An 89385-nucleotide genomic window follows, 5' to 3' on the forward strand; every position below is an offset into this window, starting at 1 on the left:
CCACCAGCTCGCACAGCGCGGCGTTGGTTTCCTCGATCTGGCCGGCCTCGTTGCAGGCGGCCAGCACGTCGCTCATGGCCGACAGCAGGCTGAAGATGAACTGCTGGCTGCGTTCCAGCTCGGTGTTCTTCTGCTCCAGCGCGATCTCGTCGGCGACCAGCTGCGAGTAGACCTCGTCCATCTTCTGGATCACGTCCAGCCAGGTGGATTCGTCGACGCCTTCCAGCTCGGGCGGCGTCATCGGCAGCCGCGCCGCCAAGGCGGCGTGGGCGGGCGGGGGAAGGTCGTCGTGCATGCCGGCGCAGGTCATCCGAGGTGGCCATGCTGCTGCAGCAGGACCAGGACGCCATCGTAGTCGAAGCGACTGGCCAGCTCGCGCAGCGCATCGGCCAGCGGGCGGCCCAGCGCGGCCGCCAGGTCGGCATGGTGGGCGGTGGCCCAGGACGACGCGGCCAGATCACCCTGGCGCAGCATCGGCAGCCAGTCGGCCAGCAGTTGATCGGGTGGCTGCCCGGACGCAGGATCGGCCGGCGGGGGCGGATCGACCTCGCCGGCCAGGGCCGGCGCCAGCGCGTCGAGCAAGCGCTCCAGCAGCCCGACGGCCACCGATGACTGGCCCAGCGGGTCCTGCTCGGCACGGCGCAGCGCCTGGGCCAGCGCCATCGCCCCGACGGCCCCGGCGGCGCCGCGCAGGCTGTGCACGGTACGACGCCACACCGGGTCGTCCGGCGACAGGTCGCGCAGCGTCTGGGCGTCGCTGCCGTGGGTGCGCGCGAAGATCGTCAGCACCTCGCGGTAGCGCCGCGCGTCGCCGTTGACCAGGCGCAGGCCGCGCTCGACATCCAGGAGGTCGTCGCCGGCCAGCGCGGACAGCCCGGCCGGCAGCGCAGCCGGCACCGGCTCCGGCACCGCCATGGGCGACACCGACTCCTCGGGCAGCCAGGTCAGCACGGCCTCGTAGAGCTGGTCGGGATCGACCGGCTTGCCGATGAAACCGTTCATGCCAGCCAGCGCACTCTCGCGCTGGTCCTGGTCGAAGGCGTTGGCGCTCAGCGCCACGATGGGCAGCGAGCCGACACCGGGCAGGCGGCGGATCTCGCGGGTGGCGCTGTAGCCGTCCATCACCGGCATCTGCAGGTCCATCAGCACCAGGTCGACCGGATGGGCGCGCACCTGCTGCACCGCCTGGGCACCATCGGTGGCGGTGAACACCTGCAGGCCGACGCTGGCCAGCAGTTCACGCACCACCTCCAGGCTGACCGCGTTGTCGTCGACCAGCAGCACGCGCGCAGGCACCCGGCGCGCGCGCAGGCGCTCGGCCGGCGGCGCCACCAGGCGCGTCGGCACCGCCGCCACCGGCCGCCCCTGCTCGACCCAGGCGGTGAACCAGAAGCGGCTGCCAGCGCCCAGCCGGCTCTCGGCCCCGGCGTCGCCGCCCATCAGGCCTGCCAGGCGACGCGTGATGACCAGGCCCAGCCCGGTGCCGCCATGGCGGCGGGTGGTGGACGCATCGGCCTGCTCGAAGGGCGTGAACAGCCGCGACAGGCTGTCCTCGCTGAGGCCGATGCCGGTGTCCTCGACCTCGAAGCGCAGCAGGCGCCGCTCGCCGTCCTCGCGCACCACGCCCGCCCGCAGCGAGACGCTGCCGCGCTCGGTGAACTTCACCGCATTGGCGGCGTAGTTCAGCAGCGCCTGGCGCAGGCGCACCGCGTCGCCGCGCAACCACTGTCCCGGCGGCTGCAGCTCGACGCGCACCTGCAGCCCACGCTCGCCGGCCTGGGCAGCGATCTGGCCGCGCACGTCGTCGACCAGGGTGTCGAGCAGGAAGTCCGACGACGTCAGGTCCAGCCGGCCCGCCTCGATCTTGGACAGGTCCAGCACGTCGTTGAGGATCACCAGCAGGTGCTGCGCGGCCAGGTCGATGCGCCCCAGCCGCTCGGCCTGCTGCTCGGTGGGGTGGGCATCGCGCAGCAGGCGCACCAGACCGGTGATGGCATTGAGCGGTGTGCGGATCTCGTGGCTCATGTTGGCCAGGAAGGCGCTCTTGGCCCGGTTGGCGCTTTCCGCACGTTCGCGCGCCTCGGCCAGCTCGGCCGTGCGTTCGGCCACACGGACCTCCAGGCCGGCGCGGTAGTGCTCCAGCTCGTCGATCATGCGCTGGCGCTCGGTCACGTCGCGGGCAATGCCGAAGCTGCCGAAGACGCCGCCGCGCTCGTCGCGCAGCGGACCGCGGGTGAGCTGGAACAGCCGCGGGCCCTGCACCGTGTCCAGGCGCTGCTCGACGTGCTGCACCTCGCCGCCGGCCAGCACCTGCTGGCCGCTGCGCATCAGCTGCTGGGCCTGCATCGGCGGGAAGACCACGCGCTCGTCACGCCCCAGCACCTGGTCGGCGCTGCGGCCGGTCAGGCGCTCGGCGGCGCCATTGAACAGCACGAACCGTCCCTGGATGTCCTGGGCGATCACCAGGTCGTCGGTGCTGTCGGCCAGGGCCTTGAGCACCCGCAGCGACTCGATCTGGCGCTGCTGCCGCAGTCCGGCCTGGCGCGCCGCCTGCAGCTGACGCCGCTGCTGGCGCTGCCAGTGCAGCGCGCTGACCAGGGCCAGGCCGAACGCGCCCGCCATCACCGTCCAGGCCAGGTCGCTGGCCAGCGTGTCGAGGAACTCGGCGCGCGAGACCTGTGCCACCAGCTGCCAGTCGGTGCCGCCCACCGGCTGGCCCACACCCATCACCGAGCGGCCCAACCCGTCGGTGCCCTGCAGCAGCTCGCCCTGGCGTTGCGGCTCGGCCAGCAACTGCACCGACAGCGCCTGCGGCCGCTCGTTGGCCTGGATCGAGGCCGGTGCATCGCGGGTGTCGGCGCCGGCGCGGGCAATGTAGAGCACGCCATCGGGCGCCGCGCGGAACAGCACCGCCTGGCCACTGGAGGTGGGTGCCGGCCAGCCCGAGAGCAACTGCTGCAGATGGCGGGCCGGCCGAGCGCGCATCAGCAGCAGCGGTGCCGCCCGGTTGAGCGGCGTCGCCAGGTCCAGCAGCAGCTGGCCATTGCCGTCGGTGTCCATCGACAGCAGCGTGGGCTCGCCGGTGGCGATCACCGCGCGCACCAGCTCCGCCCGCGGCAGCGGCTGCAGCAGCACCGGCGGCCCCCAGCCGACCAGCAGGTGGCCGTCGGGGGCCAGCAGCATCGCCGCGTCGAAGCCCTGCCCGTCGGCCAGCGTGGCCAGCTGGGCACGCAGCGGATCCAGGGTGGCGGGGTCGGCTGCCGAGGCCGCCAGGCGCGGGTCCTGGGCCAGCAGGCGGCCGGCCAGGCCCAGGTCGCGCAGGCGCTCGGTCAGCCACTCGTGGACCTGGGCCGACTTGGCATCGGCAATCGCCTGCAGCCGTGCGGCCTCGGTGCGGCGGTGCTGGGCAAAGTTGGCGGTCACGCCCAGGGCCGTCAGCGCCAGCACGGCGATCCACCAGGCCCAGGGTGCGCGCGCGGCGCTGCCGGGCTCCTCAGCCGGGGCCAGCAGCGACTGGCGCTGCCACCACAGCACGCCCAGCGCCAGCACCAGGCCGGCGCCGATGCGGGCCAGCGTGGCCATGCCTGCCGTGGGCGACCAATGGGTCAGCAGCCGCTCGGACAGGCCCACCCACAGGCCGGCGGCCAGCAGCAGCGGCACCAGATGTCGCAGCGTGGACCGGCGCCGAACAACGGGCGGGGTGGCGCTGTCCACGGGGGGTCATCCCACCGGCAGGCCGTGGCTGCGCGCCACGGCGACGAAATCGTCGAAACCCGCGCAGAAGGCGTCGACCACGTCGGGGTCGAACTGCGTGCCGCGGCCGTCGACGATGGCCTGGCGGGCCCGCTCGACATCGAAGGGCCGCTTGTAGACGCGCGGCGACACCAGCGAATCGAACACATCGGCCACCGCCATCAGGCGCGCCGACAGCGGGATGGCCTCGCCGACCAGGCCGTCCGGGTAGCCCCGGCCGTCCCAGTGCTCGTGGTGCCAGCGGGCGATCTGCCGCGCGACCTGCAGAAAGGGCACGGGCTGGTCGATGTCGCGCTCGGCCTGCTCGATGGCCTCGGCGCCCAGGCGGGCATGGGTTTTCATCACCTCCCATTCATCGGGCGCCAGCGGCGCGCGCTTGAGCAGGATGTGGTCAGGAATGCCGACCTTGCCGATGTCGTGCAGCGGGGCCGAGCGCACCAGCTGCTCGATCATCGCCTCGTCCAGCACCGCGGCGTGGCGCGGATGGCTGGCCAGGCGGCGCGCCAGCAGGCCCATGTAGGACTGGGTGCGCAGGATGTGGTTGCCGGTCTCGGGGTCGCGCGTCTCGGCCAGGTGGGCCAGCGCGCGGATCGTGACGCGCTGGATGCGGTCGTTGTCCTCCATGCGCCGGCGCACCTCGGCCTCCAGCAGCGCGTTCTGGTTGGCCAGCACATCGCGCGCCCGCTTGGCCTGCAGCTGGTTGCGCACCCGCGCCAGCACCAGCGCCGGGCGGATCGGCTTGGTCAGGTAGTCCTCGGCCCCTTGCAGCAGGCCGTACTCCTCGTCGCCGGGATCGCCGCGGGCGGTCAGGAACAGCACGGGCAGCGCCGCGGTGCGCGGATCGGCGCGCAGTCGCCGCAGCACCTCGTAGCCATCCATGCCGGGCATGGTGACATCGAGCAGGATCAGGTCCGGTGCCGGCGGGCCCACCGCCAGGCGCAGCGCCACCGCGCCGCCATTGGCCACCTGGACCTGGTAGCCCTCGTGCTGCAACAGCTCACCCAGCACCGCGAGGTTCTCGGGTACGTCATCGACGATCAGGACGCGGGCGTTGGGCAGGCCGGGCGGGGACACGCAGGTCGCTCGTTCGGGAAGGGAAGCGCTGGTGCGGAGCCTACCTGAAGTTCAGTGCACCGTGCAGACCATGCAGGGATCGAAGGAACGCACGATGTGCTGCACGGCCACCGGCGCGGTCTCGCCGTCGGGCACCGGCAGGCCGACCAGCGCGGCTTCCAGCGCGCCGGGCAGCCCCTGGGCATCGTGCGGCGAGAAGTTCCAGCTGGTGGGCGCGACGATCTGGTACGAGGCCAGCCGCCCCTGCTCGACACGCAGCCAGTGGCCCAGCGTGCCGCGGGCGGCCTCGGTGTGGCCACTGCCCTGCCCTTCGTCGGGCAGCAGGTGCACCTGGTGGAAGGGTTCGCGCGGGCGCAGGCCGGTGAGCCAGTCCTCCATCCAGGGCAGGACCCGCGCCATCTCGAGCAGGCGCGCCAGGATCCGTGCCTGCACGCTGGCGCCGGCGCGGGCCACCAGGGCGCGCACCAGGGGCTGGCCGTCGGCCAGCTGACGGGCCATCGCACCGGTTTCCAGTACCCGCCCCGCCAGGCGCGGCGCCTTGTTCCAGCTGTAGGCGGCCGGCTTGTCGGCCTGGGGCTGGGTCAGGCCCTGCAAGGGGTGGCGTGGACCGCCCTCGTCGGCCAGCCAGGCGTGGCAGGCGTCTTCGCGGACCTGGTCCAGGTCCACCGCGCAGCGCTGGCCCGTCGCCGCGTCCCACAGGCCCGGCGCCAGCGCCATGCGGCCCTCGACCGGGTAGGCGCCGATGCTCATGCTCAGGCCCGGCCCCGGCCCCAGGCGGTCCAGGCCCAGGTCAGCCGCGATGGCCAGGAACAGGCGCAGGTCGCCCTGGCCCGGGGCGGCATCCACCCAGGCGGCCAGCGCGGCCTCGGTGTCGAGCGCGGTCACCGCCTCCAGCGTGTCGCCGAACAGCTGCTGTTCCAGGAACTGGCGGAACTCGCGCACCCAGCCCAGCAGGCGCAGCCGCTCACTGGCCTCCACCGGGCGCGAACTGCCGCCCGGCAGCACGCTCTGGGTGTGGGGCCATTTGCCGCCCAGCAGGCCCATCAGCCGGAACCAGCGCTGGCGCGCCAGCACCGCCGCACGCGCGTGTTCGCCACCGCCCGAGCCATCCAGCGCGGCAAAGCGGCGCTGCGCCTCGGCGAACCAGGCCCGGCCGGCGTAGTCGGCGCGGGTGAAGTCGGGCATGAAGAACAGGTAGAAGTGCGCCAGGTGGTCGGCCAGGTTCTCGCAGGCCAGCATCAGGTTGATCACCCGCTCGCCATTGGGCGGCGCCTGCACGCCCGCCAGGTCGGCCAGAGCGCGGGCGGCCGCCACCGACTGCGACACCGAGCAGATGCCGCAGATGCGCGGCACGATCACCAGCGCATCCATCGGGTCGCGCCCGGGCAGCATCTGCTCGAAGCCGCGGTACATGGTGGCGGTGACCCGCGCCTCGCGGACCACGCCGTCGGCGATGTCCAGGCGCACCTCGAGGTCGCCCTCGACGCGGTTGAACGGACCCAGCAGCAGCTGGCGCGGCGCGCTCATTTCAGCCGGGTGCGCCGCGCGACGGGCGGCACGATGATGTGGTCGGCGGTGGCGTTGTGCTTGACCCGCCTGGGGGTGGCACTCTTGGACAGCGAGGCCAGCGCGACGAACCAGGCCTTGGGCATGTCGGTGGGCAGACCGATCGGGATGCCGGCCAGCTTGGGCGTGGCATGGAAGGCATGGCCCGGGTCCTGGAAGCCGGGTTCGGTGCAGCTGATGCAGGCGTAACCGCCGCGGGTGCAGCTGCCTTCGCCGTTCCACAGCCGGATGTTGCAGTCGGCGTGGGCCTGGGTGCCCTTGCACCCCATGTTCTCCATCATGCAGCCCAGGTCGGAAGGCTTGGCGGCGCTGGCCTTGAACTCGTAGTACTCGTTGCGGGTGCAGCCATGGTGGACCAGCTGGTCGGCATAGAAGCGCGGGCGCTGCAAGCTGTCCAGGTCATCCGGCCCCAGCAGACCGGCGGCCAGTGCCGAGAGCGTGTCGGTGACCCAGCCCGGGTGGGTGGGACAGCCGGCCACGTTGACCACCGGCAGGCCGCCGCGGGCGCGGAAGGCGGCGCCCAGCAGGCCGCCGGGGCGGTCGTCCTCGAACTGCAGCCCGCAGGCCTCGGCCGGATTGGGGCCGGTGGCGCTGACGCCGCCGAAGGCCGCGCAGCTGCCCACCGCCACCACATGGCGCGCCACCCCCGCCAGGCGCTCGACCCACTGCGTCATCGGCAGGCCGGTGCCCGCCAGCAGGTGGAAGCGGCCAGTGCCCTGGGGGCCACGCAGCAGCGCACCCTCCAGGCACAGCACATCCAGCGCGACTCGGCCGTCCAGGCAGTCCTGCAGCACCGACAGCGCGTCCGCACCGCCCGCCAGCGACAGCGACGGGTGCCACAGCAGGTTCAGCCCGGCCTGCCGCCACCAGCCGGGAAAGTCGGCCACGTCGGCATTCAGCAGCGACATGCTGCAGCCACCGCAGCCGCCACTTTGCAGCCACAGGACGTTCAGACTCATCGTGTGCTCCTGGCCATGCTGGCCGTCATGCTACCTTTGGCCGCTCCGTCCCCGTGCCGCGTGTGCCCATGTCCGAGACCGCCATCACCGATCCGACGATCGAGCGCCAGTGGCGCCAGCTGATCGAGTCCACCTCGACCGAGGCGCGCGCGCTGTTGTCGGGCACCGCCAGCGCCGCTGCGCCCGCGCTGGCGCGCCACTTCTACGACGGCATGATGGACGACCCGCTGGCGCGGGGCTACCTGGACCATGCGGTGGTCGACCAGCGCCTGCGCCCGTCGATGGAGCGCTGGGTGCGCGAGCTGGCCTGCAGCTGGGATGCCGAGCGGGTGCGCGAGCAGATCGCGGTGCAGCGCCACGTGGGCCTGGTGCACGCACGCATCCGGCTGCGCGTGGACCTGGTGATGCGGGGAGCGCGTCTGCTGAAGCTGGCCCTGACGCGGCTGCTGCTCGACAGCGACGTCGCCACGCTGGCCGTGCGGGTCGAGGCGGCGCACACCGGCCAGGCCCTGCTGGACATGGCGATCGAGGTGATGTCGGCGCAGTACGTGGACGCGCACGACATGGCCACCCGCACCGACGAGGCCTACCGCAGTTTCGCCAGCAGCCTGAACATGTCGCTCGAGCGCGAGCGCCAGCGCAGCGCGCTGCTCGACTGGGAGAACCGCCTGCTGCAGGAGGTGATGACGGCACCGGCCGGGCTGGAGCTCCCGCCGCTGGGACAGTCCTCGTTCGGCCTGTGGGTGCGCCACAAGGCGCCAGCGATCTTCGCGCAGGCGAGCGAGCTGGCGGCGCTCCATGAATGCATCACCCACATCGACACCGCGCTGTTGCCGCTGTGCCAACGCGAGATCGCCGCGGGCGGCGAGGAACTGCGACGCCGGCTGCGCGCCGGGCTGGGCGAAGTCGGGCAGGCGCGCTACCTGGTCGACACCTTGTTCGATCGCCTGGTGGACCTGGAAGCCGGCCGCGACGCGCTGACCCAGTTGCTCAACCGCCGCTTCCTGCCGGCCGTGCTGGGCCGGGAGGTCGAGCTGAGCCGGCGGGGCGGGCCGTCGTTTGCGGTGCTGATGGTCGACGTCGACCATTTCAAGGGCATCAACGACAGCCACGGCCACGAATCCGGCGACCGGGTGCTGCAGCACCTGGCCAACGTGCTGGTAGCCTGCGTGCGCAGCGGCGACTCGGTGTTCCGCTATGGCGGCGAGGAATTCCTGCTGCTGGTGGTCGAGGTGAACGCCCCGCAGGCCCTGCAACTGGCTGAGAAGATCCGCCAGTCGGCGGCGGGTGAGTCGATCCTGCTGACGGGCGGCCAGCGCCTGACCACCACCGTCAGTATCGGGGTCGCGGTGCATGACGGACATCCGGACTACCAGCGCCTGATCGAGCAGGCCGACCGCGCGCTCTACCGGGCCAAGGCCGAGGGCCGCAACCGCTGCGTGCTGGCCAGCGACTGATCACGACCGGTCCTCCAGGCCCAGGCGCAGCAGCTTGGCCCGCAAGCCCACACGCGACAGGCCCAGCTCGGCGGCCACGCGGGTCTTGTTCCAGCGGTGCCGCTCCAGCGCCTCGCGCAGCACCATGGCCTCCACCGCGTCCAGGCGCTCCTGCAGCGTGCCGCTGGCAGGCAGGCCCGCTGGCGCGCCGGCTGCGCTGGCGGCCATCGCGCTGCGGCCCTGGCGAAGGTTCAGCGACAGGCAGTCAGGTCCCAGCGTGTCGCCATCGGCCAGGGCCACGGCGCGGGCAATCTCGTTGCGCAGTTCGCGGATGTTGCCGGGCCAGTCGTAGGACACCAGGCAGCGCAGACAGCCCTCGCCGAAGCGCATGCCCGGGCGGCCCAGCTCCTGCGCCACCTGGCCCAGCAGGTGCTGGGCGATCGGCTGGATGTCGCCGCGGCGTTCGCGCAGGCCCGGCATGTGCAGTGTGGCGCCGGCGATGCGGTAGTACAGGTCCTCGCGGAAGCGGCCGGCGCGCACCTCCTCGTCCAGCCGGCGGTGGCTGGCGGCCAGCACCCGCACGTCCACCGGCACCGCCCGGGTGGATCCCACCGGGCGCAGCTCGCCCTCCTGCAGCACGCGCAGCAGCTTGACCTGGAAGGCCGGCGAGGTCTCGCCGATCTCGTCCAGGAAGACCGTGCCGCCATGGGCGCGCTGGAACAGGCCGACGTGGTCCTCGAAGGCGCCGGTGAAGGCGCCGCGCTTGTGGCCGAACAGCTCGCTCTCCAGCAGGGTGTCGGGAATGGCGGCGCAGTTCTCCAGCACGAAGGGGCCGTCGGCGCGCGGGCTGGCGTAGTGGATGGCGCGCGCCAGCAACTCCTTGCCGGTGCCCGATTCACCGCCGATCAGCACCGGCAGGTCGTAGCGGGCCAGCTTGGCCGCGGTGGCGCAGACGCCGTCCATCGGGCTGCCCGGGGCGCGCACGATGCGCTCGAAATCGAAGGCCGCGCGGGCCTCGCCCAGGCGCTGCTGGCGCCGGGCGCGCAGCAGCGGCGCGCCGCTGCGCAGGTCCAGCTCCAGCCGGCTCAGGCCCTGCTGCAGCAGCCGGGCCTCGACCGCGGTGCGCACCGTCTGCAGCAGGTGGTCGGGCACCCAGGGCTTGAGGATGTACTGGTAGATCCCGGCCTCGTTGATGCCGGCGATGATGTCCTCGCTGTCGGTGTAGCCGCTGATGACGATGCGCACCGTGTCGGGCCAGCGCTCGCGCACCTCCTTCAGGAACTCGACGCCGGTCTGGCCCGGCATGCGCTGGTCGCACAGGATGACCGCCACCTCCTGGCGGGCCAGCAGATCGCGCGCGGCCTCGGCCGACTCGGCGGTGAGGATGCCGAAGTCCTCGTCCAGCGTGCGGCGCATCGCATCGAGCGAGCGCACCTCATCGTCGACCAGCAGCACGGTGGGCAGGTCGGCCGGGCCGGGGCGCAGCGGTTCGGGGGCGTTCATCGGTGCAGGGCCAGGTGGCGCGGCGTCCAGGCATGCGCCACGCGGTGCACGAAGTGGTGCCGGGCCACGTGGTAGCTGGGGTCGAAGCCGTAGAAGTTGCGGCGCATGCGTTGCAGTTCGTCGGCGCGGTAGGCGGCCAGCGGGCGCTGGGCCTCGTCGGCGGCGCGGCGCGCGGCCTTGGCCTGCAGTCTAGCGGTCAGACCGCTGTCGCAGGCCAGGGATTGCGCGGCTTCGGCGGCCAGGTGGTCGAAGGCCGTGGCGTGGGCGCCCAGCACCGCGTCGAGCAGGCCCAGGCGGCGGGCCTCGGCGGCGCCGATCGGCAGCCGGCCCTGGGTGATCTGGCGGGCGCGCTCGGGCCCCACCCGGCGCGGCAGCGTGTAGGTCCAGTACTCGCTGCCGTAGAGATTGCCCATGTTCTTGTAGTGCGGGTTCAACACCACGCCGTCATGAGCCCACACCTCGTCGGCCGCCAGCGCCAGGAAGCAGCCGCCAGCACCCGCATTGCCGCGCAGCGCGGCCACGGTGAGGCAGTCGGTGCGGGTCAGCACCTCCAGGCAGACGTCGTCCATCGCCTCGATGTTGCGCATCGAGGCATCGGCAGCGCTGTCGCCGGGCAGGCTGGCGGCATGCTCGATCTCGTGCAGATGGATGCCGTTGCTGAAGAAGTCCGGCCCGCCGGCCAGGACCAGCACCGCCAGCGGTCGCTGGCGCAGGTCCTGCAACGCCTGCTGCAGCCGGCGGCAGGCGCGCGTGCCCATGGCGCCGTTGTGGAAGGCAAAGCGCAGCCAGCCGACGCGGGCGCCGGGCGCGCCGGTCTCGGTGAAGTGCAGTTCGTCGTACTCGTCCCGCGGGCGCTGCAGGGGCACAGGGCGCTCGGGCACCGCCGCGGCCAGGTCCGGACAGGCCAGCGTGGCGGGCAGCTTCAGCCCCGCCTCGCCACGGCGCAGCGCGCCCACCCAGACCGCGCCGTCGCGGGTGCGCAGCAGCAGCGCCGGACCGCGGCGCGCCAGCACGGTGCCGGGCGCGGCGCGCTCGCCATCGGCCAGCGCCTCTGGCGTGGCGGGGTGCAGGTCGAACAGGCGCAGCGCCTCCCCCGCCACGCTGGCCAGGGCGCCGGGGGCGCTGTCGGCGGCGCGGGCGGTGCGCAGCACGGTGTCGGTGTCGTCGCGCGCCCAATCGATGAGTCGCTGCTCGCGCCGGAAGGCGTCCTGCCAGGTGCCCTCGCGCGGCACGGCCGGGGGCGGCTGCTGCCAGCGACCCAGCGCCGCCATCACCGCCGCGGTGGCCGCCGCGTTGACCTCATGGCGGTACAGGCTGGCCTTGGTGGCGGCGCGCATCGCGAAGGCGGCGTGGCCCTGCACCGGGCCGCTGTCGAAGTCGCCATCGGCCTGCAGCACCGTCACGCCCCAGCGCGGCAGGCCGCGCGCCACCGCCCAGTCCAGCGCGTTCGGACCACCATCGCCCGGCGGGCCCGGGTGAACCACCCAGCAGGGCACGGCGCGCCAGACCGATTCCGGGATGCGGCGCTTCAGGAAGGGCGCGATCAGCAGATCGGGCTGCGCCAGACGCACCGCCTCGTCGGTGACGCTGTCGGCGATGTCCAGTTCCACCGTCACCCAGTGCCCCGCCTCGCGCAGCGCCGTGTGCAGGCGCTGGCTGAGGCCGTTGAAGGCGTGGCACAGCAGCAGGATGCGCATCACCAGCGCAGCGGGTCGGTGGCCTCGGCCGCCCGCCGCCGGCCCAGGTGGATGGCCAGGCGCTCGGCCACCGCGGTGACGCCGTCGTTGAACTCCTGTGGACTGCGGGCGCGCAAGGCCTTGTCGGCGATGCGCGGCGCGTCGGGCCCGAAGTACGGCAGAAGCAGGGCGACCAGGGCCTGCGCGGCCTGGCGGTGGCGCTGCGGGTCCAGGCCTGCGGCCACAGGAGGCGGCTCGGCAGGGCGCGGCGGCGGTGGCGGGGTGCGCGCCGGGCGCTCGGCCGCGACCGGCTCGATCAGGCCGCGCTGGCGCAGCAGCGACAGCGTGTCCAGCACGCGCTCTCCCAGGCGATCGACCAGACGCTGCACCGGCTCCTGGCCATTGACCATCACCAGCAGCGCCCGCTCGCGCGGTCCCAGGCCGGCCTGGCGCTGCATCAGCTCGGCCTGGCCGGCCGCGGTCTTGCGGTAGATGAGCTCGGCGGATCGGGACATCGCAGAGGCCTGGCGCGATGGCGGGACCGGTTCAGCAGATGCGCGGCAGCGGCTCGCCGCTGAGCCAGTCGACCACACGGCGTCCGCCAAAGCGGGTGGTCATCTGCACGAAGCGGTGGTCGTCGGCCTGCACGACGCCGATGCGCGCCGCACGCTGCCCCAGCGGATGGGCGTGCAGCGCGGCCAGTGCGGCCTGGGCCGCCTCGGGGGCGACGATGGCCACCAGCTTGCCCTCGTTGGCGATGTACAGCGGATCCAGTCCCAGCAGTTCGCAAGCAGCGTCGACTTGCGGCAGCACCGGAATCGCCGCTTCTTCCAGCAGCAGGCCCACACCGGACTGGCGGGCGATCTCGTTGAGGGTGGTGCCCAGGCCCCCGCGCGTGGGGTCGCGCAGGCAGCGCACCGCGCCCTCGGGCACGGCCGCCAGCAGGTCGGCCACCAGGCCGTGCAGCGCGGCGGTGTCGGAGACGATCGCGGTCTCGAACTCCAGCGACTCGCGCTGCGACAGCACCGCCACGCCGTGCTCGCCGATCGTGCCCGAGACGATCACCACGTCGCCCGGCTGCGCCAGCGCCCCCGACAGCCGCCGGCCCGGGGGCAGCGCACCGACGCCGGTGGTGGCGATGAAGACGCCATCGCCCTTGCCGCGCTCGACCACCTTGGTATCACCGGTGACCACCGGCACGCCGGCCTCGCGGGCGGCGGCGGCCATCGAGTCAACCACCCGCTTCAGGTCGGCCAGCGCGAAGCCCTCTTCCAGGATGAAGCTGGCCGACAGGTACAGCGGCTGCGCGCCCATCATCGCCACGTCGTTGACCGTGCCGTGCACCGACAGCGCGCCGATGTCGCCGCCGGGGAAGAACAGCGGCGAGATCACATGGCCATCGGTGGCCATCACCAGCCGGTGGCCGGGGGGCGGCGCGGGCAGTGCGGCACCGTCATCGCCCTGGCGCAGGAATTCATTGTCGAAGGCGCGGGCAAAGACCTCGTCGATCAGTTGCATGCCGGCGCGGCCGCCGGCGCCGTGGTTCATGTCGACGCGGCCCTGCCTGAGGTCCAGCGGCCGGATGTAGTCCTTCTTGACTGTCATGTCGGGGTCCGGCTGGGTTGGCAGCAGGCAGCCGAGGCGCTGCCATCAAGGGCCCGGCGCGGAGCCGGCTCCGCCGGGCCGCTGCCAGAGCCCCCTCGGGGGGCAGCGACCGGAAGGGAGCGTGGGGGTTGATTGACGTCGCGGAAACGGCCATAGGAGTAGTGCGCGGCGCAGGCACCTTCGCTGGACACCATGCACGAGCCCATCGGGTTCTCGGGGGTGCAGACGGTGCCGAAGAGCTTGCAGTCGGTGGGCCGCTTGACGCCGCGCAGGATGGCGCCGCACTCGCACTGCTTGTGGTCGGGCACCGGCTGGTAGCTCAGGCCGAAGCGCTGCTCGGCGTCGAAGGCGGCGTAGTCGGGCCGCAGCTTGAGTGCGCTGTAGGGCACCTCGCCCAGGCCGCGCCACTCGAAGCTGCTGCGCAGCTCCATCACCTCGGCGACCACGGCCTGCGCGGCCAGGTTGCCCTCGGGCGTGACGGCGCGGGTGAACTCGTTCTCGACCTCGGCCCGGCCCTGGTTGACCTGGCGCACCAGCATCAGGATGGCCTGCATCACGTCCAGCGGCTCGAAGCCGGCGATCACCACCGGCTTGCGGTATTCCTCGGCGAAATGCACATACGGGTCGGAGCCGATGACGATGCTCACATGCGCGGGGCCGATGAAGCCGTCGATGGGCACCGTGCCGTAGTCGCGCACCTCGGGGCTTTGCAGGATGTGGGTGATCGCGCTGGGCGTGAGCACGTGGTTGCACAGCACGCTGAAGTTGCGCACGCCGGCGCTGCGCGCGGTCTTGAGCACCAGCGCGGTGGGCGGCGTGGTGGTCTCGAAGCCGATGGCCAGGAACACGACCTCGCGCTCGGGATTCGCCTGCGCCAGCTTCAGCGCGTCGGCGGCGGAATAGACCATGCGCACATCGGCGCCTCGCGCCTTGGCCTTCATCAGGCTCAAGGACTGACTTGCCGGCACCCGCATCACGTCGCCGTAGGTGCAGAGGATCACACCGCGCTCGAGCGCCAGCTGGATCGCCTGGTCGACGCGACCGATCGGCAGCACGCAGACCGGGCAGCCCGGGCCGTGGATCATGCGCACCGCAGCGGGCAGCAGCTCGGCGATGCCGTAGCGCGAGATGGCGTGGGTGTGGCCGCCGCAGAACTCCATGAAGGCGTAGCGGCGATCGGGCTGCAGCTCGGCGGCGATGCGCCGGGCAATGCCCTGGGCCAGCTCGCCGTCGCGGAACTCGTCGATGTATTTCATGCGGCAGCGCCCCCCTGCTCCAGCGCCGCCATCTCGGCGAACAGCGCCAGCGTGCGCTCGGCCTCCTCGGGGTCGACCAGGCCGATCGCGTGGCCGACGTGGACGATCACGTAGTCGCCCACACCGGCGCCTGGCGTCAGGGCGATCGAGATGCTCTTGCGCACGCCACCCAGGTCGACCTGGGCCTGGTCGCCGTCGAGCAGGGCCACCACGCGGGCGGGTAATGCGAGGCACATGGTGATTCAGTCCTTGTTCATCACGGTACAGCCGGCGATCCAGGCCTGGCCCAGGGCCAGTCCGGCATCGCCGCAGGAGACATCGCGCGGCGCGGCCACCGTCAGGCCGGCGGCCTGCAGCGCCGCGCTCAGGCGAGTCTTGAGGATGCGGTTGAAGAAGCAGCCACCGCCGAGCACCACGGTGGTGGCGCCCTGCGCGGCAGCCGCGCGTATCGCCGCGTGCGCCAGCCCGGCCACCAGGGCCAGGTGGAACATCGCGGCGCCACGGCCCTGGGCGTCGCGGCGGGCGGCCTCGTCAAGGTGGGGCGCGGTCTCGTCAGCCAGTTCGGCCAGCAGCGGGCGCAGGTCCAGCGAAGGCCACGCACCCTGCAGGCCCGGATGGGCCGCCAGGTAGGCCGTGGCCGCCTGCTCCAGCGCCATTGCTGCCTCGGCTTCATGCTGCTGCTTCACACTCAGGCCCAGCAGGCCGGCGGCGGCGTCGAACCAGCGGCCTGCGCCGGTGGATGGCGGGCAGTTCAGGCCGCGGTCCAGCATCTGCCGCAGCAGATTCACGGCGCCCTCGCCCACCTGCGACGCGAAGCGCGGCGCGATCTCGTCGGCGCGGCCCAGGCTGTGCAGCACGGCGGCGGCCAGCCGCCAGGGTTCGCGCGCAGCCACGTCGCCGCCCGGCAGCGCGATCATCGGCAGGTGGGCCAGGCGCTGCCAGCGCTGGGCGCGGGGGCGATCGGCCAGCCACAGCAGCTCGCCGCCCCAGGCCAGGCCATCGGTGCCCAGGCCGACCCCGTCGAGCGCCAGGCCGATCACCGGGCCGTCGATCGCCTGCTCCGCCTGCACCACCGCGATGTGGGCATGGTGGTGCTGCACCGGCACCGCGGGCACGCCCAGCTCGCCGGCCAGCCGCTGCGCCAGCCGGGTGCTGTGGAAGTCGGGGTGCAGGTCATGGGCGACGGCAGCGACGGGGCCGTCGGCCTGCGCCAGCAAGGCCTGCGCGCTGGTCTCCAGCGCCTCGCAGGCGCCGGGCTCGCCCAGGTCGCCGTGCACCGGCGACCACCAGCAGGCGTCGCCCTGCAGCAGCACGGCGCTGTTCTTCAGGTAGGCCCCCAGCGCCAGCACGCGCGTCGGCGCGGGCTGCGGCAGGCGGTGCAGGCGCAACTCAGCCATGGGGGTGGGTGGCGGCGGCCAGCCGGGCCTCGAGTTCGGCAATGCGGGCACGCAGCGCGGCCTCGGTGTCCGCTGCGGCCGCCAGCGCGGCGGGCACGGCAGCGGCCGGCTGCAGCAGCCAGTCGAGCCAGGCGTCCATGCCCTGGCCGGTCTTCGCCGAGACCAGCAGCACCTCGATGCCCGGGTTCACGCGGCGCGCGTACTCGATGCACTTCGGCACATCGAAGTCCAGGTGCGGCAGCAGGTCGATCTTGTTGAGCACCATCAGCCGGGCGGCGGCGAACATGTCGGGGTACTTGATCGGCTTGTCCTCGCCCTCGGTGACCGACAGGATCGCCACCTTGGCCGCCTCGCCCAGGTCCCACATCGCCGGGCAGACCAGGTTGCCGACGTTCTCGATGAACAGCAGCGGGCCGTCAGCGTGGTGGTGGTGATCGTCGTGGTCGTGACCGTGGTGGTGGTGCTCACCATGGGCGTGGCCATGCAGGTCCAGGCGACCAAAGGCATCGGCCACCATCTGCGCATCCAGGTGGCAGCCCTTGCCGGTGTTGACCTGGATCGCCGGTGCGCCGGTGGCGCGGATGCGGTCGGCGTCGTTGGAGGTCTGCTGGTCGCCCTCGATCACCGCCACCGCGCGGCCGGGGGCGTGGGCCTTGAGCGCCTCGATCGTGGCGCACAGCAGCGTGGTCTTGCCCGAGCCCGGGCTGGAGACCAGGTTCCAGGCCGTGACGCCGTGCGACGCGAAGTGCGCCCGGTTGAGCTCGGCCAGGCGCTTGTTCTCGCCCAGCACGTCGGCCTCCAGCTTGATCGCCCGCGCCTGGCTCATGCCCGGCACCGACACGCGCGCGGCGCCGGCACCGTAGTGCAGGTCGCCGGTGGCCGGATCCACCGCCACATGGCCCTCGGTCTTCTGCGCGCCATCACCGGCGCATCCGCACACCACACACATGCTCAGGACTCCTCGTTCGTCGACGCCGTCTCGGGCGCCGGGTCGTCATGCACCCACAGGTCGACCACACGCAGTTCGGTGCCGCCGGTGGGCTGGATCTGGTGGCCGCCGCAGCGCGGACAGGCATCGGCCCGGCTGCGGATGGCCACGCTCTGGGCGCAGGGCAGGCACCAGGCGGTGCCGGGCGGCTCGTCGATGACGATCTCCGCCCCCGCCAGCACGGTGCCGGGCCGCAGGGCATCGAGGCCGAAGCGCAGCGCACGCACCTCGACACCGGACAGCGCACCGGCCTCCAGCTGCAGGCGCGACACGCGCGCGAAGCCCTCGCGCTGGGCCGCGTCCTCGACCAGCCGCAACACCCCCCCCGCCAGGCTCAGCTCATGCATCGCTTGTCCTCGTCCGGGCTGCTTGCCCTGGGTCGATTGTGAGGGCCCATGGGCGGCTGGACCTCGAAAGCCACGCAGGGATCGAAGGCGACCGCCAGGCGGGCGGCCGAGCGCGCATCGGCCGGGTCGAGCTGCGCCAGCGCGCAGGCGAGGTTGCCCTGGGGGTGGACGTTCCATTCGGTGGGTGCCAGCACGCGTGCGTCGACCACCCGCGGGCCGTCGGCACCCGGCTCGAGCTGCACCCGGTGGACCAGCAGACCGCGGGCCATCTCCACCCAGGCCAGGCCCTCGTGCGGGCCCAGGGTCAGGGCGCCCATCGACAGCATGGCCTCGCCCTGCGGGCCGGCCAGGCGCAGGGTCTCGACCAGGCGGGCCACCAGGCGGTCACCGGCGCTGGCCGCTGGCAGCGGTGCGCCCAGGCGCGACCACGGCCCGGTGTCCGGCACCGCGCCCTGCCAGTGCGGCCGCATCGCGAAGCCGGGCTCGCGCATCAGCGTGGCCAGGCGCGGCAGCGTGGTCGCGGCATCGGCCAGCAGGTCGAGCGCCGGGCCGGGCGTGGCCAGTTGCCGGGCCGGGCGCTGGCTGTCGAGCAGCCGCGCCAGCGGCGTGCGGCCCTGCGCGGCCCAGTGCCAGGCCCAGCCCACCGGGTCGCTCTGGCTGTCCAGCAGCACCTCGGCCAGCGGGCGGCCCAGGGCCTGGGTGGCCAGCCAGCCCGGCAGCTCGGCCAGGCGCTCCTCCAGCGGGGCGGTCTCGCGCCAGAGCGGGCAGCCGCGCAGCACCAGCGCGGCCGCCTGCTCCTGCGGCGCATCCGGCAGCCAGCGCGGCCAGTCACCGTACAGGCGCAGCAGCTGGTCCTTCAGCGTGGCCGCGCGGTGGGCGCGGCGGGTGGCGACGTCGGGCACCGGGGCCTGGCCGGCAGCGGCCTGCACCGCCGCCTGCGCGGCCCAGCGGTGGGCGTGGCCGCACAGGCTGAACAGCGCACCCACCAGCGCCGGCAGATCGGCGGCCAGGCGTCCCGCAGCCAGGGCCGGCAGCCAGTCGCGGCGGGAGCTGTCCAGCGCCGGCTGGCGCCCGGGCAACAGGCGCAGCCGGCCGACCAGGTCCACGGCCGAGCCGATCACCGCGCCACCCCGGCCGATCGGCCCATCAGGAAGCCCCGGCGTGAGGGCGCGGCCGGCGTGGGCAGCGGCGCGGTCGGGGCCGGTGTGGGTCGGTGCAACTGGTGCAGCACCTCCAGCGCCGCCGCCACGGCCGCGGCCTGGTCGACGAACTCGCCCATGGGCGAGAACAGCGACGCGGATTCGAACACCCCCAGCCCGGGCTCGACACCGCCCAGCATGTCCAGCGGCTGCTGGCCGATGCGGCGCGACACCCGCAACCCCACCCCTGCCCAGCCACTGGCCAGACCCGCCAGCGCATCCAGCGGACGCAGCGGCAGCCGCACCAGGTTCATGAACCAGGGCGTCAGCAGGATGCCGGTCAGCACCGCGGGCTCGGCCGCCAGCGGTGCCACGCCAATGGCCTGCACGCGCAGACCCGGGTGCAGGAAGGGCAGACCGGCCATGCGCTCGCGCTCGATGGCGGCGAAGCGCTGCTCCAGCGCCTGCACCCGATCGGCGACCGCCTGCGCCTGGCTCACGCCGTGTCTCCCAGCACCATGAACTGCTCGCGGTCCCCGTCGCACTGCGGGCAGCGCCAGTGCGCCGGCAGTTCGGTGAAGGGCGTGCCCGGCGGCACCTGCCACTGCGCGTCGCCCTCGGCGGGGTCGTAGACCCACCAGCAGATCTTGCACTCCAGGCGCGCCTGGGCCGGCAGACGGCTGGCGTCGCCCAGGTAGCTGCCTTCGAAGCGGATGTCGGGCAGGCTCACGCGCCGGCTCCGTCCACCCACTCCAGCACCTCGGCCAGGCGCTCGACCGAGTCCTGCAGGTCCTCGGGCGCGGCACAGGCCACCTCGGGGATGGCGCAGACCTCGACCGAGTTCAGGATCACCGTGTCCTGCGAGTTGTAGTACACGACGCGCCAGGTATTGGGCACGCAGGCATTGGTGATGCGGCAGTTGCCGTAGCCACGCGACAGGATCAGCACGCGGCCGGTGCCGATCTGCGCGTCCATCAGGCCGATGTCCAGCGCGGACAGCGGCAGCAGGCTGAGGTTGACCACCTCGGCCGGCCGACCGGCGCGCCAGTGCTGGCGGTGCTCGGCCAGTTCGACCAGCACCGCCTGGGCGTTCGAGGCCTCGGCCGGCAGCGGCATGGCCGCCGGCGCCAGGCGCGCATCCTCGCGTGCCGCGCTGATCAGCAGCGCGGGGATCGGGCCGGCCTCGACATGGTCGATCAGCGTGCCGTCGCCACGGTCGCCAATGACGCGCCAGACGCCGGCGAACACCGACTCCTGCACCTGCAGCACGCCCGGGCGTGACAGATCGCCCGGCGCCGCCAGCACCTGGGCGCTGACCTCGCCCTCGCCCAGCACCTGGTGGATCAGCGCCAGGTCGTCGGCCGACAGGCCCTGCAGCGACACCGGTGCCGCGGCCTCGCCGGCGGCGGCCAGGCGCAGCGCGGCCAGCACCGCGTGCAGGGCCTGGCGCGCGCCGTCGTGGCCGGCCAGTTCCTCCGGCTCGGGCAGGCTTGGCGGCTGGTAGGTGTCCATGCCGCGCGGCATGCTCAGGTATTCCAGGCCGTCGTCGACCGGCAGGCCGCCCGGGGTCTGGGCAATCACGGGGATCGGAAAGGGACGGGAGGTGGTGTTCATCGCGGTGGGGCTCCGGTTCAATGGCAGGCGGACGCGGACCGGGCGCCCATCAGCGGGATCGGCGGACGGCTGGCCGGGGTGTCCAGCAGCGTGGCCACGCGGGCCAGGTAGTCGGTCCAGTCCATCATCCCGGACAGCGTGCCCACGTACTGCCCGTCACGCACGAAGACCAGCGAGGGCCAGCGCTGCGAGCCCCAGCGGCGCGCGACGGCGTCCTCGTCGCCGCGGCGCACCACCCCCACGCCGAAGCGGCCGGGAAAGGCGCGCTGCAGCTCGGGCAGCACCACCGCCACGTCCAGGCACTCGGGGAAGCGCACCGGGTCACCGGTGAAGAACAGCACCTGGTCGCCGGGGCGGGCGACGAAGTCGTCGTGGCTGGCGCCATCGACCCAGGCGCAGCCGGGCAGCGTGGCCAGGCGGCGCACCAGCGGCGCCTCGCGCTCATCCAGATCATCGGGCATCAGGGTCTCGCTCATGCTTCTCTCCTTCAGACGGCGCCGGTCAGGGCGCGCAGTTGTTCGTCACTCATCGCCGAGGGCAGCGCGAACGCCGCGTCGCCATCGGCCTGGGCGCCGCCCATGGCCAGGGCGACCAGGTCCAGCGTCGCGTCCACCTCGGCGGCGCGCTCGGCGCTGATGCGCTCGCGCGCGCCGTCGATGAACACCAGCACCCAGTCGCCCACCGCCAGGCCGTCGAGCAGCGCGGTGTCCACGGTCCTGGTCTCGCCGCGGCCCCGCACCTGGGCCTGGCGCGGCGGCTGCAGCGCCATCACCTGCATCGGGATGCCCACGCACATGCTCAGGCCCTCTCAGGTGCGGTCATGATGAAGCGCTCGTCGCCGACGCGGCAGGCGCTGTCGGCGCTCGGGCGGCCCGACTCATAGGCGGCCAGCGACAGCGTGGGCACGCTGACCGATTCGGACTCGGCCGGCGGTGCCTCGCGCGGCTGCGGATCGGCCCCCCAGGCGCGCAGCCGGGCCACCGCCAGGTCCACGGCCTGCTCCAGCGCCGCCTTGACCACCGGCCGCAGGCTGCCGCCGTAGTCCTCGAGCTGCTCGGGCTGGCAGCCGATCAGCAGCACCTCGGCGGGGTAGCGCTCGGTCAGCTGGGCCAGCATCAGCACCTCCTGGAAGCCGGTCTGGTGCAGGCTCATCTTCTTGGCACCCAGGAAACGCGGCACCTCCTCGTTCTCGACCTGGTGCAGCGTGCCGGGCGCCAGGCCGTAGTCGATCGCGTCGAGGATCAGCAGCTTCGCCGCCTCCTGCACATGCTGGATCAGGTACAGGCCCTGGGTGCCGCCGTCGACCAGGCGCACGTTCGGCGCGAACCGGTAGCGCGCGTCCAGCGCCTCGACGCAGCGCACGCCGAAGCCCTCGTCGGCCCACAGCACATTGCCGATGCCCAGCACGACGATGGTCTCGTCGTTGTCACCAGCCGCGTTACACCCCGGTTCAGGCGTGCGGGAAGTTGTCAGGTCGTTCATCGTCGTTCAGGGGGTCAGTGCGCCGCGTCGGCCGCGGCGGGGGCGCGCATCGCGCGCCAGGCCTGGTAGCAGTCCCAGTGGGCCTGCATCTCGAGCCAGAAGGTGGCGCTGGTGCCGAAGGCGATGGCACAGCGCAGCGCGGTGTCGGGCGACATCGCGCGGTGGCCCATGACCAGCTCGTTGACGCGCCGGCGCGACACGCCCAGCAGCAGCGCGGCGCGGGTCTGGTTGATGCCCAGCGGCAGCAGGTACTGCTTCTCGAGGAAGCGCCCCGGGTGCGTCGGCGCGCGCGTCGGCACACCCTTGGGGGGCGTGCGCGGATGAGCGGCCACCGGCTCGGGGCGGCGCGCAAGGTTCGGCGCAGGGCCGCCCCAAGCCGAACGCTCCCCCTCGGGGGGGCGACGCGAAGCGTCTTGGGGGCCCATATTCACTTCTTGAAGGTGCGGTAGCCGGAGATCATCGTGCTGACGATGCTCTGGCGACCCATGATGTCCTCGCGGATCGCGGCGTAGATGTGCAGCGTCACGAAGATCACCATGCCCCACATGCCGAAGTGGTGCCAGGTGTGCACGTCCTGGCTCTGGCCCAGCAGCGGGATCACCCAGCCGAACAGGTGGTCGGCCCAGGACCCGGCCTGCAGGCCTTCGCCGTACATGGCGAAGCCGGTGAGGATCATGAACAGCGAGAACAGGAAGTAGCCGAAGAACATCGCCAGGCGGGCCATCGGGTTGTGTCCGACATAGCGGCTGGGCTGCGGGATCAGGAAGGCATACCACTTGAGCATGGTGATGACCTCGCGCCAGTAGGCCGGCTGCGTCAGCGGCAGCGTGAACAGCTCGCGCGAGTGGTGGTTGCCCACCAGCGCCCAGTAGGCCCGCCCGATCAGCCCCACCGCCAGCACATAGCCGGCGGCGAAGTGGGCAAAGCGGATGTAGCCCATCAGGTAGTTGGCGCTGGCCTCGCCGGGCTGCGTGGGCAGCGGCGAGCCGATGAAGTAGCCCGTGACGCACAGCACGGTGATCGCCAGCGCGTTGATCCAGTGCCACAGACGCACCGGCGCCTCGTAGACGTAGACCGACTTGATGGTGGCGCCGTGCTCGATCGCGCCGGGGTCGATGCCGGTGGCATCGGCCAGCTTCTCTGCGGAGGTGGCATTCATGCGGTGTCTCCTTGCAGCAGCGCGCAGCTCAGGCGCGGGCCAGCAGCAGCAGGCCGGCCAGGCCCAGCGAGGCCCCGGCCAGGCGCCAGGCCGCCGCGTGCAGACGACGCAGCACCTCGCCCAGGCCCAGACCGGCGGCGTGCAGCACGGCGGTGGTGGCGATGAAACCGGCGGCGTAGGTGGCGAACAGGCCGCCCGCGGGCAGCTCGGCGCCGTGGGCCAGGCCGTGCAGCGTGGCCGCCGCCGCGACCAGCGCCAGACCCGCCTGACGCGGCAGGCGATCGCCCGCCAGCAGCATCGCGCCGAACACCGCCACCGACAGCGCGATGGCCCGCTCGGTCAGCGGCAGCGCCAGGCCGGCGGCGCCCAGCAGGGCGCCGGCCAGCAGGCCGCCCAGGAACACGCCCGGACCGGCCCAGCGGGCGCGGCCCGAGGCGGCGGCCGACCACACGCCCACCGCCAGCATCGCCAGCAGATGGTCGGCGCCCAGCGGATGGGCCAGGCCCTCCATCAGGCTGTGGGTGCCGTGGCCGGTGTGGGCGGACGCGGCGGTCGCGGCGGCCAGCAGGGCCACCAGAGCAAGGATCTTCTTCATGGGTGTCTCCTGGGTGGGCATCAGCGGACCTTGACGGTGCACAGCTCGCTGCCGTCGGGGCTCATCACGTGGGTGGAACAGGCCAGGCAGGGGTCGAAGCTGTGCAGGGTGCGCAGGATCTCGACCGGCTGCTCGGGGTTGACCATCGGCGTGTTCATCAGCGAGGCCTCGAAGGCGCCGATCTGGCCCTTGTGGTCACGCGGCGAGCCGTTCCAGGTGGTGGGCACCACGCACTGGTAGTTCTCGATCTTGCCGTCCTTGATCTTGATCCAGTGGCCCAGCATGCCGCGCGGCGCGGCCACCGTGCCCACGCCCTTGGCCTCCTTGGGCCAGGTGGCGGGATCCCACTTGTCGACGTTGGCGGTGGCGGTGTCGCCGGCCTTGATGTTGGCGACCAGCTGCTTGAAGTCGTCCATCATCATCTCGCCGGCGTACTGGCCTTCCAGGCAGCGCGCCAGCGTGCGACCGATGGTGCTGGGCAGCATCTGCTTGAGCGTGTACTGCGTCTCGGGCAGGCCCAGCGCCTTGGGGATGGTGCTGTTGATCATCTGGGCCGAGAACTCCAGCTGCTCCTTCGGCCGCTGGCACCACTTGTTGCCCTTCTTGGCGTGGGCATAGGCCAGGATGTAGCGCGACAGCGGGCCCACCTCGACCGCATGGCCGCGCCAGCGCGGCGACTTGATCCACGAGTACTTGGCCGACTCGTCGATGTTCTCGATCGCGGTGCGCTTGCCCTTGGTGCCCGCGCCCAGCTGGAAGTTGGGCTCGGTGACGCCGTCCCAGGGGTGCAGGCCCTTGGTCTCGTCGGCGTACTTGTACCAGCTGTGCGAGACGAACTCCTGCACCTGCTCGGGGTCGCGCGGGTCGATCGCGTGGATCTCGTCCCAGTTGCCGTTGAGGATCACGCCGCCGGGCAGCTGGTGGGTGCTGAAGTCATAGGGCACCTTCTCGTAGGTGCCGTAGTCGGCCACGTTGGTGGCCGACAGGCCGCCGCCATAGAGCCAGCCCGCCTGCTTGTAGAGGGTGCCGATGGCCAGCACGTCGGGCAGGTAGACGTTCTGGTTGAACTCGATCATCTCCTTGATGCGGGCCTCGACGAAGTTCAGCCGCTCCATGTTGATCGGCGCACCGGCGGCGCCGTTGCCGTCGATGTTGATCGCGCAGGGCACGCCGCCGACCAGGTAGTTCGGGTGCGGGTTCTTGCCACCGAAGATGGTGTGCACCTTGACCCATTCCTTCTGCAGGTCCAGCGCCTCCAGGTAGTGGGTCACGGCCATCAGGTTGGCCTCGGCCGGCAGCACATAGGCCTTGGAGCCCCAGTAGCCGTTCATGAAGGGGCCCAGCTGGCCCGATTCGACGAACTTCTTCAGCCGGTTCTGCACGTCGCGGAAGTAGCCCGGCGAGGACAGCGGGTGGCTGGGCGAGACCAGTTGCTGCAGCTCGGAGGTCTTCTTCGGGTCGGCCTTGAGGGCGCTGACCACGTCCACCCAGTCCAGCGCGTGCAGGTGGTAGAAGTGCACCGCATGGTCATGGACCTGCAGCGTCTTGGCCATCATCTCGCGGATCAGGTGCGCGTTGAGCGGGATCTTGATGCCCAGCGCATCCTCCACCGCCCGCACGCTGGTCAGCGCATGGCAGCCGGTGCACACGCCGCAGATGCGCTCGACGAAGGCCCAGGCGTCGCGCGGATCGCGGCCCTTGAGGATGACCTCCAGCCCGCGCCACATGGTGCCGGTGGAGACCGCGTTGCGGATGATGTTGTCCTTGTCGACGTTCACCTCGCAGCGCATATGGCCTTCGATGCGGGTGACGGGGTCAACGACGATGCGCTTGCCGCTGTTGTCGAGCTTGAAGCCCTGGGTTTCGATCACGCCCATGGTTGGGATCCTTCAGGTGTTCGGTTCATGCCGCCGGCGCTCAGGCGCCGGTGGTGGTGGAGTCGTTCTTGGCGGTGGCCACGCGCTTGATCGCCGAGGCCGCGGCATGCGCCGTGACGGCCGCGCCGACCACGCCGGCCGCGGTGCCGCCGATCTTGTCGGCGGTGCCCTCGATGCCGAACTGGTGGATCGTGGTCAGGCGGTCGTAGAACGAGCCCTTGTCCCAGAAGCCGTCCTCCGAGCAGCCGATGCAGCCGTGGCCGGCCTTGATCGGGAAGCTGGTGCCCTCGTTCCACATGACCGTGGAGCAGGCGTTGTAGGTGGTCGGCCCCTTGCAACCCACCTTGTAGAGGCAGTAGCCCTTGCGCGCGGATTCATCGTCGAAGGCCTCGACGAACTGGCCGGCGTCGAAGTGGGGCCGGCGGTAGCACTTGTCGTGGATGCGCTGGCTGTAGAACATCTTGGGCCGGCCCTGGCGGTCCAGCTCGGGGATCTTGTCGAAGGTCAGCATGTAGGTGATGACGCCGGTCATCACCTCGGCGATCGGCGGGCAGCCGGGCACCTTGATGATCGGCTTGTCGGTGATCACCTTGTGGATCGGCGTGGCCTGCGTGGGGTTGGGCTTGGCGGCCTGCACGCAGCCCCAGCTGGCGCACGAGCCCCAGGCGATCACCGCCTTGGCGTCCTTGGCGACGTGCTTGAGCTTCTCGATGAAGGGCTTGCCCGACTGGATGCAGAACATGCCGTCCTCGTTGAGCGGCGGGTTCCCTTCGACGGCCAGGATGTAGTTGCCCTTGTACTTGGTCATGATCTCGTCGAGGATGGCCTCGGCCTGGTGGCCGGCGGCGGCCATCAGCGTGTCGTCGTAGTCGAGCGAGATCATCGACAGCACCACGTCCTTGGCCAGCGGGTGGGCCGAGCGGATGAAGCTCTCGGAGCAGCAGGTGCATTCCAGGCCGTGCAGCCACAGCACCGGGGTGCGCGGCTTGGTTTCCATCGCATGGGCGATCTGCGGCACGAAGGCGGGCCCCAGACCGAGCGAGGTGGCGGTCAGCGAGCAGTACTTCATCAGGCTGCGGCGGGAAATGCCCTGCCGCCGCATCACCTCGTAAAAGCTTTCCATGGGGTCTCCTCCAGACATCGGCACACGCCGGGCGCGGCGCGTGTGACCGGCTGTTTACAAGGCGCGTGCCCACTGCGGCCCGCCCAGGGAAAGCCCCAGGTGGCCTGCGCAAGTGCTTGTCGGGGAAAGGGAATTCTTGAGCCAGCGCAAGCCGCAGGCCGCCCCGCCACCCACAGGTGGTCAGTGGCTTGCCGATCCGGTCAGGGCACCGGAAGGGGTGTGATCAGCGGCCTTGGCGGCGGCGCTGCTTGTCGGCGTACATCCGGCTGTCGGCGTCGCGCAGGATCAGGTCGACCTCGTCCTCGACGCCCAGGAACAGCCGGTGGCCCAGGCTGACGCGCGGCCCCAGGTGCAGGTCGCGCAGTTGCCAGGGCGCCTCGACGGCGTGGGTGATCTTGGCCTCGATCGCCAGCACCGCCTCGGTGGCCGTGCCCTGCGACGCCCCCAGTTCGGCGCACAGCACCACGAACTCGTCGCCCCCCAGGCGGGCGACGGTGTCGGTTTCACGCACCGCCGCCTTCAGGCGCCGCGCCACCTCGACCAGGAAGAGGTCGCCCACGTCGTGGCCGTGGGTGTCGTTCAGGCCCTTGAAGCCATCCAGGTCCAGGTAGATCACCGCCGCCCAGTGGCCGCTGCGGCGGCTGACCTGCTGCGCCTGCAGCAGGCGATCGCGCAGCAGGCGGCGGTTGGGCAACTGGGTCAACGGGTCCAGGAAGGCGAGCGCCCGGATCTCGGCCTCCAGGGCCTTCTGGCGAGAGATGTCACGCGCGATGGTGGAGGCGCCCGTGATGCGGCCCTGGGCATCGCGCACCGGCGAGATCGTCAGCGACATCGGCAGGCGCCGGCCATCGCGGCACAGGCGTTCGGTCTCGAGGGCGGTGATCTCCTCGCCCTGCTGCAGGCGCTGGACGATGTCCTGCTCCTGGTCGAGCAGGTCGTCCGGCACGACGCGCCGCAAGGGCTGGCCGACCATCTCCTGCGCGGTCCAGCCGAAGATGCGTTCGGCGCCGCGGTTCCAGCTGGTGACCACGCCGTCCAGCGTCTTGCTGAGGATGGCGTCGGTCGAGGACTCGACGATGGCCGCATGGCGGCGCTGCATCTGGTCGATCTGGCGCCGCGCGCCCAGGTGCAGCAGCCAGCCGCCCAGCAGCGTGGCCAGCAGCGACACCGCGGCCACTGCGATCATCGCCAGGTCCATGCGGCTCCAGCCGCGGGGAAAGTCCTGCTCGGGCAGGCCGACGATCACATAGAAGGGGTAGCCGTCGACCCGCTGGTAGGCATTGAGCCGGGCGATGCCGTCCAGCGCCGTGGGGGCGTTGAAGTCGCCCGCCTCAGGCGCCAGGGCCACCGCCGAACGCAGGCCGGCCGACACTTCCCGGCTGCCGATCTGGGTGAGGCCGCCGGGCGGCAGCGGATGGCGGTAGACCAGGGCCAGGTCGGTGGTGCGGATCGTCGCCGCCCCCAGCGTGCCCAGCGAGACGCGGTCCAGCACCGCGCCGAACTGGTCCACCGGGATGGACAGGCTGACCGGCGGCTTGCCGGCCTGCGCCGACGGGCGCGACAGCACCATCACCCAGGTGCCACGCGCATCGCGCTCGGGGCCGCTCACCGTCAGGCCCGGCGCCGGGGTCGGGTGGGCCGCCTGCCAGCCGCCGGGCTCGCCGGCCGCTTGCGCGCCCATCTGCGTCAGTCGCAGATCGGCGCGGGCCAGCACGCCGGCCAGCTGGGCCTCGATCAGCAGCGCCAGGTTGCGCGTCACGCCCTGGGCATAGGCCAGCCGGCGTTCATGTTCCTGCCGCAGCGCCAGCGCCGCGAGCAGCACCACCATCGCGGCCACCACCCCCACGGCCAGCGCAAGCGGCCACCAGGCGGAGGACGGGGAGCGGGGCCGGACGGACATGGCAGGGCAAGCCTACCCCAAAGCCCCACGAAGATGGTCGGAAAAAAGCCGGGCTCCAGGCCCGGCTTTCGACGCTTATGGCCAGACCGGCCTCAGGGCTGGTACTTCCAGGTGCCGCCCTCGATCTTGACCATCACCCGGGCGCGCTGGTCCAGGCCCAGGTGGTCGCCGGGCGACATGTTGAAGATGCCGTGGGCGCCGGGCAGTTCCTTGATCTGCTCCAGCGCGTCCCGCAGCGCGGCGCGGAAGGCCGGCGTGCCCGGCTGGGCCTTCTTCAGCGCCACCGGCACCGCGGCGGACATCAGCAGGCCGGCGTCCCAGGCGTGGGCACCGAAGGTGGACACCGAGCCCTTGCCGTGCGCGGCCTCGTACTTGGTGATGTACTCCATCGCGCTCTTCTTCAGCGGGTGGTTGGCCGGCAGTTGCGCCGCCACCAGCACCGGGCCGGCCGGCAGGTAGGTGCCCTCCACCGCCTTGCCGCCCACACGCAGGAAGTCGTTGTTGGCCACGCCGTGGGTCTGGTAGACCTTGCCGGCGTAGCCGCGCTCGACCAGGCCGGTCTGCGGCAGCGCGGCCGGCGTGCCCGAGCCGGCGATCAGGATGGCGTCGGGCTTGGCGCCGACCAGCTTCAGCACCTGGGCAGTGACCGAGGCGTCATTGCGGTTGTAGCGCTCGCTGGCGACGATGTTCAGGCCCTTCAGGCCGGCGGCCTTGCTGAACTCCTGGAACCAGCCCTCGCCGTAGGCATCGGCAAAGCCGATGAAGCCCACCGTCTTCACGCCCGCATCGGCCATGTGGCTGGCAATGGCCAGCGACATCATGATGTCGTTCTGGGGCGTCTTGAAGACCCAGCGCTTCTTGGCGTCCATCGGCTCGATGATGCGGGCCGAGGCGGCCATCGAGATCATCGGCACCTGGGCTTCGGCCACCGCGTCGATCATCGCCAGCGAGTTGGGCGTGGTGGTGCTGCCCAGCACGATGTCGACCTTGTCCTCGGTGATCAGGCGGCGGGTGTTGGTGACCGCCTTGGTGGTGTCCGAGGCGTCGTCGAGCACGATGTAGTTGATCTTCTGGCCGGCAATCGTCTGCGGCATCAGCGCGATCGTGTTCTTCTCGGGAATGCCCAGCGAGGCCGCCGGGCCGGTGGCCGACACCGTGACGCCGACGTTGATGTCGGCCCAGGCGGCGCCAGCGGTGGCCAGCATCGCGGCCGAGGCGATGAGGGAATGGATGAGCTTGCGAGCGATCACGTCGTGGTCTCCTTGGTGGATCGGCGGGGGGCACGCACCTTGGTGGGCGCTGTGTTGGAACTCGTGGGGGCTTGCACGGCGCCCAGGCCGCCCAGGAACAGGTCGGCCACCATCGGCGCCACCTGCTCGTGGGTCAGCGGCTCGCCGGGGCGGAACCAGGTGAACATCCAGTTGATCATGCCGAACAGCAGCATGGTCATGGGCTTGTGCAGATCGGTGTCGCGCAGCGCGGGACGGACATCGCAGACCGCATCGGCAAAGGCCGCCACCACGCCGCGCTGCACATCCAGCACGCGCTCGCGGCGCTCGGGGTCGAGCAGGTCGACGTCCTCGGTCAGCACGCGGTGCTCGTTGCGGGCGCTGGCGTACTCCTGCACGAAGCGGGTGATCAGCGCGCGCAGGCGCGCATCGGGCTCCAGCGGCTCGGCCAGCACCTCGGCCACCACCTGCGCCAGGCGCTGCACATGGCCTTCGGCCACCAGCGCCAGCAGCTCGTTCTTGTCGCGCACATAGTGGTAGAGCGCGGCCTTGGACACACCGCAGGCCGCCGCCACCTGGTTCATCGAGGTGGCCACATAGCCCTGCTGCGCGAACAGCGCGGCGGCGTGGCCCAGGATCAGGTCGCGCTGGTCGTCGTAGCCGGAGGAACGCGGTCGGGCCATGGATTACCGGGGTCGTTTGTCGATGACGCGGCGGGCCTTGCCCACCAGCGTGCGCTCGATCGTGTCGGGCAGGCCCACCTGCACCCGGGTGGACACGCCGATCAGCGTCTTGATGCGGTGGGCCAGGTGCTTGGCGATCGCGCCACGGTCGGCGCCGGCGGCCGAGGGCAGCACCTCGCACAGCACGTCGACCTCGTCGAGGGTGCCCTCGCGGCTGACGACGATCTGGTACTGGCCCGACAGGCCGTCGGTCTGCAGCACCAGTTCCTCGATCTGCGTGGGGAACATGTTCACACCACGGATGATCAGCATGTCGTCCGAGCGGCCGACGATCTTGCCCATGCGCCGCATGCTGCGCGCGGTGGGCGGCAGCAGGCGCGTGAGGTCCCGGGTGCGGTAGCGCACGATCGGGAAGGCCTCCTTGGTCAGCGAGGTGAAGACCAGCTCGCCCTCGGGCGTGCCGCTGGCCGGGTCGTAGGGCAGCACGTCGCCGGTCTCGGGGTCGATGATCTCGGCCAGGAAATGGTCTTCCCAGATCACCGGGCCGTCCTTGGTCTCGACGCACTCGTTGGCCACGCCCGGGCCCATCACCTCGGACAGGCCGTAGATGTCGACCGCGTCGATGCCGGCATCGGCCTCGATCTGGCGGCGCATCTGCTCGGTCCAGGGCTCGGCGCCGAAGATGCCGATGCGCACCGACATCTCGCGCGGGTCCAGCCCCTGGCGGCGGAACTCCTCGATGATCACCTGCATGTAGCTGGGCGTGACCATGATGATGTCGGGCTTGAAGTCCTGGATCAGCTGCACCTGCTTCTCGGTCTGGCCACCCGACATCGGGATCACCGTGCAGCCGGCCTTCTCGGCGCCGTAGTGCGCGCCCAGACCGCCCGTGAACAGGCCATAGCCGTAGGCCACGTGGCAGATGTCACCAGGGCGGCCGCCCGCGGCGCGGATCGAGCGCGCCACCAGCGTGGCCCAGTTGTCGATGTCGTTCAACGTGTAGCCCACCACCGTGGGCTTGCCGGTGGTGCCCGACGAGGCGTGGATGCGCGCCACCTGCTGGCGCGGCACCGCGAACATGCCGAAGGGGTAGTTGGCGCGCAGATCGTGCTTGGTGGTGAACGGGAACCTGGCGATGTCGGCCAGCGTCTTCAGGTCGTCCGGGTGCACGCCCTTCTCGTCGAAGGCGCGGCGGTAGTGGGGCACGTTGGCGTAGCAGCGCTGCAGCGTGTCCTTCAGGCGGGTGAACTGCAGGGCCTCGATCTCGTCGCGGCTGGCGCGCTCGATCGGGTCGAGTTCCTCGGGCCGGGGGGCCTTGCTCATGGGCGGTGTCTCCAGTGTCTTGTGGTTCAGGCCAGCGTGGCGGGGTCGACCAGGTGCTTGCCGCGGGCGGTGTGCGAGCGGCCGCGGAAGACCGCGATGCGCTGACCCGCCGGGTTGCTGACCTCGATGTCGTAGACCCCGGTGCGGCCGCCCTTGGCCACCTCATGGGCGCGGGCGGTGAGCTGCTCACCCAGGCGCGCCGGGGCCAGCAGGTCGATCGCGAAGCCCGAGGCCACGGTGACCTCGTTGTAGGCATTGCAGGCGTAGGCGAAGGCCGAATCGGCCAGCGTGGCGATCAGGCCGCCATGGCAGATGTCGTGGCCGTTGACCATGTCCTGGCGCACGGTCATCGTCAGCGTGGCGGTGCCGGGGCCGACCGCCACCACCTGGATGCCCAGGGCCTGGCAGGCGTGGTCGTTGGCCCACATCGCATCGCGCGCGGCTTCGGCCACGCGCTGGGGGTCGAGCGCGGGGGAGGCGGTGCTCATCGTCAACGGTCCTTGAACTGCGGCGCGCGCTTCTGCTGGAACGCGGCCACGCCTTCGCGGTAGTCGTGCTCCCGGCCCAGGGTGCGCTGCAGCCGGCCTTCCACCGCCAGCGCCTCGGGCAGGTCCATGCCCATGGCGGCGTCGATCGCGCGGCGGGTCTCGGCCAGGGCCTTGACCGGCAGCGCGGCCAGGCGCGCGGCCAGGGCCTGGGCGGTATCGGCCAGCGCGGCGTCGTCCACGCACTGCCAGATCAGGCCGATGCGCTGGGCATCTTCCGCCATCAGCTTGTCGCCGGTGAAGGCCAGCGCCAGCGCGGTGGCGCGGCCCACCAGACGCGGCAGCAGCCAGGTGCCGCCGCAATCGGGCACCAGGCCGATCTTGCTGAAGGCCTGGATGAAGCTGGCCGAGCGGGCCGCCACCACCATGTCGCAGCCCAGCGCCAGGTTGGCACCGGCGCCGGCGGCCACGCCGTTGACCGCCGCCACCACCGGGATCGGCATGCTGCGCACGCGCAGCGCCAGCGGCTGGTAGTAGGCGTCGATGAGCCGGCCGATGTCGACGTTGCCGTCGGCGTCAGGGGCCATCTCGGGGTCGTTCAGGTCCTGTCCGGCACAGAAGCCGCGGCCGGAGCCGGTCAGGATCACGGCGCGCACCGCGGCATCGGCCGCGGCGGCTTCCAGCGCCGCCAGCAGCTGGCGGTGCATCTCGCCGGTGAAGCTGTTGAGCGCGGCGGGGCGGTTCAGCGCCAGGGTGCGCACGGCACCGGATTGCGTCACCAGGACCAGGGGCTCGGCCATCGAAAGAATCTCCTGCATCGCCCCGGCCCGCGACACCTCATGAATTACTTAACCAACCGGTCGGTAAATCATAGGCAGCCGCGTGCATTGACGCAAGGCAAAGAGCCTGCAGACAGCCCTGGGGGTTTCACCAATGGCCGGGGATCAGGCTGGCCGGCGCACCCCGTGCAGCCAGGCCCCGGCGGCGGTGCCTGCCAAGGCCCAGAGCAGGTCCGCGTTGCCGGCGCCCAGGCCGGCGATGGCCGGGCCGGGGCAGACCCCGCACAGGCCCCAGCCGATGCCGAAGATCGCCGCGCCCAGCACGGTGTCGCGGTCCAGCGTCGCCACATGGTGGCCGAAGCTGTGCTCGAACAAGGGCTGCCGGCGCCAGCGCGGCAGCAGCTGGTAAGCCAGCAGCGTCAGACCCATCGCGCCGCCCATCACCAGCAGCAGGCCGGCATCCTGGAAACGCAGAAAGGACAGCACCACCTGCGGCTGGATCATCGTGGACAGCGCCAGGCCGAAGCCGAACAGCACGCCGGCCAGCGCCACCGACATGACCTGGGACAGGCGCATGCTCAGTGCCCCCGCCAAGCCAGGACCAGGTTCGCGGTGGCGAAGCCCGTGGCCATGAAGGTCAGCACCGCCACCAGCGACGGCAGCTGCAGCGAGCCCAGCCCGCAGATGCCGTGCCCCGAGGTGCAGCCATTGCCCAGCCGGGCGCCATAGCCCACCAGCACGCCGCCCAGCAGCAGTTGCCACCAGGGCAAACCGCTGCGCAGCGGTGCGGCCGGACCCAGCCATCGCCACCACAGGAAGGCGCCCAGCACCAGCCCGGCGGCATAGACCAGGCGCCACTGGCGGCTTTCGGTGAAGCGCGGCAGGTGGAAGTACGGCGCGCGCGACAGGTAGGACCAGGTCGAGGTGAAGACGGTGCTCATGCCGCCGATGCGGCCGGTGCTGAGGAACAGCCAGGCCACGCCCAGCCCGATCAGCAGCCCGCCGCCCAGGTAGTGGGCCCAGCCCAGGGGGAACAGTGCATTCATCGCGGCCAGTGTAGCCAGCGCGGGTAGAGTGGCCGCCGATGGACGAGCTGCGCATCCTGTACTGCGACGAGGCCCTGGTGGCCGTCGACAAACCGGCCGGCCTGCTGTCGGTGCCCGGCCGCGGGCCGGACAAGGCCGACTGCGCGATCGCCCGCTTGCAACAGCGCGTCGCGGACGCGCTGGTGGTGCACCGGCTGGACATGGGCACCTCGGGCATCCTGGTCTTCGGACGCGGCCCGGCGGCGCAGCGGGCGCTGTCGCGCGCCTTCGAGCAGCGCCTGAGCGACAAGCGCTACGAGGCCTGGGTGGCCGGCCTGCCCGAGGCCGATGCCGGCGAGGTGGCGCTGCCGCTGCGCGCCGACTGGCCGAGGCGGCCGCGGCAGATGGTCGACGCCCAGCTGGGGCGCCCTGCGCTGACCCGCTGGCAGGTGCTCGCGCGCGATGCCGCCGGTGGCCGCAGCCGCCTGGCCCTGATGCCGGTCACCGGCCGCTCGCACCAGCTGCGCGTGCACCTGGCGGCGATCGGCCACCCGATCCTGGGCGACGAGCTCTACGCCCCACCCGCCGACCACGCCGCCGCGCCGCGGCTGCTGCTGCATGCCTGCCGGCTGGCCCTGCCCCACCCGGTCAGCGGCGCGACGATCGTGGTGGAATCGCCTGCCCCCTTCTGAAAGCCCCGCCATGCGCACCGCCGTCGACCTGCCCAAGGCCTACCGCCTGATCAACCACGGACCGACCGTGCTGGTCTCGGCCCGCCACGCGGGGCGCAGCAATGTGATGGCCGCGGCCTGGGTGATGGCGCTGGATTTCGACCCGCCCAAGGTGGCGCTGGTGCTGGACAAGGCCACCTTCACGCGCGAGCTGATCCTGGCCTCGGGGCATTTCGCGATCAGCGTGCCCTGCGCTGCACAGGCGCGCATGGTGACCGCGCTGGGCAGCCACAGCGGCCGCGAGACCGACAAGCTGGCCGACCACGCGGTGCCCCTGCTCGACGAGCCCGCCGCCCGCTCACCGCTGGTGGCCGGCTGCGTGGCCTGGTTGGATGGCGTGCACATCCCCGAGCCCGAGGTGGAGCAGCGCCACGACCTGTTCGTCGGCCGCATCACCGGCGCCTGGGCCGACGCGCGGGTGTTCGACGCCGGCCGCTGGCATTTCGACCGTGCGCCGGCCGCGCTGCGCACCCTGCACCATGTGGCCGGCGGCCACTACCTGGCGATTGGCGATCCGGTGGAATGAGTTGCCGGCGCGCCGCGCGCCGGACGACGCTCAGCGCGGCGCCGAGGCGGCCTGCAGCGGCGCGCGCAGCCGCGCCTCGAAGTCGCGCGGCGCCACGTACTGGATCACCGCCCGCGCCTTCGCGGCCTCGCCCTGTTCGGGCGGCAGCACCACGGCCACACCGCGGTCGGGGTAGAGCCACTGCGACTCGCCCTGCGGGCCGGTGATGCGCTCGGCCGGCTCGCCGAAGCGCTGGCGCACCATCTCGGCGTCCAGCTTCACCGCCGGCAGGTAGGCCAGGGCCAGCAGGCGGCTGCCGCCGGCCTGGTGGCGGTCGTCGGCGGCCAGTGTGTAGCGGCGGCTGCGGCCGCCCTCGCCGTAGTCGCTGGACACGGCCCGTTCGCGGGCGCGCTGCAGCCAGCCATCGTCGGCCTCGAAGGCGGCCACCAGACGGCCGGTGATGAAGCCGGCGCGCAGGCTCTCGACAAAGCCCTCCAGCGCCGGTGGCGCCTCGCCAGCCACGATCAGGCCGACGTTCATGTCCTCGCCCAGCCGGGACTGCACGCTGTCGAGCGTGTCGACGCCGGGCTGCAGGCCGAACACCCGGCTGCCGCCATCGGCCAGGGTCTCGACCTGCCAGGGCAGGCCGTGTTCCAGCCCGCGTCGCGCCCCGTCCTTCAGGCCGGCGTACATCGACCAGCCGATCGTGCCGGCCACCACCAGCAGGACCACCAGAACCGAGACGACCAGGGGCCGGCGCCACCAGGGCGTGATCGGCGCGGAAGGGGACAATGCTTCACTCATCCCCCGATTGTCGCTGCCCGGAAGGACTCGCCATGGCCCCGAAACTGACCTGCATCACCATCGTCACCGGCGCCTCGCGCGGCATGGGCGAGGCCATCGCGCTGGCCTGTGCGGCGCGCGGCGATCAGGTGCTGGGCCTGTCGCGCGGGCACAGCGCCGCGCTGGCAGCGGCCGGCGCCGAGCAGTGGCCGGCCGACCTGGCCGACGCGGCGCCGGTGGCGCAGCGCCTGCGCGACTGGCTGCAATCGCAGACCCCGGCCGCTCTGGCAGGCGTCACCCTGATCAACAACGCCGGCGTGATCGCCCCGCTGCGCGACCTGGCCCGCATCGACGCGGCCGACACCGTGCACGCGCTGCGGGTGGGTCTGGAGGCGCCAGCACTGCTCTCGGCCGCCTTCCTGGCCGCCACGGCCGGCTGGGCGGTGCCGCGCAAGCTGCTGAACATCTCGTCGGGCCTGGGCCGGCGGGCCATGGCCGGAAGTGCCTCGTACTGCGCCGCCAAGGCGGGTCTGGACCACCTGAGCCGCTGCCTGGCGCTGGAAGAGGCCGCACGGCCCAACGGCGCGCGGGTGGTGTCGCTGGCGCCGGGGGTGATCGCCACCGACATGCAGGTGCAGTTGCGCGGCGCCGACCCGGCCGAGTTCGCCGACCGTGGCAACTTCGTCGCGATGCACGACAACGGCCAGCTGCTCAGCCCCGAGGCGGCGGCCGCGCGCATCCTGGCCTTTCTGGCGCGCGCCGATTTCGGCGAGCAGCCGGTGGCCGACGTGCGGGGCTGACCCGCCCAGCCTCGTCAGCCGCGGTCGATCAGCCGCCCTGCCCCGGCTTGTCGCGGTACATCGCCACGTCGGCGCGCTGTACCAGGGTGTCGACGTCCTGACCGTCGCGCGGGTAGATGGCCACGCCCACCGACAGGCTCAGCTCCACGTCCTGGCCCAGGCCCGGGGTCTGCAGCGGCAGCTCCATGCTGCGCTTGAGCTTGTCCACCACATGGCGGGCATCGGCCTCGGTGCTGATCTGGTCGAGCAGCACCAGGAATTCGTCACCGGCCCAGCGCGCCACCATGTCGCCCTCGCGCAGCTGCGCCTGCAGGCGCTGACCCAGTGCCACCAGCACGCGGTCACCGGCGTCATGGCCGAAGCGGTCGTTGACCTCCTTGAAGCGGTCCAGGTCCAGGAACAGCACCGCGAACATGCCGCCGTCGGCCGAGCGGCGCTGCCGCGCCATGCGCTCTTCCAGCCGGCGCAGCACCGCCTCGCGGTTGGCCAGGCCGGTCAGCCGGTCGGTGGTCAGGCGCTGCGTCATCGCCTGGAAGCTCTTGGCCAGGTCACCGATCTCGTCGCCGCGGCGGATGCCCAGCGGGGCACTGAAGTCGCCCTCGCCCACGCGCCGCGCGGCCACACTGAGCTGGCGCAGGTCGCGCGCCACCACGCTGAGGCTGGCCAGGCCGATGCCGATGGCCAGCAGCGCCGCCAGCACCGCCAGTGCCAGCGTGCGGTAGACGTTGTCGGTGATGCGCTGCAGGAAGTCCGAGCGCGGCACCGCCACCGCGATCACCCAGTCCAGGCCGGCGTCATCGCGGATGCGCGCCCAGGCCACCTGCACCGCGGCGCCGTCGGGCCCGCTGATCTTGACGGTGCGGGTGGCGCCGTGGTCGCCCGGCAGCGCGATCAGCTCGCGCACCGCCCGGTGGGTGGCCACCAGCAGCGGGTCGTCGGACTGCTCGGCGTCCAGCCGCTCGCTGCGCCCGCTCGTCCCCTGGCGCAGGTAGCTGCCGCGCGAGGTGGCGATCAGCTTGCCGTCGGGCTCGGCCACAAAGGCCAGGCCATTGGGCGACAGCGGCAGCGAGCGCACGAAGTCGCTCAGCGACTGCAGCGACACATCGGTGGCCACCACGCCGCCCAGACCGCCGTCGGCATTGGGCACGCGCCGCGCCCGCGTGGCCACCAGGCCCTGGGTGCGAAAGTCGATGTAGATGGACGTCCAGATCTCGGCCCCGCTGTCGCGGCTGGCGCGGTACCAGGGTCGCTCGCGCGGCTCGAAGACCTTGTCCTCGACCACCGGATCGACCAGCGCCCCGCGGATGCCATGGACCTTGTACAGGGTGCGCGGACCGCTGCCTTCGGTGCGCAGGCGCACCTGGGCGTCCTGGGCAGAGTCGCGCCACAGGCCGAAGAAATGGCCCTGCTCGTCGCCGTAATAGGCGTAGTTGTTGAGTTCGCGGTGGACCGAGGTGGCCTGCCAGAAGCGGGTGCGCAAGGCATCGACCTCATCGGCCAGGCGCACCGGGGCAGTCAGACCCTCGGGGAACGCCACCTCCAGCACCGCGGCCGAGCCGAAGACATGCTTCTCCACCGCCTGGGAGATGCGACCCACCGTCTCACCCAGCAACTGTCCGGACAGCGAGTCCACGGCCTCGCGCCCGGCCCGGTAGGACAGCAGCCCGATCATGATCGCCAGCAGCAGCACCAGCACCACATAGGGCACGGTCAGCAGTTGACGCAGGCTGAGGCTGCGAAAGAACGCCATCACCGACTCCGGAGCACCGGACTCCCTGTCCCTCGGGCCGGAAGTCCTTCTTTTTGATTGGTGGGGTCAGTGTAGACAGGGCCGATGACTTTGATCCCCTGGGGTCGGCGCCTTGAATCAACTATGCATCACAACAAAGATGCTTTTTGGAGACAGTTTTCGCCACAGAAAGTGAAAAACCGCCTTTCGGCGGTGTGACGAAATGCAGCCAGCCCCGTGGCGCCCACCTGCTCGGGTCGCCAGGCGGGTGCAGCGCCGGGGCTGCGGGAGTCACTTGATCAGGCCGGCGGCGCGGGCGCGCGCCTCATCCTCGCGGATGTGCTTGATGAAGTAGTTGACGTAGAACCAGCCCATGCCCAGCGTGAAGGCGATCACGCCGGCACTCAGCAGGCCATAGTCGGTGGTGAAGAAGTCGCGCAGAGCATGCATGGTGTTCTCCTCTCAGGATCGTTGCGGCGATGCCATGATCAGACGCCACTGCCGCCCCGGACCGGTTGAGAAAACGCAAGCTTGGCCGCCGCCGCGCGCGCGACGTTGACGCAGATCAGCGGTGCGCCTCGCCCAGCGACACGCCCAGGCCGCGGGCCACCGCCAGCAGCGGGTGATCCAGCGGCACATTGCGGCTCTTGCCGGCCACCTCGGACAGCGGCACGCTGGCGCAGTCCTCACCGTGGAGCGTGACCATGCGGCCCCACTCGCCCCGGCGCACCAGTTGTGCCGCGTGGTAGCCGAAGCGGGTGGCCAGCACGCGGTCGTAGGGCGTGGGCGAGCCGCCGCGCTGCACATGCCCGAGCAGCGTGGTGCGCACCTCGCTGGACAGCAGCGGTTGCAGTTGCTGCTGCAGCCACTGGCCCACGCCGCCCAGGCGGATCGGGTCGGGGCTGTCGGCCAGCGTGGCGCGCACGGTCAGCTCGCGGCCGGCGGCACGCGCCCCTTCGGCGATGCAGATCAGGGTGCATCCGTCGCCGGCTTCGCGCTCGGCGCACAGCCGGGCGACGGCCTCGACGGAGAACGGCAGCTCGGGCAGCAGGATCATGTCGGCGCCCCCCGCCATGCCGCCCTCCAGCGCGATCCAGCCGGCGTAGCGGCCCATGGTCTCGGCGATCATCACCCGGCCATGGCTGCGCGCGGTGGTCTCCAGCCGGTCCAGCGCCTCGGCGACCACGGCCACCGCGCTGTCGAAGCCGAAGGTGCGGTCGGTGTGCGCCAGGTCGTTGTCGATGGTCTTGGGCACCCCCACGACCGGCAGGCCCAGCGGCTCGAAGCGGTGGGCGATGCTCATCGTGCCGTCGCCACCAATCACCACCAGCCCGTCCAGGCCCAGCTCACGGGCGAAGGCCAGAGCCTGCGCCGAACAGTCCGCCCCGTCCGCGCCAAAGTAGTGGAACGGATCGCAGCGGTTGTGCGTGCCCAGGATCGTGCCCCCCTGGGCCAGGATGCCCTGCACCTCACGCAGCCCCAGCGGCCGCACGCTGCGCGTCAGCAGCCCCAGAAAGCCCCGCTCGATGCCGGTGACCCGCGCGCCGCACTCGTTGATCAGCGCCAGCGTCACCGCCCGGATCACCGCATTCAGGCCCGGGCAGTCGCCGCCGCCGGTGAGGATGCCGATGTGCATGGAGAGGAGTCCTTTGGTGGTCCTGATGTCGTCGCATAGCCTACACCGCCCAAGTGGCAGCTGGCTGCCCACAGCGGCCGCAGGCCGCTGTGGGCCAAGGCCCCGAACGTTGGGCTCCCCCCAGCCCCCCTCCGAGAGGGTGGCTCCAGTCAGAACCACAAAAGGTGGTGCGCCAAGCGTGCCAGCGCCACGCCGGCCGGCAGGCCGGCCCGAAGCTCATGCTGGAGCCCCCTTCTTGGAGGGGGGCTGGGGGGAGCTCAACGGAATAGGGCTCTGCCCACAGCGGCCTGCGGCCGCTGTGGGCAGGAAGCTGACCCCTGATAATGCTGCGATGAACCCGCTGCTCGGCTCGCTCAACCCCTACCCGTTCGAAAGACTGCGCGAACTCACCAAGGGCATCGTCCCGAATCCGGCGATGCGGCCGATCAGCCTGGGCATCGGCGAGCCCAAGCACCCGGCGCCGCCGCTGGTGGAGCGTGCGCTGTGCGGGAACCTGGACGGGCTGTCGAACTACCCGCCGACCATCGGCGAGCCGGCGCTGCGCGAATCGATCGCTGGCTGGGTGCAGCGGCGTTATGGCGTGGCGCTGAACCCGGCCACCGAGGTGCTGCCGGTGCTGGGTTCGCGCGAGGCGCTGTTCTCGCTGGCGCAGGTGGTGCTGGACCCGGCCGAGCGCGACGCCGTGGTGGTCTGCCCCAACCCGTTCTACCAGATCTACGAGGGTGCGGCGCTGCTGGGCGGCGCCCAGCCGGTGTTCGCCAACTCCGACCCGGCGCGCAACTTCGCCTGCGACTGGTCGGCCATCGACGAGGCCACCTGGGCCCGCACCCGACTGGTCTATGCCTGCTCGCCGGGCAACCCCACCGGCGCGGTAATGCCGCTGGGCGAGTGGCAGCGCCTGTTCGAGTTGAGCGATCGCTACGGCTTCGTCATCGCCAGCGACGAGTGCTACTCCGAAATCTACTTCAACGACCAGGCGCCACTGGGCGGTCTGCAGGCCGCACAGGCCCTGGGCCGCGGCTTCAGGAACCTGGTGATGCTGTCCAGCCTGTCCAAGCGCAGCAATGTGCCAGGCATGCGCTCGGGCTTCGTGGCCGGTGATGCCGCGATCATCAAGCCCTACCTGCTCTACCGCACCTACCACGGCAGCGCGATGAGCAAGCTGGTGCAGATGGCCAGCATCGCCGCCTGGAACGACGAGGCGCATGTCGGGGCCAACCGGGCGCTGTACCGCCTGAAGTTCGACCGCGTCACGCCGATGCTGGCCGAGGTGCTGGACGTGCGCCTGCCCGACGCCGCGTTCTACCTGTGGGCCGGCGTGCCCGGGGGTGACGACGTGCGCTACGCCCAGGATCTGCTGGCTCAATACAATGTGGCCGTCCTGCCCGGCAGCCTGCTGGCGCGCGACGCGCATGGCGTGAACCCGGGTGCAGGCCGCATCCGCATGGCGCTGGTGGCCGGTGTCGACGAATGCGTCGAGGCCGCCGAGCGCATCGTCGCCTTCACCCGCGCCTGGCGCCCCTGAACACCCACCTCCAAGAGACAACGCCATGAGCGACCAACTGCAAGCCCTGATCGACGCCGCCTGGGAACAGCGCACCACCATCAACGCCAGCACCCACGGTGAGGTGCGCGAGGCGGTGAACCAGGTCATCGCCGACCTGAATGCCGGCCGCCGCCGCGTGGCCACCCGCGAAGGCGTGGGCCAGTGGACCGTGCACCAGTGGCTGAAGAAGGCCGTGCTGCTGTCCTTCCGCCTGAACGACAACAAGGTCATGCGCGCCGGTGACCTGACCTACTTCGACAAGGTCGACACCAAGTTCTCGCACATGAAGGAGTCCGAAGTCGCCGCCGCCGGCGTGCGCGTGGTGCCGCCGGCCGTGGCGCGCCGCGGCAGCTACATCGCCAAGGGCGCGGTGCTGATGCCCAGCTACGTCAACATCGGCGCCTACGTCGATGAAGGCACGATGGTCGACACCTGGGCCACCGTGGGCTCCTGCGCGCAGATCGGCAAGAACGTGCACCTGTCGGGCGGCGTGGGCATCGGCGGCGTGCTCGAGCCGCTGCAGGCCAACCCCACCATCATCGAAGACAACTGCTTCATCGGCGCGCGCTCCGAGGTGGTCGAAGGCGTCATCATTGAAGAGCACTCGGTGCTGGGCATGGGCGTCTACATCGGCCAGTCCACCCCCATCTTCGACCGCGCCACCGGCGAGATCAGCTACGGCCGCGTGCCCTCGGGCTCGGTGGTGGTCAGCGGCAACCTGCCCAAGAAGGCCGCCAACGGCGCCGACTACAGCATGTACGCTGCGATCATCGTCAAGCGCGTGGATGCCCAGACCCGCTCGAAGACCAGCATCAACGAGCTGCTGCGCGACTGATCTTTCCCCGCCCAGCGTCAACCCGACCCACCGGAGGCCTGCCCATGATCGCGATGGAACGCGTGCTGAACCTGATGGCCCAGAAGGCCGCCTCCGACGTCTTCCTGTCGGCCAATGCGCCGGTGCTGCTGAAGATCAACGGGCAGATGGTCCCGATCACCGACCACGTGCTGGCGCCGGGCGACCCGCGCAGCATGCTGGCCGAGATCCTGACGCCGCTGCAGATGGAAGAGCTGGAGCAGCAGGGCGAGCTCAACATCGGCATCGGCGTGCCCAAGGTCGGCAGCTTCCGCCTGTCGGCCTTCAAGCAGCGCGCCACCTTTGCAGCGGTGATCCGCTGCATCCCGATCAAGATCCCGTCGATCGACACGCTGAACCTGCCCGCCACGCTGGCCACGCTGGCGCTGGAAAAGCGCGGCCTGATCCTGATGGTGGGCGCCACCGGCACCGGCAAGAGCACCACGATGGCCTCGATGCTGGAGTGGCGCAACCAGCACCTCACCGGCCACATCCTCACGATCGAGGACCCGATCGAGTTCCTGTTCACCAACAAGCGCTCGGTGGTCAACCAGCGCGAGGTGGGCCGCGACACCGCCAGCCTGCACATCGGCCTGAAGAACGCGCTGCGCCAGGCGCCCGACTGCATCATGATCGGCGAGATCCGCGACCGCGAGACGATGTCGCAGACCCTGTCCTACGCGCTGTCGGGCCACCTGGTGCTGGCCACGCTGCACGCCAACAACAGCTACCACGCGCTCAACCGCGTGGTCTCGTTCTACACGCCCGAGGCGCGCCCCGCGCTGCTGGCCGACCTGGCCGCGGCCACCAAGGCGGTGGTGTCGCAGCGCCTGCTCAAGGCCAATGCCGGCGGCCGGCTGCCGGCGGTCGAGGTGCTGCTGAACTCCAAGCTGATCTCCGAGATGATCGAGGCCGGCGATTTCGGCGGCGTGCGCGAGGCCATGGAGCGCTCGCTGGCCGAGGGCTCGCAGACCTTCGAGCAGGACCTGGCGCGCCTGATCACCGAAGGCGTGGTGTCGCAGGAAGAGGGCATGATCCACGCCGATTCGCCCACCAACCTGTTGTGGCGTCTGCAGAACGACAACGGCCCGGTCTCGCGCACGCCGCCGTCCAAGCCCGAGCCCGAGAGCCCCTCGTTCACCGAGATCACGCTGGATGTGGTGCCCGAAGGCGCCCGCCAGCCCAAGCCCCTGATTTCCGCGCGCACGCGCTGACCCTGCCCCGATGTCCGACACGCTGCGCCTGCTCGAGGACCTGCTCGCCCGCGCCTCCGTCACCCCCGATGACGCCGGCTGCCAGGCCCTGATCGCCGAGCGGCTGTCGGCCGCCGGCTTCACGCCCACCCACCTGCCTTTCGGGCCTGACACCTTCCGGGTGCAGAACCTGTGGGCCGCCCGCCAGGGCCCGCGGCCCGGTCCCACCGTGGTCTTCGCCGGCCACACCGATGTGGTGCCCACCGGCCCGCTGGCGCACTGGACCAGCGACCCCTTCGTGCCCAGCTACCGCGACGGCAAGCTGTTCGCGCGCGGCGCCGCCGACATGAAGACCTCGCTGGCCGCCATGGTGGTGGCCGCCGAGGAATTCGTGCAGGCCCACCCCGGCCACGCCGGCCGCATCGCCTTTCTGCTGACCAGCGACGAGGAAGGCCCGTCGGTGGACGGCACGGTCAAGGTGGTCGAGTGGCTGCAGCAGCGCGGCGAACAGCTCGATTGCTGCATCGTCGGCGAGCCCACCTCGGTCAGCCGCCTGGGCGACATGATCAAGAACGGCCGCCGCGGCTCCTTGTCGGGCCGACTCACCGTCACCGGCGTGCAAGGCCATGTGGCCTACCCGCAGCTGGCCAAGAACCCGGTGCACCTGGCCGCGCCGGCGCTGGCCGAGCTGGCTGCTGCCACCTGGGACGCCGGCAACGACTACTTCCCGCCCACCACCTTCCAGATCTCCAACCTGCACGCCGGCACCGGCGCCACCAACGTGATCCCGGGCGAGCTGGTGGTGGACTTCAACTTCCGCTTCTCCACCGCTTCCACGCCCGAGGACCTGAAGGCCCGCGTGGCCCGCATCCTCGACCGCCAGCAGCTGCAGTGGCGCATCGACTGGACGCTGGGCGGCTCGCCCTTCCTGACGCCTGAAGGCTCGCTGGTGGCCGCGCTGCGCGACGCCATCCAGGCCGAGACCGGCCTGAGCACCGAGCTGTCCACCACCGGCGGCACCTCGGACGGCCGCTTCATCGCCCGCATCTGCGAGCAGGTGGTCGAGTTCGGCCCGGTCAATGCGACGATCCACAAGATTGACGAACACGTCGCGGTCGATGCGGTCGAGCCCCTGAAGAACATCTACCGGCGCACGCTGGAGGCGCTTCTGACATGACCGTGATCGAACTGATCGAGCGCTGCAGCGCCCGCCTGGAGGAGGCGGGCGTTTCGTTTGGGCACGGCACGACCAACGCCTTCGACGAAGCCGCCTGGCTGGTGCTGTGGGCCATGAAGCAGCCGCTCGACGCGCTGGAAGACGTGGCCGAGTCCACCGTGCCCGCCGCTGCCGAACAACGCGCGCTGAACCTGGTGGACCAGCGCATCGCCACCCGCCGCCCCGCCGCCTACCTGACCGGCGAGGCCTGGCTGCAGGGCGTGCCCTTCACCGTGGACGAGCGCGTCATCGTGCCGCGCAGCCTGATCGCCGAATGCCTGGCCGACGGCACGATCGACGCCTGGCTCAGCGACCGCACCCAGCAGGTGCTGGACCTGTGCACCGGCAACGGCAGCCTGGCCGTGCTGGCCGCGATGGCCTGGCCCGACGTGCAGGTCACCGGCGCCGACCTCAGCACCGACGCACTGGCCGTGGCCGCGCTGAACGTGCAGCGCCACGGGCTGAGCGAGCGCATCACGTTGGTCAACGGCGACGGCCTGGCCGCCGTGGCCGGCCGCCAGTTCGATCTGATCCTGTGCAACCCGCCCTACGTCAATGCCGAATCGATGGCCGCGCTGCCGCCCGAGTTCCGCGCCGAGCCGGAAATGGCGCTGAGCGGCAACCTGGCTGGCGGCACCGACGGCATGGACTTCATCCGCCCGCTGCTGGCCCAGGCCGCTGATCACATGACGGACGAGGCCGTGCTGGTGCTGGAAATCGGCCACGAGCGGCCCTTCTTCGAGGCCGCCTTCCCGCGCCTGGAGGCGGTGTGGCTGCCCACCAGTGCGGGCGACGACCAGGTGCTGCTGCTGACCCGCGCCGCACTGGAGGCCGCCCGATGATCACCCTGCGCAACCTCACGCTGCGCCGCGGCGTCAAGGTGGTGCTGGACAGCGCCACCGTCACGCTCAACCCCGGCGAGAAGATCGGCCTGGTGGGTCGCAACGGCGCCGGCAAGTCCAGCCTGTTCGCGCTGCTGGCCGGGCGGCTGCATGCCGACGCGGGCGACGCCGAGATCCCGCCGAAGTGGCGCATGGGCGAGGTGGCGCAGCACATGCCTGAGGTCGACACCCCGGCCACCGAGTTCGTGCTGCAGGGCGACACCCGGCTGATGGAGGCGCAGGCCGAGTTGGAGGCCGCCGAGGCCGCTGACGACGGCGAGGCCATGGCCCATGCCCATGTGTCGCTGGAAGAGGCTGGCGCCTTTGACGCCCGCGCCCGCGCGCAGGCGCTGCTGCTGGGTCTGGGCTTCACCAGCGAGCAGCTGGATGCGCCGGTCAACAGCTTCTCCGGCGGCTGGCGCATGCGCCTGCAGCTGGCGCGCTGCCTGATGTGCCCGGCCGACCTGATGCTGCTGGACGAGCCCACCAACCACCTGGACCTGGACGCCCTGGTCTGGCTGGAGGCCTGGCTCAAACGCTACCCCGGCACGCTGCTGGTGATCAGCCATGACCGCGAGTTCCTGGACGCGATCACCACCGTCACGCTGCACCTGGAAGACGCCAAGCTGCTGCGCTACGGCGGCAACTACACCACCTTCGAGGAAATGCGCGCCGAGCGGCTGGAGCAGCAGGCCGCGGCCTTTGCCAAGCAGCAGGACCGCATCGCCCACCTGCAGAAGTTCATCGACCGCTTCAAGGCCAAGGCCACCAAGGCCAAGCAGGCGCAAAGCCGCGTCAAGGCGCTGGCGCGGATGGAAAAGCTGGCGCCGGTGCTGACGGCCAGCGACTTCAACTTCGAGTTCCGCGAACCGCCGTCCTTGCCCAATCCCATGCTGGCGATGCGCGACGTGGTCTGCGGCTACATGGTGCCCCGCGCCGCCGAGTACGGCGACGCGCCCCCCAAGGGGGCTGGCGAATCCGGCTTGGGGCGGCCCGGCGCCGGATCCGCGGACGATGTCCGCCTGCAACCCAAGCCCATCGTCCACGGCATCGACCGCACCGTGCTGGCCGGCCAGCGCATCGGCATCCTGGGCGCCAACGGCCAGGGCAAGTCCACCGTGGTCAAGACCATCGCCCGCGCCCAGCCGGCGCTGGCCGGCACGGTGACCGAGGGCAAGGGCCTGGCGATCGGCTACTTCGCGCAGCAGGAGATGGACCTGCTGCACGCCGACGACACACCGCTGCAGCACATGGTGCGGCTGGCGCGCACCACCGGGCCGTCGGGCACCGAGCAGGAGCTGCGCAACTTCCTGGGCCAGTTCCGTTTCCTGGATGCGATGGTGCACCAGATGGTGGGCACGCTCAGTGGCGGCGAGAAGGCGCGCCTGGTGCTGGCCAGCCTGGTCTGGCAGAAACCCAACCTGCTGCTGCTGGACGAGCCCACCAACCACCTGGACCTCACTACCCGCGAGGCGCTGTCGATGGCGCTCAACGAGTTCGAGGGCACGGTGATGCTGGTCAGCCACGACCGCGCGCTGCTGCGCGAGACCTGCGACGAGTTCTGGCTGGTGGCCGACGGTGCGCTCAAGTCCTTCGACGGCGACCTGGACGACTACCAGCGCTGGCTGGTCGAGCGCAGCCGCGAGGCCGCGCGCATCGCCGCCGGCAAGCCCGCCCAGCCCGAGCCGAAGAAGGCCGCGGCGGCGCCGGTGGCCGCGCCGCCGCCGCCGCCGATCAACCAGCGCGAGGACCGCAAGGCCGCCGCCGCCGCCCGCCAGGCGCTGGCCGGCAAGACCCGGCCGCTGCGCAACGAGCTGGCGCAGATCGACGCCAAGATGGAGAAGCTGGCCGCCGAGCGTGCCAAGCTGGAAGCAGGCATCGTCGATGGCTCGATCAGCGGGCCTGAGCTGGCCGAGGCCGGCCGGCAGCTCAACCACGTGGCCGCCGAGGTGGCGATGCTGGAGGAGCGCTGGCTGGAGCTGTCCGAGCAGATCGAGGCGATGAGCGCCGAGGCAGGGGGTGGCTGAGCCCCTGTTCGCGTCGGCCGACCTGGCGGCGCGGCCCCTGCGCGCCGCCGAGGTGCCGGCGCTGCAGGCGCTGTTCAGCACCCACCCGTTCTACTTCCGCACCGTCAACGGCCGCGACGCGCTGCCCGATGAAGCGCAGCAGGAGTTCGACGAGCGCCCGCCGCCGCACCTGAGCTGGCGCGCCCAGCATGTGCTGGGCCTGTTCGATGCGGCCGGCCGGTTGCAAGGTACCGCGGTGATCACCGAAGACCTGGGCACGCCCGGCTGCTGCCACCTGGGCCTGCTGTGGCTGGTGGACGCGCTGCACGGCCGGGGCATCGGCCAGCGCTGGCACGCCGCCTATGAGGCCTGGGCGCGGCGCCAGGGCGCCCGCTGGCTGCGCCTGGGCGTGGTGCAGGCCAACACCCGCGCCACGCGCTTCTGGACGCAACTGGGTTACCAGCGCCTGCGGGTGCGCGAGGGCGTGGACACCGGCGGGCGCATCAACACGCTGTGGGCGATGCTCAAACCCCTGGGCGAGGCGGGCATCGAGGACTACCTGGCCCGGGTCCCGCGCGACCGGCCCGGCTCCAACCTGCCCTGATCAGGCCGCCGCTTCCTTCTCCTGCAGCAGCCGCCACATCACCTTGCCCGAGCCGGACTTGGGCAGGGCCTGGGCGAACTCCACCACCCGCGGTGCCTTGTAGGCGGCCATGTGCTCGTGGGCCCAGGTGATGATGTCCTGTTCGGTGGTCCGGCCCACCGCATCGGGCCGCAGCACCACCACCGCCTTCACGGTCTCGCCGCGGTAGGCGTCCTTGGCCGCGATCACGCAGGCCTCGGCCACCGCCGGGTGGCGGTACAGCAGCAGTTCCACCTCGCTGGGCCAGACCTTGTAGCCGCTGGCGTTGATCATGCGCTTCAAGCGATCGGTGATGAAGAAGTAGCCGTCCTCGTCCATGCGGCCCAGGTCGCCGGTGCGGAAGAAGGGCTTGCCGTCGATCTCGATGAAGGCGGCGCGGCTGGCCTCGGGGTGCTTCCAGTAGCCCTTGAAGACCATCGGGCCGTGGGTGACGATCTCGCCGGACTCGCCGATCGGCATGGGCTGCAGGGTCTCGGGGTCGACCACGCGGCTGTCGACGCCGTAGATCGGCATGCCCAGGCACTGCAGCTTGGCGCGTTCGGGCGGATTGGCGTGGCTGGGCGCGGCAGTCTCGGTCAGGCCGTAGCCCTCGGCGAAGGTGATGCCGAACTCGGCCTGCAGCCGCTCGGCCACCGCCTGCGGCATCGCGGCGCCGCCGCCACTGAGGAAGCTCAGGCTGGACAGGTCGAAGCGCTTGTAGTTCGGGCTGGCGAACAGGTCGATGATCATCGTCGGGATGCAGGTCCAGTGCGTGATCCGGTAGCGCGAGATCAGCCGCCCGGCCAGTTCGCGGTCCCAGCGCGGCAGGATGACCACGGTGGTGCCGCCATACACCGGCCCCAGCACGTTGTAGAGCATGCCGGTGATGTGGAACATCGGCACCACGCCCAGGCTGATCGTTTCGGCGCTGGTGTGTCCCCACAGGCCGCCGCCGATGACATTGGGCATCAGCGTGCGGTGGGTGTGCATGCAGCCCTTGGGCAGGCCGGTGGTGCCCGAGGTGTAGGGCAGCAGCGCCAGGTCGTCGGCGCTGCCGGCGTGCGGCTGGGCGGGCGACAGGCCCGCGGCCAGCGCGTCGTTCCAGCGGGTGATGGGCGTGGGGCTGGCGGGCAGCGGCGGGTCGGCGCGCAGCCAGGCCTCCACCGCGGGCGCGGGCACCAGGTCTGGCTCGATGATGGCGGGCAGCGCATCGGCGTAGCGGGTCACGACGATGGCGCGCAGGCGCTGTGCCTCGGGCAGCGCGGCGTTGGCCTGGGCAACGATCTCGGCGCCATCGGCGGCACAGACCACGACCTTGGTGTCGGGGTCGGTGATGTAGTGGCCGAACTCCTCCACCCGGTTCATCGGGTTGACCGGCACCACCACTGCGCCCAGGCGCATCACCGCGTAGAAGGCGACGATGAACTGCGGGCAGTTCTGCAGGAAGATGGCCACCCGGTCGCCGCGCTGCACGCCCTGGGCTTCCAGCCAGCCAGCCAGTGCCTCGGCCCGGGTCTTGAGCTGACGGTAGGTCAGGGCCTCGCCGAAGAACAGGTAGGCGGCCTTGTCCGGGTAGCGCGCGGCCGAGACCTCGGCGTTGAACCACAGCGTGGTCTCGGGGACGATCAGCTCACGCGGCAGACGGCGCGGCCAATGGGCCAGATGAGGGGGCTGGTAGGGACGATCGGCAGACGGCATGCTCAGGCTCCTTGCATGACCCGCAGGCTAGCCGTGACAGGGCGCCTCGGCGATACGGTTCCACCCGCACCCGCTGTCCCGTCGGAGACAGAACCTAGAATGAATCGCGCCCGGCAGTTTCAGGGCCCCCCGTCGCCCTGACGTGCCCCGAAGTGCCCCGAGTGCCTGCCATGCCCCGCGTTCCTGCCGTTCCGCCCAGCTGTCGGGCGCCCGCTCCATGAGCCACGGTCGCCTGCTGCCTGGCGCCGGTGGCGGCCCGCTGGGACGCGGCCGCTGGGTGGCGCTGCTGGGCGCCGTGCTGGTGGCCACCTTCGCCGCGGTCGCCTGGGTGCAGTGGCGCCAGTTCGACCAGGTGGGCTCGCAGGTCCGCCAGGCCGACGAGCAGGCCTCGTGGGTCTACCTGCAACTGGAAACCGACTACCTGCAGCTGCGCGAATCCCTGCGCGCGATGATCGACCAGCCCAGTGCCGAACACGCCCGCACGCTGCGGCGCCTGCAGGCCACCTTCGCCGCCCGGGTGCGGTCGCTGCAGTCCGACGCCGACCCGGCCATTCCGCCGCCCGGCATCTCGCCTGACGACCCCGGCCCGATGCACACCTGGGCCACGCTGCTGCGCGTGGTCCAGCATGGCGAGGAATGGCTCAACCGCGAACCGCTGGCGGTGGAGGAACTGCGCGAGCTGCTGGGCGAGCTGACCCCGCTGTCATCCGCGCTGCACGAGCTGGCCGAGGCCGCGACGCTGCGCGTGGCGCAGCACAACGTCGAGCGCGGCCAGACCATCCGCGACCGGCTGCACCTGGGCATCGGGCTGACCGGCTTCCTGAGCCTGATGACCCTGGTCTTCGGCCTGATCGTCGTGCACCTGTGGCGCACCGCGGCGCGGCGCGAGCGCGAACTGGCTGCGCTGGCCGAAGGCCTGCAGGCCGCGCGCGAAGCCGCCGACCGCGCCAACCAGGCCAAGAGCGCCTTCCTGGCCACGATGAGCCACGAGCTGCGCACGCCGTTCAACGGCCTGCTGGGCATGCTCTCGCTGCTCGATGACACCCGGCTGGATGCCGAGCAGACCGGCTTCGTGCGCACGGCGCGCGACTCGGCCCAGCACCTGCTGGCCATCCTGGACGACATCCTCGACCTGTCGCAGCTCGAGGCCGGCAAGCTCGACATCCACCCCGAACCCGTCCACATGCCGCGCCTGATGGACGAGGTGCGCACCGTGATGGGCCCGCCGGCGCGCGCCAAGGGCCTGACGCTGACGGTGCGCAACGCGCCCGGCCTGCCCGAGTGGCGGCTGGCCGATGCGCGGCGGGTCAAGCAGATCCTGTTCAACCTGCTGTCCAACGCGATCAAGTTCACCGCCCGTGGCCGCATCGACCTGGAGGTGCGCACCGCCCCCGGCCCCGGCGCCGGCCTGCTGATCTCGGTGGAGGACACCGGCATCGGCATGGACGCGGCCACGCTGTCGCGCCTGTTCCAGCGCTTCACGCAGGCCGACGCCAGCATCGCCCGGCGCTACGGCGGCACCGGCCTGGGGCTGGAGATCTCGCGCACGCTGGCGCGCCTGATGGGCGGCGATATCACCGTGGTCAGCCGCCCCGGCCAGGGCAGCCGCTTCGAGGTGCAGCTGCCACTGCCGCCCACCTCGGCGCCGCCCCCTGAACCCACGCCGGCCGGCCTGCCCAGCCACCCGATCACCGACCGCCCGCTGGACGTGCTGGTGGCCGAGGACCATGCGATCAACCGCATCTACGTCTCGGCGCTGCTGACCCGGCTGGGCCACCAGGCACGCTTTGCGGTGGACGGCGAATCGGTGGTGCGCGAGGCCGAGCGCAAGCCGCCCGACCTGATCCTGATGGATCTGCAGATGCCCGGCATCGACGGCCTGGAGGCCACGCGCCTGATCCGCCTGAAGAGCGGCCCTCTGGCCCGGGTGCGCATCATCGCGCTGAGCGCCGATGCGCTGGGCCCGGCGCGTGAGCGGGCGCTGGAGGCCGGCATGGACGACTTCCTGCCCAAGCCCTTCCGCTGGGAGCAGCTGGCGCAGCTGCTGGCCCGGCACGGCGGCAGCCCGCTGGACACCACCGGCCCGGCCCCGCTGACCGACCCGCCGGCGCCGCGCCCGCCGTCGGCCGACAGCAGCCGCACCACCGACGAATCGCTGGGACTGGCGTCGATGCGCGAGCTGACCCAGCTGCTGGGCGTGGACAGCTACGCGCCGCTGCTGCGCGACTTCCTGGCCGACGACATGGGCAGCCAGGCCCTGATGGACGCCGCGCTGCAGACGCTGGACCCGCAGGCCCTGGCCTACCAGGCCCACCAGTACAAGGGCGCCGCCCACCTGCTGGGCCTGCGCGCGCTGGCCGAGGCGGCCGAGCTGATCGAGGTGGAGGCCGCGCAACTGGACGCCGCCCGCGCCGCCGAGCACCGCCAGCGCCTGCAGGCGCTGCGCCGCGACAGCCGCGCGCTGGCGCAGCGGCTGGGGCTGCTGGCGGCCGCGCCGGCGCCGGCGCCCGCGGCCGGCTGAATCAGACGATCACCGGCTCGGGTTCCAGCCGAATGCCGAAGCGGCCGTAGACGCTCTCCTGGATCGCCCGGGCCAGCGTCTGCACCTCGGCGCCCACCGCGCCGCCGCGGTTGACCAGCACCAGCGCCTGCTTCTCGTAGACGCCGGCGTGGCCGATGGATTTGCCCTTCCAGCCGCAGGCATCGATCATCCAGCCCGCGGCCAGCTTGAAGCTGCCGTCATCCATCGGGTAGTGCACGATGTGCGGGTCGCGGGCGATGATGTCGCGGCACTGCTCAGCGCTGACCACCGGGTTCTTGAAGAAGCTGCCCACATTGCCGATCTGCGCCGGGTCGGGCAACTTGGCGCGGCGGATGTCGCAGACCCACTGGAAGATGGTGCGGGCGTCGGGCGCCGCGATGCCGGTTTCCTCGGCCTTGCGGCTCAGGTCCAGGTAGCCCAGCATCGGCTGCCAGGCCTTGGGCAGGCGCAGGCGCACGCGGGTGATCAGGCTCTTGCCGGCCAGCGCGCGCTTGAACACGCTGTCGCGGTAGCCGAAGGCACAGATCTCCTGGCGCAGCGTGACGGTGCGGCCGGTGACCAGGTCCACCGCGTCCAGCGATTCAAAACGGTCCTTCAGCTCCAGCCCGTAGGCGCCAATGTTTTGCACCGGCGCGGCGCCCACGGTGCCGGGGATCAGCGCCATGTTCTCCAGGCCCGGCCAGCCCTGGTCCAGCGTCCAGGCCACCAGGGTGTGCCAGGGCACGCCGGCGCCGGCCTCGATGATCCAGTCGTCGGCCGTCTCGCGCAGCAGGCGCAGGCCCGGCACCTCGACCTTCAGCACCAGCTCGGGCATGTCGCGGGTGAGGATGACATTGGTGCCGCCACCCAGGATGAAGCGTGGCGCGCGGCCCATGTCGGGGTGGTCGACCACCGCGCGCACATCGGCATCGCTGCGGATGCGCACCAGCCGCCCCGCCTGGGCCGGCAGGCCAAAGCTGTTGTAGGGCTTGAGGGATACGGCAGTCTCGAATTGCATGGCAGAATTTTCCGCGTTTTTCCTGACCGTTCAGAACAATCATGCCCAGCTTCGACGCCGTCCTCGAACCCGACATGGTGGCCATCAAGAATTCGGTGGCCAACGCCCAGAAGGAAATCGGCACCCGCTTCGATTTCAAGGGCACCGCCGCCGCACTGGAGCTCAAGGAGAAGGACAAGCAGATCGAGCTGCTGGGCGACTCCGATTTCCAGATCGAGCAGGTCAGTCAGGTGCTGGTGGGCAAGCTCACCAAGCAGGGCGTGACGATCAACTACCTGGACATGAGCGGCAAGATCGAGAAGATCGGCGGTGACAAGGTGCGCCAGACCTACAAGATCAAGGCCGGCATCGAGGCCGAACTGGCCAAGAAGCTGACCGGCGCGATCAAGAACAGCAAGCTCAAGGTGGCCGCCAGCGTGCAGGGCGACGAGGTCCGCGTCACCGGCAAGAACCGCGACGACCTGCAGCAGGCGATCGCGCTGCTGAAGAAGGACTTTGCCGATCAACCGCTCAAGTTCCAGAATTTCCGCGACTGAGCCATGGACGCCCTGAGCCAGCTGACCGACCGCGCCTTCGCGATCCACGCCCAGGACGCCGCCGCCGCCGCGGCCCTGATCGCCGATGGCGTGCCGGCGGCGCTGGACCAGGCCGACAGCGGCTCGCTGGAGTCGGCGCTGCGGGCGATCGAGCACATCGGCATCGGCCACCTGGCCGACGCCGACTGGGTGCGCCGGATGATGGCGCTGGTCGCGCCGCAGCAGGCCCGGGCGCCGTCGCTGGCGGTGGCCCTGGCGCGGGGCGAGGCGGCGCTGGCGCTGCTGGCGGGCGAGGACCCCGACCTGGCCCTGTTGCCGCCGGCCGAGCGCGTGCGCGCCCACGCCAACCCGGCGCTGGGCCGCGCCCGTCAGGGCGACATCGAGGGCGCCCGCCGCCTGCTGGACCTGGCCACCGCCCGCGCCGCCGAGGCCGACACCGACCCGCCGGTGCGCCGCGCGATCGCCGCGCTGGCCAACAACCTGGCCTCGGACATCCGGGACACGCTGCAGGCCCCGCCCGACCCGGCGGCGGTGGCGCTGATGCTGGAGGCGGCCACCCGCTCGCGCGCCGCCTGGGCCGAGGTGGGCGGCTGGCTCGAGGTGGAGCGCGCCGACTGGCTGCTGGCGATGTGCCATGCCTCGGCCGGCCTGGGACGCGAGGCGCTGCGCCACGCGCAGGCCACGCTGGCCGCCTGCCAGGTGCATGGCGGCGACGATTTCGAGTTCTGCTTCGCCTGGCAGGCGATGGCGTTTGCGGCGCTGGCCGCGCAGGACCGGACGGCCGCCTTGCAGGCGCGCGCCGCGATGGCCGAGCGCGCCGGACACCTGGGCGACGCCGGCGACCAGCAGTACGCGCGCGAGCAGCTCGCGCTGATCGACGCCGCGCTCTGAGGCGCTGAACCAGCGCCCGTGCCGTCAGTGGAGCAGCTGCTCCACGCCCTGGGTCAGCGTGTCGTGCGGGGCCATGCGATGGCCCAGCCATTCCAGGTCCAGGTGCAGGTGCTCGACCAGCCGGCCCTGGGTCTCGACCAGCGTGGTCAGCGGCGGCAGGCCGCTCTCGCCGGCCTCGGCCATCACGCTGGCCAGGCGCAGCACGGCGCCCAGGCGCGAGAACGGCTTCACCGACAGCGGGTCCTCGGCGGCACGCAGCCCATGGACCAGGTTGTCCGGAAAGCGCCAGCGGCGTGCCAGCTCGGCCGTCACCTCCAGGTGGGTGCAGTGCAGCAGCGCGCGCTCATGGTCGAGCAGGCTGTCGGGCGCCAGGGCGCGCGCCTCGGCCAGTGCCACGGCCTCGGGGTCGGACATCAGCATCAGCAGCTCACCGGTGCGCATCACCAGGCCCGCCAGGTAGGCGGTATCGGGGTCGACATCGCTGGACGGCGCCAGCATGCGGGCGTGGCCGGCCGTGGCCAGGCACTGGCGCCAGAACTTCAGGCGATCGAATCCGTCGACCTTTGGGAAGGCGCCCGCCACACAGGCGGCCAGCGCCATGTCGCGCAGGCCGCCCAGGCCGATCACCATCGCCGCGTCCTTGATCGTGGCGATCGCATGGCGCGGGCTGTAGCGGGCTGAATTGGCCAGGCGCAGCAGTTTCACCGACAGGCCCTGGTCCTGGGCGATCAGGTCGGCCAACTGCTGCATGCCCAGGTCCTCGCGCTCGAAGGACTTCAACAGGCGGTGCGCCACTTCGGGCATCGACGGCAAGGCAGCAGGATTGGCGAAGTACTTGCCGCTTGTCGGCATGGATCAGCTCCAGGGACGGTGCGGCGCGCGGCTCGGCGCCTCGGAGGCTGAGCGTTTGTCGATCGTGCCCGAAGGGCTCCCAGCCTCTCAGTGCTTGTCGGCGGTCCGACCGGCGACTTGAGCCGACCTGCGGGCAAACCCGCCCCTTGACCTGTCACGGTCGGGACAAGACCAAATCGAACGATCGTGCTAAAAATCGGGGCTGAACTGGAGACCGCAATGGACCTCAATTTCACGCCCGAGGAACTGGGCTTTCGGCAGATGGTGCGCGACTGGGTGGCCACCCACCTGCCCGACGACATCCGCCACAAGGTGCTCAATGCGCTGCGCCTGTCCAAGGACGACATGCAGCGCTGGGCCCGCATCCTGGGCGCCCAGGGCTGGCTGGGCTACGGCTGGCCCAGGCAGTTCGGCGGTCCCGGCTGGAACGCGGTGCAGAAGCACCTGTTCGAAGAGGAATGCGCGCTGGCCGGCGCGCCGCGCATCGTGCCCTTCGGGCCGGTGATGGTGGCGCCGGTGATCATGGCCTTCGGCTCGCCCGAGCAGCAGCAGCGATTCCTGCCCGGCATCGCCAGTGGCGACGTCTGGTGGAGCCAGGGCTACTCCGAGCCGGGCTCGGGCTCGGACCTGGCGTCGGTGAAGACGCGAGCGGAACGCCAGGGGGACCACTACCTGGTCAACGGCCAGAAGACCTGGACCACGCTGGGCCAGCATGGCGACTGGATCTTCTGCCTGGTGCGCACCTCGAACGAGGGCAAGCCGCAGACCGGCATCAGCTTCCTGCTGGTCGACATGAAGAGCCCGGGCGTGTCGGTGCGACCGATCATCACGCTCGACGGCGAGCACGAGGTCAACGAGGTCTTCTTCGACAACGTGAAGGTGCCCGCCGAGAACCTGATCGGCGAGGAGAACAAGGGCTGGACCTACGCCAAGCACCTGCTGGCGCATGAGCGCACCAACATCGCTGACGTCAACCGCGCCAAGCGCGAGCTGGAGCGGCTCAAGCGCATCGCCAAGGCCGAAGGCGTCTATGAGGACGCCCGCTTTCGCGACCAGATCGCGCTGCTGGAGGTGGACATCGTGGCGCTGGAGATGCTGGTGCTGCGGGTGCTGTCCGCCGAAAAGAGCGGCAAGCAGAGCCTGGACATCGCCGGCCTGCTGAAGATCCGCGGCAGCGAGATCCAGCAGCGCTACACCGAGCTGATGATGCTGGCCGCCGGCCCCTACAGCCTGCCCTTCATCCACGAGGCGATGGAGGCCGGCTGGCAGGGCGACCATGTCGGCGCCGCCCACTGCGCGCCGCTGGCCAGCGTCTACTTCAACACCCGCAAGACCACGATCTACGGCGGCTCCAACGAGGTGCAACGCAACATCGTGTCGGCCACCGTGCTCGGCGCCTGAAGGGAGTATCGCCATGGATTTCGATTTCACCGACGACCAGAACGCCCTGCGCGAGGCCGTGGCCCGCTGGGTGGACAAGGGCTTCTCGTTCGATCGCCGCCACGCGCTGGCCAAGGCGGGTGGCGCGACGCGCTCGGTCTACGCCGAACTGGCCGAGCTGGGCCTGACCGGTCTGGCCGTGCCGGAAGCGATGGGCGGCATGGGTTTCGGCCCGGTCGAGGCGATGGTGGTGATGGAAGAGCTGGGCCGCGGCCTGGTCAACGCCCCGCTGGTGCACGGCGCGCTGGTGGCCCCGGCCCTGCTGACCGCCGCCCCGGAGGCGCTGCAAGCCGACTGGCTGCCGCGCATCGCCGACGGCTCGGCATTGGTGGTGCTGGCGCACCAGGAGCGCGCCGCGCGCTACCAGCTGCAGCGCGTGGACACGCGCGCCAGCCGCCAGGGCGAGGCCTGGGTGCTCAGCGGCGCCAAGAGCGTGGTGCCGGCCGGTGACGAGGCCGACGCCTTCATCGTGCCGGCCCGCATCGCCGGCGGTGCATCCGACGAAGCCGGCATCGGCCTGTTCCTGGTCGAGCGCGGCGCCGCCGGCCTGGCGGTGCGCGGCTACCCCACGCAGGACGGCGCCCGCGCCGCCGAGCTGACGCTGGCCACCACGCCCGCCGCGCTGATCACCGACGACGGCTTCGGCGTGCTGAGCCGGGCGGTGGACATCGGCATCGCCGCGGTCTGCGCCGAAGGCGTGGGCCTGATGGAGCGCCTGACCGCGCTGACGGTGGAGTACATGAACACGCGCAAGCAGTTCGGTGTGACGCTGGCCAGCTTCCAGGCGCTGCGCCACCGCATCGCCGACGTGAAGATGCAGCTGGAGCTGGCGCGCTCGATGAGCTACTTCGCCAGCCTCAAGCTGGGCGAGCCTGCCGCGGCACGGCGCCGCGCGATCAGCCAGGCCAAGGTGCAGATCGGCCAGTCGGCGCGCTTCATCGGCCAGCAGTGCGTGCAGCTGCACGGCGGCATCGGCGTCACCGATGAGTACGTGGGCAGCCACTACTTCAAGCGCCTGGCCATGCTGGAGATGCAGTTCGGCGACACCCTCCACCACCTGGGCGAGGTCTCGTCAAGAATGCAGGACAGCGCAGGCGTCTTTGCCTGATCGTTACCGGGCAGGGGCGCCGATTCGCATTAGCATCGGCGCATGCCCGATCGGCACGCGCCCCTCCCTGCCCTCCGGCCCGCCTGTGCGAGGCCCGGATGAAACTCGCCCAGATCCTGTTCAGCCAGGGTTTCGGCACCCGGCGCACCTGTGAAGGCCTGGTCTGGGCCGGGCTGGTGCGCCACCAGGGCCGGGTGCTGGACGACCCCGCCGAGGACCTGCCCACCGAGGGCCTGGTGCTGGAGGTCGAGGGCCGCCCCTGGCCCTTCCACGCCAAGGCGCTGGTCCTGCTGCACAAGCCGACCGGCTACGAGTGTTCGCAGAAGCCGCGCCACCACCCCAGCGTGATGACATTGCTGCCGGCGCCGCTGCGCCAGCGCGGCGTTCAGCCGATCGGCCGGCTCGACGAGGACACCACCGGCCTGCTGCTGCTCACCGATGACGGCGCGCTGATCCATCGGCTGACCTCCCCCAAGCACCATGTGCCCAAGGTCTACGAGGTGGCCTGCAAGCACCCGGTGGACGAGGGGATGGTGGCGCGCCTGCTGGCCGGTGTGGTGCTGGACGACGACCCGGCGCCGGTGCGCGCCGCCGCCTGCGAGGCCAGCGGCAGCCACGCGCTGCAGCTGACGCTGACCGAAGGCAAGTACCACCAGGTCAAGCGCATGGTGGCCGCGGTGGGCAACCGGGTGGAAGGTCTGCACCGCAGCCGCTTCGGTGGCCTGGTGCTGCCACCCGAGCTGCCGCCCGGCGGCTGGACCTGGACCGACGCCGCCACCGTGCTGGCGCCGGAGCGCTGAATGCTGCAACCGCCCCGCTTCCAGCCCTCGCAGAGCGTGGCCTCCACCACGGTGGACACGGCCGAGATCGACCGCCTGATCGAAGCCGACCGCATCGAGACCCTGTACGCCAACACGCCCCAGGCCCTGGCCGGCGGCGTGCTGTTCGCCGCGCTGCTGGCCTGGGCCTTCCATCCGGGCGCCGGCACCTGGCTGGCCGGCGGCTGGCTGCTGGCCAAGATCCTGATCATCGGCCTGCGCGCGCTGGACGCCTGGCTGTACATGCGCTCGCCCGATCGCCGCGCCCAGCCCCGGCTGTGGCACCACCGCCACCTGGCTGGGGTGGTGGTCGACGGCCTGACCTGGGGCCTGGCCTGGCCGCTGTTCGTGCCCTCGAACAACCTGATGCTCGACGGCTCGCTGCTGGCCGGTCTGGTCGGCGTGGCGGCCATCGGCGTCTTCACGCTGACCAGCCACGCCAGCCATGTGGTGCTCTACCTCAGCGGCGTGCTGCTGCCCATCGTCGCCCATGAGCTGTGGCAGGACCGCGGTGATGTGACCTGGCTGATGACCGGCGGCATCTTCATCTATTTCGCGGTGCTGCTGGGCGAGTCGCGCCGGGCCTATGTGCACAAGACCGAACTGCTGCGCCTGCGCTTCGAGAACGCCGCCATCGCCGACGAACGCGAGACCGCGCTGCGCCGCGTGGAAGAGGCCAGCCGCGCCAAGAGCCGCTTCCTGGCCACCGTCAGCCACGAGCTGCGCACACCCCTCAACGGCATCATGGGCATGACCGAGCTGCTGATGGACGCCGAGCCCCAGCCCTCGCGCCGCGAGCGGCTGCAGGTGGTGCAGCAGTCGGCCGGCCACCTGCTGACGCTGATCGAGGACCTGCTGGACGTCTCACGCATCGAGTTCGGCCGCTTCGAGCTGCACCCGGAACCGGCCGAGCCGGCGCTGCTGGTGCACGAGGTCACCGGCCTGCTGCAGCCGATCGCCGCGGCGCGTGGCCTGAGCCTGCTGTGCAGCATCGAACCCGGCGTGTCGGCGCGCCTGATGCTCGACGCGCCCCGGGTGCGTCAGGTGCTGCACAACCTGGTCGGCAATGCGCTCAAGTTCACCGACCAGGGCGAGGTGCGCGTCACGCTGAGCCAGCGCGGCGATCAGCTGCAGTTCACCGTCAGCGACAGCGGCCGCGGCATCGCGCCGGCGCTGCTGGAGCGCATCTTCGACCCTTTCGAGCGCGGCGAGGATGGCCGCGCCGCGGGCACCGGCCTGGGCCTGACCATCTCGCGGCAGCTGGCGCGCGCGATGGGCGGCAACCTGATCGCCAGCAGCCGCCCCGGCCAGGGCGCGCAGTTCCATTTCACGCTGGACGCACCGCCGGTGGACAGCGAGACGCCGGTCGATGTCACCGACCCGCAGGCGCCCAGCCTGCTGCGCGGCGAGGTGCTGCTGGTCGAGGACAACGAGGTCAACGCCCTGGTCGCTCGCGGCATGCTGGAGAGCCTGGGCCTGACGGTGCGCGAAGCCCGCGACGGCGTCCAGGCCCTGCAGGCGCTGCAGCAGCAGCGGCCCCACCTGGTGCTGATGGACTGCCAGATGCCACAGCTCGACGGCTGGGAAGCCACCCGGCGCTGGCGCCAGATCGAGCAGGCCAACCGCCTGCTGCGGGTGCCCGTGGTGGCCCTCACCGCCAACGCGGTGGCCGGTGACCGCGAGGTCTGCCTGGCCGCCGGCATGGACGACTACCTCTCCAAGCCCTTCACCCGCGAGCGTCTGGCGCTGGTCGTGGCGCGCCACCTGCGCCGGGGATAATCCTCGGCATGCGAGTCCACCGCGGCCACATCCCTGACCCCGCCGGCGCCGGCTGCGCGCTGACCATCGGCAACTTCGACGGCGTGCACCGCGGCCACCAGGCCATGCTGGCCCTGCTCAACAACGAGGCGCGCCACCGCGGCCTGCGCAGCGTGGTGATGAGCTTCGAGCCCCATCCGCGCGACTGGTTCGCCGCCCGCGCCGGGCAGCCCGAGCTGGCGCCGCGGCGCATCGCCACGCTGCGCGACAAGCTGCAGGAGCTGGAGCGCTGCGGGGTCGACGAGGTGGTGCTGCTGCGCTTTGATGAGGCGCTGGCCAGCATGCCGCCCCTGGCCTTCATCGAGGACGTGCTGGTGCGCCGCCTGAACACCCGCTACGTGCTGGTGGGCGACGATTTCCGCTTCGGTGCCAGGCGCGCCGGTGACTACGCGCTGCTGGATGCCGAGGGCAGCCGCCTGGGTTTCGATGTGGCGCGGATGATGAGCTACGAGGTGCATGGCCTGCGCGTGTCCAGTTCGGCCGTGCGCGAGGCCCTGGCCGCCGGCGACATGACCCGCGCCGCCCGGCTGCTGGGCCGACCCTATGCCATCACCGGCCATGTGGTGCATGGCCGCAAGCTGGGCCGCGACCTGGGCTTTCGCACGCTGAACCTGCGCTTCCCCTCGCGGCTGCCGGCGGCCCAGGGCATCTTCGTCGTGCAGGTGCATGGCCTGGCCGACAAGCCGCTGCCCGGCGTGGCCAGCCTGGGCGTGCGGCCCACGGTGGAGGACGCCGGCCGGGTGCTGCTGGAAGTGCACTGCCTGGAGTGGCCGGCCGGCGTGGCCATCGATGGCGGCTATGCCCGCATCCTGCAGGTCGACCTGCTGCACAAGCTGCACGATGAGCTGCGCTACCCCTCGCTCGAAGCGCTGCGGGCCGGCATCGCCAAGGACGTGGCCGACGCCCGCGACTGGTTCGCCCGCGCCGGCGGCCCCGGGCGGTAGAATCGGCCCACCATGGGCCCGAAGCTCGCCTCCCGCCACCTGCCGTGCGTGCACGCCTGCACGCGCCGCCAGACCACGCGCGACCGAATTCGCCGCGGCTGATGCCCTGCGCGTGGCCCGCGGCCGCGCCCTGCCCCGCCGGCGGCCGCCGGTGCCCTCCCCCGTTTCCGCCCAGCGCGCGCCCGCCGCGTGCCGCCCCCCGCCATGAACGACAAGACCTCCCCCAAGCGTGACGCCGACGGCGGCGCCTACCGCGCCACGCTGAACATGCCCGACACCCCGTTCCCGATGCGCGGCGACCTGCCCAAGCGCGAACCGGGTTGGGTGGCCGACTGGAACCAGAACGGCTTGTACAAGCGCCTGCGCGAGGCCCGCCAAGGTGCCCCGCTGTTCGTGCTGCACGATGGCCCGCCGTACGCCAACGGCCAGCTGCACATCGGCCACGCGCTGAACAAGGTGCTCAAGGACATGATCGTCAAGTCGCGCCAGCTGGCCGGCTTCGATGCCCAGTACATCCCCGGCTGGGACTGCCACGGCCTGCCCATCGAGAACGCGATCGAGAAGCTGCACGGCCGCAAGCTCACGCGTGACGACATGCAGGCCAAGAGCCGCGCCTACGCCACCGAGCAGATCGAGCAGCAGCGCGCCGACTTCAAGCGCCTGGGCGTGCTGGGCGACTGGGAGCGGCCCTACCGCACGATGGACCCGGCCAACGAGGCCGGCCAGATCCGCGCCTTCAAGCGCGTGATCGAGCGCGGCTTCGTCTACCGCGGCCTCAAGCCGGTCTACTGGTGCTTCGACTGCGGCAGCTCGCTGGCCGAGTTCGAGATCGAATACGCGGACAAGCAGAGCGACACGCTGGACGTGGCCTTCGAGGCCGACGACCCGGCGGCGCTGGCGCGCGCCTTCGGCCTGGCCGCGCTGCCGGGCGACGGTGGCAAGAAGGCCTTCGTGCTGATCTGGACCACCACCGCCTGGACCATCCCGGCCAACCAGGCGCTCAACGCCCACCCCGAGCTGAGCTACGCGCTGGTCGACACGCCGCGTGGCGTGCTGCTGCTGGCCGAGTCGCTGGTCGAGGCCTGCCTGCAGCGCTACGGCCTGGCGGGCACGGTCATCGCCACTGCGCAGGGCCAGGCGCTCCAGGGCCTGGTGTTCCGCCACCCGCTGCACGACACCGTCAGCGCCGAACAGGGCGGCAAATACAGCTACCGCCGCCTGAGCCCGCTGTACCTGGCCGACTATGTCACCGCCAGCGACGGCACCGGCATCGTCCACTCGGCGCCCGCCTATGGCGTGGACGACTTCAACAGCTGCGTGGCCCACGGCCTGGCCTACGACGACATCCTGAACCCGGTGCAGGGCCACGGTGTCTATGTGGATGAGCTGCCCTTCTTCGGCGGCGAGCACATCTGGAAGGCCGTGCCGCGCATCCTGGAGGTGCTGGCGCAGAGCGATCGCCTGTTCGCCACCCAGCGCATCACCCACAGCTACCCGCACTGCTGGCGCCACAAGACGCCGGTGATCTACCGCGCCGCGGCGCAGTGGTTCGTCCGCATGGACGAGGGCGAGGGCGTGTTCACCAAAGACAAGGCGCCGCGCACGCTGCGCCAACTGGCGCTGGACGCGATCGACCACACGGCCTTCTACCCCGAGAACGGCCAGGCCCGCCTGCGCGACATGATCGCCAACCGGCCCGACTGGTGCATCTCGCGCCAGCGCAGCTGGGGCGTGCCGCTGCCCTTCTTCCTGCACCAGGCCACCGGCGAGCTGCACCCGCGCACGATGGAGATCCTGGACCAGGCCGCCGACATCGTCGAGCGCGGCGGCATCGAGGCCTGGAGCCGCACCACCGCCGAGCAGGTGCTGGGGGCCGAGGACGCCCGGCACTACGTCAAGAGCACCGACATCCTGGAGGTGTGGTTCGATTCGGGCAGCACCTTCTGGCACGTGCTGCGAGGCAGCCACGCCCAGGCCTACCCCAACGGCGCCTTCCACGCCCAGGGCCCCGAGGCCGACCTCTACCTGGAGGGCCATGACCAGCACCGCGGCTGGTTCCACAGCTCGCTGCTGCTGGGCTGCGCCATCTATGACCGCGCGCCCTACAAGGGCCTGCTCACGCACGGCTTTGCCACCGACGGCCAGGGCCGCAAGATGAGCAAGAGCCTGGGCAACACCGTGGTGCCGCAGCAGGTGACCGACAAGCTCGGCGCCGAGATCCTGCGCCTGTGGGTGGCCAGCACCGATTACTCGGGCGACCTCAACATCGACGACAAGATCCTGGCCCGCGTGGTGGACGGCTACCGCCGCATCCGCAACACGCTGCGCTTCCTGCTGGCCAACACCTCGGACTTCGACCCCGCGGTGGACGCCGTGCCGGCGGCCCAGCTGCTGGAGATCGACCGCTGGGCACTGGACCGCGCGGCCGAGCTGCAGGCCGATATCCTGCGCCACTTCGACGTCTACGAGTTCCACCCGGTGGTGGCCAAGCTGCAGGTCTTCTGCTCCGAGGACCTGGGCGCCTTCTACCTGGACGTGCTGAAGGACCGCCTGTACACCACCGCGCCCAAGAGCCTGGCGCGGCGCAGCGCACAGACGGCGCTGTGGCAGATCACCCAGGCGATGCTGCGCTGGATGGCGCCGTTCCTGAGCTTCACCGCCGAGGAGGCCTGGCCGGTGCTGGCCGGCGCGGCCAACCAGGGCTCGATCTTCTTCGAGACCTTCTGGAAGTTCACCACGCCCGATGAGGCGCTGCTGGCCAAGTGGGCGCGCATCCGCGCGATCCGCGACACCGCCAACAAGGAGATCGAGGCGCTGCGCACCGCCGGCCAGGTGGGTGCTTCGCTGCAGGCCACGCTGACGATCACCGCCGGCGCCGACGACGCAGCGCTGCTGCGCTCGCTGGGCGAGGACCTGAAGTTCGTCACCATCACCTCGGCCGTCACGGTCGTCGATGGCGCCGAACTGGCGATCCGCGTCACGCCGGCCACCGCCGCCAAGTGCGAGCGCTGCTGGCACTACCGCGAGGATGTGGGCGCCGACGCCGCGCACCCCACCCTCTGCGGCCGCTGCGTCAGCAACCTGCACGGCGCGGGCGAAGCCCGCTCGGTGGCCTGATGGCGCGGCGCTCTTCGGGGGGTGGCGCCGGCCTGCTGGGCTGGCTGGGCCTGGCCGGCGTGGTCTTGCTGCTCGATCAGTTCACCAAGGTGCTGATCGTCGGCAACTTCGTGCTGGGCGAGGTGCACACCGTCACCTCCTTCTTCGACGTGGTGCGCGCCCACAACCCCGGCGCCGCCTTCAGCTTCCTGTCGGACGCGTCAGGCTGGCAGCGCTGGTTCTTCACCGGCCTGGGCACGGTGGCGGCGGTGGTGATCATCTTCCTGCTGCGCCAGCATGCCGGCCAGACGCTGTTCTGCCTGGCGATCAGCCTGATCCTGGGCGGGGCGGTGGGCAATGTGATCGACCGCCTGTGGCACGGCCACGTGATCGACTTCCTGCAGTTCCACTGGGACTGGCTGGCGCCGATGTTCACGCAGGGCTACTTCCCGGCCTTCAACCTGGCCGACAGCGCGATCACGCTGGGCGCCGTGCTGCTGGTGCTGGACGAGCTACGGCGCGTGCGGCGCAGCTGAGGTCGCCGGCCGCGGCCAGCGCAGCCGCACCCGGGTGCCGGCGGGCGAGGCCGGCTCGATGTCGAGCTGCGCGCCCAGAGCCTGGGCGCGGCTGCGCATGTTGCGCACGCCCAGGCCGCCCTCGGCGCGACCCGGGCCGATGCCGTCGTCCACCACGCTGAGCACCACCGCGCCCAGCAGGTCGGTCTCGGCACGGATGGTCACGCTGTGCGCCTGCGCATGGCGGATGACGTTGGTCACCGCCTCCAGCACGATGCGCTGCACGTGCAGCACCGACTGCGGCGACAGGCCGTCGGTCTCGGGCAGGTCGCCCATCTCCCAGGCCAGGCTCAGGCCGGCGGCCTTCAGGCGCGGCTCCAGGCGGTGGCGCAGCATCGCCAGCACGGTGGTGAGGTCGCCCTCGGCGCCCTGCAGCGAATCCACCGCCACGCGCATGTCGTCCAGCGCGGTGCGGGCCAGCTGCTCTACCTCGGCATGGTCGACCTGCGGTCGCTGCACCAGGTGCATCAGGCCCACCAGGTGGGCGCCCACGCCGTCGTGCAGCTCGCGCATGATGCGCTGGCGCTCCTCGGCCACGGCGCGCTGGCGCTGCTGCACCTCCAGCGCGTCGAAGGCGCTGCGCAGTTCGGCCTCGCGCTGGCGCACGCGCGCGGCCAGCTCGTCGCTGGACGCGCGCAGCGCGGCCACGCTGCGGCTGAAGCGGTCGGCCACCAGGCCGGCCATGATCAGCGCGAAGCAGAACACCACGTGGGTCATCCAGGTCAGGCGCAGGCCGGTGGAGTGCACGCTGCGCACCCACAGCAGGTCGTGCACGCCCGCCACCACCGCCAGCACGCCGGCCGCGGCCAGAACCAGCGCGATCGTGCGGCGGCTGGTCCAGGCCTCCTGCGCGACGATGATCACCGTCACCAGGCCCAGCGGCACCAGCGCCGCCAGACCCAGCGTCCACAGCAGCGGTTCGGCCCAGGCGAACGAGGCCGCCGCCAGCAGCGCCGCGCTGCCCAGCACGCCCCACACGCCCCAGGTCATCGCCCGGGTCAGCCGGCCCAGCGCCATCAGCGTGAACTGGCAGATCAGCGCCAGGTGCGCCGCGTAGCTGGCGGCCACCAGCGCGCCCCACAAGGGCCAGGGCAGCCAGGGCTCGGGCTGGATCTGGTCGATGTTGCGCACCATGCCCAGCCAGGCCGACAGCGCGAACACGCCGTACAGCGCGTCGCGCTGGCGCCACCACAGCAGCGTGGCCAGGCCGCCCATGATCGCCAGGCTGGCAGCGAACACGGTAGACGAAGTCTGCCGCCAGTCCTGCAGCCGGTCGAACATTGGCCACACCTCGGCCTCGGGGCCGTAGTGCATCACCGACAAGCCGCCCCAGCGCTGGCGCTGGATGCTCACCTCGATCATCAACTCGTTGGGCCCGTCGGCCTTCAGCAGCGCGGCCGGCAGCTGCAGCAGCTGCGGCGCCTTCGACGCGTCGTAGGTCGGATCGTCCAGCACGCCCAGGCGACGCAGCGTCACCCCATTGAGACGGATCTCCGCCTGGTTGCCCAGGCGCGAGAACAGCAGGGCCATGTCGTCGCGGGTGCGCGGCGGCAGCACCACGCGGTAGAGCGCCCGCCCGCCCAGGCCCGGAAAGTCCAGGTCCCAGCGCCGGCCCAGGTCGCGCTCACCCTCCACCACCGCCGCGCCATCGGGCTGCAGCCGGGCCCAGGCGTGGTCGATCTCGCGCACCGGCTCGGCGGCACACGGCAGCAGCGTGCCCAGCCCGGCCAGGGCCAGCGCCAGGCGCAGCAGCGAGCGGAAGAGCAGACGTTGAAGCATGGAGCGGCAGGGGCACGCGGCGCAGCGGCGCCGCGATGGTAGCCGCTTCGGTGCGCACGCCGCGTGGGACTTGTTCAGCGTTGCCTTAGACTGGGCCCATGCTGATCGACGCACTGGTCTCCGCCCGCGACCTGGGTCGCCTGGTGGACATCGTGGGGGTGCTCACCCGCCACGGCCTGGGCGATCTGGTCCAGCGCATGGGCTGGACCGAGGCCCTGGAGAAAGCCGGCCACCACATGCGCCTGGAGCGCACCGCCGAGCTGGCCCGGCTGCCGCGCCCGGTGCAGCTGCGCATGGCGCTGGAGGAGCTGGGCCCCACCTTTGTCAAGCTGGGCCAGATCCTGGCCGGCCGGGCCGATTTGCTGGGGCCCGAGTACATCGCCGAGCTGGAGCACCTGCACAGCCGGGTCCCCGCGCTGCCGCTGGAAGCCCTGCGCAGCCAGCTGCGCGAGGACCTGGGCGGCGAGCCCGAAGACGTCTTCGCCCACTTCGACCCCGAGCCGCTGGCTGCGGCCTCGATCGCCCAGGTGCACCGTGCCCGCCTGCACGATGGCACCGAGGTGGTGGTCAAGGTGCGCCGCCCCGGCATCGGCGACGTGATCGATGCCGACCTGCGGCTGCTGGAGCGCCTGGCCGCGATCGCCGAGAACCGCCTGCCCGCGCTGGCGCCCTACCGCCCGCGCGGCCTGGTGCACGAATTCGGCCGCTCGCTGCGGCGCGAGCTGGACCTGGCCGCCGAGTGCCGCAACGCCGAGCGCATTGCGGGCAACCTCAAGCCGCTGGACTTCGTGGCCATCCCGCCGGTGGTGTGGGACTTCACCAAGGAGCGCATCAACGTCCAGCACTACGTGGGCGGCGTGCCTGGGCAGGCGCTGGACCGGCTGGACGCCGAAGGCTTCGACCGCCAGCTGCTGGCGCGCCGCGGTGCCCAGGCGGTGATGAAGATGATCGTCGAGGACGGCTTCTTCCACGCCGACCCGCACCCCGGAAACGTCTTCTACCTGCCGGGCAACCGCATCGCCTTCATCGACTTCGGCATGGTGGGCCGCCTGAGCCAGCGCCGGCGCGAGGAACTGCTGCAGTTGCTGCTGGGCCTGGTGCAGCGCCAGCCGCGCCAGGTGGCCGACGTGCTGCTGGACTGGGCCGAGGCCCAGGGCGGCGGCCTGGCCGGCGCCCACCTGGGCCAGCTCGAGGCCGAGATCGAGGGCTTCGTCGACCAGTACCACGGCACCCCGCTGGCCCAGCTGAACCTGGGCCAGATGCTGGCCGACACCACCGCCATCCTGCGTGAACACCACCTGGCCCTGCCCTCGGACCTGGCCCTGCTGATCAAGGCCTTCATCTCGCTGGAGGGCATGGGCCGCGCACTCGACCCCGCCTTCCACATGGCCACCGAGGCGCTGCCGCTGCTGCGCCAGGTGGTGCGCGCGCGCTACCAGCCGCGCGCGCTGGCGCTGCGCGGCTGGAGCTCGCTGCAGCGGGTGCTGCAGATGGCCGAGCAGCTGCCGCACGACATCTCGCACCTGCTGCGCAGCGCCCGCCGCGGCCAGCTCAACGTGGCGATCGACGTGGTCCACCTGCAGCATGTGGGCGACCAGCTCGACCGCGCCGCCAGCCGGCTGGCGGTGTCGCTGGTGATCGCTGCACTGATCATCGGCTCGTCGATCGTGATGACAGTGGGCGGCGGGCCACAGCTCTTCGGCCTGCCCGCCTTCGGCCTGCTGGGTTTCGTCAGCGCCACGGTGGGCGGCATCTGGCTGGTGCGCAGCACGCTGCGCGCCCGCCGCCACGACTGAGGTGCTCATGCCCATCGACCTGCCCAAGGACGTCCGCGCTCAGGCCATCGCCTCGATCGAGCGCTACTTCCGCGAACACATGGACGAGCCGATCGGCAACATCGCCGCCAGCGGCCTGCTTGGCTTCTTCCTCGAGGAGATCGCCCCCGCCGTCTACAACCAGGCCGTCAGCGACGTGCAGGAGCGTCTGCAGGCGCGGGTGGCCGAGGTGGACCTGGAGGTGCACGAAGAGGCCTTCGGGTACTGGAAGAAGTACGAGAAGGCCGCCAAGGGCCGGCGGTGACGCCGCGGCGCACCCGGCCATCGCGCCGCTCGCGCCGCACTCAGTGCGCGTAGCTGAAGGCGCGGGTGATCGTCCAGCGCTGGTCCTGCAGACGCCACAGGATGGTGAACTCGGCACGGCCCTCGCACGGGTGCGTGCCGCCGCCGGGCTTGTAGTGGCAGAACGCGTGCTCGCCACGCGCCAGTGCACCGTAGTCCTTGATCGGCCAGACCTTCAGCGTGCCCGGCACCAGCTCGCGCTGGAACTTGCCGCAGACGTTGGCCGCGGTCTGCGCGATCATCGCGTCGCGGGTCCAGGTGACGCCGCCGAGGTCGTGGTAGAACTCCACCGCCGGATCGAAGAAGCTGGCGTAGCGTGCCAGCTGGCCCGGTTCGTGGCAGCGGTTGAAGGCATCGAAGGCGGCGCTGTCGAGCGCGGCGATCGTGCGATGAAGTGCTGACTCGACCGGACTGTCGTCGGCGGCGCGAGCGGCCTGGGCGGTCATCACCATGCCGGTGAGGACGAGGCTGCACAGAGACGGGCGAAGAGCGGGCATCGGGAACCCCTGGGCGGATTGGGAAGGCTGACATCGTCGGTAGCCAGCCCGGCGCCATCAAGCGCACGGCGACCACCCGCACAGGCCGCTGACCAGCTGCAGTCGGGGCCGACGAACGGGCCCCGCGGCGACAGATCCACACTCAGATGTGAGTGATTGCTCTCCTTCGGGCCGCCATGGCACGTATGCGCATGAGGTGCCGCACACCGGGCGGCCCTCATGGCGCGAGGCCGCTGGGCATTTCCCGCTCAACAGCAGGCCACACGCGCCGATACATCCCTCAGGTCCTGCGGCGCACAGGCGGCGCCGTGGGTGTGATCCCCCTGAGCCTTGCCATGACCCCTTCCTCGCTGAACCACAGTTTCCGTCTGATCTGGTCCGACCGTCTGCAGGCCTGGGTGGCCGTGGCGGAATGCACGGCCGGGCGGGGGAAATCGCGGTCCGGGCGGGCGGGGCGGGTGCTGCGCAGCCTGCTGGCCTCGGCGTCGCTGCTGGGTGCGGGCGCCGTGTGGGCGGCCGATCTGCCCACGGGCGGTCGGGTGACCTCCGGCAGCGCGACGCTCAGCCAGAGCGGGCATCTGCTGACAGTGCAGCAGTCCAGCCAGCGGCTGGTCACCTCCTGGGACAGCTTCAGCATCGCGCCAGGCAGCACGGTGCGCTTCATCCAGCCGGGCGCCTCCTCGGTGGCACTGAACCGGGTGCTGGGCGCCGAGGTGTCGACCATCCAGGGCGCGCTGCAGGCCAACGGCCAGGTGTTCCTGCTCAACCCCAATGGCGTGCTGTTCAGCCCCACGGCGCGGGTCGACACCGGTGGGCTGGTGGCCTCGACGCTGAACCTGGGCGATGCCGATTTCCTGGCCGGACGCTACCGCCTGAGCGGCAGCAGCACGGCCACGGTGCAGAACCAGGGCCAGATCCAGGCGCCGGGCGGCACGGTGGCGCTGCTGGCCGCGCGGGTGGTCAACGAAGGCCAGATCCGCGCGGACCGCGGCCATGTGGTGCTGGGCTCGGGCCAGGACATGACCCTGGACGTGGGCGGCCCGGTGCGCCTGCAGATCGACCGCGGTGCGCTGGACGGCCTGGTGGCCAACGGCGGGGCGATCCGCGCCGATGGCGGTACGGTGCTGCTGACCGCCCGGGCGGCCGACGCACTGAGCAGCTCGGTGATCAACCAGCAGGGCGTGATCCAGGCGCAGACGCTGTCCACCGGCGAGCGCGGCGAGATCGTGCTGCTGGGCGACATGGGCCACGGCACGCTGAACGCGGGGGGCCGGCTGGACGCCAGCGCGCCGACCGGCGGCCAAGGGGGCTTCGTCGAGACCTCGGCGGCCCAGGTCAACACCCAGGCGGGGCTGCAGGTCACGGCCGGGGCGCGCGATGGCGCGGGCGGTCAGTGGCTGATCGACCCGTACGACTACACGATCAACGCCACGGCCGCCGGCAACATCGCCTCGGCGCTGAACAGCGGCACCAGTGTCACCGTCACCACCCAGACCAACAACAGCAGCTACGGCGCCACGGCCAGCGGCAGTGGCGACATCACGGTCAGCAGTGCGATCACCAAGAGCGCCGGCGGCAACGCCACGCTGACGCTGCGCGCCGACCGCAACATCATCGTCAACAGCGCCATCAGCGCCAGCGCCGGCGCGCTGGGCATCACGCTCAGCTCGGCCAACAATGCGGCCAGCACGCTGGGCGGTGTGTCCATCAACGCCAACCTCAGCAGCAACGGCGGCCGCATCCTGATCGGCGGTGCCGGCGGCAGCGTGACCAGCAGCCAGGCCTACGGCATCGGCTATGCGCTCAACAGCAGCGCCAGCACGGCGGCGGTGAAGATCGGCAGCAACGTGTCGATCAGCTCGGGCGGTGGCGACATCACCATCAACGGCCGCTCGGCCGGTACCGCAGGCGGCGCCTACACCGGCGTCAACGGCGGCGTGTACGTGCTGTCTGGGGCCACGGTGGACACCAGCGGCGGCAACCTCTTCATCGGGGCGCGCAGCACCGGTGACGCCAAGGTCTTCGCCTTCGGCCTGGAAGCCTCGTCGGGCACCACCACCACCTTCAAGACCAGCACCGCAGGCGGCGGCATCTTCGTCGATGCGACCAACGACCTCAACGCGCTGGGCTCGCTGGGCCTGACCAGCAATGGCAGCCAGGCGCGCATCCAGTTCTGGGCGCCCAGCGTGGCGCACTTCCTGTTCCGCCTGAACGGCTCCAACCAGGCGGCCACCTTCACGCAGAGCCCGCCGTGCCACCCCGGCTACCCCAACTGCGGAACCATGGTCATCCCGGGCGGCAACCAGAGCTACACGTCGGCCGGCTACAACGCGGTGAGCATGGCGATGTACCCGATCTACATCTTCACCGGCAGCGCCACCCGCACCTATGACGGCACCACCGATGCCAGCGGCCTGGGGCTGAGCGCACTGGGCGGCCCGGTCGGCTTTGCCTACACCGACCTGGGCCCGCTGAGCTTCTCCACCTCCAGCAAGAACGTCGGCAGCTACACCTCGCTGACCAGTTCGGGCACCAACCCCACCACGTACCAGTCGGGCACCTACGCGGTGGCCTATTTCAACCAGGGCACCTACACCATCACCGCGCGGCCGATCAACAGTTTCTCGGCGGGCAACAAGGTGTATGACGGCACCACGGCGGCCCATGTCACCAGCAGCGACATCGTCAACGGTGACGCGGTGACGGTATCGGCCACCGGCGGCTTCACCAGCGCCAACGTGGGCCAGGGCATCACCGTGAACGTCAGCGGCGTGTCGCTGACCGGGGCCGATGCCCCCAACTACACCGTGAACGCCTCGGGCAACATCAGCACCACCGCCGACATCACGCCTGCGCCGCTGACCATCACCGCGGCCAATGCCAGCAAGACCTACAACGGCCTGGCCTACAGCGGCAGCAACGGCGTCAGCTACTCGGGTTTCGTCAACGGCGAGACCGCGAGCGTGCTGGGCGGCACGCTCAGCTATGGCGGCAGCGCGCAAGGTGCGACCAACGCCGGCAGCTACGCGATCACGCCGGCCGGGCTGACCTCGTCGAACTACGACATCAGCTTCGCCAATGGCACGCTGAGCGTCGATCCGGCCACGCTGACCTACACTGCCAGCGCCGCTTCGCGCACCTATGGCGCCGCCAATCCCAGCCTGAGCGGCAGCGTCACCGGCTTCGTCAATGGCGAGACCCTGGCCAGCGCCACCACCGGCACTGCCGCCTTCAGCACCACCGCCACCGGCAGCAGCCATGTCGGCAGCTACGGCATCACCGGCGCCGGCCTGGCGGCGAACAACGGCAACTATGTCTTCGTGCAGGACGCCGGCAATGCCAGCGCGCTGAGCATCACGCCCGCCACGCTGACCTACACCGCCAGCAGCGCCACACGCACCTATGGTGCAGCCAACCCCGCGCTGGGCGGCACCGTCACCGGCTTCGTCAACGGCGAGACCCTGGCCAGCGCCACCACCGGCACCGCCAGCTTCAACACCGCGGCCACCAGAGCCAGCCATGTGGGCAGCTACGCGGTCAACGGCTCGGGGCTGAGTGCCAACCACGGCAACTACACCTTCGCCCAGGCCGCCGGCAACAGCAGCGCCCTGGCGGTCACACCGGCCGCGCTGACCATCACCGCCAACGGGGACAGCAAGACCTACAACGGCCTGGCCTACAGTGGCGGCAACGGCGTCAGCTACTCGGGCTTCGTCAACGGCGAGTCGGACAGCGTGCTGGGCGGCACGCTCGGCTACAGCGGCAGCGCGCAAGGCGCCCGCAACGCCGGCAGCTACCTGATCACCCCCGCGGGCCTGAGTTCGTCGGACTACGACATCAGCTTCGCCAGCGGCACACTCATCGTGAACCCGGCCACGCTGACCTACACCGCCAACGCGGCCTCGCGCACCTACGGCGCGGTCAACCCGGCGCTGGGTGGCAGCGTCACGGGCTTCGTCAATGGCGAGACCCTGGCCAGCGCCACCACCGGCACGGCCGCCTTCAGCACCACCGCCAGCACCGGCAGTGGCGTCGGCAGTTACGGCATCAGCGGCAGCGGCCTGACGGCGAACCACGGCAACTATGTGTTCGTCCAGTCCGCGGGCAACACCCAGGCGCTGAGCATCACGCCGGCCACGCTGACGGTCACCGCCCATGACGCCCGCAAGACCTTCGACGGCCAGGCCTACAGCGGCGGCAACGGCGTCAGCTACAGCGGCTTCGTCAATGGCGAGTCGGCCGGCGTTCTGGGCGGTACGCTCAGCTACGGTGGCAGCGCCCAGGGCGCCAGCAACGCCGGCACCTACACCATCACGCCCCAGGGACTGACCGCCGCCAACTACACCATCGTCTTTGCCAACGGCAGTCTGACCGTGGACCGCGCCGCCCTGGTGGCGATCACCGCGGCGCTGTCTGGCCAGACCAGCAAGGTCTACGACGGCACGACCCGCGCCACCCTCGTGCCGGGCAATTTCGTGCTGAGCGGCTTCGTGGGCAGCGATGGCGCCACCGTGACACGCAGCGCGGGCGAGTACGCCAATGCGCAGGCCGGCACCGGCAAGCTGGTGAGCACCACGCTGCAGGCCTCGGATTTCGTGGCCAGCGGCGGCACCGATCTGTCGAACTACGTGCTGCCCACCAGCGCCAGCGGCTCGATCGGCACGATCACGCCGGCCTCGTTGACCGTGACGGCGGCGGATGTGGCCAAGGTCTACGACGGCCAGGCCTTCCACGGCGGCCAGGGCGTGCAGTTCAGCGGCTTCGTCAACGGCGAGTCGGCCAGCGTGCTGGCCGGCACGCTGAGCTACGGCGGCAGCGCCCAGGGTGCGCTGCATGCCGGCAGCAGTGTGATCCTGCCGCAGGGCCTGAGCTCGGCGAACTACGACATCCACTATGTCGGTGGCCAGTTGCTCATCACCCCGGCAACGCTGACGTTGGCGGCCCAGCCGGCGTCGCGCACCCAGGGCAGCGCCAATCCGGTGCTCGGCGGCAGCGTCACCGGCTTCGTCGGCAACGACACGCTGGCCAGCGCCACCACCGGAACCCTGGTCTTCACCAGCACGGCCGACGCCAGCAGCGCGCCAGGCTCCTACGCCGTGGTCGGCAGCGGCCTGAGCGCACGCTACGGCGACTACGTCTTCGTGCAGGCGCCCGGCAACCTGGACGCGCTGAGCGTGACCGCGCCGGCCAGCAACGCAGACGCCTTCCTGCCGCGCACCGCACCCGTCCCGAACTTCCCGGACAACGCGCTGCCGGCCCTGGGCAGCCAGGCCAGCGAGCCCACGCTGGGCAGCCTGAACTACGTGCCGATGAGCTCGGCGCCGACTGCAGACAACGCGCCCGCAGCGCCGACCAGCGGCGTGGCTGCCGCACCGGCCGGTGCGGGCCCGGCAGCGCCGGCTGCCGTCGGCCCACGTGCCGCGCGCGCCGGTCTGGCCGGCGTGGCCGTGTCCAGCGCCAATGGTCCGCTGGATGTCTTCGTGGTCGATGGCGGCATCAACGTCGACGCGCCAGACCGCGCGCCGGCACGCTGATCACCTCTGATTCCCCTGTTGTTCCGGTGATGCTGCGGCACCGCCACGCGATCCAATTTCCCACGATGACCCTCGCTCCCGTTCCCACCCGCCTGGCGCTGGCGCTCGCCTCGGCCCTGCTGGTTCCCGCCGCTCTGGCGCAGACCGGCGCCGGCATGCAGTTGCAGCAGCCCGTGCCCCCTCAGCCGCAGCTCAGCGACCCGGTGCTGCCTGCACCGGCATCTGCCCCGGCGGTGGCCGCCCCCAGCGGCAGCGGCCTGCGCACCGCGCTGCGATCGATCACGGTCAGCGGCAACACGCTGATTGACGCGCCCAGCCTGCTGGCGGCGTTGGGGCCCCTGGAAGACCGCCTGTTCGATCTGGCCGGGCTGCAGGCCCTGGCGCAGGCGGTGACCCAGCTCTACCGCGATCGCGGCTACCCCTTCACCCAGACCGTGCTGCCGCCGCAAAGCCTGGCCAGTGGTGAGCTGAGGCTGCAGGTCATCGAGGGCGTGTACGGCCGGATCACACCCGTGGGCGACGATCCACTGGTGCCGGGCGCGCAGCCCTTCCTGGACGCCCACCTCGCGCCGGGTGATGCCATCCACACCGCCGCGCTGGAACGCGCGATGCTGCTGCTCAACGACCAGCCGGGCTTCCGGGTCCAGCCCACGCTGCGCCCGGGCCAGGGCCGCGGTGAAGGCGACCTGGTGGTGGAGGTGGCACGCCGCAACCACTGGAGCGGCGAGGTCGGCCTGGACAACGCCGGCAGCCGCGCCACGGGCGAGTACCGCGCCCGCGCAGGGGTGTCGATCAACAGCCCGTGGCGTTTCGGCGACCGCGTGGCACTGACCGCGCTGGCCACCGACAAGCGCATGTGGCTGGGCTCGGCCGAGTACGAGAGCCCGCTCGATGGACGGGGCCTGCGTGGCGGCCTGTCGCTGGCGCGCACCAGCTACCAGCTGAGCGGCGGCTTCTCGGCCCTGGACGCCCAGGGGCGCGCCGATGTGCTGGGCCTGCGGCTGAGCCAGGCGGTCCAGCGGACCCAGCGCAGCAACCTGAGCGTGTCGCTGGGCCTGCAGGAGAAGCGCCTGCATGACGACTTCGGTGGCGGCAGCCTGCAGCGCGACAAGCGCAGCCGCCTGGCCCTGCTGGGGCTGCAGTTCGACCACCGCGACGACTGGCTGGGCGGCGGCGTCACCTACGGCTCGACCAGCCTGACGCTAGGCAGCCTGTCGCTGGACGCCGCCTCGACCGTGACCGATGCCGTCACGGCCCGCAGTGCGGGCGACTTCCAGAAGTGGAACCTCGACATCGCCCGCATCCAGCGCCTGGGCGGGCCCTTCAGCCTGTACGGCCGGTTCTCGGCCCAGGCGGCGGCCAAGAACCTCGACGCCTCCGAAAAGCTCGGCCTGGGCGGCTTCCTGGGCGTGCGCGCCTACCCGCTGGGCGAAGCGAGTGGCGATGCCGGCTGGCTGGGTCAGATGGAGCTGCGCTGGGACCTGGGCGCGGTCACGATGTTCGCGCTGGCCGATGGCGGGCGCATGCGCACCAACCAGCAGCCCTGGTCGGTCGACAGCCAGGCGCGCCGTTCGCTGGCCGGTGCCGGACTGGGTCTGCGCTGGCTGCACCAGCACGCCAGCGTGGAGGCCACGCTGTCGCAGCGGGTGCGCGGCGGCGCGCCGACGGCCGACACCGCGGACCGCCGGCCGCGCGCGTTCGTGGTCGCGTCCTACCGCTTCGACTGACGGCCTCGGCTGCGCTGCGGCTGCTCAGCGCAGGCGCGCGATCGCCACGAACGCGGCGGTCAACAGCGCGCCGTGGCTCACTGCCGCGGCAATCGCCAGCACGATGGCCGGCTTCAGCACGGCGGGTCGGTCGGCCCGGGCGATCACCAGCACCGCGCTGGGCAGCGACAGCGCCAGCGAGCCCAGCGCCCACCACGCGGTCATCGGCAGCACGTCGGCCCACCACCCCGCCAGCAGCCAGCCGTGGGCCAGCAGCACGCTGCCCAGGTGCGCCCAGGCCGCCGGCCGCGGCCCCCAGCGCACGACCAGGGTGCGTTTGCCCACCGTGGCGTCCGCGGCGGCATCCGGGTACTGCGCCACCCACAGCACGTTCATCACCAGCAGCGCCAGGCTGAGGCCGCTGACCATGGCGATGGCGCTGAAGGCGTGGCGCTGCACGTAGTCGGCGCCCACCACGATCAGCCACCAGCCGGCGGCCACCGACAACTCGCCCAGGCCGCGCGACATCAGCGCCACGCGCGGGCTGGAGTAGGCCCAGCCCAGCAGCGCGCCCGCCAGCCCCAACAGCAGCAGACCAGGGCCGGCGCGCGCGGTCAGCAGCAGCCCGCCGCCGATGACGACGATGGCCAGGTTGATCGCCGCCGTCCGGACCTGCGCCGCGCTGAACACACCGTCCTGGATGAAGCGCGAGCCGCCGGTGAAGGGGCCGATGCGACCGGTGTTGACGGCGTCCGAGCCGCCCACCGCGTCGCCATAGTCATTCCACAGGTTGACCGCCGCATGGGTGAGCAGCGCCAGCAGCACGGTGGCCACCGCACCCAGCGGGTCCCAGCCGCAGCCGCAGGCCTGGGCCTGGGCGATGCCGGTGGTGGTGGCCACCAGCGTGACGCTGAGGAAGCCGGGGCGGCTGGCCGCCACCCAGCGGCCGGCCCGTGCGATGTGCTCAGATACTGCCATGGGTACCCAGCATACGGCAGAAATGGACAGGGGCCCCGCAGGGCCCCTGAATGGCGCTCAGCGCGCTCCGTGCGCTCAGGCGGCCGCTTGCGGGTTGCGCAGGCGGATGTGCAGTTCGCGCAGCTGCTTCTCGTCGACCAGGCTGGGCGCGCCGGTCAGCAGGCACTGGGCGCGCTGGGTCTTCGGGAAGGCGATGACGTCGCGGATCGACTCGGCCTTGGTCATCAGCGTGACCAGACGGTCCAGGCCGAAGGCCAGGCCGCCGTGCGGCGGCGCACCGTACTGCAGCGCATCCAGCAGGAAGCCGAACTTGACCTTGGCGTCCTCGGGCGTGATCTTCAGCGCATCGAAGACCTTGGACTGCACCTCGGCGCGGTGGATACGGATCGAGCCGCCGCCCAGTTCCCAGCCGTTGAGCACCATGTCGTAGGCCTTGGCGATGCAGGCACCGGGGTCGGTGTCCATCAGGTTCTCGTGGCCGTCCTTGGGGCTGGTGAACGGGTGGTGCACCGCGTTCCAGCGGTCCTCCTCCTCGTCGTGCTCGAACATCGGGAAGTCGACCACCCACAGCGGCGCCCAGACGTCGTCGAACAGGCCATGCGACTTGCCGAACTCGGAGTGGCCGATCTTGATGCGCAGCGCGCCGATCGCGTCGTTGACCACCTTGGCCTTGTCGGCGCCGAAGAAGATCAGGTCGCCATTGCAGGCGCCGGTGCGCGCCAGGATCTCGGCGATCGCGGCATCGTGCAGGTTCTTGACGATCGGCGACTGCAGGCCCTCGCGGCCCTTGGCCACATCATTGACCTTGACCCAGGCCAGGCCCTTGGCGCCGTAGATCTTGACGAACTCGGTGTAGCCGTCGATCTCGCCGCGGCTCATCTCGCCGCCGCCAGGCACGCGCAGCGCCACCACGCGACCACCCGGGGTGGTGGCGGGGGTGGAGAAGACCTTGAAGTCGACGTCCTTCATCACCTCGGTCAGCTCGGTGAACTGCAGCTTGACGCGCAGGTCGGGCTTGTCCGAGCCGTACTTGAACATCGCGTCGGCGTAGCTCATCACCGGGTAGACCGGCAGGTCCACGCCAATGGCGTTCTTGAACACCGTGCGGATCATGCCCTCGAACATCGCGCGGATCTCTTCCTCGGTGAGGAAGGAGGTCTCGATATCGATCTGCGTGAACTCGGGCTGGCGGTCGGCGCGCAGGTCCTCGTCGCGGAAGCACTTGGTGATCTGGTAGTAGCGGTCGAAGCCGGCCACCATCAGCAGCTGCTTGAACAGCTGCGGGCTCTGCGGCAGCGCGAAGAACTGGCCGTCGTGCACGCGGCTGGGCACCAGGTAGTCGCGCGCGCCCTCGGGCGTGGACTTGGTCAGCATCGGGGTCTCGATGTCGACGAAGCCGTTGGCGTCGAGGAACTTGCGCACTTCCATCGCCACGCGGTAGCGCAGCATCAGGTTCTTCTGCATCGCCGGGCGGCGCAGGTCCAGCACGCGGTGCGTCAGGCGCACGGTCTCGCTGAGGTTGTCGTCGTCGAGCTGGAACGGCGGCGTGACGCTGGCGTTGAGCACTTCCAGCTCATGGCACAGCACCTCGACCTTGCCGGAAACGAGGTTGGCGTTCTCGGTGCCGGCCGGGCGGGCCCGGACCTTGCCGACGACCTTCAGGCAGAACTCGCCGCGCACGCCCTCGGCGGTCTTGAACATCTCGGGGCGGTCGGGGTCGCAGACGATCTGCACCAGGCCTTCGCGGTCGCGCAGGTCGATGAAGATCACGCCGCCATGGTCACGGCGGCGATGGGCCCAGCCCATCAGGGTCACGGTCTGGTCCATCAGCGCTTCGCTGACCAGGCCACAGTAGGTGGTACGCATGGGATGCTTCTCCGTACGGAAACTGGTGAGGTGGCGGTGCCGCGCGGGCGCCGCAGAGGTGTTGTCGTGCCTCGGGGGTGGAGCGGTCAGCCCTCAGGACTGAATGCCGGGCCAGGCATTCAGCCCGCCCGGTTGGGGTCAGCCTCCTCCGGCCGGGGCTGCGGGGCCTCGGCCGGGGGCGCGACCACGCCCATCGAGATGATGTACTTGAGCGCCTCGTCCACGCTCATCTGCAGCGGCCGCAGCGCGGTGCGCGGCAGCATCAGGAAGAAGCCCGAGGTGGGGTTGGGCGTGGTGGGCACGTAGACGCCCACGTGCTCGCCCGGCAACTGGTCGGCCACGTCGCCACCGGGCGTGCCGGTGACGAAGGCGATCGTCCAGGCGCCGGCACGCGGGTACTCGATCAGCACCGCCTCGCGAAAGGCGTTGCCGTTGCTGGAGAACAGCGTGTCCGAGACCTGCTTGACCGAGCTGTAGATCGACTTGACGATGGGGATGCGGTTGAGCAGCGCATCCCATTGCCGCACCCACCACTGGCCGAAGATGTTGGTGACGAACACGCCGGTCAGCACCAGCAGCACGACCATCACCACCACGCCCAGGCCCTTGATCCGGCGCAGCGCGTCAAGGAAGTCGTAGGCGCTGTGCGGCAGCAGCACCTGCGCCACCGACAGCACGCCGGCGAACATGCCGTCCATCATGCCCAGCACCCACAGCAGCACCCAGACGGTGATGGCCAGGGGCAGCCAGGTCAGCAGGCCGGCGAGCAGGTACTTTTTCACGTCAGGGGGTGTCCCGGGTCAATGGCAGGCGCAGGAGCCGCCGCAGGGCGTGCCGCCCGACGGTGCGGCAGGCGCGCTGCTGTCAGCCGCAGGAGCGGCGGCCGGCGCGGCAGCGGCGGTGGATGCAGCGGCGGCGCCACCGCCCTTGAAGTCGGTGGCGTACCAGCCCGAGCCCTTGAGCTGGAAGCCGGCGGCGGTCAGTTGCTTGGAAAACTGCTCGGCACCGCAGGCGGGGCAGACCGTCAGCGGGGCATCGGACATCTTCTGCAGCACGTCCTTGGTGTGGCCGCACGCGCCGCAGCGATAGGCGTAGATCGGCATGACCTGTCCCTCACACAAAACCGTTGATTATAAATTGACCGCCCCGTCGCTGGTTGCCTAGGCCGGCGGGGAGGTCGCCCGAGAGGGCGAAGGTGGGGACGATGGCGCCCGGCTTCAAGCCCCCGGCGCGTCGGGCAGGCCTTCGACGTGCTGTTTGTGCACGTGGCGGTTCTTCAGCCACTGCGGCGCCAGCGAGCCGGCGATCATGCCCACGAAGGCGGCGATCAGGCCGGCCAGCTGGCCCGGGAAGGCCTGGCCGAAGTCGCTGACCTGCGGGAAGAAGACGATCCACACACCGACGCCGGCGCCCAGCGAGAAGATCGCGCCCTGGGTGGTGGCGCGCTGCCAGTACAGGCCCATCACCAGCGGCACGAAGGCGCCGACCAGCGTCACCTGGTAGGCGGCCGAGACGAGGTCGTAGATCGGCGTGCCCTTCATCGCGATCGCATAGGCCAGCACCAGCGCGGCGAAGATGACGATGGTCCAGCGCATCGCCAGCAGCTGTTCGCGGTCCTTCATCGGGCCGCGCAGGTTCTTGACGATGTTCTCGACGAAGCTGGTGGAGGGTGCCAGCAGCGTGGCCGAGCTGGTGCTCTTGATGGCCGACAGCAGCGCGCCGAAGAACAGGATCTGCATGATCAGCGGCATCTGGCCCAGCACGAAGGTGGGCAGCAGACGCTGGTAGTCGTTCTCGGCCAGGTCCAGGGCCTGCTGGCCCAGCACCACCACCGCGCTCATCACGATGAACATGGGCACGAAGGCGAACAGGATGTAGGCGAAGCCGCCGATCATCGCGCCGCGGCGCGCGGTCTGCGCATCCTTGGCCGACATCACGCGCTGGAACACGTCCTGCTGCGGGATGCTGCCCAGCATCATGGTCAGCGCGGCGCCCAGGAACATCGCGATCTCGGTGAAGCTGGGTTCGGGGAAGAACTTCCACAGGTCCTTGTCGGTGGCCACGGCCAGCACCTTGTCGGCGCCGCCGGCCAGGTCGGCCGAGAAGATGGCGATCACCGACAGGCCCACCACCAGCACGATCATCTGGATGAAGTCGGTCCAGGCCACCGCCAGGAAGCCGCCGACCACCACATAGATCAGCACCGCCAGCGTGCCGACGATCATGCCGGCGGTCTCGCTCATCGCACCGTCGGTCAGCACCGAGAAGACCAGGCCCAGCGCGGTGATCTGCGCCGCCACCCAGCCCAGGTAACTCAGGATGATGGCCAGCGAGCAGAAGACCTCGACGCCCTTGCCGTAGCGCTCGCGGTAGAAGTCGCCGATGGTCAGCAGGTTCAGCCGGTACAGCTTGGCCGCAAAGAAGGCGCCCACCAGGATCAGGCAGGTGCCGGCGCCGAACGGGTCTTCCACGATGGCGCCCAGGCCGCCCTGGACGAAGCGTGCCGGGATGCCCATCACCGTCTCGGCGCCGAACCAGGTGGCGAAGGTGGTGGTGATCACCATGATCAGCGGCAGGCTGCGGCCGGCAATCGCGAAGTCGCTGGTGTTCTTGATGCGCGTGCCGGCCCACAGGCCCAGGCCGAGCGTGCCCAGCAGGTAGAGCACGACGAAGACGATCAGCGTGGTGTTCATGGCGCGAACTTGAGGGTCTGGCAGGAAGCGGCCGCCCCAACGCGGCCGGGGGCGATTATCGCGGCAGCGGCGGCCCGGTTGCGGTGCGGCGTCGATGCCGGCGCGACCCCTGCGCCCCGCCGTCACCCGGGACACCCGGGGAGACCCGCGCTAGGACAAACCCGTTGATCGGGCGGTTTGGCCGCAGACCCTAGGGAAAGCGACAAGGCCGGCGCCTTGTCAAGGCCAACGCTCGACCCTAAGCTTGTCTGAAAGCGCTTTCAACGATTTCATCCCTTCCCGATCCGACGGCCCAGATCCCGACCCGACGCCCCAGCGGCCGCCTCACGGAGGCGGCCACGGCTGACCGAAAGGCCCGACCCGCATGAACGCCTTTGCGAACCGATTCTCCCTGGCTGCCAGCCTGCTGGCCGCCTGCCTGGTGCTGGCCGCTTGCGGCGGCGGCAGCGCCACCCCGCCGCCGGTCACCGTGTCCGAGCCCACCGGTGGCGGCACCTCCACCGACACCACGCCCCCCACGCTGACGATCACCGACGATGTGGCCGACGGCGTGAAGGCCTCTGGCGACGTGACCTTCACCTTCGCCTTCAGCGAGCCGGTGGGAACCTCGTTCAACACCGCGGGCGTCAGCCTCACCGGCGGCACCAAGGGCGCGTTCACGGTGACCAGCAACAGCTCGGCCACCCTGGTGGTGACGCCCCTGCCCGACACCGTCGGCTCGATCGTCATCACGATCGGGGCGGGCAAGTTCTTCGATGCCGCGAACAACCTGAACACGACCAGCATCACGCACAGCCAGGACTACGACACCGACCTGCCGCCCACCGTGTCGATCACCGACGACGTGGCCGCAGACGTGGCCGATGGGCCGGTCACCTTCACCTTCCACTTCAGCAAGGACATCGGCTCGTCCTTCACGGCGGCGGACATCAGCACCTCGGGCGGCAGCGTCGGCGCCTTCACCCGTGTCAGCGGCAGCGTGGCCACGCTGCGCATGCTGCCGCCGGCCAATGGCACCGGCAGGCTGTCGGTCAGCGTGGCACCGGGCTCGGTGATCGACCTGGCGGGCCACGCCAACACCGTGGGTGCCTCCGCCCACCAGGACTACCTCACCACGGCCGATGTGACGCCGCCGACGCTGCTGATCACCGACAACGTCCTGACCGACCCGGCCAGCGGCGTGGTCACCTTCACCTTCACCTTCAGCGAGGACGTGGGCAGCAGCTTCACGGCGGGCGACATCACCGTGACCGGCGGCACCGCGGGCACGCTGCAACGTGTTGACGCCACCACCGCGCGGCTGGCCGTGACACCCCCCACCAACGCCAGCGGCGTGATGAGCGTCAGCGTGGCCGCCGGCCGCTTCAGCGACCTCAGCGGCAACGCCAACACCGCGGCCGCCAGCGCCAGCCAGAGCTTCGACACCCGCGTGACCTCGGGCGACACCGGCACCTGCACCAGTGCGCCCTGCCTGGATTTCGCCGGTGCCAACGTCGGCTACCTGCCCTTCGAGGGACTGGTCACGGCAGAGCAATCGGCCGATCCGGTCAATGCGCTGAACAAGGTGGCCAAGTTCGTCAAGGGCCCGAGCGGCCAGCCCTGGGCCGGTGCCACCGTCTACACCGCGGCCACCGACAACTCGGTGGCTGCGGTGGGGCTGTCGACCAGCAAGCTGGTCACGCTGCGGGTCTATGCCGAGGCGGCCGGCCAGACCATCCGCATGAAGATCGAGAATGCGGCCGACTCGCTCACCTCGCTCGAGGCCGAAGCCCTGACCACCCAGGCAGGCGTCTGGGAGACGCTGACCTTCGACTTCTCGGCACCGGTGGCGGGCACCTACGACCCCTGCAAGGCCTACAACAAGGTCAGCCTGTTCCCGCAGTTCTCGGTCAGCGCCCCGCCGGCCGCGAACACCACCACCTACTTCGACGAACTGAAGTACGCCGCCGACACCGGTGGTGGCGGTGGTGACAGCTGCGGTGTCGACCTGATCGACCTGGTCGGCGGCAAGTTCGCCAGCAGCTATTCAGCGTCCGGCAATGCCTGGATCTCGGCCGAAGGCGGCGACGCGATCACCTACATCGACAGCAGCGTCACCACCCAGTACTGGTGGGGCGGCTCGGCCCCGGGATCGGACACCACGCCGGCCAACTACTACTTCGGGTATGGCATCAATGTGGCCAGCAAGCCCTGGGGCTTTGCCGCCGCCGTGAAGGCGCCCACCAATGGCGCGGCGCGCGTGGCGCAGTACGGCAGCTTCAAGATCGAGGTCTGGGGCAACGACGAGTTGATGCGCACCCTGCCCACGCTGACGGTGCTGATGGTCGGCAAGACGATCAATGGCTGCGCCGCGGTGCTGCAGGGCAGCTTCCAGGTCACCGGCACCGGGCCGCGCGCCTACACCGTGCCGATGTCCAGCCTGGTGCTGCAGACGCCCTGCGCCTTCACCACGCCGACGGCGGCCCTGATCGGCGGCGTGGCCGAGATCCACATCCAGGTGCTCGGCGACAACGTCCAGTACAGCACGCCCGCCGACGGCAATGGCAACTACGCGAACGGCCTGAACATCGGCCCGATGACCTTCCTCAACACCGGCCTGATCCGCCACAAGCGGCCCCAGGCCCACCCGCCCCGCCTGCCCAGGCCGCACCTGCGCGCCACCGACTGAGGCGCCGACCTTCCACGACACGCAAGCCAGCCCGGCAGGACCCTTGCCATCCTGCCCACCACAAGACTGAGCCCATCTGAAAGCGATTTCAGACGCGACACCGCCGCGATGGCAACGACCCCACTCCCTCACCCGTCCGCAAGGAGCTTCCGACCATGACCGCCTCTCTCAAGACCTTCCCTCTGTCAACGCTGGCCCTCTCCGTGGCCCTGTGCCTGGGCACGGGCTTCGTCACCTCCGCCGTGGCCGCCACCGAAGCGACCTGCGCCCGGGGCATGACCTGCCTGAGCTTCAGTGCCAGCACCCTGTACGACCCGTTTGAAGGTCTGGTGTCGGCCGGCATGGTCAAGGACCCGGTCAAGGCGAACCGCCCGAACAACGTGGCCAAGTTCGTCAAGGGCCCGTCCGGCCAGCCCTGGGCAGGCGCCACGGTGTACACCAACGCCACCGACAAGTCGGTCAAGCCGATCGGGCTGGACAAGAGCAAGATCATCACCGTGCGCGTCTATGCCGCGGCAGCCGGCCAGACGATCCGCCTGAAGGTCGAGAACTCGCTGGACCCGACCACCTCGGTCGAGACCGATGCCACGACCACGGTCGGTGGCGCCTGGGAAACGCTGACCTTCGACCTGGGCCAGCCGGCGCCCGGCACGCCCGCCTACAACCCGGCCAAGACCTACAACAAGATCAGCCTGTTCCCGCAGTTCTCGGTCACCGCGCCGCCGGCTGCGGACACCACCACCTACTTCGACGACCTGGTCTACACCACCAAGAAGGGCAGCGGTCCTCAGGCGCCGCTGGTCTACGCCGCCAACTATTCGCAGGTCGACCCGGTGACCTGGACCTCCACGCAAGGCGGCACCGCCGGCAACTACATCGACACCACGGTGCCGAGCCAGTACTGGTGGAATGGCGTGGCCCCGGGCGACGCGACGCCGAGCTTCTACTTCGGCTACGGCATCAACGTGAACCAGAAGCCCTGGGGCTTCGGCGCCTACGTCAATGCGCCGGCCAATGGCACGGTCAAGGTGGGCGGCTACACGAACATGCGGATCGCCGTGTGGGGCAACGATGAGCTGATGAACCACCACCCGAACCTGGCGCTGCTGCTGGTGGGCCCGTCGATCAGCGGCTGCGCCGCCGTTCTGACCAGCTCGGTCGCGGTGACGGCTCCGGGCGTGCAGAACTACACCGTGCCGATCAGCAGCTTCGCCCTGACCACGCCCTGCGGCTATGCCAGCGCCAGCGCCGCGCTGGCGGGTGGCACGGCCTCGGCCCACGTGCAGGTGCTGGGCAGCAACATGCAGTTCACCGCGGCCACCGACGGCAATGGCAACTACGCGAACGGCCTGAACATCGGCCCGATCAGCTTCGAGTGAAGCTCCCCGCGGGCCTGGCGGGCGAGCGTCTGGCAACGGCGCTCACCGCCTGGCCTGCCGCCGCGCCCGGGGGCCCGCCCTCGGGCGCGGACGTGCAAGGGCGGACGCTCAGAGCCCGCCGTGGCCGAAGACCTGGGTGACCAGCCGGGCCACCACCATGCCCAGCAGGAAGCCGCCGGCGGCCACCAGCAGCATGGTCACCAGGCGGTTGGTGCGGCGCTGCTCACGCAGCAGCGCGCGCAGCAGGTCGCGGTCGTCGCGCGGCGGGCGCTCCAGCGCGTGGTGCACCAGGCGCGGCAGGTCGGGCAGCAGGCGGGCGTACTGCGGCGCCTCGTCCTTCAGGCGGCGCACCAGCGCGCGCCAGCCCACCTGCTCGTCCATCCAGCGCTCCAGGAAAGGCTTGGCGGTGTCCCACAGGTCGAGGTCGGGGTCCAGTTCGCGGCCCAGGCCTTCGACATTGAGCAGGGTCTTCTGCAGCAGCACCAGCTGGGGCTGGATCTCGACATTGAAGCGGCGCGAGGTCTGGAACAGGCGCAGCAGCACCTGGCCCAGCGAAATGTCTTTCAGCGGGCGGTCGAACTGCGGCTCGCAGGTGGCGCGCACCGCCGCTTCCAGCTGCTCGACGCGGGTGCTGGCCGGCACCCAGCCGCTCTCCACGTGCAGTTCGGCCACTCGCTTGTAGTCGCGGCGGAAGAAGGCGATGAAGTTCTGCGCCAGGTAGTTCTTGTCGACCTCGGTGAGCGTGCCGATGATCCCGAAATCCAGCGCGATGTAGCGGCCGAAGGTGGCCGGGTCGACGCTGACCTGGATGTTGCCCGGGTGCATGTCGGCATGGAAGAAGCCGTCGCGGAAGACCTGGGTGAAGAAGATGGTCACGCCGTCGCGCGCCAGCTTCTTGATGTCCACGCCCGCCTCGCGCAGGCGGTCGACCTGGCTGATCGGGATGCCCTTCATCCGCTCCATCACGATCACGCTGGCGGTGCACAGGTCCCAGTGCATCTCGGGCACGATGATCAGCGGCAGGTCGGCCATGTTGCGGCGCAGCTGGGCGGCGTTGGCCGCCTCGCGCACCAGGTCAAGCTCGTCGTGCAGGTAGGTGTCGAACTCGGCCACCACATCGCGCGGGCGCAGGCGGCGGCCATCCACCGACAGCCGCTCGACCCAGCCCGCCAGCACATGCAGCAGCGCCAGGTCGTCCTCGATCACCGCCAGCATGCCCGGGCGCAGCACCTTGACCGCCACTTCTCGGCCGTCGGGCAGGCTGGCGAAGTGCACCTGGGCGATCGAGGCGCTGGCCACCGGCTCGGGCTCGAACTGCGCGAACAGCTCCGCCACCGGACGGCCCAGCGCCTGCTCGATCAGCGCCTGCGACTGCGCCGCCGGGAAGGGCGGCACGCGGTCCTGCAGGTGGGCCAGTTCGGTAGCGATGTCGGGCGGCACCAGGTCGGGCCGGGTGGAGAGCACCTGGCCGAACTTGATGAAGATCGGGCCCAGCGCCTCCAGCGCCAGGCGCAGGCGCACGCCGCGGGGCTGGGCGGCGACCTCGGCCGCCGGCCGCACCAGCGCCAGCGCCCAGCCGGCGGGCCGGCGGGTCAGGGTCTGCAGTGCCAGCTCGACGACGCCCAGGCGCCAGAAGGTCAGGATGATGCGGGAGAGCCGCAGCAGCTTGCGCATCAGGGTTTGCGCACCGCGCCGGCGACACCCTGCACCAGGCCCCGGGCGGCGGCCAGCACCTGCTCGCCGGCCCGCGCGACGGTGTCGCCCAAGGGGCCGCCGACCACGCGCTCCAGATCGGCCGCGATGTCCCAGCGCACGTTGGCCAGGATCCAGGTGATGTCGGCGGCCAGTGCCGCGTCGCCCTCCACATGCACCTCGGGCACCTGGCCGCTGGCCAGGCTGCGCGCTGCACTCAGCGGCTGCGACGCATCCACGCGCAGGCGCAGGTCGGGTTGGTCGGCGCCAGGCTCGTCCGCGGCCACGGCCTCGAGCAGGCCGGCCGGGGTGATGCGCAGCGTCATCGGCGGCGGCGGCGGCAGCGGGATGCGCCAGCCATCGACCTCCACGCGCAGCGTGCGGCCTTGGCGGACCTTGAGGCGGTCGGTGGCGACGGGCGCCGCCGTGAGCACATGGTTGGCCAGCAGCACAAAGCGGGCGGCCGCGGCAGGCAGGACGAGATCGGTCAGCGGGTTGGCCATGGGGCGCGATTGTAGGAGGGCCCCTGAGCCGGCCCCACGCGCTGCGTCAAGCCCCCGCGCTGGCGTAGCCGTCCGGGTTGCCGCTCTGCCAGCGCCAGGCGTCGGCGCACATCTGCTCGAGGCTGCGCGTGGCCTGCCAGCCCAGCAGCTCGCGCGCCCGCGTGGCGTCGGCGTAGTAGCTGGG

77 protein-coding genes (1 of these 77 only partly in view) are annotated in these 89385 nt (G+C 71.2%); 27 read left to right on the forward strand and 50 right to left on the reverse strand.

The window, feature by feature from the left end:
• The 5 genes in view from KAK03_RS14420 to KAK03_RS14440 are tightly spaced (at most 51 nt apart) and all read right to left on the reverse strand, a layout consistent with a single transcriptional unit that may run on beyond the window.
• Positions 1-295 carry the 5' portion of a sensor histidine kinase gene (locus tag KAK03_RS14420; RefSeq protein WP_210854650.1) on the reverse strand. It extends 1085 nt beyond the left edge of the window, so the window shows 295 of its 1380 coding nt (coding positions 1-295); it begins with the start codon at positions 293-295; the stop codon falls past the left edge of the window.
• Between the two features lie 11 nt (positions 296-306).
• Positions 307-3714 carry a response regulator gene (locus KAK03_RS14425; RefSeq protein WP_210854651.1) on the reverse strand — a complete coding sequence of 1136 codons (3408 nt, stop codon included), beginning with the start codon at positions 3712-3714 and terminating at the stop codon, positions 307-309.
• A 6-nt stretch (positions 3715-3720) separates the two neighbouring features.
• Complete coding sequence (locus KAK03_RS14430; protein ID WP_310738610.1) at positions 3721-4827, reverse strand: HD-GYP domain-containing protein; 1107 nt, start codon at positions 4825-4827, stop codon at positions 3721-3723.
• A 51-nt stretch (positions 4828-4878) separates the two neighbouring features.
• Entirely contained in the window at positions 4879-6354 is a 1476-nt protein-coding gene (locus KAK03_RS14435) for a nickel-dependent hydrogenase large subunit (RefSeq protein WP_210854652.1), read from the reverse strand.
• Entirely contained in the window at positions 6351-7352 is a 1002-nt protein-coding gene (locus tag KAK03_RS14440) for an NADH-quinone oxidoreductase subunit B family protein (RefSeq protein WP_210854653.1), read from the reverse strand. The genes KAK03_RS14435 and KAK03_RS14440 overlap by 4 nt, the downstream gene beginning before the upstream one ends.
• A 68-nt stretch (positions 7353-7420) precedes the next feature.
• Here KAK03_RS14440 and KAK03_RS14445 point away from each other — a divergent pair, with 68 nt between their 5' ends.
• The gene (locus KAK03_RS14445; protein WP_210854654.1) at positions 7421-8809 is read left to right on the forward strand and encodes a GGDEF domain-containing protein; all 1389 of its coding nucleotides are present in this window, start codon (positions 7421-7423) and stop codon (positions 8807-8809) included.
• Here the strand turns inward: KAK03_RS14445 and KAK03_RS14450 are convergent, their stop codons facing one another.
• The 29 genes from KAK03_RS14450 to KAK03_RS14590 form a co-directional block, all read right to left on the reverse strand.
• The gene (locus tag KAK03_RS14450) at positions 8810-10291 is read right to left on the reverse strand and encodes a sigma-54-dependent transcriptional regulator (RefSeq protein ID WP_210854655.1); all 1482 of its coding nucleotides are present in this window, start codon (positions 10289-10291) and stop codon (positions 8810-8812) included.
• On the reverse strand, positions 10288-11988 hold the full coding sequence (locus tag KAK03_RS14455; protein WP_210854656.1) for an enoyl-CoA hydratase-related protein: 1701 nt from the start codon (positions 11986-11988) through the stop codon (positions 10288-10290). The genes KAK03_RS14450 and KAK03_RS14455 overlap by 4 nt, the downstream gene beginning before the upstream one ends.
• A complete protein-coding gene (locus KAK03_RS14460; protein ID WP_210854657.1) occupies positions 11988-12482 on the reverse strand; it encodes a hypothetical protein in 495 nt (164 codons plus the stop codon). The genes KAK03_RS14455 and KAK03_RS14460 overlap by 1 nt, the downstream gene beginning before the upstream one ends.
• A 31-nt stretch (positions 12483-12513) precedes the next feature.
• A complete protein-coding gene (hypE, locus tag KAK03_RS14465) occupies positions 12514-13572 on the reverse strand; it encodes a hydrogenase expression/formation protein HypE (protein WP_210854658.1) in 1059 nt (352 codons plus the stop codon).
• Positions 13569-14828: a hydrogenase formation protein HypD gene (gene hypD, locus KAK03_RS14470; protein WP_210854659.1), complete on the reverse strand. Its 1260-nt coding sequence runs from the start codon at positions 14826-14828 to the stop codon at positions 13569-13571. Before hypD ends, hypE begins: the two co-directional genes overlap by 4 nt.
• Complete coding sequence (locus KAK03_RS14475) at positions 14825-15064, reverse strand: HypC/HybG/HupF family hydrogenase formation chaperone (protein WP_210854660.1); 240 nt, start codon at positions 15062-15064, stop codon at positions 14825-14827. Before KAK03_RS14475 ends, hypD begins: the two co-directional genes overlap by 4 nt.
• 6 nt (positions 15065-15070) lie before the next feature.
• A complete protein-coding gene (locus tag KAK03_RS14480; protein WP_210854661.1) occupies positions 15071-16225 on the reverse strand; it encodes a Kae1-like domain-containing protein in 1155 nt (384 codons plus the stop codon).
• The gene (gene hypB, locus KAK03_RS14485) at positions 16218-17174 is read right to left on the reverse strand and encodes a hydrogenase nickel incorporation protein HypB (protein ID WP_210854662.1); all 957 of its coding nucleotides are present in this window, start codon (positions 17172-17174) and stop codon (positions 16218-16220) included. The genes KAK03_RS14480 and hypB overlap by 8 nt, the downstream gene beginning before the upstream one ends.
• A 2-nt stretch (positions 17175-17176) precedes the next feature.
• Positions 17177-17560 (reverse strand): hydrogenase maturation nickel metallochaperone HypA/HybF, encoded by a 384-nt coding sequence (locus KAK03_RS14490; protein ID WP_210854663.1) that lies wholly within the window; start codon positions 17558-17560, stop codon positions 17177-17179.
• A complete protein-coding gene (locus KAK03_RS14495; protein WP_210854664.1) occupies positions 17548-18681 on the reverse strand; it encodes a hypothetical protein in 1134 nt (377 codons plus the stop codon). The genes KAK03_RS14490 and KAK03_RS14495 overlap by 13 nt, the downstream gene beginning before the upstream one ends.
• Positions 18678-19199, reverse strand: a complete 522-nt coding sequence (gene hybE / locus KAK03_RS14500; RefSeq protein ID WP_210854665.1) for a [NiFe]-hydrogenase assembly chaperone HybE — start codon at positions 19197-19199, stop codon at positions 18678-18680. The genes KAK03_RS14495 and hybE overlap by 4 nt, the downstream gene beginning before the upstream one ends.
• Entirely contained in the window at positions 19196-19429 is a 234-nt protein-coding gene (locus KAK03_RS14505; RefSeq protein WP_310738611.1) for a rubredoxin, read from the reverse strand. The genes hybE and KAK03_RS14505 overlap by 4 nt, the downstream gene beginning before the upstream one ends.
• On the reverse strand, positions 19426-20313 hold the full coding sequence (locus KAK03_RS14510; protein ID WP_210854666.1) for a hydrogenase expression/formation protein: 888 nt from the start codon (positions 20311-20313) through the stop codon (positions 19426-19428). The genes KAK03_RS14505 and KAK03_RS14510 overlap by 4 nt, the downstream gene beginning before the upstream one ends.
• 17 nt (positions 20314-20330) lie before the next feature.
• Entirely contained in the window at positions 20331-20789 is a 459-nt protein-coding gene (locus KAK03_RS14515; protein WP_247661174.1) for a thioredoxin domain-containing protein, read from the reverse strand.
• An 11-nt stretch (positions 20790-20800) separates the two neighbouring features.
• The gene (locus KAK03_RS14520; protein ID WP_210854667.1) at positions 20801-21109 is read right to left on the reverse strand and encodes a HypC/HybG/HupF family hydrogenase formation chaperone; all 309 of its coding nucleotides are present in this window, start codon (positions 21107-21109) and stop codon (positions 20801-20803) included.
• 2 nt (positions 21110-21111) lie between these two features.
• Positions 21112-21795: a HyaD/HybD family hydrogenase maturation endopeptidase gene (locus KAK03_RS14525; protein ID WP_210854668.1), complete on the reverse strand. Its 684-nt coding sequence runs from the start codon at positions 21793-21795 to the stop codon at positions 21112-21114.
• A 14-nt stretch (positions 21796-21809) separates the two neighbouring features.
• A complete protein-coding gene (locus KAK03_RS14530) occupies positions 21810-22127 on the reverse strand; it encodes a HigA family addiction module antitoxin (protein WP_310738612.1) in 318 nt (105 codons plus the stop codon).
• 95 nt (positions 22128-22222) lie between these two features.
• Entirely contained in the window at positions 22223-22954 is a 732-nt protein-coding gene (cybH, locus tag KAK03_RS14535) for a Ni/Fe-hydrogenase, b-type cytochrome subunit (RefSeq protein ID WP_210854670.1), read from the reverse strand.
• 28 nt (positions 22955-22982) lie between these two features.
• Positions 22983-23549, reverse strand: coding sequence for a HupE/UreJ family protein (locus KAK03_RS14540; protein WP_210854671.1), 567 nt, complete (start codon positions 23547-23549; stop codon positions 22983-22985).
• A gap of 20 nt (positions 23550-23569) precedes the next feature.
• The gene (locus tag KAK03_RS14545; RefSeq protein WP_210854672.1) at positions 23570-25426 is read right to left on the reverse strand and encodes a nickel-dependent hydrogenase large subunit; all 1857 of its coding nucleotides are present in this window, start codon (positions 25424-25426) and stop codon (positions 23570-23572) included.
• 40 nt (positions 25427-25466) lie between these two features.
• On the reverse strand, positions 25467-26549 hold the full coding sequence (locus KAK03_RS14550) for a hydrogenase small subunit (protein ID WP_210854673.1): 1083 nt from the start codon (positions 26547-26549) through the stop codon (positions 25467-25469).
• 223 nt (positions 26550-26772) lie between these two features.
• Positions 26773-28449 (reverse strand): diguanylate cyclase domain-containing protein, encoded by a 1677-nt coding sequence (locus tag KAK03_RS14555; protein WP_210854674.1) that lies wholly within the window; start codon positions 28447-28449, stop codon positions 26773-26775.
• Positions 28450-28541: 92 nt separating this feature from the next.
• On the reverse strand, positions 28542-29654 hold the full coding sequence (locus tag KAK03_RS14560) for an ABC transporter substrate-binding protein (protein WP_210854730.1): 1113 nt from the start codon (positions 29652-29654) through the stop codon (positions 28542-28544).
• Positions 29655-29695: 41 nt separating this feature from the next.
• Positions 29696-30361 carry a TetR/AcrR family transcriptional regulator gene (locus tag KAK03_RS14565; protein ID WP_210854675.1) on the reverse strand — a complete coding sequence of 222 codons (666 nt, stop codon included), beginning with the start codon at positions 30359-30361 and terminating at the stop codon, positions 29696-29698.
• A gap of 3 nt (positions 30362-30364) precedes the next feature.
• Complete coding sequence (paaK, locus tag KAK03_RS14570; RefSeq protein WP_210854676.1) at positions 30365-31684, reverse strand: phenylacetate--CoA ligase PaaK; 1320 nt, start codon at positions 31682-31684, stop codon at positions 30365-30367.
• 26 nt (positions 31685-31710) lie between these two features.
• Positions 31711-32172, reverse strand: a complete 462-nt coding sequence (paaI, locus tag KAK03_RS14575; RefSeq protein WP_210799756.1) for a hydroxyphenylacetyl-CoA thioesterase PaaI — start codon at positions 32170-32172, stop codon at positions 31711-31713.
• A gap of 2 nt (positions 32173-32174) precedes the next feature.
• Entirely contained in the window at positions 32175-32969 is a 795-nt protein-coding gene (locus KAK03_RS14580; RefSeq protein ID WP_210854677.1) for an enoyl-CoA hydratase-related protein, read from the reverse strand.
• Positions 32970-33113: 144 nt separating this feature from the next.
• Complete coding sequence (locus KAK03_RS14585) at positions 33114-33524, reverse strand: DUF6691 family protein (protein WP_210854678.1); 411 nt, start codon at positions 33522-33524, stop codon at positions 33114-33116.
• A gap of 2 nt (positions 33525-33526) precedes the next feature.
• Positions 33527-33994 (reverse strand): YeeE/YedE family protein, encoded by a 468-nt coding sequence (locus tag KAK03_RS14590; RefSeq protein WP_210854679.1) that lies wholly within the window; start codon positions 33992-33994, stop codon positions 33527-33529.
• A gap of 38 nt (positions 33995-34032) precedes the next feature.
• Between KAK03_RS14590 and KAK03_RS14595 the strand changes: the two genes are divergently transcribed.
• A complete protein-coding gene (locus tag KAK03_RS14595) occupies positions 34033-34665 on the forward strand; it encodes an RluA family pseudouridine synthase (RefSeq protein WP_210854680.1) in 633 nt (210 codons plus the stop codon).
• A 10-nt stretch (positions 34666-34675) separates the two neighbouring features.
• Positions 34676-35230: a flavin reductase family protein gene (locus tag KAK03_RS14600; protein WP_210854681.1), complete on the forward strand. Its 555-nt coding sequence runs from the start codon at positions 34676-34678 to the stop codon at positions 35228-35230.
• Positions 35231-35260: 30 nt separating this feature from the next.
• On the opposite strand, the gene KAK03_RS14605 is transcribed toward KAK03_RS14600, so the two are convergent.
• On the reverse strand, positions 35261-36013 hold the full coding sequence (locus KAK03_RS14605; RefSeq protein WP_210854682.1) for a hypothetical protein: 753 nt from the start codon (positions 36011-36013) through the stop codon (positions 35261-35263).
• Positions 36014-36045: 32 nt separating this feature from the next.
• On the opposite strand from KAK03_RS14605, the gene KAK03_RS14610 reads away from it, so the two are divergent.
• Complete coding sequence (locus tag KAK03_RS14610) at positions 36046-36792, forward strand: SDR family NAD(P)-dependent oxidoreductase (RefSeq protein WP_210854683.1); 747 nt, start codon at positions 36046-36048, stop codon at positions 36790-36792.
• Between the two features lie 28 nt (positions 36793-36820).
• On the opposite strand, the gene KAK03_RS14615 is transcribed toward KAK03_RS14610, so the two are convergent.
• The 3 genes from KAK03_RS14615 to KAK03_RS14625 all read right to left on the reverse strand — a co-directional run bounded on the left by KAK03_RS14615 (position 36821) and on the right by KAK03_RS14625 (position 40157).
• A complete protein-coding gene (locus tag KAK03_RS14615; protein WP_210854684.1) occupies positions 36821-38542 on the reverse strand; it encodes a diguanylate cyclase domain-containing protein in 1722 nt (573 codons plus the stop codon).
• Positions 38543-38812: 270 nt separating this feature from the next.
• Entirely contained in the window at positions 38813-38971 is a 159-nt protein-coding gene (locus KAK03_RS14620; protein WP_210854685.1) for a DUF3149 domain-containing protein, read from the reverse strand.
• A gap of 115 nt (positions 38972-39086) precedes the next feature.
• The gene (locus KAK03_RS14625; RefSeq protein WP_210854686.1) at positions 39087-40157 is read right to left on the reverse strand and encodes a 6-phosphofructokinase; all 1071 of its coding nucleotides are present in this window, start codon (positions 40155-40157) and stop codon (positions 39087-39089) included.
• 331 nt (positions 40158-40488) lie between these two features.
• Here KAK03_RS14625 and dapC point away from each other — a divergent pair, with 331 nt between their 5' ends.
• Genes dapC through KAK03_RS14660 form a run of 7 tightly spaced genes read left to right on the forward strand, consistent with a single transcriptional unit; the run spans position 40489 to position 48456 of the window.
• A complete protein-coding gene (dapC, locus tag KAK03_RS14630) occupies positions 40489-41682 on the forward strand; it encodes a succinyldiaminopimelate transaminase (protein WP_210854687.1) in 1194 nt (397 codons plus the stop codon).
• A gap of 25 nt (positions 41683-41707) precedes the next feature.
• Positions 41708-42538, forward strand: a complete 831-nt coding sequence (dapD, locus tag KAK03_RS14635) for a 2,3,4,5-tetrahydropyridine-2,6-dicarboxylate N-succinyltransferase (protein WP_210854688.1) — start codon at positions 41708-41710, stop codon at positions 42536-42538.
• 44 nt (positions 42539-42582) lie between these two features.
• Positions 42583-43770: a PilT/PilU family type 4a pilus ATPase gene (locus tag KAK03_RS14640; RefSeq protein WP_247661175.1), complete on the forward strand. Its 1188-nt coding sequence runs from the start codon at positions 42583-42585 to the stop codon at positions 43768-43770.
• 10 nt (positions 43771-43780) lie between these two features.
• Positions 43781-44926, forward strand: coding sequence for a succinyl-diaminopimelate desuccinylase (gene dapE, locus KAK03_RS14645; protein WP_210854689.1), 1146 nt, complete (start codon positions 43781-43783; stop codon positions 44924-44926).
• Positions 44923-45807, forward strand: a complete 885-nt coding sequence (gene prmB, locus KAK03_RS14650) for a 50S ribosomal protein L3 N(5)-glutamine methyltransferase (RefSeq protein ID WP_210854690.1) — start codon at positions 44923-44925, stop codon at positions 45805-45807. Before dapE ends, prmB begins: the two co-directional genes overlap by 4 nt.
• On the forward strand, positions 45804-47873 hold the full coding sequence (locus tag KAK03_RS14655; protein ID WP_210854691.1) for an ABC-F family ATP-binding cassette domain-containing protein: 2070 nt from the start codon (positions 45804-45806) through the stop codon (positions 47871-47873). Before prmB ends, KAK03_RS14655 begins: the two co-directional genes overlap by 4 nt.
• A complete protein-coding gene (locus KAK03_RS14660) occupies positions 47866-48456 on the forward strand; it encodes a GNAT family N-acetyltransferase (RefSeq protein WP_210854692.1) in 591 nt (196 codons plus the stop codon). The genes KAK03_RS14655 and KAK03_RS14660 overlap by 8 nt, the downstream gene beginning before the upstream one ends.
• Here the strand turns inward: KAK03_RS14660 and KAK03_RS14665 are convergent, their stop codons facing one another.
• Positions 48457-50172, reverse strand: a complete 1716-nt coding sequence (locus KAK03_RS14665) for a long-chain fatty acid--CoA ligase (protein WP_210854693.1) — start codon at positions 50170-50172, stop codon at positions 48457-48459.
• A 217-nt stretch (positions 50173-50389) separates the two neighbouring features.
• Here KAK03_RS14665 and KAK03_RS14670 point away from each other — a divergent pair, with 217 nt between their 5' ends.
• Positions 50390-52693, forward strand: coding sequence for an ATP-binding protein (locus tag KAK03_RS14670; protein ID WP_210854694.1), 2304 nt, complete (start codon positions 50390-50392; stop codon positions 52691-52693).
• 1 nt (position 52694) lies between these two features.
• Here KAK03_RS14670 and murB read toward each other — a convergent pair whose 3' ends face one another.
• Positions 52695-53711, reverse strand: coding sequence for a UDP-N-acetylmuramate dehydrogenase (gene murB / locus KAK03_RS14675; RefSeq protein ID WP_210854695.1), 1017 nt, complete (start codon positions 53709-53711; stop codon positions 52695-52697).
• Between the two features lie 41 nt (positions 53712-53752).
• On the opposite strand from murB, the gene KAK03_RS14680 reads away from it, so the two are divergent.
• Both KAK03_RS14680 and KAK03_RS14685 read left to right on the forward strand, forming a co-directional pair.
• Entirely contained in the window at positions 53753-54247 is a 495-nt protein-coding gene (locus tag KAK03_RS14680) for a YajQ family cyclic di-GMP-binding protein (protein ID WP_210854696.1), read from the forward strand.
• 3 nt (positions 54248-54250) lie between these two features.
• Positions 54251-55138, forward strand: coding sequence for a hypothetical protein (locus KAK03_RS14685; RefSeq protein WP_210854697.1), 888 nt, complete (start codon positions 54251-54253; stop codon positions 55136-55138).
• A gap of 24 nt (positions 55139-55162) precedes the next feature.
• On the opposite strand, the gene KAK03_RS14690 is transcribed toward KAK03_RS14685, so the two are convergent.
• Entirely contained in the window at positions 55163-55990 is an 828-nt protein-coding gene (locus tag KAK03_RS14690; protein WP_210854698.1) for an HDOD domain-containing protein, read from the reverse strand.
• A 219-nt stretch (positions 55991-56209) separates the two neighbouring features.
• Here KAK03_RS14690 and KAK03_RS14695 point away from each other — a divergent pair, with 219 nt between their 5' ends.
• From KAK03_RS14695 to lspA, 7 genes are all read left to right on the forward strand, one after another.
• Positions 56210-57391: an acyl-CoA dehydrogenase family protein gene (locus KAK03_RS14695; protein ID WP_210854699.1), complete on the forward strand. Its 1182-nt coding sequence runs from the start codon at positions 56210-56212 to the stop codon at positions 57389-57391.
• A 13-nt stretch (positions 57392-57404) separates the two neighbouring features.
• The gene (locus KAK03_RS14700; protein WP_210854700.1) at positions 57405-58538 is read left to right on the forward strand and encodes an acyl-CoA dehydrogenase family protein; all 1134 of its coding nucleotides are present in this window, start codon (positions 57405-57407) and stop codon (positions 58536-58538) included.
• Between the two features lie 98 nt (positions 58539-58636).
• Positions 58637-59338 (forward strand): pseudouridine synthase, encoded by a 702-nt coding sequence (locus KAK03_RS14705; RefSeq protein ID WP_210854701.1) that lies wholly within the window; start codon positions 58637-58639, stop codon positions 59336-59338.
• Entirely contained in the window at positions 59339-61135 is a 1797-nt protein-coding gene (locus KAK03_RS14710; RefSeq protein WP_210854702.1) for an ATP-binding protein, read from the forward strand.
• 8 nt (positions 61136-61143) lie between these two features.
• On the forward strand, positions 61144-62118 hold the full coding sequence (locus KAK03_RS14715; RefSeq protein WP_210854703.1) for a bifunctional riboflavin kinase/FAD synthetase: 975 nt from the start codon (positions 61144-61146) through the stop codon (positions 62116-62118).
• 204 nt (positions 62119-62322) lie between these two features.
• On the forward strand, positions 62323-65235 hold the full coding sequence (gene ileS, locus KAK03_RS14720; protein ID WP_210854704.1) for an isoleucine--tRNA ligase: 2913 nt from the start codon (positions 62323-62325) through the stop codon (positions 65233-65235).
• Positions 65235-65750, forward strand: coding sequence for a signal peptidase II (gene lspA, locus KAK03_RS14725; RefSeq protein WP_210854705.1), 516 nt, complete (start codon positions 65235-65237; stop codon positions 65748-65750). Before ileS ends, lspA begins: the two co-directional genes overlap by 1 nt.
• Here the strand turns inward: lspA and KAK03_RS14730 are convergent.
• Complete coding sequence (locus KAK03_RS14730) at positions 65727-67568, reverse strand: sensor histidine kinase (protein ID WP_210854706.1); 1842 nt, start codon at positions 67566-67568, stop codon at positions 65727-65729. The genes lspA and KAK03_RS14730 overlap by 24 nt on opposite strands.
• 98 nt (positions 67569-67666) lie before the next feature.
• Here KAK03_RS14730 and KAK03_RS14735 point away from each other — a divergent pair, with 98 nt between their 5' ends.
• Complete coding sequence (locus KAK03_RS14735) at positions 67667-69364, forward strand: ABC1 kinase family protein (RefSeq protein ID WP_210854707.1); 1698 nt, start codon at positions 67667-67669, stop codon at positions 69362-69364.
• A 7-nt stretch (positions 69365-69371) separates the two neighbouring features.
• A complete protein-coding gene (locus KAK03_RS14740) occupies positions 69372-69647 on the forward strand; it encodes a DUF2164 domain-containing protein (RefSeq protein ID WP_210854708.1) in 276 nt (91 codons plus the stop codon).
• Positions 69648-69687: 40 nt separating this feature from the next.
• Here the strand turns inward: KAK03_RS14740 and KAK03_RS14745 are convergent, their stop codons facing one another.
• The gene (locus tag KAK03_RS14745; protein WP_247661176.1) at positions 69688-70182 is read right to left on the reverse strand and encodes a nuclear transport factor 2 family protein; all 495 of its coding nucleotides are present in this window, start codon (positions 70180-70182) and stop codon (positions 69688-69690) included.
• A gap of 335 nt (positions 70183-70517) precedes the next feature.
• Between KAK03_RS14745 and KAK03_RS14750 the strand changes: the two genes are divergently transcribed.
• Both KAK03_RS14750 and KAK03_RS14755 read left to right on the forward strand, forming a co-directional pair.
• Positions 70518-75716: an MBG domain-containing protein gene (locus tag KAK03_RS14750; protein WP_210854709.1), complete on the forward strand. Its 5199-nt coding sequence runs from the start codon at positions 70518-70520 to the stop codon at positions 75714-75716.
• Positions 75717-75781: 65 nt separating this feature from the next.
• A complete protein-coding gene (locus KAK03_RS14755; protein WP_210854710.1) occupies positions 75782-77443 on the forward strand; it encodes a ShlB/FhaC/HecB family hemolysin secretion/activation protein in 1662 nt (553 codons plus the stop codon).
• Between the two features lie 24 nt (positions 77444-77467).
• Here the strand turns inward: KAK03_RS14755 and KAK03_RS14760 are convergent, their stop codons facing one another.
• The 5 genes from KAK03_RS14760 to KAK03_RS14780 form a co-directional block, all read right to left on the reverse strand.
• On the reverse strand, positions 77468-78400 hold the full coding sequence (locus KAK03_RS14760; RefSeq protein WP_210854711.1) for a prenyltransferase: 933 nt from the start codon (positions 78398-78400) through the stop codon (positions 77468-77470).
• 75 nt (positions 78401-78475) lie between these two features.
• Entirely contained in the window at positions 78476-80266 is a 1791-nt protein-coding gene (aspS, locus tag KAK03_RS14765; RefSeq protein ID WP_210854712.1) for an aspartate--tRNA ligase, read from the reverse strand.
• A 119-nt stretch (positions 80267-80385) separates the two neighbouring features.
• Positions 80386-81048, reverse strand: a complete 663-nt coding sequence (locus tag KAK03_RS14770) for a DUF502 domain-containing protein (protein WP_210854713.1) — start codon at positions 81046-81048, stop codon at positions 80386-80388.
• Positions 81049-81066: 18 nt separating this feature from the next.
• On the reverse strand, positions 81067-81369 hold the full coding sequence (locus KAK03_RS14775) for an FmdB family zinc ribbon protein (RefSeq protein ID WP_210854714.1): 303 nt from the start codon (positions 81367-81369) through the stop codon (positions 81067-81069).
• Positions 81370-81483: 114 nt separating this feature from the next.
• Entirely contained in the window at positions 81484-82959 is a 1476-nt protein-coding gene (locus KAK03_RS14780; RefSeq protein WP_210854715.1) for a high affinity choline transporter 1, read from the reverse strand.
• Positions 82960-83323: 364 nt separating this feature from the next.
• On the opposite strand from KAK03_RS14780, the gene KAK03_RS14785 reads away from it, so the two are divergent.
• On the forward strand, positions 83324-85627 hold the full coding sequence (locus tag KAK03_RS14785; protein ID WP_210854716.1) for an Ig-like domain-containing protein: 2304 nt from the start codon (positions 83324-83326) through the stop codon (positions 85625-85627).
• 155 nt (positions 85628-85782) lie between these two features.
• Positions 85783-87006: a hypothetical protein gene (locus KAK03_RS14790; RefSeq protein ID WP_210854717.1), complete on the forward strand. Its 1224-nt coding sequence runs from the start codon at positions 85783-85785 to the stop codon at positions 87004-87006.
• Between the two features lie 108 nt (positions 87007-87114).
• Here the strand turns inward: KAK03_RS14790 and ubiB are convergent, their stop codons facing one another.
• Together ubiB and KAK03_RS14800 are read right to left on the reverse strand one after the other, a co-directional pair.
• On the reverse strand, positions 87115-88671 hold the full coding sequence (gene ubiB / locus KAK03_RS14795) for a ubiquinone biosynthesis regulatory protein kinase UbiB (protein WP_375140984.1): 1557 nt from the start codon (positions 88669-88671) through the stop codon (positions 87115-87117).
• Between the two features lie 8 nt (positions 88672-88679).
• Positions 88680-89201, reverse strand: a complete 522-nt coding sequence (locus KAK03_RS14800; RefSeq protein WP_210854719.1) for a hypothetical protein — start codon at positions 89199-89201, stop codon at positions 88680-88682.
• Positions 89202-89385: the final 184 nt, after the last annotated feature.

The organism is Ideonella alba (assembly GCF_018069845.1).
Classification (GTDB): domain Bacteria; phylum Pseudomonadota; class Gammaproteobacteria; order Burkholderiales; family Burkholderiaceae_C; genus Ideonella; species Ideonella alba.

Bases quoted from the DNA above. Each gene is read 5' to 3' on its own strand.
- KAK03_RS14490 (WP_210854663.1), bottom strand. From the start codon at position 17,560: ATGCATGAGCTGAGCCTGGCGGGGGGGGTGTTGCGGCTGGTCGAGGAC.
- KAK03_RS14745 (WP_247661176.1), bottom strand. From the start codon at position 70,182: ATGCCCGCTCTTCGCCCGTCTCTGTGCAGCCTCGTCCTCACCGGCATG.
- prmB (WP_210854690.1), top strand. From the start codon at position 44,923: ATGACCGTGATCGAACTGATCGAGCGCTGCAGCGCCCGCCTGGAGGAG.
- KAK03_RS14740 (WP_210854708.1), top strand. From the start codon at position 69,372: ATGCCCATCGACCTGCCCAAGGACGTCCGCGCTCAGGCCATCGCCTCG.
- KAK03_RS14600 (WP_210854681.1), top strand. From the start codon at position 34,676: ATGCGCACCGCCGTCGACCTGCCCAAGGCCTACCGCCTGATCAACCAC.
- KAK03_RS14510 (WP_210854666.1), bottom strand. From the start codon at position 20,313: ATGAACACCACCTCCCGTCCCTTTCCGATCCCCGTGATTGCCCAGACC.
- KAK03_RS14550 (WP_210854673.1), bottom strand. From the start codon at position 26,549: ATGGAAAGCTTTTACGAGGTGATGCGGCGGCAGGGCATTTCCCGCCGC.
- KAK03_RS14705 (WP_210854701.1), top strand. From the start codon at position 58,637: ATGAAACTCGCCCAGATCCTGTTCAGCCAGGGTTTCGGCACCCGGCGC.
- KAK03_RS14555 (WP_210854674.1), bottom strand. From the start codon at position 28,449: ATGTCCGTCCGGCCCCGCTCCCCGTCCTCCGCCTGGTGGCCGCTTGCG.
- KAK03_RS14680 (WP_210854696.1), top strand. From the start codon at position 53,753: ATGCCCAGCTTCGACGCCGTCCTCGAACCCGACATGGTGGCCATCAAG.
- KAK03_RS14800 (WP_210854719.1), bottom strand. From the start codon at position 89,201: ATGGCCAACCCGCTGACCGATCTCGTCCTGCCTGCCGCGGCCGCCCGC.
- dapE (WP_210854689.1), top strand. From the start codon at position 43,781: ATGTCCGACACGCTGCGCCTGCTCGAGGACCTGCTCGCCCGCGCCTCC.
- KAK03_RS14450 (WP_210854655.1), bottom strand. From the start codon at position 10,291: ATGAACGCCCCCGAACCGCTGCGCCCCGGCCCGGCCGACCTGCCCACC.
- KAK03_RS14540 (WP_210854671.1), bottom strand. From the start codon at position 23,549: ATGAAGAAGATCCTTGCTCTGGTGGCCCTGCTGGCCGCCGCGACCGCC.
- KAK03_RS14665 (WP_210854693.1), bottom strand. From the start codon at position 50,172: ATGCCGTCTGCCGATCGTCCCTACCAGCCCCCTCATCTGGCCCATTGG.
- KAK03_RS14790 (WP_210854717.1), top strand. From the start codon at position 85,783: ATGACCGCCTCTCTCAAGACCTTCCCTCTGTCAACGCTGGCCCTCTCC.
- hypD (WP_210854659.1), bottom strand. From the start codon at position 14,828: ATGAAATACATCGACGAGTTCCGCGACGGCGAGCTGGCCCAGGGCATT.
- KAK03_RS14775 (WP_210854714.1), bottom strand. From the start codon at position 81,369: ATGCCGATCTACGCCTATCGCTGCGGCGCGTGCGGCCACACCAAGGAC.
- KAK03_RS14435 (WP_210854652.1), bottom strand. From the start codon at position 6,354: ATGAGCGCGCCGCGCCAGCTGCTGCTGGGTCCGTTCAACCGCGTCGAG.
- KAK03_RS14735 (WP_210854707.1), top strand. From the start codon at position 67,667: ATGCTGATCGACGCACTGGTCTCCGCCCGCGACCTGGGTCGCCTGGTG.
- KAK03_RS14695 (WP_210854699.1), top strand. From the start codon at position 56,210: ATGGACCTCAATTTCACGCCCGAGGAACTGGGCTTTCGGCAGATGGTG.
- KAK03_RS14565 (WP_210854675.1), bottom strand. From the start codon at position 30,361: ATGGCCCGACCGCGTTCCTCCGGCTACGACGACCAGCGCGACCTGATC.
- murB (WP_210854695.1), bottom strand. From the start codon at position 53,711: ATGCAATTCGAGACTGCCGTATCCCTCAAGCCCTACAACAGCTTTGGC.
- KAK03_RS14655 (WP_210854691.1), top strand. From the start codon at position 45,804: ATGATCACCCTGCGCAACCTCACGCTGCGCCGCGGCGTCAAGGTGGTG.
- KAK03_RS14595 (WP_210854680.1), top strand. From the start codon at position 34,033: ATGGACGAGCTGCGCATCCTGTACTGCGACGAGGCCCTGGTGGCCGTC.
- KAK03_RS14585 (WP_210854678.1), bottom strand. From the start codon at position 33,524: ATGCGCCTGTCCCAGGTCATGTCGGTGGCGCTGGCCGGCGTGCTGTTC.
- lspA (WP_210854705.1), top strand. From the start codon at position 65,235: ATGGCGCGGCGCTCTTCGGGGGGTGGCGCCGGCCTGCTGGGCTGGCTG.
- cybH (WP_210854670.1), bottom strand. From the start codon at position 22,954: ATGAATGCCACCTCCGCAGAGAAGCTGGCCGATGCCACCGGCATCGAC.
- KAK03_RS14785 (WP_210854716.1), top strand. From the start codon at position 83,324: ATGAACGCCTTTGCGAACCGATTCTCCCTGGCTGCCAGCCTGCTGGCC.
- KAK03_RS14545 (WP_210854672.1), bottom strand. From the start codon at position 25,426: ATGGGCGTGATCGAAACCCAGGGCTTCAAGCTCGACAACAGCGGCAAG.
- KAK03_RS14700 (WP_210854700.1), top strand. From the start codon at position 57,405: ATGGATTTCGATTTCACCGACGACCAGAACGCCCTGCGCGAGGCCGTG.
- KAK03_RS14525 (WP_210854668.1), bottom strand. From the start codon at position 21,795: ATGAACGACCTGACAACTTCCCGCACGCCTGAACCGGGGTGTAACGCG.
- hypE (WP_210854658.1), bottom strand. From the start codon at position 13,572: ATGACAGTCAAGAAGGACTACATCCGGCCGCTGGACCTCAGGCAGGGC.
- KAK03_RS14460 (WP_210854657.1), bottom strand. From the start codon at position 12,482: ATGTCCCGATCCGCCGAGCTCATCTACCGCAAGACCGCGGCCGGCCAG.
- dapC (WP_210854687.1), top strand. From the start codon at position 40,489: ATGAACCCGCTGCTCGGCTCGCTCAACCCCTACCCGTTCGAAAGACTG.
- KAK03_RS14455 (WP_210854656.1), bottom strand. From the start codon at position 11,988: ATGCGCATCCTGCTGCTGTGCCACGCCTTCAACGGCCTCAGCCAGCGC.
- KAK03_RS14715 (WP_210854703.1), top strand. From the start codon at position 61,144: ATGCGAGTCCACCGCGGCCACATCCCTGACCCCGCCGGCGCCGGCTGC.
- KAK03_RS14590 (WP_210854679.1), bottom strand. From the start codon at position 33,994: ATGAATGCACTGTTCCCCCTGGGCTGGGCCCACTACCTGGGCGGCGGG.
- KAK03_RS14670 (WP_210854694.1), top strand. From the start codon at position 50,390: ATGAGCCACGGTCGCCTGCTGCCTGGCGCCGGTGGCGGCCCGCTGGGA.
- aspS (WP_210854712.1), bottom strand. From the start codon at position 80,266: ATGCGTACCACCTACTGTGGCCTGGTCAGCGAAGCGCTGATGGACCAG.
- KAK03_RS14580 (WP_210854677.1), bottom strand. From the start codon at position 32,969: ATGGCCGAGCCCCTGGTCCTGGTGACGCAATCCGGTGCCGTGCGCACC.
- KAK03_RS14480 (WP_210854661.1), bottom strand. From the start codon at position 16,225: ATGGCTGAGTTGCGCCTGCACCGCCTGCCGCAGCCCGCGCCGACGCGC.
- KAK03_RS14755 (WP_210854710.1), top strand. From the start codon at position 75,782: ATGACCCTCGCTCCCGTTCCCACCCGCCTGGCGCTGGCGCTCGCCTCG.
- KAK03_RS14710 (WP_210854702.1), top strand. From the start codon at position 59,339: ATGCTGCAACCGCCCCGCTTCCAGCCCTCGCAGAGCGTGGCCTCCACC.
- ileS (WP_210854704.1), top strand. From the start codon at position 62,323: ATGAACGACAAGACCTCCCCCAAGCGTGACGCCGACGGCGGCGCCTAC.
- paaI (WP_210799756.1), bottom strand. From the start codon at position 32,172: ATGAGCACCGCCTCCCCCGCGCTCGACCCCCAGCGCGTGGCCGAAGCC.
- KAK03_RS14475 (WP_210854660.1), bottom strand. From the start codon at position 15,064: ATGTGCCTCGCATTACCCGCCCGCGTGGTGGCCCTGCTCGACGGCGAC.
- KAK03_RS14615 (WP_210854684.1), bottom strand. From the start codon at position 38,542: ATGGCGTTCTTTCGCAGCCTCAGCCTGCGTCAACTGCTGACCGTGCCC.
- KAK03_RS14730 (WP_210854706.1), bottom strand. From the start codon at position 67,568: ATGCTTCAACGTCTGCTCTTCCGCTCGCTGCTGCGCCTGGCGCTGGCC.
- KAK03_RS14620 (WP_210854685.1), bottom strand. From the start codon at position 38,971: ATGCATGCTCTGCGCGACTTCTTCACCACCGACTATGGCCTGCTGAGT.
- KAK03_RS14780 (WP_210854715.1), bottom strand. From the start codon at position 82,959: ATGAACACCACGCTGATCGTCTTCGTCGTGCTCTACCTGCTGGGCACG.
- KAK03_RS14560 (WP_210854730.1), bottom strand. From the start codon at position 29,654: ATGCTGGCCACCGCTGGCGCCGCCTGGGCCGACATCAACGTCGGCGTC.
- dapD (WP_210854688.1), top strand. From the start codon at position 41,708: ATGAGCGACCAACTGCAAGCCCTGATCGACGCCGCCTGGGAACAGCGC.
- KAK03_RS14445 (WP_210854654.1), top strand. From the start codon at position 7,421: ATGTCCGAGACCGCCATCACCGATCCGACGATCGAGCGCCAGTGGCGC.
- KAK03_RS14605 (WP_210854682.1), bottom strand. From the start codon at position 36,013: ATGAGTGAAGCATTGTCCCCTTCCGCGCCGATCACGCCCTGGTGGCGC.
- KAK03_RS14685 (WP_210854697.1), top strand. From the start codon at position 54,251: ATGGACGCCCTGAGCCAGCTGACCGACCGCGCCTTCGCGATCCACGCC.
- paaK (WP_210854676.1), bottom strand. From the start codon at position 31,684: ATGAGCAAGGCCCCCCGGCCCGAGGAACTCGACCCGATCGAGCGCGCC.
- KAK03_RS14625 (WP_210854686.1), bottom strand. From the start codon at position 40,157: ATGCACATCGGCATCCTCACCGGCGGCGGCGACTGCCCGGGCCTGAAT.
- KAK03_RS14750 (WP_210854709.1), top strand. From the start codon at position 70,518: ATGACCCCTTCCTCGCTGAACCACAGTTTCCGTCTGATCTGGTCCGAC.
- KAK03_RS14440 (WP_210854653.1), bottom strand. From the start codon at position 7,352: ATGAGTCTGAACGTCCTGTGGCTGCAAAGTGGCGGCTGCGGTGGCTGC.
- KAK03_RS14760 (WP_210854711.1), bottom strand. From the start codon at position 78,400: ATGGCAGTATCTGAGCACATCGCACGGGCCGGCCGCTGGGTGGCGGCC.
- KAK03_RS14610 (WP_210854683.1), top strand. From the start codon at position 36,046: ATGGCCCCGAAACTGACCTGCATCACCATCGTCACCGGCGCCTCGCGC.
- KAK03_RS14515 (WP_247661174.1), bottom strand. From the start codon at position 20,789: ATGAGCGAGACCCTGATGCCCGATGATCTGGATGAGCGCGAGGCGCCG.
- hypB (WP_210854662.1), bottom strand. From the start codon at position 17,174: ATGTGTGTGGTGTGCGGATGCGCCGGTGATGGCGCGCAGAAGACCGAG.
- KAK03_RS14690 (WP_210854698.1), bottom strand. From the start codon at position 55,990: ATGCCGACAAGCGGCAAGTACTTCGCCAATCCTGCTGCCTTGCCGTCG.
- KAK03_RS14640 (WP_247661175.1), top strand. From the start codon at position 42,583: ATGATCGCGATGGAACGCGTGCTGAACCTGATGGCCCAGAAGGCCGCC.
- KAK03_RS14520 (WP_210854667.1), bottom strand. From the start codon at position 21,109: ATGTGCGTGGGCATCCCGATGCAGGTGATGGCGCTGCAGCCGCCGCGC.